Here is a 113305-nt window from a genome sequence, read left to right as displayed (position 1 = left end):
GCGACGATACCGACCAGCGTGGAGGCGAAACAGATTGCGACGAACGCGCGACCGATCAGTCGCTTTCTCGCGATGTCCTCGGTGCCTTCCGCGAAGGGATTGCCCGTGCTCATTGGTACTCCTCCCTGTAGCGCGATTTGATCCACAGGCTGAGCAGATTCATCGAGAGCGTCATCACGAACAACGTCAACCCGACGGCAAACAGGCTCTGGTATCCGATCGATCCCACCGATACGTCGCTGATTCCGATCTGGACCATGTACGCGGTCATCGTCTGAATCGGCTCCAGCGGATCGACCGTGATCTGTGGGTGCATCCCCGCCGCGAGCGTCACCGCCATCGTCTCGCCGATCGCCCGCGAGAGCGCGAGGATGTACGAAGCGATCACGCCCGACAGCGACGCGGGGACGACGACGCTCGTCGAGACCTCGAACTTCGTCGCTCCGAGTCCGTACGCCGCGTTACGGAGATCGTCTGGCACCGCCGACATCGCGTCCTCGCTCAGACTCGAGACCATCGGGATGATCATGATTCCGACGACGATCGCACCCGCGGCCGCGTTGAACGTCCCGGTTTCGGGGTAGAATCGCTGGATCAGAGGCGTGATGAACGACAGCGCGAAAAATCCGTAGACGATCGTCGGGATCCCCGCGAGGATCTCGAGGGTCGGTTTGACCGTCTTTCTGACCTGGGGGTCTGCGTACTCGCTCAGGTAGATCGCGGTCGCCGTCCCGACGGGGATCGCGATCAGCGCCGATCCGATGGTGATGACGAGCGTCCCCCAGACCAGCGGCAACACGCCGTAACTGTGGGGACTGATGACGGGCGACCACTCGGTCTCGGTAAGATACTCGACGATCGAGACGTGCTGGAAGAACTCGATCGATCCCTGAACCAGCACGAGAATAATCCCGAGGGTCGTCAACACCGTCACGAACGCACACGAAAAGAACACGTATCGAATCGCCGCGTTCTTTCGATCGTCGATGCTTCCCGAACTGCCGGCCGTGATGTTCATCGGGTCGTCGTCACTCATTCCAGCACCTCTGCAATCGCGTGTCTGAGCGTTTGCGCTTCCTCCTGGAGTCGTTCGTCGGAGATTCCGTAGAATCCGACGCGGCGGGCCCCCCACTGCGTCCACGAGAGCGTTTCGCCGGATTCGACGACGTCGGCCTCGGTCGCCGGTCCGTCGATCTCCTCGAAGTAAAACTGCGCGAAGGCGCGAACCTCCTCGCGTTCCAGCGCGTCGGCGCGGAAGTAGGTGTACAGCGGACGGGTCAGTGGCTCGTACGAACCGTCCTCGATCGACGATCTCGTCGGCTCGATGCAGGCGTCTCCGTCGTCAACGGCGACGAGTTCGAGGTCGTCTTCGTTCTCGTAGTAGTAGCCCGCCCCGCCGAACCCCAGCGCGTATCGATCGCCGCGAACGCCGCGAACGATGACGTTCGTATCCGCGCTCGCGGAGTAGTCCGACCGGATGTTACCCACCTCACCGGTGATCTCTTCGGTAAAGTAATCGAACGTCCCGGACGCCGGATCGCGCCCGTACAGCTCCAGTTCTTCGTCCGGCCACTCGTCGCGAACGTCGCTCCACGTGTCGATATCCGAACCGGACTCCCAGATTCGCTCGAGTTCGTCCGTCGTGAGACAGTCACACCAGTCGTTTTCGGGATTGACGTAGACGGCGATCCCGTCGAGTGCCGTCTGGAGTTCGACGTACTCGATCCCGTTGGCCTCACACAGCGCACCCTCGTCGTCGCCGCCGTCGTCGAAGATTCGACGGCTCGCGTTCTGGACGTCCGTTTCGCCGTCACAGAACCGCTGAAATCCCGCTCCCGTTCCGGATCCCCGAACCGGAATCTGAACGCGATTGTTGCGCCACTGGAACTCTTCGGAGACGACTGCCCCGTGGGGCAACACCGTATTGCTGCCGTCCATCAGGATCTCCCCCTCGAGATCCGTCTCCCGGCCGCGTGCAATACACCCGGCCAACGCAGAAAGTGTGGTTCCGGCAACGCCGAGGAGAACGCGCCGGCGTGAGAGTCCACCGGCCCGGCCTGCTGTCGGCTCGTTTGCCATCAACTGTGTAGTGGCGACATTTTGTCTAAATACTCTACTATGTTCCCTATATATCTCTATGTGGGACAATCGTTGACCATGGTCCGATACACCTCGTTAGGACTGTACCCAGAAAAGTAACGAACCTCGAACCTCAGTAGCCGGAGATCTGCGTCCGGAATCGGATTCAATCATATTTATGGCTCCGTGATTCGAAACCGAACTATGGAGACGCGCAAGGTTCAGGTGACGGGCGGCTCGACGTACACCGTCTCGCTTCCGAAAGGGTGGGCGACGGCCAACGACGTGAGCGCCGGGACGACCGTCGAATTCTATCCGGAAGACGACTCCCTGCTGTTGACACCACAGAGTGACACCGAGCGACAGGAGGGGACGCTCGACGTCTCCGATCTCGAGGGCGAACGGCTCACCCGGGCCGTGATGACGATGTACGTAAGCGGGTTCGACATCATCCGTCTCGAGGCCGGCCGGATCACGACGGATCAGCGTCGGGCGATCCGCGACGCGACCCAGAGCCTCGTCGGCGTCGAGGTGTTAGAGGAGACGACCGATAGCGTCGTCATCCAGGACTTGCTCGACTCCTCGGAGCTGTCGATCGTCAACGCCGTCTCGCGGATGCGTCTCATTGCAACGTCGATGCTCGCGGACGCGGTCACCGCACTCATCGAGAACGACGACGACATCGCCTACGACGTCATCGAGCGCGACGACGACGTCGACCGACTGTGGCTGGTCGTCTCCCGCATCTTTCGAGCGACGCTCCGGTCGCCGAAAGCCGCGGAGGAACTCGGCGTTCCCCGCGAGGACTGTTTCGACTTTCACTCGAGCGCGCGCCAGCTCGAGCGCGTCGCCGACCACGCCGCCAAGATCAGCAACCTCGCGCTCAAACTCGACGACATTCCGGAGTCGGTCGCCGAGGCGCTCACCGAACTCCACACGGACGCGTCGGACGTCCTGCAGAAGTCGATGGACGCGCTGTTCGCCGAGGAAACCGACGAGGCGAACCGGCTCGGGCACGCGGCTCGTGAGGCCGTCCTCGAGATCGACGAACACACCCGAACGATCGACGACATGCTCCGCGACCTCGAGCCCGTCCAGGCGCAATCACTGGGGTTGATCGTCGACTCGTTATCTCGAAGCGCCGACTACGGCGGCAACATCGCCGAGACGGCCTTACAGAAGGCGGCACCGCGTCCTTGATCTGCGCCTCTCGCGACGGACGTTCCGGAAAACCTCGCGGTCGCATTCGCTCGCGAAACCGTTTCTCATCGGCCAGAATCGACAGTCAGCGGACGATCAGTTCTCGAGCAACACGGCGTTGACCTGTCCGGTCTGGCCGGGGCGGGAGGTGACGCGGGCGTCGCCCTCGGAGGTGGCGATGATCGCACCCTTCGTGATGATGTTTCGGCGAACGTAGTTGGGGTTCGCGTCGTTTTCGAGGACGTCTTCGATCTCGGCGGAGATCGTCTCGCCGCCTTTGTTCACGGTGGCGACGTCCGTCGCCAGTGCGCGGGTTTTCGTTCCGTTACCGCGAACGTCGACGGTTCGGTAGCGGGGCTCGCCGACCTGCGTCTCGGTCGGAAGTCGGCCGAGTTCGTCCTTTCGGCGCTTTCGTACGTTCTTCAGTCGACCGCCGGTCCGCTTTCGCGTAGAGCGTCCCTGATCTTGCATACCCGGGAAAAGATCCGGCGAATACTTGAATGCACGCTTTCGCGCCGACTACAGAACGCGCCGTGACGGGCCGACCGACCGTTCTCCGCTCCGAGGTCGGACCGGCGCTCATACGGATTGCTGTCCCGATGTCCCGGTGTACCCGCCGCCCGTGTCGCGGTTGCGTCGGAACTGACGGACAGTAAACCGGATCACTCGTCGGGAACGAGACAGTAAACGTGTCCGGGTCCCTCGAATACGGTCTCCTCGTCGTCGTCCCAGTAGTTCGAGAAGACGCCCCGTTCTGCGTAGTAGATTCGACCGTCGCGCGGGATCGCGCCGCTGGTGACGTGTCCACGATTTTCGACGCGCCACCGTCGCTCTCCGGTTTCCCTGTCCAGCGCGTACAGGTGCGTGTCGTACGAGCCGACGAGGATCGTCTCGGCGGTGGCGGTCACCGAGCCGATGACGTGGCCGCCCACGTGGGTCGACCACAACTCGTCGCCCGTCTCGGCGTCGAGCGCGTAGACGCGGCGGTCGTCGCTGCCGACGTAGACGATCCCTTCCTCGGGATCGACCGCCGGATTTGACATGATTACCCGGCCCGTCTCGAAGGACCACTCCTCGCTGCCGTCCTCGAGGTTCAGGCGGTAAAAGCGGCCGTCCCAGGAGCCGACGAACGCCGCGCCGTCGTAGACGGGCGTCGTCCCCTTGATCTCCGCGCCGAGGTGAAAGCGTCCGCCGGCCATCGGCTCGCCGTCGGGACCGCCCTCGCCGCCAGCCTGGAACGACCAGGCGAACTCGAGCGACGGAAACTCCCAGCAGTAGACGACGCCGTCGTTCGAGCCGGTGACCAGTCGTCCGGCGTCGCAGTCGATCGCGGGCGAGGGGTGGGGCATTCCCCAGATCCGGTCGTCGCTCCAGGTCGGCGTCCCGGTTTCGGCGTCGATCTCCCAGAGCGCGCCGCTCGCGGGATCGCTGTACTCCGCAAGGAGGTAGAGCGTCCCATCGACGTAAGCGGGGCTCGAACCGATCGCAATCGAGCCGTCGAACTCGCGGATCCCGGTTCGCCAGATCAGTTCGCCCGTCTCCACGTCCACCGCGTACAGCGCGCCGTCGTAGCCGCCGACGTACGCGACGTCGCCGACGACCGCCGGCGTGCCGTGAAAGCCGAGGCTCCGTCCAGCCGCCGTCTCGAGACTCCACCGCTCGTCGCCCTCGGGCGTAAAGGCGTGGACGACGCCCGTATCGCCCGCGACAAGGATCGTTTCGCCGTCCGGCGTCGGCCTGGGCGTCGACTTCGCCGCGGTGTGGCCGATGCGGTTGATCGGAGCCGACCAGTCGACGCGAACGGCGGACGGGACCGTCACCTCCGGGTAGAAGCCGTACCGGCGCAGTCCGCGTCGAAACATCGTGACGTCGTCGTCGACGGGTCTAGGCGCGTGTACGGGTCCCGCGTCGGCCGTCGCCCCCGCGCAGTCGGGCACCGTTCGCCGGGCCCGCGCGCTCGAGCCGACGAGCGTAAGACTCCCGGCCGCGCCGACGCCCGCGAGCAATCCCCGCCTAGAGAGGCGTTCGAATTCGGCTCGAGGTCGTTCGCCTCCGGTTTTTTCCCCGTTCACGCCCCTTCTCGTTCGTCTACGGTGGGTCGAGTAGAAAAATCCTGCCGGTTTCGGACCGCATCGTGGCGAACCGCGCTCCTCACGGGTCGTCCCTCCCCGCTCGCTTCTTCGCGGTTCTCGCTCACTTCGTCTGGCTCGCGGGTCGTCCCTCCCCGCTCGCTTCTTCGCGGTTCTCGCTCACTTCGTCTGGCTCGCGGGTCGTCCCTCCCCGCTCGCTTCTTCGCGGTTCTCGCTCACTTCGTCTGGCTCGCGGGTCGTCCCTCCCCGCTCGCTTCTTCGCGGTTCTCGCTCACTTCGTTCGCTCCGAACCGCGTTCGCTCCGAACCGCGTTCGCTCCGAACCGCGTTCGCTCCGAACCGCGCTACTCCTGTTGTGCGTCGACGACCGCAACGCCAGCCAGATTCACGATGTCCTTGACCTCGTCGCCGCGCTGGAGGACGTGGACCGGCTCGTCCATTCCGACGAGCATCGGTCCGATGGCGTCCGCGCCGCCGAGTCGCTGGAGCAGCTTGTAGCCGATGTTGCCCGACTCGAGGTTCGGGAAGACGAGGACGTTTGCCGGCTCGTCGAGTTCAGAGAAGCCGTACGTCCCCTCGAGGATGTCCTCGACGACGGCGGTGTCGGCCTGCATCTCTCCGTCGACCGGGAAGTCGACTTCCGGATCGTTCTGGAGCATCTTCGCGGCACGTCGTGACTTTCGAGTGTTCTCGTTGTCGACGCTACCGAAGTTCGAGTACGAGAGCAACGCGGCGCGCGGTTCGACGTTAAACCGGCGAGCGAGTTTGCCCGTCTGTTTGGTCACCTCCGCGAGCACGTCCTCGTCGGGCGACTGGTTGACCGTGGCGTCGGCGACGAAGATGACGCGGTTTTTGAACGTCAGCAGGTAGACCCCGGCGGCGTAGTCGACGTCCTCGGCGGTTCCGATCACCTGCAACGGCGGCCGGAGCGCGGACGGGTAATGGTGCGAGAGCCCGGTCATGAGGGCGTCGGCGTCGCCCTGTTCGACCATCACGCTCCCGAAGTAGTTGGTGTCGCGCTCGATGAGCTCGCCCGCTTCGGTCCGGGTGATCCCCTTGCGCTGGCGAAGCTCGTGAAGTCGATCTGCGTACTCCTCGTAGTCGCCGACCGAGGGGTCGGCCACCTGCGGCTCGAAGTCGAGTCCGAGATTCGCCGCCGTTCGACGGATCTCGCTCTCTTCGCCGATGAGAATCGGCATCGCGATTCCCTGTTCCTGGATCTGGTAGGCGGCTCGGATCATCTTCTCGTTTTCGCCCTCCGCGAGCGCGACGGTCTTCGGATCGCTCTTGGCCTTGTTGAGCACGACCCGCATCATCTCGCGGGACTTGCCGAGTCTGGCCTCGAGTTCCTCTTCGTATTCGTCGAGGTCGATCTCCACGCGGGCGGCTCCGGACTCCATCGCCGCTTCCGCGATCGACGGCGCGACCCGGAAGAGAACGCGCGGATCGACGGGCTTCGGAATGATGTAATCGGGTCCGTACTGGATCGGATCGTCGCCGTAGGCTTTGACGACCGCGTCGGGCACGTCCTGGCGGGCGAGGTCGGCGAGGGCCTCGGCACAGGCGACTTTCATCTCCTCGTTGATCTCGGTCGCGCGCACGTCGAGTGCGCCCCGGAAGATGAAGGGGAATCCGAGGACGTTGTTGACCTGGTTCGGATAGTCCGATCGGCCGGTTGCCATGATGACGGTGTCGTCGCGCGCCGCCTTCGCCTCCTCGTAGCCGATCTCCGGATCCGGATTGGCCATCGCGAAGACGATCGGATCGTCCGCCATCGACTGGACCATCTCCTGTGAGACGAGGCCGCCGATCGAGAGGCCGACGAAGACGTCCGCGCCCTCCATCGCGTCAGCGAGATCGCCCTCGGGCACGTCGCGCGCGAACTCCTGTTTGTACTCGTTGACGTCGCCACGGTCCGCGCGGGCCTCGGTGATGATTCCCGAGGAGTCACACATCGTGACGTTTTCCTTTCGACAGCCGAGCGAGACGTAAAACCGGGCCGTCGCGATCGCACTCGCGCCCGCTCCGGAGAAAACGATCTCGAGATCGTCGAGCTCCTTGCCCGCGATGTCGGCAGCGTTGAGAAGCGCCGCGCCGGAGATGATCGCTGTCCCGTGCTGGTCGTCGTGGAAGACAGGGATGCCGATCTCCTCGCGCAGTCGCTCCTCGATCGTGAAACACTCCGGCGCTTTGATGTCCTCTAAGTTGATGCCGCCGAACGTCGGCTGCATCATCTTGACGGCCTCGACGAGTTTCTCCGGGTCGGCCTCGTCGAGTTCGATGTCGAAGACGTCGATATCCGCGAAGCGCTTGAACAGCACGCCCTTGCCCTCCATGACGGGCTTCGACGCCTGCGCTCCGATGTCTCCGAGTCCGAGCACCGCGGACCCGTTCGAAACGACGCCTACGAGATTTCCTTTCGCCGTGTACGTGTAGGCCTCCGTTTCGTCTTCGTCGATCTCCGTACACGGTGCGGCCACGCCCGGGGAGTAAGCGAGCGAGAGGTCGCGCTGTGTATTCGTCGGTTTCGTCGTCGAAATCTCGATCTTTCCCGGCGGATCCGTCCGATGGTACTCGAGTGCGTCCTCGTCCAGTCCCATACAGAACCCACTGTGGCCTACCATTAAAAGCAATGCGAAAGGGGTATTCGTCGATTGTCGAACATCACGATTCTTTATTCGCTGATTCGACTCTTTTATACGGACCGCCCTAGTGAAGGTGTGTATGGACGTCGCGCTTGGTGGGACGTTCGACCCCGTTCACGACGGTCACCGGAAGCTGTTCCAACGGGCGTTCGAACTCGGAGACGTGACGATCGGGCTGACCAGCGACGAACTCGCACCGAAGACGCGACACGTCGAACGACACGTCAGGTCGTTCGACGAGCGCCGGGAGAGTCTCGAGGAGGAACTCGACTCGATCGCCGCGGAGTACGACCGCGCGTTCGAGATCAGGCCGCTCGAAGAGCCGACCGGTATCGCGACCGAGCCACAGTTCGAGTACCTCGTCGTCTCGCCGGAAACGCGAGACGGCGGCGAACTGATCAACGAGATCCGTCGCGAACGGGGATACGATCCGCTCGAGGTGGTCGTCGTTCCGCACGAACTCGCCGACGACGGCGACATCATCTCGAGTACGCGAATCGTCCGCGGAGAGATCGACGAGCACGGAACCGTCCTCGACGACTCCGACGCCGAGTGATACGACCCTTCTGACGATTTGCTGACGAACCACGGGTAGTCACGGTTGTACCGGAACTGAGTTCTGACGGTCCGTACGATCCGTCGGGTGGAGTCGTCTTCAGCTACTCGTCTTCTATCGCCGCTTGCGTTTCGTTTCCGACCGCTTACCGCCCGGTCGTTACCACCGGGGCGGTTCGAGCCCGGCGTCCTCGAGCATGGTCTTCCATCGCGTTTGAATCGAGAGCCGCGAGACGTCGGCCGCGTCGGCGACGTCGCCCTGCGTTCGGCCGTCGCCGGCGACGAGCGAGCCGGCGTAGACGCTCGCCGCGAGAACTGCCCGTTTCGATCGATCGTCGGACGGAACGTCCGCGAGAAAGAGATCGGTCGCGCACGATCGGGCCTCGCTCGACAGCTCGAGACGGTCCGCGATCGCCTCGAGTTCCTCGAGCCAGGGTTCGTACTCGATCCGATCCCGAGCGCTGTGCATATCCGGGGTGTCGGTCCGGCGGTGGATAAATCCCGCGCCGTCCGCGGCGGTTCTGAACCGGGGAGAGCCATCAATCGGGCTCTCGTCCACCGAGACGTCCAATGCGGTACTACTGAACCCAACGTTCAGCTACGAACGAGTAGGTTGATTGGCCGTTCTCCCGCGGTTTCACTAGGAGACGACTACTAAAGCGGTTGCTTGGGAAAGGTGGGGGCATAGCTCGCCCGCTCCCGTCGGGCCCGCGTCCGTCATGAAGGAACCAACCTGCAAACTCGTCTGTACCGGCTGCGGGCTCGAGATGCCCTACCGAGATCGGTCTCTGGCCGAGCAGGCCGCGGAACTGCACCAGCTTCGTGACCCCGAGCACGTCACGTTTATCGTTCCACCGGACTGGTCACCCGAGGAACCGGTCAAACACGAGTAGTCAGTATCGACAGCTTCATACTCGATTCGTGAATAGGCGACACCCAGGGCGCGGGTAGCCAAGCCAGGAAACGGCGCAGCGCTTAGGACGCTGTCCCGTAGGGGTCCGCCGGTTCAAATCCGGTCCCGCGCACTGAGGAGCGAAGCGACGAAGAGCAGGATCGATTTGAATCCTGCAAGTCACAGCCCGGAACGGCCCGAAGGGCCGCACGCTCGGAATGTCTTGCTCCGGTTCGAATCCGGTCCCGCGCACTACTACCTTGCTCACGTCTTGCTGTTTCGAGTGAACACACGAACATGTGTGTAAGTAGATATGAACGCTGCAACATTCAGGTCGAGCCTGGGAAACCATCAAACTTGTCCGAGGACGAACACCGAGCACCGCAACGAACACTAACGCACCGACTACCGTGAGCACCGATATCGATTTGAACAGTCGTTTCGGCGAGAAGAGACGAATCCGAAACCGATCGATTATTCGGATTATACCGCGTACGTGGCAGGCGTTTCGAGCCGTCGTTCTCGACATGGAGACGGTCGATCCGTACTTAGCGTCGGCCAATTCTGGGGTTGTTCCGTCTCTTGATCGGCTTCTGTACTGTGCGACGTAAAGAAATGTAGATTTCCGAAATCGGACGTTCTATTGACGGGTTACGCGGGACTCCCGTCGTGCTCGGCGATCTCGAAAAGGTCGTCGTAGCCTTCGTCGGACGGGAGCCTGAGCTTCGACGTCCTCGAGGGCCCCTTCGGTGACCGCTTCCTCGATCACGTCGACGACGACCTGCGCGTGAAAGGCGGCGTCTGCCGGATCGTCGTCGCCGATCTCCTCGCGTTCGGCGACGCGGTCGACGAAGTCGTCGAAGCCGAACCGCTCGACGTCGTCGACCTCCTCCAGGAACCGACCGAGTTCCTCGGGGAGCTGCGCAGCCAGGTTTTCGGCTTCGCCGGGCTGGATGCGCTCCGAAAGCGTCGTCAGGGTCGCGCGGGTGATGCTCAGTGCGGCTTCGCGGGAATCGAGCCGTGCTCGATGCTGGATTTCGCCGATGAGTTCGTCGTACTGCATGGACGTCCCTTTCCAATTCGATCGTATCAGACTGAACCTTTCAGGAGAAAGCTGGCTGCTGGACGCCAGAAACCCCGGACGGACCGATCGAAGGGAGTCGATCGCCGAACGATCTCCGCCGTCCGTTGCTCGCCGATCGATCGCGTTCGCCTCGCCGCCGCGCACGTCGGGAATCGAAAGACAGTTTGAACGCAGGATGCTACGGAAACCCATGCTCTCGATCGCGCTTGCCGGAAAACCGAACGCCGGCAAGTCCACGTTCTACACCGCGGCGACGATGGCGGACGTCGACGTCGCCAACTATCCGTTTACCACGATCGACGCCAACCGGGGCGTGAGCTACGTCAGGACCGAGTGTCCCTGTCTCGAGCGAGACGAACGCTGCAACGCCGACGACTGTGCGGACGGAAAGCGATACGTCCCGATCGAACTGCTGGACGTCGCGGGGCTGGTTCCCGGCGCACACGAGGGGAAGGGACTCGGAAACCAGTTTCTCGATGAGCTGACGAACGCGGACGTCATCGTCAACGTCGTCGACGCCTCCGGAGGAACCACCGAGAAGGGCGAGCCGGTCGATATCGGCAGCCACGACCCGCTCGAGGACATCGACTTCGTCGAAGAGGAGATGGATCTCTGGCTGGCCGGCATCGTCGAGCGAAACTGGGAATCGATCGAGCGCAAGTCCCGCTCTCCGGACTTCGACGTCGACGAGGCGCTCTCGGAGATGCTGACCGGGTTCGGAGCGTCACCCGCCGACGTCGCCGCCGTGTTGCGCGACCTCGAGTATCCCGAGGACCCCATCCAGTGGGACGACGATCACCGCGAAGCGCTCGCCCGCGACGTCCGTCGGCGAACGAAGCCGATCGTCGTCGCGGCGAACAAGATCGACGTGGCTCCCGAGGAGAACGTCGAGCGGTTGCTCGACCTCGACAAGCCAGTGATACCGACGACGGCCGAGGGCGAGCTCGCGCTCCGCCGGGCGGCCGAAAGCGACCTCGTCGCCTACGACCCGGGCGACGAAACCGTCGAGATCGGCGACGACGTCAGCGACGCCCAGCGCGAGGCGCTCGAGGGACTCGCAGAGACGATGGACGAGTGGGACGGAACGGGCGTCCAGTCCGCGCTCGACTACGCGGTGTACGATCTGCTCGATCGGGTCACGGCGTATCCGGTGGAGGACGCCTCGAAGTGGTCCGACGGAAGCGGAAACGTTCTACCGGACGCGTTCTTGCTCTCGAGGGGGTCGACACCCGTTGACCTCGCGTACTCCGTCCACTCGGACATCGGTGATGGCTACCTCCACGCGGTCGACGCCAGGTCGGGCCGCGAGGTGAGCGACAGCTACGAACTCGAGGAAGGCGACGTGATCAGGATCGTCTCGACGGCCTCCTGATCGCTGACAGAACCGGCACGTTCGCGTACCGGAGATCCGAAACGGGCGCGCCAGGCGAGTGCGCTGTACGTCTGAGAAACGAGTACCTCGGCTGCCGACTCGGTCGTGGTGGCGATCGCCGCAGTCTACGGCGCTATCGCCTCACGAGAGTCGTGGCCGGTTCGTGGATCGGACTGGTGCTCGCGCGTTCGGACTCACGAGCGCGGTTTCGTGGGTGCTCTGGGTCGGGGCGTCCTGCTCACAGGTAGCCGAGTAACGTTCCGCCCAGTACCAGCACCCAGAGGACGATACCGGCGGCCAGCATGTCGTTCAGCCGCGAGTCGCGGGTGGCTCGTCGCGCCGCACCGCCGGCGATCAATCCGAGCGCGACGACCACCAGCGCCCGCTGGACGATGACGTCGATCGGAAGGACGTCGACGCCCAACAGCGAGTAATCGAGCCAGATCGCCGCCGCGAGCGAGACCGACGCGATTATCGCGGCGTCCAGCCGTCGCTCGAGGCCGTTCGCGATCGCGTACGTGGCGACCGGTAGCCCGACGGCGATGAACGGATACAGCAGCGCCGCGATCATGTGTGCCGTGAGCGCGTCGACGGTTCGATCGAGCGCGATGCCGGTGATTCTGACGCCGAGGACGATCGCGAATATCGTCGCGACGAGGATCAGGTGCCCGGCCTCGAGTCGATCGGAAGCGGCGGCGAGTCGTTCGCGATCGACGTCGGTCAGTCGGTCGTCGACTTCGCGGTCCGCTCGTTCGACGACGCGCTGACTCGCACCGTCCGTTCGCCGCGTCCGTCTCGCTGCGAGGCCGATCGCGACGGACGCGGTCGCCATCGCGGTGAGATCGACCTTCGCCGCCCAGCCGTCGGCGTCCGAGGGGCCGGCATTGTCGAGGTAGATTCGCTGGACGTCCTCCTGGACGTCGATGCCGGGGATCGCCATCAGATCGCGTTCAAGACGCGACTGGGCCGCCTCGACGCCATCGACCCGGTGGCGAAGGGTGAACCAGTCGAAGTGCTCGGAGTGGGTCTGCATCACGAGCCACCTGTCGTCGGGATTGGGACTCTCGTAGACGCGGACGTGGTAGCGATAGCCGTAGTACTCGCCGTCCTCGAGCTGGAGCGTTTCGGTCGTCCAGTGGGCGTCCTCGTCGGGGCCGGGATCGAGATAGGCGAAGCGGGTCGTTCCGTCGGCGTGCGACCAGGGGATGTCGGTCGGAGACACCGGATTGAGCGTTTCGTCGGAGGGGGCCGAGCTCTCGTTTCCGTTCGCGAGTTCGTCGTCGGTCTCGTTGTCCGCGAGACCCACGAGTTCCTCGGCGTCGAAGTGGTCGTGGTCGGTTTCCTCCCAGTCGCCGTCGCCGTACGCCGTCAGCAGGTGGACGACTCGGTCCGTTTCGCCGCGAACGACGACGTTTAGCGGGCTTCGCTTCTCGTGGGCCTCGCGAGCGTTGAGGTACGGCCAGAAGCCGCTTTCGCTGTCTTCGACGGAGACGATATTCGGCTCCGGACGCTCCTCTTCTTCGGGCGCCACGTCGTCCGCCGACGGCGAAAACAGTAGCGACGGACCGCCGACGAACAGAAAGGCGACCGCAAGCAGGGTAATCGCGACGACGAGCGAGCGACGCATTCACCGGGAGTAGTGAGCCACCCCACATCAATTTACTTACTCGAGTCGTTCGATCGACAGGATCGGTCGCCTCGGTAGGATTCTCGGGTCGGCGACGTCGGATTCGAACCCACTTAAGCGTCCGGTCCGACGGTTAACACCGGAACGGGTGCCGTTCGAACGACTCGCTGGGAGACGCTTCCGACGACGTTCGTCTCGTACTCGTCGCCGCTGGTTCCCATCACGATCAGGTCGACCCCGTGTTCGGCCGCGTAGTCGACGATCCGTTCCGCGGGGTTGCCGGTATCGACCGCAGTTTCCACGTCGAGGCCGACCTTCGTCGCGACCGCGGCTGCGTCCTCGGTGGCAGAGAGCGCGCTCGAGCGAAGGTCGTCTCGGACGCGCTCGACGCGGTCGTCGTCGAGAACGAGAAACGCGCGATCGTCGACGACCGAGAGGACGTGCAGCGACGCGTCTCGGGTCGTCGCGACGTCGACCGCGTGCTCGGCGACTCGCTCTGCGTGTTCACTCCCGTCGGTGGGAAAGAGGATCGTCTCGTACATTCGTCCGAAGGTCGTGTGCGAAACACCAAGAACTTCGTCATCGTTCCTCGAGAGCGGGAGCGGGGATCGAAACGTGGTGCGGCCTCTCGACGACGTCTCGTCTCGAGTCGCTCGCTCGACGATATCCATCCGTCCTCGGGGCGGTCAGGGTTTCCAGTTCAGTTCGATCTCGACCGTCTCGTGGTCTCCGCGAAACATGGTCGAGCGCTCGACGACGTCGACCGAGAGATCGACCGCTTCTGGTGGCGAGAGCTGGACGGTCTTGTTCCCGACGTCGACGCGTACGTCGTCGTCGCCGGCGAACTCCTCCGCGAGGTGTTCGAAGTACGTCGCGAGCTCTTCGCGCGTGAGCGTGTCGTCGCTCGTCGTTCGTTGTGCCATGTCGCCACTGGCCACACGTCGGGGAAAAGTATGGACAGCGAACACCGATTCGATTGGATCTAATCGGCGTTTACCGTCCTCCGTGATCGGTGATCGCCGCGAATGCGCGCTGCTGGACGGGAGATTTCTTTAAAAAAGATTTCCCTGCTGGTAGACCGAGATTCCGTCGCTCGTGAGTTCGTAGGGCTTTTTCTCCCGGGAGTGGTTCGCGTTGCGGATCTTCTGGATCTCGATCGCGAGTCTCGTCTCCCGAAAGTCGTCCGGGCGAACGTACTGGAGGACGAAGACGGCGTCCGTGAGATACTCGACGATTCCGTGTCGGGACGCGTACGGGTTGCCTTCGGCCGCCTCGCTCGTCAACAGCGACGTCACGCCGGCGTCTTTCAGGCTCCGGGTGAAATCGTAGATCTCGTTCCGTCGACTCGCCCGGTCGTCGTACATCATCTCGAGCAGCGAGACCGAATCGAGCACGAGGCGAGACGCGTCGAACTCCGCAACGAGCGCCGGCAGTTCGTTTCGAATCGACGCGAGACTCGTCGCCATCTCGACGGGGTCGAGATCGACGATCGCGAGGCGACCTTCGGCGACGTACTCGTCGAACGCGAACCCTCTCTCGGTTGCAGTGTTTATCACGCGCTCTCGGCTCTCCTCGAGGGCGATGAACACCGCGTTCTCGCCCTGCTCGAGGCCGTGGTTGAGAAACTGGAGTCCGAAGGTCGTCTTGCCGGTCCCAGCGCTTCCGATCGCGACGAGGAGCGACCGCTCTGGAATACCGCCCTGGATCATTCGATCGAGTCCGTCGATGCCGAGATCGGTTCGCGGCAGCTCCGAGTCCGGTTCGTCGTCGAAATCCGTGTCCTCGAGGCCCGAAAATCCGAAGTCAACGTCGGAAAAGCCGGCGGGTCGATCGTCGTCCTGCTCGGCGTCGACCGAGACGCGTTCGGCGTTTTCCAGCGCCGTCCCGAAGTCCTCGTCGAACAGGGAGCCGTCGGTTCCCGTCTCTGTCTCGTTCGGCTCGCTCGCGTTGGCCGAATCCACGAGTTCGTCGCCCGCGGACGGCTCGGGCATCTCGTCGGCCGATCCCTCGCGGTCGTCGTCGGACCCGGACGCGTCGTCCGCCTCCGACTGCGTTCCGTCGTCGTCTTCGGCCAGCGCCCGTTCGAACCAGTCGTCGGGCTCGTCGGTCACGGTCGACACCACCCGCTGTCCGACTGCGAACCGGTCGCTCGAGACGGCGTCGCGTTCCGCTCGTCCGGTGGGACGGACGCACTCGACGGGGGGTACTCCATTGCAGCGTCAGCGACGGAACGTCGCAAATTCTTCACCGCCTACGAGTGCGTCCAGCGGGATGAATGTTGTTGCCGCCACGCGAACGCAGGAGGCGTGGCTTTTTCACCCCGGGAGGGCTATCCGGCGACGATGGACGTCGCCGTCGGAATCGTCGCCCAGCGCGACAACGAGCGGGCACAGGAACTCACCGAATCGCTGGTCGGGGCACTCGCGGACGAGCGGGACGGAGTCGACCTCGTGGTCGACGAAGCGACCGGGCGGGCGGTCGACGCAACGGCCGTCCCGGTCGACGCGATGGCCGGCCGCGATCTCGTCGTGAGCATCGGCGGCGACGGGACGTTGCTGTTCGTCGCACGCGAGGTCGGCTCGACGCCGATCCTCGGCGTCAACCTGGGAGAAGTCGGCTTTCTCAACGCCGTTTCGCCCGAGAACGCACTCGCCGTCGCCGTCCCGCTCGTCGAACGGCTTCGACGTGGCGATGAGCTCGAGGGTCGCGCGCTCGATCGATTGCGAGCGACCGGCGACGACGGCTGGTCCCTCGAACCCGCGCTCAACGAAATCGTCGTCCACGGACCGCGGCGAGGCCACGGCGGCGGCGCGACGATCGAGATTCGCGTCGCCGGAAACCGGTATGCCGAAAGCCACGTCGACGGGGTACTCGTCTCGACGCCGACGGGATCGACCGCGTACAACCTGAGCGAGGGCGGTCCGCTCGTTCACCCGACGACCGACGCGCTCGTGGTCACGCAGATGGCCGCGAGCGACTCGATGCCGCCACTGGTCGTCTCCCCCGAAACCGAACTCACGCTTTCGGTCTCCGACGCCGAGACGGCGTTCGTGATCAGCGACGGCAGAAACAGACGCGAACTCGAGCCACCGGTGACGATTTCGGTTTCGCTCGCCGACGATCCCGTCACGCTGGTCGGTCCCCGGACGAACTTCTTTCGCGGACTCGAGAAACTCGAGTGAGAAACGACCGGACGAGCTCACCGTCGAGGACAGCGTCCGCGACGCCGATCACTTCGACGTCGAGTCGTATTCGCCCCGACCGTTCGGTTTCGGGTTGATTTAGCCCGAATCGTTCGGATTCGAACTGTCCGTCGTTTGGTCTCCCGCGGTCGAATCGGACGCGGGTTCGTCGTCCGCGTTCGGATCCTCGGCGGATTCGTCGCCGGCCTCGCCCACGGATTCCGGTCCGGTCGCGCTCGAGTCCGGGAGATTGGGGTCGCGGTACGGGTTTCGTCCGTACGCGGGCAACTCGCCGTCGAGTTGCGAACGGAGGACCCGCCGAAGCCGGTTCAGGCTCGTCGTGTCGAGGCCGAACTGTGACGCCAGCCGTTTGAACGTCGGCTCGCCAGTGATGTCGTGGGCTCGGTACTGACCGAACAGCTGGTCCATCCGCTCGGCAGACAGCGCCTGCGCGTCGACGTCGTCGAGGCCGAAGTACGCCTGTCGGTCGACGTCCACGACGTGTCTGATCACGACCAGTGCGACCTTCGGGATCGCCCGCTGGCTGCCGAACTCCCTGAGGTCGATGTGATCCATCACGCCGAGCGCGAGATCGCGTTGCCACGGCGTCAGTTCGAGCGCGTTGCACAGCGCCTGCGTGGTCCGCAGCCGATCGAGATGGTGTGCGCGCTCGCTGTAGCCCGGCGTCGCCGCGTGCTGTTCGTCGTGGAGTCGTCGGACGCTCTCCGAGAGGTCCGCGTCGGGCGACTCCGGACGGCCGATGACGGTCGCACTCGGCGTGACGACGCCCCACCGACGGACCGTCGAGTCCCGCTGGACGTCCGCTCGAGAGAGCGATCCGGAGCCGGGACGCGTCTCGAGACGGCGCTCGCGGTCCGTGCCTCGTCGTCGTTGGACCGCGATCGATTGCTGGAGGTTCGATCCGGGTTCGCCACCGTCGTCTCTCATCTCGTTCGTCGGTCGGAGGGGGAGACTGAAAAAGGCTCGCTCGTTTCGCACGACAGTCCGTCGGTTCGATACGTTCTCGGCGGCCGGTCGTCGTTCAGCGGCCGCTGACCGGGAGGTTGTGCGCGTTTATGATTCGCGAAAAAGCGCTTCGTATCTACACCTTGTGACCAGAGGTACTTAAAGAACACCGCGTTCGAATCGCTTCGGTTGCCATCGCGCATCCGACGATCGCGAGTTCGATTCGGGCGCTCCGTTCGATACTACCGCTCGAGCGCGCCGATCCAGGCGTCTCGACCGCCCGCGCTACACCAGGAGCCGTGAGCGTCGAAACAGCGCCGATCCATCACCTGGCCGCACCGACACCAGTGCTGGGCGTCGCCCGGAACGAGTCGGTTGCAGAGTGGACAGCGGGACTTCATGATTGTAGGTACCACCCGACACACCTTAGCGCTTTCACCGGTGACCGATCACCGAAAAGCGGAGTGTGCGTCACTACGAACGAGTGCCAGGATACTCGTGGCCGACGATCAGCGCGAGGACGTTGATCGCCAGGAGTCCGAGAAACAACGAGAGGGAGGTTACGGAATCGATCCCCGCGAGGAAGACCGGAAAGTACGCGAGCGGCAACACCGTCGCGATCCAGAAGCCGACAGCGGTGACCGAATCGTCCACGCGCATCGCCATCGCCCTCAGCGCATCGCCTCGAGCGCGACGAACGCGTCGTCGTGGGCTGTAATCCAGGTGGTCAAGAGCTCCGCTTCCGTCGCTCCGCGGGGGAAGATGGCGCACTCGTTCGGAGCGTTTTCGTTCTCCACGGTGACGTGATCGAGTTCGATCAACGGCTCTTCGGCATCGGGTGTTCGGTGTTCGACGTTATGTGACATGTGATACCGGGCGAAGACTCGCACCGGTGATATCGATGGCCGTCCATACCATTGTTATCATCGTCCTAACTGACGGTACGGGTCCGGTACCGTTCGAATCGGGATTTATTCGACGTTCCGGTGACCGGTATCAAGAGTTCGACGAATTCCAACGTGTACGGCGACCGTACGCCAGCGCGGCGACGGTAATTCGGTCTTACGGCCGAGAAATGCGATATTTCGACGCACAGCCGTCACGGCGTCGGCCGCGCACCGAGTGTCATCGACTCGGTCGTCTCGACACCGTTCCGTCGAAGACGTAGCTCGAGCGTCTCTCCCGGACTCGTCTCGAGTGCGAGAAACGTCGAGAGCGCGTGTCGGTCGGGGATCGGTTCGCCGTTCATCTCGAAGATCACGTCGCCGCCGACGGGAATCGGTTCATCGCGGCGCCTGGCGACTCGGTCCGCACCCTGAAGGACGCCGTCGGCGGGACCGTCCGGAAGAACGTCGGTGACGACGATGCCGGTCGCCTCCGGGAGGTCGTTTTCTTCGGCCACGAGTCGGTCGACCGTGGCCAGTTGGATTCCCATATAGGAGTGTTCGAACTCGCCGTCGTCGATCAGCGCTGGGACGACGCGATCGGTCAGCGCGGCCGAGATCGCGAACCCGATGTTCTCGCCGCCGCCGGCGTTGACGACGCCGACGACGTCGCCGTCGAGATCGACGAGCGGACCGCCGCTGTTTCCCGGATTGACCGCCGCGTCGGTCTGGACGACGTTCGCAAACGAAAACGGCCGACCGGGCGCGTCGACCGTCCGATCGACGCCGCTGACGATTCCCGAGGACATCGACCCCTCGAGACCGTACGGGTTGCCGATCGCGAGCACCTGTTGACCAACCGCGGGCCGTTGTGTGCTCACCGCGAGCGGCGACGCGGACTCCGGTACGTGATCCGCCTCGAGGACCGCCAGGTCGCTGAACGGATCCGTTCCGACGAGTCTGGTGTTCGTCCAGTCGCCGTTGATGTACTGGAGGTCGACTTCCTCACCTCGCGCGACGACGTGATCGTTCGTGACGACGTGGCGGTCGTCGTAGACGAATCCGGAACCTTGGCCGCGACCCTCGCCTTCCGTGATCGGATCCTCGACGCCGAAGACCCGAACCTGGGTCACCGAGTCGATGATCGCCTCGTAGACGGCGGTAAACGCCGATCCGTCCGCGACGTCACCTCGGTCGATCTCGTGGGACGTGCTCCCCTCGATTGCGCTGTCGCGCCGTGGTTCGGCGCAGCCGGCGAGACCGCCGGCGAGACCGCCGCCCGCGGCCGCGAGAAGGCGACGGCGGCTGAGTAGGGGGTCGTTCATGTCCCACGGATAGGACCCCACCCATTTGAACCTCGTGGGATTCCCGCGGCGAGAACGACCCGGTCCGCTCCGGCGAGTTCGCCGCCGGCGACGGCGCTCCGTCGAAGGGAAAACGTGTTACCCGCGGCCACCCACTCTCGCGACATGATCACGGAAGACGCCCGCGCGCTGCTGGCGACGGGACCGGTCTGTGACTCCTGTCTCGGCCGTCCGTTCGCCGACAGGAGTTTCGGGCTGACGAACGCCGAACGCGGTCGGGCGCTTCGAACTACGGTAGCGCTGGCCGACGACGAGGACTTCGACCCCGACGAACCCGCCGACTGCTGGGTCTGTGAGGGCTACTGCGGAACCTTCGACGCCGTCGCGAACGCGGCGATCGACGCCCTCGAGGGCGTCGAGTTCTCCACCTACCAGGTCGGATCGCAGGTGCCGCCGCTGGTCGAGGAAAACGAGCGACTCCTCCGGGAGGACGCGGGGCTCGAGCCGGACGTCGGCGAGGCGATGAAACGCGAGGTGAACCGCGAGGTCGGCCGCCGCATCGGAGCGAAAACCGGTACCGACGTCGACTTCGACCGCCCCGACGTCCTGGTCGTCGTCGATCTCGACGGGTTCGATCCGCTCTCCGCCCTCGAGTCGGACCGGGTGACCAGCCACGCGGTCGACGTCCAGGTGAATCCGGCGTTCGTCTACGGTCGGTACCGCAAACTCGAGCGCGACGTCCCACAGACCGAGTGGCCCTGCCGGGAGTGCGGTGCCAGCGGCGTCCAGCTCGGCGACGATGGCGAAGTGCCCTGTGACCACTGCGACGGCTCCGGCTACATGTACGATACGAGCGTCGAACAGGTCGTGCGACCGCACGTCGTCGAGGCGATGGACGGCGACGAGGGAACGTTTCACGGGGCCGGTCGGGAGGACGTCGACGCCCGGATGCTCGAGGACGGTCGCCCGTTCGTCCTCGAGGTGAAACGCCCGCGCGTTCGCGATCCGGACCCGGCCGAACTCGAACGCGAGATCAACGCCGCCGCCGGGGGAGCCGTCGAAGTCGACGGTCTCCGGCTCGCGACGTACGAGATGGTCGAGCGCGTCAAAGAACACGACGCGAGCAAGCGCTATCGCGCCGACGTCGCATTCGACGACCCCGTCGATCGCGAGGCGTTCGAGACCGCGCTCGAGGAACTCTCGGGCACCACGGTCGAGCAGTACACCCCCCAACGAGTCGACCACCGGCGTGCGAACCTCACCCGCGAGCGGTCCGTCTACGAAATCGACGGGGAACTGCTCGAGCCGAGTCGGGCCGACGTCCGCCTCCACGGCGCGGGCGGTCTGTACGTCAAGGAACTCATCAGCGGTGACGATGGCCGCACCGAGCCGAGCCTCGCCGGATTACTGGAGACCGACGCCGAGGTGACCGCGCTCGACGTAATCGGCGTCGAGGGAGAGGACGAGCCGTTCGAACTCGAGGAGTACTTCCGGGACGGACCGCGCGAAACGTGAGGCCCGTCGCGACGGACGAGTCGTCCGAACGATAAAACGATTTACCGACCGGCGTCCCACCGTGAGCGTATGCCACTCGGCGTCGACGAGGCAGGAAAGGGACCCGCCCTGGGATCGATGTTCGCCGCGGCCGTCTACCTCGAGGACCGCGCTCACCTCCCCGACGGCGTCGCGGACTCGAAGCGACTGACGGCGACACGACGGAACGAACTCGCCGCGACGCTGCGAGACGACGACCGAGTCGCCGTCGGCGTCGCCGAGGTCACGCCGTCGCGGATCGACCACCCGGAGACGGACATGAACTCGCTGGCCGTCGAGGCTCACGCCGCGGCGATCGACGACGCGCTCACGGACTGTGACGGCGATCCGTCGGCGGGCGAGCCGATCGCAGGCCTCTGTGACGCCTGCGACACGGACGCGAATCGGTTCGCCCGCCGGGTCGCCGAGGCGTGCTCGCTCGAGTTCGTCGATCTCGAGGCGCGCCACGGCGCGGACGACGAGTCGCGACTCGTCGGCGCGGCGAGCGTGATCGCGAAGGTCGAACGCGACGCCCACGTCGCCGCCCTCGCCGCGGAGTACGGGGACCTCGGCAGCGGCTACCCGAGCGATCCGACCACTCGCCAGTTCCTCGAGACCTACGTCGACGATCACGGCGACCTCCCGCCGTTCGCGCGCGAGTCGTGGTCGACCTGCGCGGACGTGCTCGCCGCCGCCGAACAGACCGGACTCGAGCAGTTCTGACGGCGGTGCGGGATTCGAGGGGGTGCGGTGAACGGAGACGCGAGCGATTCGGTCACGAAACCGAGACTCGACGTCGGCTCCCGTCCGAGAGCCCGTCCAACTTTCATGGTCGTGCCCGTCGCACGAGTGAGCGTGCTCGAGGTCGCCTGGCTGCTCGTGGTCGCCGCGGTCGCGACGGCGGTCGTCTGGAACGGGAGTACGTGGCTCGAGGAGGCGGCGAACGATCTCGCGGCCGCGTACGGCGTGCCCGCGGTCGTCCAGGGAGCCGTCATCGCGGCCGTCGGCTCTAGCACGCCGGAACTGGCGAGCGTCCTCCTGGCGACGCTCCGTCACGGCGAGTTCGAGCTGGGTATCGGCGCGATCGTCGGCTCCGCGGTGTTCAACCTGCTGGTCATCCCGGGTCTGGCGGTGCTCGTCGGCGGTCGGATGGACACCAACCGCGACCTCGTCTACAAGGAGGCGCTGTTTTACATGCTCGCTGTTGCAGCGCTCTTGCTGACGTTCTCGCTGGCTGTCATCTACTACCCGACGAACGGGATCCCCCTCGAGGGAACGGTGACCCGCCCGCTCGCGCTCTTCCCGCTCGCACTGTACGCACTCTACCTGTTCACGCAGTACCTGGACGCGACGGATCGCGGACTCGAGCCCGTCGACGTCCCTCGCCGACGGACCTGGCTCCGGTTCGGACTCGGGCTGGTGCTCATCGTCGCCGGCGTCGAGGGACTCGTCGTCTCCGCGATCGGACTCGGCGAGGCGTTCGCCACGCCCGCGTTCCTCTGGGGCATGATCGTCGTCGCCGCCGGCACTAGCGTGCCGGACGCGTTCGTCAGCATCGTGGCGGCGCGGAGGGGACGCTCGAGCGTGAGCCTCGCGAACGTCCTCGGGAGCAACGTCTTCGATCTGCTGGTGGCGATCCCGGCGGGCGTCCTCGTCGCGGGCTCACTGGCGGTGTCGTTTGCCCACGTCGTCCCGATGATGGCCTTTCTGATCCTCGCGACGGTCGTCTTCTTCGCCATCGTGCGAACCGACATGCTCCTCTCGAGGCGAGAAGCCTGGACGCTGCTCGCGCTGTACGGCGTCTTCGTCGCCTGGCTGGTGCTCGAGAGCGTCGGCGCGACGAACGTCGTTCCGACCTGACCGTCGAGAGCGGACGCTCGAGGCGCGGAACGCGACCACGCGCAAGCGGGAGATCGACAAAACGAGATCGTCCGGTCGCCGTTACTTGTCCGTCAGCAGGCGCTGGAGGATGTCTCCGTAGGCCGGTCGGGTGATGAGCACCCCGACGAGCACGCCGAGGATCGTGATGATCGCGAACCCGCGGAGGTCCCCGAGGCTCAACACCGCGAGCGGCGACAGCGCGATGATCGTCGTCGCCGCCGCGGCCCCGATGATCCAGAACGCCTTCCGGAAGCGGGATTCGAACACCCGCCTCGAGTTGACGTCGCCTTCGTCCATCACCTCGTCGGCGATGATGACGAGGTCGTCGACCCCGGTACCGACAACGGCGATGAACCCGGCGACGTGCGAGAGGTCGAGCGGCATGCGAATCGCCGCGGCGAACCCGAGCAGGATGACCACCTCCGCCATCGCGGTGAGGAACATCGGCGCGGCGACGCGCGGATCCCGGTAGCGCAGGAAGATCATCCCGCAGACGGTCATCACCGCGAGCCCACCGATGAGCAGCGAGTAGAGCTTGAACTGGTCGGCGAGGGCGGGCTGGAGCGTGAACGTCTGCTCGCGGTCGAAATCGAGCGGCGCGGTCAGCGCGCCGGACTGGAGGTTGACCGCGAGGTGGTGGGCGTCCTGCTGGGTCGGGACGATCATCCGGAACGTGGGATCGTTCTCCCAGGTGCCGGTGCGCATGTTCTCCGCGAGACCCGCGCCCATGCTGTGAGCGTCGATGACCTCGCCGTCGACGATCGTGAGCAGACACCACTGCGGATCGTCCGGATCGAAGTCGAACTCGCCGGCTTCGCGGTCCTGAATGTGACATCGGCCCTGTCCCTCGCCGGTGAATCCGAGATCGTTCATCGCCCCCTGGTACTCGGAGGCGGGACTGTTCCCGTCTTCGCCTTCCGTGTTGTCGACGGTGATCGGAACGTAGTGCTGACCGCGCTCGTCGTCGTACGACGCGACGCCGGAGTCGGCAATCTCTTCGCCCAGCAGCACGGTTTCGTTCGTCTGCTCGCCGTCCTCGTCCGGATGGTACGCATCGATCCGCACGTCGCCGCGATCGCTCAGCAGTTCCCGGAGCTCCTCGGGGCTCATTCCCGGTACCTCGGTGACGATGTAGTACTGGCCGCCGAGCGTCGCCTCCTGATAGGCGGATCCGCCGTCAAGACCGGCTTCGTTGATGCGCAACTCGATCGTCTGGATGATCTCGTCGCGAGTCTGCTGGGTGACCCCCTGCTCGACGTCGTCCTCGTCGACCTCGAGACCGACGTCCGCGGACTCGAGAGCCGCCGCGAACTCGGCGGGCGTCACCTCGTCGGAGAAGATCTCCGCGCTGAAGCGGTTGTCGTTCTCGTGGAACCTGACGGTGGCATCTCTGACCTCGAGATCGGCGTTCTCGTAGTCGTACGTGTACAGCGCCGTGGCGACCTGTTGCTGTTCGTCGTGTTCGATATCGAGGTGGTCGACGGTCATCCCGACCGGCGGCGCGCTCACCCGCGTTCCGCCGTCGAGTCCGAGCCCGTACTCGATGTTGGTGGGGTTGTCGTCGACGCTCTCGTTTTCGGCGGCGAGGGTGTCGTCGGCGACGATGCCGCCGGGGATGAACAGCGCGACGAGCGCGACGCCGAGGAACGTCACGAGCAGGAGGATCCGCCAGTACTCTTTGGCGAATGCGATGGGTCCCATTACGATCTCACCCCCTCGAACTTGTACCAGCGAAGGAGACTTACGTTCAACATGTACGTGTTCATCAGGTCGGCCGCCAGGCCGACGAAGAGGATAATTCCGATCGACGCGAGCAGTTCGACGCCGAACAGCCAGGCGGCGATCCCCATTACGAGCATCGCCATCATCGACGTCACCGTCATGGTGATACCGGTTCGCATCGCTCTGTGCGTGCTCTCGTAGAAGTCACCGCTCCGTCTGAGGACGTGGTTGTTCAACAGAATGTCGGAGTCGACCGAGTATCCGATCAACATCAACAGCGCGGCGACGGTGCCGAGCGAGAGTTGAATGCCCGCGATCGCCATGAACGCGAGCGGAATCATGATGTCCGAAAACGCCGAGACGACGATGGCGACGGAGGGAACGAACGTCCGAAAGAGCAGGAACGCGAGGACGCTCATCCCGAGAAACGCCACGGCGATTCCGAGCAAGGCGGTCCGCTGGGTCTGTTCGGCGAAGCTCGCTGACGCCGTCGACTCCGATTGGACGATCGCGGCGTCGCCGTCGGCCTCGAGGTTCTGCTCGGCCTGCGTGCTCAACGCCTGGATCGCCTCGCTGTCGTCGATTCCGGCGAACTGCACCGTGTACTGGTTGTCGACGCCCGGCGCCTGGATCGCCTGGATCGAGTCGGGTGCCCGGTCGAACGCGTCTCGGATCTCCCCCTCGGAGGACGTCGTCTGGATCGTCAGTTCCGCTCCACCGGCGAAGTCCATCCCCAGCTGTACCGGGGCTCCGGTCAGGAGAAACGAGCCACTGAGGACGAGCAGTGCAACCGCGAGAATCGCGAGCGGCACCGCCGCGAGCTGGCGGTTGCTGTACCGGGTGTACTCTACCTCCGGTACGTCGAAATACCCCATGTATCGGACCACTGGTAGTCAGCCGAAGTAAGCCTTCTCAATTTCTCCAGCATGTTTCGAAAGATTATTGCTGGAACGAAATCGGACTCGAGGCGCTCGAGCCCGTAGAAATCGACGTGAGCCCGGACTCGTCGAACGCGAGCGAGCGATCCGCGGGGGGCGAGCAGTCCGCCGGTTCCGACCGGGTCGAGAGATCCTCGGCCGAGCGAGTCGTCGTCTCGTCTCCGGCCGACCTCTCCCGGTGGGGGCGCTTCCAGGTGGAGAAACCGTCGTTTCGCGCGTTCCTGCGAAAGATCCGCCGGACCGCCCGCGAGGGCGACCAGTGGAATGAGTTCGTCGGCGTCGGCTGCTGTGGCGACACCCTCGACGTGCCGTTGCGCGTCGAACGCATCGACGGCGGTTCCCGGCTGTCGGCCGGGACCGAAATCGAGTACGAGGAACGGGACGCCTGCGGACTCGACGGCAGCTGGCGGGTTCAGAGCGCCGGTGGACCGCGGCGAGCGTGACGTTCGTCCGGCTACCGTCCCCGCGGTCGCGTTCATTCAGCCACCGTCCCATCAGTCGGGCAGGTACCGAACGCTCACCATCCCGTCGTCCGCCGATCGACGCACCTCGACGCGGACCGCCTCGAGTCGCGCCGCCCGCGCGATCGTCTCGTCGTCGTCGAGGACGTCGCGAGCCGCATCGTCGACCTCCTCCGCCGGCACGCGAACGACGTGGATCTCACCCGTCCCGGCCCGCTCGTCGGTGACGAGGTCGCCGATATCGGCGTCGGCCGCGAGCGCTTTCGAACGCCGGGTCGGCTCGAGGTCGCTGTCGACCAGTTCGATCGACCGTCGGCTCTCGACCTCGATCACCTGCCAGGTCACCTCGAGCGGCGGATCGGGCGCGACGGTCGCATCGACGACGTCGTCGACCTCGAGGCCCGGATTGGACGCGAGCGTGAGGACCTGTGCGGTGTCGACGTCGCGGACGACGGCCGACTCGGCGTCGGCGTGGGTGACGACGAACGTTCCCGTCTGTTCCGGCTGTTCGCTCATGTCGTGCGTACGTACGGACGCGCCTGGTTTCGAGGTTTCGTCTTCGCCCGCGACGGTGGCGAGTGGCCGCCGTCGTCCGGGGGCGCGTGACGTCGCTCCGTCGCGAGGCGATCCGGTCGACTCGAACGGCGCGATCGCGGCGTGACGGAACGGTTTTAGCTCCGGCGACCGCCTGAAGGGGTATGAACGTCGACATCGGCAACGCACTCGCGTCCGTCGCGTCTCCCGGCGTGTCGAGGGATTCACTCGAGCGCCTCGACGAACGCGTGGCCGACGCACACGAACGAATCGAGGCCGGCCGAGCGAACGACGAGCACGGCTACGCCGCGTTGAACCTCCCGGAGCGAACGGACCCGGACGAGATCCGCGAGACGGTCGCACCGGTCGCCGACGCCGACGCCCTGCTCACGGTCGGTATCGGTGGCAGCGCGCTGGGTGCAGCGACGATTACCAACGCACTGGCGGCCGAAAGCGACGTGGAGGCGGTCTACCTCGACAACGTCGATCCCGCGTGGATCTCGACTCAGCTCGGTCGGCTTCCGCTCGAGCGGACGGCGATCAACGTCGTCTCCCGATCGGGAACGACGGCCGAGACGCTCGCGAACTTTCTCGTCGTTCGGGACGCGTTCGAGCGCGCTGGCGTCGACTGGACCGAACGAACGATCGTGACGACGGGCGAGTCGGGTCCGCTTCGGGACCTCTCGGATCGACGCGACCTCCCGTCGCTTCGCGTTCCGGACGGCGTCCCCGGACGATTCTCAGCGCTCTCGGCGGTCGGCATGGTCGCCGCGGCCGTCTGCGGTCACGACCTGGAGGCGCTGCTTTCGGGCGCGGCCGCCGAGGCGGACTCGCTGGCCGGATCGCTGTTCGAGTGTCCGGCCTACGCGTACGGAACAACGGCATACGCTCTCGACGCGCGGGGTGCGGGAACGAACGCGATGATGCCGTACGCGGAATCGCTCGACACCTACGCCGAGTGGTTCGCCCAGCTGTGGGCCGAGAGCCTCGGAAAGGACGGACTCGGACAGACGCCGGTGCGCGCACTCGGCGCGACGGACCAGCACTCACAAATTCAGCTTTACCGGGCGGGACCGCGGGACAAACTCGTCAGCTTCGTCGTCCCCGACGAGCGCGACGATCGATCGATCCCCGCGACCGACGTCGACGACCTCGCGTACCTCGGGGAGGCGACCCTCGGCGAGTTGCTGTCGGCCGAGTTCGAGGCGACGGAGGCGAGCCTCGCCGCCGCCGGCCGCCCGAACGTCCGGATCGAACTCGAGCGGGTCGACGAGTACGAACTCGGCGGCCTCCTGTACGGGATGGAAGCCGCGTGCGTGCTCGCGGGCGAGCTGTACGACGTGAATCCGTTCAACCAGCCCGCAGTCGAGTGGGCGAAGCGAGCCACGCGGGGGCTGCTCGGGGAGGGGACGTTCGAGGAGGCCGAGTCGGTGACGGAAAAAACCGAGCTTCGCGTCGAACGCTGACCGACCGAATCGGCAACCGCCGTCCGCTTGCGGAGGTCCTATGTGGCCGCGCGCGAAAGACCGCGTATGACCGAGATTGCACGGACCGACGCCGGGTCCGTCTCCTCCGGCGTCGTTCCCGGCGTCGGGATCGGATTCGCGGCCGCGACGATGGCCGCGATGATCGTTCCCATCCGCCGCGGCGTCGACGACCCGGCCGTCTGGGTCGGCGCCGCGTTCGCGGTCGTCGCCGTGGTGGCGTTTCTGGCGGACCGCCACTTCGGCCTCGAGCGACGGCTGGCCGCGGGGGTGGCCGCCGCCTCGAGCGCCGTCGTCGTGATGCTCGCCGGCTACGCGCTCAACCAGGGCGTCGCGGCGTCGATCGCCCTTCCCGCCGTTCCCTGGTCGATTTCGCTCGTGTTCGTCGCGTTCTGTACGGCGGGACTCGCAGTCAGCGTCGGCGTCGCTCACTTCTTCGGAATCGACGGCTACGGGCTCAAAGAGCGCAGCGTACAGACGGCAACGCTGTCGGTTCTCGGACTGGGCGGATTGATCGCCGCGCAGTTCGCCACGGTTGCGGTCGCGCTTCCCGCGATGGCGGCGTTCGGGTCGCTCTCGCTGGTGCAACTCGTCGTCGTCAGCCAGATCGGAATGGCCCTCGGAACGGGGGCGGTTGCGATCGGCTACCTCGTGATTCGGGAGTACGGATTCTCGTACATCGACCTCCACGTTCCGACCAAACGCGATCTCCTCTGGATCGTCGCCGGAATCTTCGTGCTGTTCGGCGCACTGTTTCTGATCTCGGCGGTGTTCTACACGACCGGGATCGAAAGCTCCGATCACGGAACCGCCCAGCAAGCCCAGGAGAACCCGGAGATTCTCCTCGTGTTGATTCCGGCCTCGCTGTTGATCATCGGTCCGTTCGAGGAACTGCTCTACCGAAACGTGATCCAGAAGGCGCTGTACGGAACGTTCTCGCGCTACGGAGCCGTCGTCGTCGGGAGCGTCATCTTCGCCGCGGTTCACGTCCTCGCGTACGGCACCGCCGGCGCGGGCGAAGTGATCGCGAGCCTCGGCGTGATCTTCGGGCTCTCGCTCGTGCTGGGAACGATCTACGAGCGGACCGAGAACCTGGTCGTGCCGGCGATCATCCACGGCATCTACAACGCGATCCTCTTTGCGAATCTGTACGCGATGTACGCCTGATACGGTGTGTGTACCGATGTACCGCACAACTCAAGGCCAGTCGCGATTGCACCGGGCCCGATGCACAGCGACTCGGACGCGCGTCAGTCGGCAATCCCTTCGATGGCTCGAAAGAGCTGCGTCGACGCTCGAGCAGTCGAGCGTCGGACAGTAGCTGTCGAACGCCTCGAGAGTCGCGGAGAGTCACTCGAGCGATCTCCGCAGTAGCGGTTCACCGACGTGAACCACCGACGGAGAACGGCTCGAGGGAACCGACGGCGGAGAACGGCTAGTTGGGATTCTTGCGCGCGAGCGCCGAGCCACAGATCGGACAGCGGTCTTTCTCCTCGTCGAACTCGCGGCCACAGCCCTGACACTGGAACTGCCAGTGGCGCTGTTCGTCGATACCGTCGCGAGCGATCGCCTCGACTTCGACGTTCAACTTCTCGGCGACGTTTTGCATCGCGTAATCGTCGGTCACGAGCGTCCCGTCGAGTTCGAAACTCGCGGCGACGAGTCGAACGTCGGTGTCGGAGAGCACCTCGAGGTCGCCGGACTCCCTGGCGGCGCGTCTGACCTTCTCGGTCGTGTCCTCGTTGGGGATGTGGATGTGCATCCCCGAGCCCTCCATCGCGTCGTACCGGTAGGCGCTTTCGTCCTCGAGTTCGTCGCGGACGAGCGGGATGGTTGCGGTCTGTTCTGTGGTGTGAAAGTCGTGGATAAAAGCCGAGGAGTCGAGAACGTACATACCGTTAGCGCTTGACGACGATGTAGTCTTTCACCGCTTGAACGCGGCTGACGGGAACGAGAAACCGACCGGCGTCGTTGACGTCGAAGTCGACCGAGTTGCTCGGAAGCTCTTCGTCGGGTTCGACGATGAGGTTGTGGAGCGAGCCGGATTTGAGGTCCATCGTGATGTTGTAGAGCAATCCGAGTTCGGTTCCGTCGGAGCCCATGACGGATTTGCCCGAGAGGTTCTCAGCGAGTATATCGCTCATGCATACTCGTATTTACTAATCGGTATTAAATACCACGGGGAGCGACCACTCGACGTGATGTCGGCCGACGGTCGCCGTTAGTTCGACGGTCGACCCTCGAACGCGGGCACGTGGCCGCCCTCGAACGGACGCCGACGAGGGAGCGCCGTGACGATGGGTTTAACTACCGCCCTGCGGACGCTCTAGACAAGACCTTCTCTGGTGGTTCACCATGTCGGAACCGGACGCAGACACTCTCGACCCTACATCACTTCGGACCCCGATCGTCGCCGTCCTCGGACACGTCGATCACGGGAAGACAAGTCTCCTCGATAAGATCCGCGGCTCGGCGGTCATCGAGGGCGAAGCAGGCGCGATCACCCAGCACATCGGCGCGACGGCCGTCCCCCTGGACGTCATCTCGACGATCGCGGGCGACCTGGTCGATCCCGACGACTTCGACCTGCCCGGGTTGTTGTTCATCGACACGCCGGGACACCACTCGTTCACCACGCTTCGCTCGCGCGGTGGCGCGCTGGCCGACATCGCGATCCTCGTCGTCGACGTCAATGACGGCTTCCAGCCCCAGACGCTCGAGGCGCTCGACATCCTCAAGCGCTCGCAGACGCCGTTCATCGTCGCGGCGAACAAGATCGACACCGTTCCGGGCTGGAACGCAAACGAGGACTCACCGATCAACGCGACGTACGACGCCCAGAGCGATCGCGTCACCGGTCGGCTGGACGAGAGCCTCTACGAGATCATCGGCAACCTCTCGGACGAGGGCTTCTCGGCCGACCTCTACTGGCGGGTCCAGAACTTCCAGCGCAACGTCGGCGTCGTTCCCGTCTCCGCGATGACCGGCGAGGGCGTTCCCGACCTGCTCGCGGTCATGATGGGACTCTCCCAGCGCTACATGAAAGCGGAGATGGAGATCGACGTCGCCGGACCCGGCGTCGGCACCGTCCTCGAGGTCAAAGAGGAGAAGGGCTTCGGAACGACGATCGACACCGTCCTCTACGACGGGACGGTCCGGGCCGACGACGAAATCGTCATCGGTGGACAGAACGATCCGATCGTCACCGAGGTACGCGCGCTGCTCCAGCCCCGCCCGCTCGCGGAGATTCGAACCGAAAGCCGGTTCGAAAAGGTCGAGGAGGTCTCGGCCGCGGCCGGGATCAAAGTGGCCGCGCCCGACCTTGAGGACGCGATGGCCGGCGCGCCGGTCCGCGTCGTCCGCGACCGCGACCTCGAGGAGGTCGTTCGCGAGGTCGAAGCCGAACTCGCCGACATCGCCGTCGACACCGAAGAACAGGGCGTCGTCGTCAAAGCCGACACCCTCGGGAGCCTCGAGGCGATGGCCGACGCCCTGGACGAAGCGGAGGTGCCGATCGTCCGCGCGGAGGTCGGCGACGTCGCTCCGCGGGACGTTTCAGTCGCCTCGACGGCCGAGGAGCCGAAACAGCGGGTCATCCTCGGGTTCAACGTCGACGTCCTCGGTGACGCCGATCGCCGAGCCGAGATCGACGACGTCACCCTCTTTACGGACGAGGTGATCTACCAGCTGATCGAGGAGTACGAGGAGTTCGTCGAAGAACTCGAGCGCGCCCAGCAGGACACGATCCTCGAAAACATCGTCCGTCCGGCCCGGTTTCGCATCCTGCCGGATCACACCTTCCGCCAGAACGACCCCGCGGTCGTCGGCGTCGAGGTCAACGCCGGGACGATCCGCAACAACACCAACGTCGTCACGTTCGACGGCAACGAGCCCGATCGCGTCGGCCAGGTCAAGGGAATCCAAGAGCAGGGCGAGGACATCGACGAAGTCCGCGCCGGAAACCGCGTCTCGATCGCCATCGACGGTCCGACCGTCGGCCGCCAGATCGAAGAGGACGACGAACTCTGGATCGAAATCCCGGAAAAACACGCGAAGATTCTGGAGCAGGAACTGGCGAGCGAGATTCCCGGCGACGAACTCGAGGCGCTGAACATGTACCTCGAGAAACAGCGCAAGCGCGACCCGTTCTGGGGAAAATAAACGCGAATTTTCGTCGCACTTTTGCGGTATCGTGTGAGAACGGACGGTATGGTATCCCGTGAAAACAACGTGGTGACCGGATTCGTCCTCCTCGCGCTGGTTCTCACGTACGGAGGATTCTGGCTGACCGATTTTCCGTCGGAGCTCCTGATGGGGGTACTCATCTTCGTCGGCGTACTCGCACCGATGGTCGTGAACAACCACCTGGATAGCCGAGAAGCCGCCTGACCGGGACATCCGGCGGCCGGCGGACCGAACCAGTTTCGAGGCGATCAGCGACGCGAAGCGGCGTCGCGAGCCGTCTCGAGCGCCTCGAGCACCGCCTCGGCCTCGGGATCGTCGATGGCGTCGCGGTCGCACCGCAGGTTCCGGAACCGACGTTTCAGGACGAGTTCGTCGTCGGTCAGTTCGATCCCCTCGATTCGCTCCCAGGGAACGAACCTCCGCGAGCGACCCAGATCGAGGCGGACGCCGTACTCGTGTGCGCGAAGTTCTCCCCACTCGTCCGGCTCGGGGGCCATCTCGAGCGAGTAGCGCTTGCCGTAGTAGCTCTTTCCTCGCGAGTCGTCGTCGGTCCCGGACCACGTCCAGGCGACCACGATGACGCCGTAGGCGAGCCAGAGGAGGCCGAAGAGGGTTCCGCCGACGACGCTCATCACACCGGCCATCACGACGAACACCGTCAGCACCATCCAGAGACCGTTTCGAGAGAGCAGTCCCGCCGGCCGGTAGCTCCACGTCACGACCGGCTCGTCCGTCGTGATCGCCTCGACGAAGCGCGCGCGACACAGCCGCTCGAGCCCGAACGCGGTGACGCCGACGAGCAGCGCCATCGCGACGGTTATCGCGAGGTAGCGGGCGGTGTACGCGAGCGGCGTCGCGCCGGGGGCGAGCGCGACCGCCACGAGTCCAACGGCAGGCAGGTAGCAGGCGAGTCGCCACCGCAGCCGACGGCCGATCAGTTCGGGGAGCCCGTGAAACCGCTTTGCGAGGACGTGACCGACGATCATCACGCCGGTTACCGTCGTCGGGAGGGTAGCGAGCAGCGACGCCGTCGTCACGTCCGCGAGCAGGCCCACGACCGCGACGAGGCCGGCCGCGATAAGTCCCAGGTAGAAGCCGAAGGCGGCCTGGAACCCGATGTCCGGCGGTTCGGCGTCGACGATCGCTCGCCGGTGGAGGGACATACCAGTCAGTACGGCGGTCGGTCGCAAAAAAGTACGCTCCCGACGCGTCGAGGACGACGGCCGATCGGGATCTCAATGGTCGCGCTCGAGGCTCACGCGCGCACCGCCGTCGACGGCCTCGAGCGGCTCGATCTCCGTCACGCACGCGACGACGTTCACGGGCGCGGCGGCGCGGGGTTCGCCGTCGACGCTCGCGGGCGTCTCCCCCCAGAACAGACACAGCTTGCCGCCCGCCGGCCAGTAGGCGATCGCCCCCTCGGGAACGACTTCGCGCGCGTTCTCGCTCGAGACCTCGAGGGGAACGTCGAAGTAGAGTTCGTCGCCCCAGCGGACGGCGTCGCCGACGACCGGGAGCGCGTCCGCCAGCGCGGCTCGCGTCTCCGGCGCGTCGTCGGTCCAGGACGCCTCGAGTTCGATCCCGTCGACGGTGACGCGAAGGTCGCTCATACGCGATCGAACGGAGAGCCACCACTTCAACGATTGGGAGCCCGGTCCGCCTTCGATTCGGGGACACCTGCTCGGCGAGGGGACGTTTTCGGTTCGTCTCGGTCGCGTCGAGCGACTGGAATCGACGACTCTCGAGTCCCCCGGGGAGTGCCAACTGTTGGCGGAGACGAACCGGTCCCGAAATCGTTTTCAACTGCTCACGCGCACACTCGGTATGCCGACGGAATCGGACACTCATTATGACCCCGAACTGGGGAACAAGTTCATCTTCGTCACCGGCGGGGTGATGTCGGGACTCGGCAAGGGGATCACGGCCGCGAGCACCGGCCGTCTCCTGAAAAACGCCGGATTCGACGTCACCGCGGTCAAGATCGATCCCTACCTGAACGTCGACGCGGGGACGATGAATCCCTACCAGCACGGGGAGGTGTACGTCCTGGAGGACGGGGGCGAGGTCGACCTCGACCTGGGGAACTACGAGCGGTTCCTCGACGTCGACATGACCTCGGATCACAACGTCACCACCGGCAAGACGTACCAGCACGTCATCGAGAAAGAGCGCGCCGGCGACTACCTGGGCAAGACGGTCCAGATCATCCCGCACGTCACGGACGACATCAAACGGCGCATCCGGGAGGCGGCCGACGGCACCGACGTCTGCATCGTCGAAGTCGGCGGCACGGTCGGCGACATCGAGGGAATGCCCTACCTCGAGGCGTTACGACAGTTCGCCCACGAGGAAGACGAGGAGGACATCCTCTTCGTCCACGTGACGCTGGTTCCGTACTCGAAAAACGGCGAGCAGAAGACGAAGCCGACCCAGCACTCGGTCAAGGAGGTCCGCTCGATCGGCCTCCAGCCGGACGTGATCGTCGGCCGCTGCGAGGATCGCTTAGAGCCGGAAACGAAAGAGAAGATCGCGCTGTTCTGTGACATTCCGACCGAAGCGGTGTTCTCGAACCCCGACGTCGAGGACGTCTACCACGTCCCGCTGATGGTCGAAGACGAGGGGCTCGACCAGTACGTCCTGGAGCGGTTCGGCCTGGCCGAGGAGGCGCTTCCGGAGGGCGAACGGGCGAACGACTGGCGCGAGATCGTCACCACCGAGAAAGACGGCGCGGTCGACGTCGCGCTGGTCGGCAAGTACGACTTAGAGGACGCCTACATGTCGATCCACGAGTCGCTGAAACACGCCGGCTTCGAACTCGGCATCGACGTGAACGTCCGCTGGATCCACGCCGACGGGATGGCCGACGGCTACGACGACCAGCTCGAGGACGTCGACGGAATCATCGTCCCCGGCGGCTTCGGGATGCGCGGCTCGGAGGGCAAGATCCGGGCGGTCCAGTACGCCCGCGAGAACGACGTTCCCTTCCTCGGACTCTGTCTCGGTTTCCAGATGGCCGTCGTCGAGTACGCCCGAAACGTTCTGGGTCTCGAGGGCGCACACTCGGCGGAGATGGACGAGGAGACGCCCCACCCGGTCATCGACATCCTGCCGGAGCAATACGAGGTCGAAGAGATGGGCGGAACCATGAGACTCGGCGGGCACACGACCGTCATCGAACCCGAGACGCTCGCGTACGAACTGTACGGCGACACGTCCTGTTCGGAGCGCCACCGGCACCGATACGAGGTCAACCCCGAGTACTTCGAACACTTCGAGGACGAGCCGCTGACGTTCTCCGGGACGGCGGGCAACCGGATGGAGATCCTCGAGCTCGAGGGCCACCCCTACTTCCTCGGAACGCAGTTCCACCCGGAGTACACGTCCCGGCCGGGCCAGCCGAGTCCGCCGTTTCTCGGACTGGTCGAGGCCGTCCTGGAGGAAGCCGGAACCGACGGCGGGACCGACGACGCAGAGACGCAGGAAGCTGACGCGGAAACGGAGGTTACGTACTGATGGTAGACACCGACACGTTCGTCCCCAGCGCAGTCGAAGAGATCGAAACCGAAATCGGCGACGCGAACGCCGTCATCGCCCTCTCGGGCGGCGTCGACTCCTCGGTCGCCGCCGCACTCGCCTACGAGGCCATCGGCGACCGCCTCACGCCGGTGTACGTCGACACCGGCCTCATGCGGAAAGGCGAGACCGCACAGATCGAGGAGACGTTCGACTACATGGAGTCGCTACGGGTCGTCGACGCCACGGATCGGTTCCTCGAGGCGCTCTCGGGCGTCACGGACCCGGAGGAGAAACGCGCCGTGATCGGCGAGCAGTTCATCCGCGAGTTCGAACGCGAGGCGACCGAGGCCGGCGCGGACTACCTCGTCCAGGGAACCATCTACCCCGACCGCATCGAGAGCGAAGGCGGGATCAAGTCCCACCACAACGTCGGCGGCCTCCCCGACGTGGTCGACTTCGACGGCATCGTCGAACCCGTCCGCGACCTCTACAAGGACGAGGTCCGGGAGGTGGCTCGCCACCTCGGCCTCGAGGAGGTCGTCGCCGAGCGAATGCCCTTCCCCGGTCCCGGACTCGCCGTCCGCGTCATCGGCGAGGTGACCGAGGAAAAACTCGAGGTGGCTCGCGAGGCCTGTCACGTCGTCGAAGACGAACTCGAGGAGTACGAGCCCTGGCAGGCCCTCGCCGCGGTGATCGGCAAGGCGACCGGCGTCAAAGGTGACAACCGCGTCCACGGCTGGGTCGTTTCCGTCCGCTCGGTCGACTCGCGAGACGGGATGACCGCACGCGCACAGGAGATCGACTGGGAGACGCTCCAGCGGATCCAGTCGCGGATCACCGGAACCAACGAAAACGTCGCGCGCGTCGTCTACGACGTGACACACAAGCCTCCGGCGACGATCGAGTACGAATGACCGGACGCGCAATCGTCGTCGGTCCCGACGACGACGACATCACGACGGCCCTCGAGGCCGAAGGAGCCGACGTCGTTCGTCTCGAGGGCGTCGTCACGCGCCCCCAGCTCGAGGAGGCGGGAATCGTCGACGCCGGGTTGTACGTCCTGACGGACGTCGGCCAGGCGACGACGATTCCGATCGTCCGCGATCTGACCGACGAGCTACGGACGGTCGTCTACGCGCGCGATACGATTCCGGAGTTCGTGCGCGGACAGCTCGATCTCGCCGTCGACCCGCAGCTGGTCGACGCCTCGTTGGTCGCCGAGGAACTGGTCGACTGAGACGAGTCGCTGTCGCGATTTTCCGATGCAACCGCGGCGGGTCGGCGTTGTACGGAACCGACTCAGTACGCTCACCGCTCGGCCGTCGTGTCCGCCGGTATTGACAGCGGAGCAACTTTTCAGAGTTCTGGAGATATGAACGGTCTCGGGGCCGATAACGGGTGATTAAATCCGGGTTAAATCCGAGGGAATTCGGCGTAAGAACGGTATACCGTCAACCCCGTTCAAGTAGTTCCCACCGGTAGCTATCGTTGGAGGTCGACGGGCAGACCCCACCTGAGGCACCCACGCCTATTCCCGTGACTTCCAGCAATCCCACCACAGCACCCTTCCCCCACCATTGCCATACCGTTTCGACGCGGGTTCCGCTGCACCGGCCCGCGTCGCACCCTGCGGTTCTGGCACCCGGAACGCGCTGTTCGCGTTCCCGGGGTACTTCTTTCCGCTCTCGAGCACGCACCACGGGTACGTGCGTCCGTCGGTCCCGCCGAGCGTCAAACGCGTCCTCTAGGCGTCAGACGCGCGTATAGGCGTCAGACACGTCGCGAAGTACCGACCGCAACGCGTCCGCTCGCTTCCGGTTCGACGTAAACGAACGTGCGAGAACGCGACGCTCCCGTGCAAACCGGTCCTCGTTAAGCCTCCCGGAGCCGCTCGAGCACCGGAATCTCATCGAGTCGCTCGGCCTCGAGGCGGCCCCAGTCGATTCCGGTCGGGGGCTCGCGTGCGTCGGGTCGACGAACCCGTTCGGGCGTGACGATCAGGTCCATCGGGACGTCGTGGTCGTCGAGTGCCGCGGCGTCGTCGATCACCTGTCGCTCGTGAACGGTCGTGGCGACGGGCGTCTCGGCGTCGACGAGATCGAGTTCGCGCAGAATAGCGTATTCGAGATCGCTGTAGCCCTCGCCCTTGCCGATCCGTCCGCCGCCGTCGGTGACGGCGACGCTCCCGGTGACGATCAGGTCGATCCGTTCGACCTCGTCGGGAAGGACCGGGCGTCCGTGTTTCGACGAACCGGAGACGGTCGTCGCCTCGTCGTAACTCTCGAGGTCGGCCGGGTCGAGTTCCAGAAAACATCGCTCGTCCCGAAGGCGGGGTACGGCCATGTAGACGGTCTTTCCCTCACGCAGGGCGCGCCGCCGGACCGGGAGCTGTGGCGCGTCGGGGTTCGCTTTGATCGCTGCGGCTTCGGTCCACTCGGGTTCGTCGGCCAGCCGATCGGCCGCCGCGGCGGCGTTCTCGTAGTTCGGAATTCGCCCGTGTGGCGGAAACGGAAACCGGGCGAGGCCGCTCTCCTCGAGGTCGTCCCAGATCCGCTGTCGGATCGATTCCTTGTCGGTGGTACCGGTGGGGCTCATCGATCGTCGTCCGTCGATACCGTCTCGGCGGCTGAATCAGTTTCGTCACCGTCGCTAGCTGTGCCGTCCGTGCGCACCAGTTCGACGAGATGTGCGGCTTCGGGGACGATGATCTCCTCGATTCCCAACCTCGCGGCGTCGACGTTACCGGGGAGACAGAAGACGAGCGTTCCCTGGGCGACCCCCGCCAGCGTCCGTGCGGCGACGACCCGCGTGCCGACCTCCTGGTAGGCGAGGGTGGTGAAGAGCTCGCGAAACGAGGACAGTTCCTTCTCGAGCAGCGGCTCGATCGCCTCGATGGCGACGTCACTCGGCTCGACCCCCGCCGCTCCGGCGGTGACGACGACGTCGACGTCCTTGCGCTCGATGATCCGCAGGACGATGGCCTGCACCCGATCGTGGTCGGGTCCGACGTGTTCTCTCGTCGCGAGGTCGTGACCCGCTCGCTCGATCGCCGTACCGATCGCCTCCCCTGCCGCATCGGACTCGAGCGTCCGCGTGGAAGCGATGGTGACGACGCCCGCGCCAAGCGGCGACGACGCGGCGTCCGGGTCCGTCGCGCTCGATTTCGGATCCGACTCCGTCTCGTTCATGGAGAGGCGTTCGAGCGCCGGTTTGAATAACGCTACGCACGCAACAGCGCCCACCTTTTTGGACGGCGTCGTCGTCTGGTTCGCGTATGCAGGCAGTCAAGATAACCGAACACGGCGGAACCGACGTCATCGAGTACGGCGAGTACCCCGACCCCGAGGTCGGCCGCGACGAGGTGCTCGTCGACGTCAAAGCCGGCGCCCTCAACCACCTCGACGTCTGGGTCCGTCGTGGATTGCCGACGCTCTCGCTCGAGATGCCCCACGTGCCGGGCAGCGACGCCGCCGGGATCGTCGAAGACGTCGGACCGGACGTCTCCAGGTTCGAACCAGGCGACCGGGTCGCGCTCACGGCGGGGGTGAACTGTGGCGACTGCGAGTTCTGTCGACACGGCGATCCCACCCTCTGCGTCAACTTTCATCTCATCGGCGAGCACGTGACCGGCGTCCACTCGGAGTACGCCGCCGTCCCCGAGGACAACCTGATCCCGGTACCCGAACGGGTCGACTGGATCACCGCCGGATCGTCCACGCTCGTCTTTCAGACTGCCTGGCGGATGTTGATCGACCGCGCCGACCTCGAGGCGGGCGAGTCGGTGCTGGTGCTCGGAGCCAGCGGCGGCGTCGGCCACGCCGCGGTACAGATCGCCGACTATGCAGGTGCGGAGGTGTACGCGACCGGGAGCACGGAGGAGAAACTCGAACACGCCCGCGAGTACGGCGCGGATCACGCGGTCAACTACGAGCAACGCGACTTCGCGGAGTGGGTCCGCGAGAAGACGGGGAAGCGGGGCGTCGACGTCGTCGTCGACTACGTCGGAGCGGGGACTTGGCGGGACTCGATCAAGAGCCTGGCGAAGAACGGACGGCTGGTCACCTGCGGAGGGACCGCCGGTGGCAACCCGAAGACGGACATTCCGCGAATATTCTGGAATCAGCTCAACATCATCGGTTCGACGATGGGGACTCCCGGGCAGGTCGACGACGTGATGGAACTCGTCTGGGACGGCACCTTCGAACCGGCGACTCGGGAGGTGCTGCCGATGAGCGAGACGGCGCGCGCCCACGAAATCGTGGAGGGACGAGACGGATTCGGAAAGGTCGTCGTCCGTCCCGACAGCGAGTACTGAGCGATCGAACGGACCGCTGATTCGGCGCGACTCCTCGATGTGCGCGGACGATCGCGGCGTGCCGAGTGTTCGGACGAACCGCCGGGTCGAGCGACCGACGCCCGATCGAACGCGAAACGAACTGCGGAACGAACCGTGACTGCTTTGATCGCCCGGACGCTACGACCACGCGTGACCTCGAGCGACGACGGCGGCTACGTTCACGATCCATCGGCGTTCGACGACGACGGTCGACGGCGCGACGACGGGGAGACGTCGGACGACGGCGAGTGGGTCGAGGAGCCGACCCATCCCGCACGCGCCGACCGGGAGTTCGACTGGCGAGGCTGGGTGCTCGTCGGCGTGATCGTGCTCGCGTTCATCGTCGCGCCGGTGTCGATCATCCTCTGGCCGCCGGACGTCGGCTACCTGTTCGCGCTGTTGATCCTGCCGCTGGCTCCGGCGGTGTTACTGGCGCTGACGGCGGTCTGGGCGACCACCCGGCCCTAAAAACGTCCGTTCCCTACGCCGGGGAACCGAGTTCGTCCTCGAGGGTCTCGAGGACGGCCGATCCGTGGACGTAATCTCGCTGTGGCGTCTCCTCCTCCTCGAGATACTCGCACAACTCCTCGGAGAGCCGCCGAACCTGTCGGCTGGTGAACGTCTCCGGTTCGTCCTCGGATTCGATCGTCTCGAACACCTCGAGTATCCACGCTGGCGGCGTCTCGTCGTCGTCGAGTGCGTCGTCGACGAGGGTGGCCAGCACGTGGTGGACGACCCATTGCTCTTCTCTGGAGAGCGTCACTTCGTGCGTCTCGGTTTCCGGTGGTGGGGAGCTCATTTCGTCACATGGACCGGTTCTGTCGGTCCGCACGGAACGTTACGGAGAGAGACGTAATAAGCCTTGTTGCATGATACCATTTGTCAATCGATAGCAGAGCGTACGACGCGACAGTCGGGAACACCGGAAACTCGGTACGGCAGATCGGCTGAATCGTCGACGCGACGGACCCGCGGCCGCGCCAGCGTTCCGATCGACTCGAACGTTCGATCGGGGACTCGACGCGACCGCGGGACGATTCCGTCAAACGGGATGGCAGACGTTCGGCGAGACGGAGTACGGCGGCCGGGAGAAGCCACTCACCGAACGTCGCGGCGCATCGCGATCTCGAACCAGGGGCAGAGACGGAGCTGTCGGTACCACTCCGGGTTCGAGTGCAGCCGTTCGTACGGCACCCACAGCAGTCCCGCGACCTCCTCTTCGTTCGGCTCGAGGCTGCGGTCCGACAGCGTCACCTTCAGGACTGCACACACCTCGTGTTCGACCCCTTCGTTCTCGAAGTAGCGTTTGTACTCGAACCGATCGGTGAGCCGCAAGTCGTCGTACTGGTCGGGCGTAATGCCGAGTTCCTCCTCGAGTCGCCGTCGCGTGGCGTCCTCCTGGCTCTGGCCCTCGACGGGATGTGAAGCGACGGTGCCGTCCCAGTAGCTCCCCCAGAGTCGTTTTTCGGGGGCTCGCTGGGCCAGCAGGATGTTGTCGTCCTGGTCGAACACGAGCGACGTGAACGCGCGGTGGCGGATCCCGTCTCCCGTGTGCGCCTCGAGTCGGTTGACGAGTTCGAGCTCGGCGTCGTCTTCGTCGACCGCGATCACGTCCTGTGACGCGTTTTCGTGCTCCGGCTCTTCGGTCGATGAGGTCATACGTCCACAATCGTAACGGCTCTTGAAACCAGTATCGTCTTTCCGCGGCGTCGACCCCGTCGCCGTCCTCGAGCGGACGGCCGACGCTACCGACGACGCCCGGCGAGCGCGGCGAGGACGATCCCGTGTATCGCGTTCGTTCTCGACCGGCGATACGTTCACGAGAAAGCGAGAGCACGATCGATCAGCGACGCGACTCGTCCGGGAGCGCGTGACGCTGACTCGGGGTCGATCACCGCGTCCCGTCGTCGGGTTCTGGACGATACCGATCTCCCACCGCAATCTCGAGCGCGCGAGGGTCGATCTCGAGCGTGAGCCGTTCGGTCTCGAGTATCTCGCCGTCGAGACTGTACTCGACGGCGTTCCGGCGGCTCTCGATCGTGAGCGACGGGGTCCGGCGGCGAACGATGTGGGTGCTGTCGCGACCGAGCAACCGCTCCAGGGCCGCGTCGCCGAGGAGATCCGTCGCCGGAGCGTCTTCGACGATCGTCACCTCGAGCAGTCCGTCCTCGACGTTGCCCTGAGCGGTTCGCGATCCGGTGAACCGCCGGCAGTTGCCGACGAGGACGAACAGCGCGTCGCCCTCCCAGGTCCGTTCGCGGACCCCGTCGGGTTCCGCGACCGTCTCGACCGCCAGCGGAAGCGACTCGAACGATCGGAACGTCTCGAACGTGGTTTTCACGTAGGCGAGAACGCCCAGTTCGCGTTTGCTCTCCGAGGACGTCTCGCTGCTGGCTTCGGCGGTGACGCCGCCGACGCAGGAGTTGACGAACGCCCGGTCGTCGGCGATTCCGAGGTCGATCGTTCGGCGTCGACCGCGTTCGATCACCTCGAAGGCGATCTCGACGCCGTCGACGCCGACGTTCGCGGCGAAGTTGTTTCCCGTCCCCGTCGGGACGACGGCGACGGTCGTCGATTCGAGGGCCTCCGCCGCGACGACGCCGTTGACGACCTCGTTCACCGTTCCGTCGCCGCCGGCGGCGGCCACGAGGTCCGCGTCGGACGCCGCCTCTCGAGCAAGTCGCGTCGCGTCCCCGACCCGGCGGGTTCGACGAATTTCGAAATCGTGATCGCCCGCCAGTTCGACGACGTCGTCGACGCGCGTGCCGTCGCCGCTGACGGGATTGAGGATCAGAACGCGATCGGCGTCCGAACGGGGGTCGTTCACTCCGGCCGATCCCATACCGCTGGATACGCCGGCCCAGCGCAAAAGCACCGTCCCGGCGTATGCACTCCCGTGTACAACGTCGACCTCCACGCGCACACGCGCTTCTTCCACGGACGCGACGAACTCGGAGACCGATTCGACCCCCTCGGCGTTCGGTTGCTCGCGGCGGCGGCCGACCGGCGGGGCCTCGACGGCGTGGCGACGACCAACCACGATTACTACACCCCCCTCGAGCCGCCGGGGCCGATCGAAACGCTTCCGGGGATCGAGATCACGACCGATCGCGGTCACGTCCTCGTCGTCGGACCCGACCCGCCCGCCGCCACGAAACCCGGCGCGCTCACCCCCGACGAGGCGGTCGGGCTCGCCCACGACCGCGACTGTGCGGCGATCGTCGCACACCCGTTTCGCAACAGCACGGTGAGAGAACTCGAGGACGTGCCGTTCGACGCGATCGAGATCAACGGCAAACACCCCCGCTCGAGGCCGCTCGTCGAGGAGCTCGCGGAGAGCCGCGGTCTTCCGCTCGTCGGCGGCAGCGACGCCCACTACCCGTTCGAGGTGGGCCGGGCGTACACGGTCGTCGACGCCGACCGACTCACCCCCACGGCGGTCGTCGAGGCGATCCGCGACGGCAGGGTGGGCGCGCGGGTCGCCAGTTCCGGTGTCGATCGACTGCTTCGCCGCGGCTACCGGACGATCCACCGCCGAAAGCGAGTGATCGACGCCCTCGAGCGGCCGTCGCCCGGCGTCGGCTCGCCCCCTGGCGAGGAGTCGTGAGCCGTCTAGCTCCTCGTGAGGGGGCTGACGGTCCGGTGTATCGACTGTCCCGTCCGTTCTATCACCCCCTCGGGGCGTCCCGCTAGAGGAGGTCGAAACTCGAGACGACGATTGCGCCCCACGACAGCGCGCCGACTCCCACGAGGCCAACTGCGGGATCGAAGCGATCGGGGTCGATCACCGCGAGATAGAGCGTCGACTCGAACCTCGTTCGTCACTCGGCGCGAACCAGCACGCGCCAGAACGATCGAATCGACTCCGGGAACGCCCGATGGCCGACCGTCCGATCCTCGAGGTCCGGGGTGCTCGACGCCGATTGTCCGGTCGCGTCGGGACCGCTGTTCCGTTTACCCGAGCTCTTCGTCGAGGATCAGCCGCGTCTTCGTGCTGACGACCTCCTCCTGGTCTCGAGCCTGCGTGATGAGGTCGTTCACGCCGCGGGTGTCCGTGGCGTCGACGACGAGGACGATGTCCTGTTCGCCGGAGACCATCCAGACGAAGTCGACCTCCTCCCAGCCGGCCATTCGCTCGGAGACCGCTTTCGTGTCGACGTCGACGGCGACGCCGATCTCGACCATCGCCTTGACGTTCCCGGTGCGCGTCGAGATCGTAAACCGTTCGATGATCTCGTCGTCCATCATCCGCTCGACGCGGTTGCGGACGGTACCCTCGCTCGTTCCGACCTCGTCTGCGATCTCGGTGTAGGGCGTTCTGGCGTCTCGCCGGAGGATATCGAGGATCTGTCGGTCCAGGTCGTCCATGGAGATCGGAGGGTACGCGGACGGTCCACTTACCGATTACGAATTTCGTAACTCAGCTTCGAAGACAACACTTATGAGGGTGTGACCAATACGTAGATCGTAATGACAGCGGCCTACGTTGCACTGGAGGGCGGCCACGTGATCGAGGGGCGTGGTCGTTCACCGGGGACGGCTCGTGGCGAACTGGTTTTCACGACGGCCTACACCGGCTACGAGGAGAGTCTGACCGACCCCTCTTACGAGGAGCAGGTGCTGACGTTCTCGTACCCGTTGATCGGAAACTACGGCGTCCGGGAAGAACGGTTCGAAGACGACCGCGTCCACCCCCGCGCGGCGCTTGCAAAGGAGTTCACCGACGAAGTCGTCGCGTGGCTCGAGAGCGAGGGGGTTCCCGCCGTCGATCACCTCGACACCCGGGAGATCGTCACCGACATCCGCGACGGCGGCGCGATGAAGTGCGGTATCGCCGTCGGCGAGGACGTCACCGAGGAGGACGCGCTCGAGCAACTCGAACAGTGCAAGACGATGAGCGAGCACACCGACATCGGCGCGCAGGTCAGCGTCGAGGAGCCGGTCGTTCACGGTGCGGATAACGCCGGCCCCGACGTCGCGCTCGTCGACTGCGGAGCGAAGGGATCGATCGTCGACTCGCTGCTGGCTCGCGACGCGACCGTCCACGTCCTGCCGTACGACGCGAGCGAAGCCGACGTCGACGCGATCGACCCGGACGTCCTGTTCATCTCGAACGGCCCCGGCGACCCCGCCAACTACGAAGAAGCGATCTCGCTCGTCCGGGCGTTCGTCGAGGACACCCCCGTCGCGGGTATCTGTCTCGGCCAGCAGATCGTCGCGGAGGCCCTCGGCGGCACGACCGAGAAGATGGCCTTCGGCCACCGCGGGGTCAACCAGCCGGTCCTCGACCTCGAGTCCGGCCGGGTCGTGATGACGACGCAGAATCACGGCTACACCGTCGACGATCCGGGAGACCACCTCGAAGTCACTCAGATCAACGTCAACGACGATACGCCGGAGGGTCTCGACGGCCTCGAGTACGACGTCATCACGCGCCAGTACCACCCCGAAGCCAACCCGGGTCCGGAGGACACCCTCGACTTCTTCGACGACGTCCTCGCGATGGTTCCCGCACAGAAAACCACCGCGGTTCCGGCCGACGACTAGTCGGTACCGTCCCGATCCGGGTTCGACAGATTCGTCCCGTTCCAACGTCATCGCTTCTCACGATCGGTTTCCCGCCGCAGTTCGTTCTTTCGCGTTCGGCTCTCACCACCGATCGACGTCGCTGCGGTGAACGGACCAGTCATACACCGATCAGATTCGATCTGGTGATTGGGAAAATCGTATGTAAGAGACGCGGCGCTCGTCTGGGACGAATGAGGACATCGCGGACGACAAGCGGTTCAGCGAGAACGAACAGCTAGAAAATCTGGCGATCGTCTCCTACGCGGGGGCGAACATGACCGCACCGAACGGGCAGGTGATCGGCCAGGTCTGCGTACTGGATCACGAACCGAGGACGTACACGGCCGAGGAACGGCGACTGCTCCAACAGTACGCGGAGACGGCGATGGAGATTCTCGAGCTTCACCAGACCGTCCTCGAGAACGCCACTGCCGAGGTGGGGAGATGAGTCTCTCCGACTCGGAGGGGTTCGCCGTCGAATCGCTACCGATCGAGAACGTCGAAAACGGCACGTCGATCCTGTTGACGGGAGACGACACCACGGCGCCCAGAACGGTGTTCGCCCGGTTGGTGGCGGCGGATTCGGAAAGGCGCAGCATCGTCCTCTCGACGGATGTCGACGGACGCACCGTTCAACGGTCGCTCGAGCGTGAGAAATCGGAGTCCGGAAACCGTTCCTGGGTGCTCACCTGTGAGGGACCCGAAGGCGGCGACGAGATCACGGTCGTCGACGACATCGGCGACCTGACGGGTCTGGGAATGGAGTTTTCGAGCCTCCTCGCCTCGAGCCAGCAGTCGGCCCGTCGGTTCCGCGCCGGCATCTTCCTCTGTTCGTCGATCTGTCGCGAGGTGGACGACACCCGTTCGGTCTACCGATTTCTCAACACGAACTTCCTGACGCAGCTCCGTCGCGACGACGGGATCGGCGTCCGTGCGCTCGATACGAGTGCGGAACTCGAGACCGACGTCCGCAGTATGGTCGCGGGGATGGAGACGTCGTTCAGCGCGCGGATCGACGTCGAAGAAACCGAACCCGATCGGGCGACGCTCTCGCTTGCGGGGCCGTCGGCGGACGACGAAATGACGACGATCTCGTTTTGATCGAGCCGGCGTCGACCGCCGCTTCGGTCGGGTTCTCCCGACTCGTCGAACGACCGGGACGTCCGGCGTTCGAACTCACCCGGTGTCCTCGAAACCGTAGACGACCTCGACGGACGCGGTCACGGTGACGAGTCCGGAGTCGATCTCGGTGCTCGGTCCCGCGTCGTCCGCTACGTCCACGTCCGCTTCCGCGGCGACGTCGCTCGTCTCCGCCCGGACCGGCACGACGTCGACGTTTCTCGTCGACACCGATTTCGTACCGGTGATCGAGACGCCGCGGTTGTCCGCGATGTGTCTCGCTTCCTCGTCGGCGTTCTCGAGGGCGTGGTCGAGCGCTTCGTTTCGGAACTCGGCCCGTTTTTCGTCGCTCAATCCGAAGCTGATCCGACCGACGTCGTCGGCACCGGCTTCGGTGACCGCGTCGACGACCTCCCCGACGCGGTCGACGTCCTCCAGGCGGATCTGGAAGGTGTGCGTGCCCTCGTATCGACTGCCGTTTCGTTCGGGCCGGATGCTGTACCGACCGGATTCGACGTCGTCGTCCGGAACCCCGAGTTCGTCGAGTGCGTTCCGGATGTCCTCGGCTCGTTCCGCGAGTTCCGTTTCGACCTCGTCGGGGCTGTCGCCGGTCGCTTCGACGCCGACTCTGAGTCTCGCCTCGTCGGGTTCGGTCTCGACCTGTCCGTTTGCGCGTACCTCGATCGTTCGCTCCGTCGAGCCGTCGGACGCCGCACCGGTGATTCGACCGTCGGGATCCGGGTTCGAGTCGGTTCCGAGAACGGTGTCCATACAGCCGGCCGTCGTCGCGACGAGACCGGCGGTCGATGCGGCGAGGAACTGTCGTCGATCCATACACCGACGTTCGACCGACGACGTCATACCCGTTGGCCAAGCTAAAACGACTCTTTCACCGATTCGACGGCCGGCCCCGAACTTATATTGGGCGACGTGATAGTCGACGTCGATGACAGGCGATCGCCTCCTCGTTCCGATCGCGAACCCGGAGACCGCCGACCGGCTGCTCGACACCGCTGTCGACCTCGCCCACGATCGCGACCTCGAGATCGTCGTGCTCACCGTGATCACGGTGCCGATGCAACTGTCGCTCGCGCAGGCGAGTCGGTTGCTCGAGACGGAGGCGGACGAAGACCTCGTTTACGACGCGGTCGATCGGATTCGCGGTTACGGGGTGGAAGCGACCGGTCGGATCCGGTTCGGTCGGAGCGTCGCAAACGGCGTCTGCAGCGTCGCGGCGGACGCGAACGTCGAGGCAATTCTGCTCGGCTGGCGCGGTCGTCCGCGGCGGCGGGACGTCGTCCTCGGGAGCCACATCGACGCCGTCCTCGACGACGCGCCGTGTGACGTGCTGGTCGAACGGATCGACCGCGATCGGGGGTCGGTGTCGTCGGTACTGGTTCCGGTCGCCGGCGGCCCCCACACCGAACTCGCCGCGTCGATCGCCGGATCGATCGCGCGCGCTCACGACGCGAGCGTCGAACTCCTCACGGTCGTTCCCGATCGAGACGAGGAGACGGTGGCCGGCGCTCGAGACCTGCTCACGGGAACGTCTCCGCGACTCGGAGCCGTCGATTCCGTCGAGGAGACCGTCCTCGAGGGGCCGATCGTGGACACGATCGTCGATCGGACCGAACGTCACGACGCCACGGTTCTGGGTGCCGCAGAGAGCGGCCTCTTTCGACGAACGCTCGTCGGCGACGTTCCGGAGGCGATCGCCCGCGAGGCAGATGGCGGGGTCGTCATGGTAAAGCGAACCGAACCCGTCTCGAGGACGCTCTGGCGACGAAGCCGCGATCGTATCGAATCGCTCGTTCGGTAGACCGTCCAAAAAAACGGCGACGCGAAGGCACCGCGTGGTTCACACCGGCGATTCGGGTTCCTATCCGGAACGGATCACCGGTCGACGGTACGGTGGGTATCGATTTGGGGGTGTGGATTATCCGAAGTCAGTTGGTATCGACTTCCGAGTTCGACGTCGTGAAGTTCGTCGTCCGCTCGACAGAACGGTTCCACGAACGGAAGCATCGGCCCTGGCTCGAGACGGCCGCTTTCAGCGTCGTACGAGACGAGACGAACTGTCGGTCGGCCGGCTCGAGGAAAGAGCGAGGAGCCGACTCGTCCGGGCGATCCCGCCACGCGTCGGCGTCGGTCCCTCCCTCCTCATCGGCGTCCGCCGAGTCGAGCCGTGATCGAGCGCAGCGACTGGGTCACTTCCGCGGGGTGGGGCAGTCCGAGACGGTAACGGAGTCCGTCCTCGCGCTTGAACGGCTCGAAGACGACCGGCTCCTCGAGATTCCAGATCCTGGCGCTCGGACGGATACGGTGGCGTCGTCGGATCGCGTTCGCCGCGCGGCGGCCGGCTTCGTTGGCGGACTCCATCGACGCGAGGTCCGAGTTCGTGCGGACGTAGTCGGCCGCAAGCGTGAGGTTCTCGACGCCGACGTCGGCCGGCGGCCGGTTGCGAAGCGAGCCGGCGGTGTTGATCAAAAGCGGCGATCGGTTCTCGACGCCGTCGTCGGTCTCGACGATCGCGGGATCGAGAAACCAGTCGACGAGCGCGTCGTCGGTGAGCCGCGGTTCCGCGCCGCGGAGGTGCGCCCGGAGCTGCGCCCAGATCTCCGTGGCGATCTCCTCGCGGGTGCACTCTCGGGCCGGTTTGTCGTACACGATCCCGGGCGTGGTCCAGTCGGAGGCGATCACCGAGAGGACGCCGGCGACGTCGTCCGGCCCCCGCTCGTCGATATCGTAGCCGGTCCAGAACTGGCGCTGGGAGATCGACGTCAGCGCCCACGGCGAGTCGGTGTACACCTGGTGGCCGGGGCTCAACTCGAGGTCGACGGAGAGGTAAAACTGAATGCCGTTCATCCAGGCCGTCTCGAGTCGCTCGATCCGGCCGAGTTCGGGGGCGGCGCGGGCCAGATCGGGGGTGACGAACGTCGGTGCGACGTCGACCGGAACGGCGAGGACGTACTCGTCGGCCGAAAGCGTCGCTCCGTCCGCGAGGTCGACGCCGTCGATTCGGCGGCCATCGAACGAGAGCGAGCGGGCGGCGGTGTTCGGACGGAGGTCGACGCCGAGGGCCTCGAGGTGGCGAAGCCAGGGGTCGATCCAGGCCTCGTTCGTCGGCGCGTTCAACACCCGCTCGGTCGGCCGCGTCGGATCGAGCTGGCCGAACAGCAACTGGAGGTAGATCGTCCCCATCGTGCGGGCGCTGGCGGCCTGGGGCCTGAGCGCGACGAGCGACTGAGTCGTCGACGCGAGACGGTTCCGAAACGCCCGCGAGCGGTTCTCGGCGTCGGCGAACTCCCACCAGGTGACGTCGTCGAGTTCCTCCTCCCGCCGGCGCTCGCAGGACGTCAGCAGGTACGCCAGCCGCTCGAGCAGAAACTGCACGTCGCGGGCCGGCAACTCGTCGGAAAACGCCGGCCGGAGCGCCTCGAGCCAGCCCCGAACGGAGTCGGGCGTCCGCGTCTCCGCGATCCGATCCGGACCGGTGGTGCTCGCGAGCAGCGTCGCCTCGGTCTCGACGAGGTTGTCCGCGACGGTACCGCTTCCGTCGGGAATGCGCGCCATCGTCTCCACCACGTGGCGGTAAAACGCGGGGAAGAACCGAAAGCCGTGCTCGCCGTGGAGCGGGGCTGGGCCGTCGTCGATCGGCATCGAGCGCGCCTTCCCGCCGAAACGGTCGGTGGCCTCGAGGACGGTGACGTCGACGCCGTCCTCGGCGAGTTCGTGGGCGACCGTGAGGCCGCCGATTCCCCCGCCGATCACGAGAACCGTGGTCATTACCGCGTTCTACGGTAGCCAGCGGATTAACGGCCACCCCTAACGAGCTGGTTTCAATCAGGTATCTCGACTTCAAAATCGATTTCGTGAGTGCGGCGAGTCGAGTGTAGGCCGAGTACGTCTCGTCAAACATCCCTGCGTGCTCTCTCGCCCGATTGACAACGTACGTTGGGCAAGCGGGTGTGTTTCTTCCGGTTAGATCAGTTCTGTGGGATTTCTGTCGCTGTTCCGTCTAGAAAATAACATCCAATTGTGTCTGTTGTGCCGTTTCGGTCTCGAAGCTGACGTTCTTCTCCGACTTTGCTCTCTCTTTGGTGCCAGCTGACTAGTTCACCTACTACTGAACCAAAAATAAGCACAGAAGTAATAAATGGTGAGGCATAAATGGTGGAATTATGGAGACTGAATCGGCCGTGACACACAGTGACAACGGACAGACGCAAACCGCTTCCGAGACTGTCATTCAAACGCGTGGGTTGACGAAATCGTTTGCGACCGAATCGGGCGAAATCGTCGCGGTCGATGACGTCTCGTTTGCCATCGACGAGGGCACCGTCGTCGGGGTGCTCGGCCCGAACGGTGCCGGAAAAACGACGACGATCAAGATGTTGCTCGGACTGGTGCGCCCGACGAGCGGGACTGCGAGTATCCACGGGGTGGACGTCGATTCGGCATCCAGCGAAATATACGATTACGTCTCGGGGATGCTAGAAGGGGCACGTAACGTTTATTGGCGGCTGACAGTAAGAGAGAACCTTCGGTTTTTTTCCCGCATCGGGAACGAACCAGCGAATCCCGATCGGATCGAACGGTTGATCGCACAGGTCGGACTCGAAGAGAAGGCCGACGAACCGATTAACGACCTCTCACGCGGCATGAAACAGAAAGCATCGATCGCGTGTACGCTCGTCAGAAACACCCCAACCGTTTTTCTCGACGAGCCAACGCTCGGTCTCGATGTCGAGAGTTCGATCGAACTCCGCGAGTCGCTCAAAGATCTCGTCAGACGCGACGAACGCACTGTCCTCGTCTCGAGTCACGATATGGAGGTTATTCAGGATCTGTGTGATCGGGTCATTATCATGGCCGATGGGGAGATAATCGCCGACGATACCGTCGAAAGCCTGTTACAATCGTTCAGTACGCGGACGCTCCGGCTCACCCTCGACGCTGCACCACCACCGGAGTTACGAACGGTATTGGACTCCCGGTTCGAAGTCCGTCATGGGACCGATACGCGAAACCGGCACCAACTCGAGGTCGTCGGAATCGACGAAGACGGTTTCTACGAGGTGTTCGATCTGATCGAACCGGCACAACCGACACTCGTTGAGGTCGATACGCTCACGCCCGATCTCGAAGACGTGTTCTTGCGCGTCGTCGACGAGGGAGAGGTGAGTGTCGATGAGTGAGTACGGCAGGCTCTTCGCCGCGGTCTTTGAGAAGCAGACGATCCTCCTGAAGCGGTACTGGTTCAATACGCTGATGTTACTGGTTGCCATGTACATCATGTTCGCGATGGTGTTTTTCGGCGGCCAGAGAATCGCTGGGGACGGCTTTGAAAGCACGCTCGATGTTACTGTCGTCGGATTCTTTCTGTTCATCGCAGCCAGTGCGGCGTACTTCGATGTCGCCCGTAGCGTAATGGAGGAGGCGCAGTGGGGAACCCTCGAACAGCTGTACATGTCCCGATTCGGACTTGGAAGCGTGCTTGCGGCCAGAACGGTGTTCAATATTCTGTTCAGTTCGGGAGTTTCGCTGGTATTGCTCGGTCTCATGCTGTTGACGACTGGACGATCGCTCAGCGTCGATGTCATCACGGTTTTCCCGTTGCTTGTCGTGACCCTGCTCAGCGTCATCGGGCTCGGTTACGTGATAGCAGGCCTCTCACTGCTGTACAAACGGATCGAAAACGTCCAGCAGTTACTGCAGTTCGTGTTTATCGGACTAATCGCACTTCCCAGTGTTCTCGACGGTATCGTGCTGGGCGTGGTACCGCTCAGTTTCGGCAGTGGGATGATTACGAGTGCGATGACCGAAGGGGTTAGATTGTGGCAGTTTCCGGCTGCAGAACTGATCGTACTGCTCGCCAACAGCGGTGTGTACCTTGTGATCGGATACGCAGCTTTCGATCGGCTCGTCGAACGGACACGCGATCATGGCACTCTGGGACACTACTGAGAAAGCGTGCCGTCTCGACATCTCACCATCACCAATCACCCACGTGAGCAGTTCCTTCCACGTCAGGTCATCACGCGTACCGGACAAGGTAGAGGGGGTGAACTATTGTTTCGGCAACTCGAGTCGCGATATTCGCTCGAGGTCAGACGGATTACCGTAACTGTGTGCCGGAGCGACCGGGTTCCGTCCCACGGTCGCTCCGGTACTGACGGACAGTAAACCGTATCAGTCGTGTCTGAACGACCGCTGGCCCGTAAGCGCCATCGGCGCATCGACCTTTTTCTCGTCGGGTTCACGTCGTTCACCCCTCCTCGAAAAATCTCGACCAAAAAGCCCCTCACTCACTCCGTTCGTTCGCGGGTCTAATCGTGTCTGAACGACCGCTGGCCCGTAAGCGCCATCGCCATCCCGTGTTCCTCGGCCGCCGCGATCACGTCGTCGTCGTTGACCGAGCCGCCGGGCTGGACGACGGCCTCGATGCCCGCCTTCGCGGCCTCCTCGATGCCGTCGGGGAACGGGAAGAAGGCGTCGGAGGCCATCACCGCGCCCTCGGCGTCCTTGCCCTCGGCGTGCTCGTCGGCTTTCATCGCCGCGAGCCGAACCGCGTCCACGCGCGAGACCTGCCCCATCCCGATGCCGACCGTCTCGGTGCCGTCGGCAAAGAGGATGCCGTTCGATTTGACGTGTTTCAGCGTCTGCCAGGCGAAGACCATCGACTCGAGTTGCTCCTCGGTCGGCTCGCGTTCGGTGACGACCTCGAGGTCGTCGACCGATATCGACTGGAGATCCCGCTCCTGGACGAGCCGGCCGCCGACGAGCGGTTTCTCGGTAAACCGTTCGGTCCGTCTCTCGCCCAGTTCGCCGACGTCGAGCACGCGCAGGTTCTCCTTTTCACAGAGCACCCCGAGGGCGTCGTCGTCGTAGCCGGGCGCGACGACGACCTCCTTGAACGAGTCCGTGATCAACTCGGCGGTCTCGGCGTCACACTCGCGGTTGAGCGCGACGATGCCGCCGAAGGCGCTCATGGGATCCGTCGACAGGGCCCTCTCGTAGGCCGTCTCGAGCGAATCCGCCGTCGCACAGCCGGCCGGATTCGTGTGCTTGATCACGGCTGCAGCGGGCTCGTCGAACTCCTTGATGAGGTTCAACGCGCCGTCGGCGTCGTTGTAGTTGTTGTACGAGAGGGCCTTCGCACCCTCGTTCAGCTGGTCTGCGTGGACGACGCTGGCTTCGTCGCAGGTGTAATCGGCGTACACCGCGGCGTCCTGGTGTGGGTTCTCGCCGTAGCGCAACGCGTCGAGGCGGTCGCTCGAGACGAGGCGGCGGGTCGGGAGGCCGCCGTGATCGGCGTCGCCGACGCTCGGAAGGTCCGAATCGACCGTCACCTCGCCGTCGGCCGCGTTCACCTCGAGTGCGCCCTCGGCGAACCACTTCACCGCGCGGGGGTACGCGCGGAACTCGCCCTCGTAGAGGACCCGCTCTTTTAGCGAGTCGGCGTCGTCGCCCTCGTAGACCGGAACCGGCTCCTGGGTGACGATCGGACCGGCGTCGACCTCGCTCTCGATCACCTCGCCGTCGTCGTCGGTCGCGTCGGTGACGACGTGGACCGTACAGCCCGTCACCGAAACGCCAGCCTCGAGCGCGTCGCCCCAGGCGTCCATGCCGGGGAACGACGGCAACAGCGACGGGTGGACGTTCAGCGTGGTCGGGGCCTGCTCGAGGAAGGTATCCGAGAGGATGCGCATGTAGCCGTCGAGACAGACGAGGTCGAACTCGTGGTCCGACAGCGCCTCGAGCACCGCCTCCTCGTGCTCGCGGCGGCTCATCCCCTCTTCGAGCGGGACGACCTCGGTCGCGACGTCGCGGTCTGCGGCGGCCTCGAGCACCGGCGCGTCCGCGTCGGTCGCGAGCACCACGGCGAGTTCGGCACCGCCCGGCGCTCGGTCGGCGATGTTCAACAGGTTGCGCCCTCGGTTGCCGGCCATCCCGGCGATTCGCGTCATGGATACGTCGCCGCCCGCGAGGGGCAAAGTGGTTGCGGTCTCGAGGCCGTCGATATTCACGTTCGTGTATCTCTCGAGCGGTATTTCGCGAACGGCGGGCCCGAATATGCACGCACGTGGCTCCTTCCGGCACGGGTTTCGACACGCTTTTGGACCGCGCTGGAAAGTGTCCCACGATGACCGACACCCACGCGCTGTACGCCGTCTCGCCGCTGGACGGGCGATACGGCGGCCGGACCGCGCCGCTTTCGCCGTACGCGAGCGAGGCCGCGCTCATGCGCGCCCGCGTTCGCGTCGAAGCCGAGTACCTCATCGCGCTCGCCGACCTCGAGGCCACGCCCCTCGAGTTCGACCTCGAGGACCGAAATCGGATTCGCGGGCTCTACGAGCACTTCGCGGAGGAGGACGCGCGCCTGATCAAGACCCTCGAGACGGAGGGCTACGCCGAGTTCGACGCGACCAACCACGACGTCAAGGCCGTCGAGTACTTCGTGCGCCACCGCCTGCCGGAGGACGGCGACGCCTCGCCCTGGATCCACTTCGGACTCACGAGCGAGGACGTGAACAACCTCGCCCACCGGCTGCTCGTCCGGGACGCCGTCGACGAGGTCCTGCTCCCTTCGCTGTACGACGTGCGGGACGCGCTCGCGGAGATGGCCCGCGAGCACCGCGACCTCCCGATGCTGGCACGCACCCACGGCCAGCCCGCGACGCCGACCACCTTCGGCAAGGAGATGGCCGTCTACGCCGCTCGTCTGGGTCGCGCCACCGGTCGGATTCGCGAGGCGACGGACGACCTCCGCGGCAAACTCGGCGGTGCCTCGGGCACCTACGCCGCCCACCACGCGGCCTATCCGGACGTCGACTGGCCGGCGTTCGCCGAGGCGTTCGTCACGGACCTCGGCCTCGAGTTCGAGCCGCTGACGACGCAGGTCAACCCCTGTGACGACCTGGCGGCGCTGTTCGACGCCGTCCGCGGCGCGAACGACGTCCTGCTCGACCTCGATCTGGACGTCTGGCTCTACGTCTCCGATCGATACCTCGGCCAGGAGGCCGTTTCCGGCGAGACCGGTTCGTCGACGATGCCCCATAAGGTCAACCCGATCGACTTCGAAAACAGCGAGGGCAACCTCTCGAAGGCCAACTCGGATCTCACCTTCCTCGCCGACTACGTCACCACCTCGAGGCTCCAGCGCGACCTCTCGGACTCGACGGTCAAACGCAACGTCGGAGCCGCCTTCGCCCACTGTCTGATCGGCTACGACAAGACCGCCGCCGGCCTCGAGAAGGTCGTCCCCAACGAGAACGTCATGCGCGAAGACCTCGAGTCGACCCCCGAAATCATCGGCGAGGCCGTCCAGACGATCCTTCGCCGAGAGGGTCAAGAAGACGCCTACGAGCAGGTCAAAGATCTCACGCGGGGCAAGGACGTCACGCTCGCGGACTTCCGGGAACTATTCGACGACCTCGCGGTCGACGAGTCGGTCCGCGAGGAGCTGCGCGAGCTGACGCCGACGGGGTACACCGGCGTCGCGGACGACCTGGTCGACGAGCTGGAGTGATCGAAGGGGCGCTGTGTCGCCAGTGAACCCGGCGACGACGGCCGTCCGATCGAACGCGCGGGTTCGTCCGTATGGATTTACTCTCAGTGCGCGTACTGTGCGCCGGTCACCGTCTCATTGGATCCGATCTATCCGGATTCCGTACGCGGTTGCGTTGCCTCGGCGAGTTTTCAATTCGACTTTAGAAGTTACTTCGGAAATCGAAGTAAAGACAGGAACGCCTCGAACCGGACGATTGCCGCTCGAACGCGCTCACCCGCTTGGGTTCGATCGAGGTGATAACGCGTTCTCGATCGACATCTCGTTGACTTCTGTCCGACAGTCTGAAACTCGTCGGGGATCGAAGCCAGACGAGGGCCCCGCCGGCGTGACACGAAGTCGAATGCCCTTCCGTTGCAGTTCCCGAGCACGGTCGGTCGACCACCGCCGGCCACGTGAGACGCTGCGAATCTACTCGAGCAGCCCCTCGAGGCTCTCACGGAGCGCGTCGGCCGCCGCTTCGAGTTCCGACAGCCGGACGTACTCGCGCTCGGCGTGAGCGACCGCACCCTCGTCGTCGGCGAGGACGCCCGGCCCGAAGACGACGGTCGGCGCGTCGGCTGCGAAGAAGCCGGCTTCGGTCGCGGCCCCGAAGGGGCGGACGTCGCCGCCGCTTGCCTCCTGCAGCGTGCGGACCAGCGTCGCGTCCTCGTCGGTGACGAACGCCCGCGGGAACGGGGTGTCGGGACGGATCAGGTCGACGGAGACCGAAAGCGGCTCCGGAACCCGCGCCGCGAGGTAGCGCTCGAGGTCCGCGCGAAACGAGTCCCCCGTCTCCGGGGGGACGCTCCGTCGGTCGAACGTGAGCCGACAGCGACCGGGGACGCGGTTTGGCGCGCCGCCGGCCTCGAGGCCCGTCGCCGTCAGTTTCGGCTCGCCGAGGACGGCGTCGCCGCCCGGACCCGCCTCGTCGTCGTACCGCCGCAGTGCCTCGAGGACGCGCTCGAGGCCGAAGACGGGGTTTCGCTCGGCGGGAACGCTCGCGGCGTGGCCGCTCTCGCCCTCGACGGTGATCGTCCCCTCGCACTGCCCGCGGGCGGCGATACAGACGTCGAGGCCGGTCGGCTCGCCGACGACGTAGCCGTCCGCATCGAGTCGGTCTTGGAGCCCGGCAGCGCCGGTCATCAGCGTCTCCTCGTCGGGCGTGATCGCGAGCGTCAGTTCGCCCGCCGTGGGATCGACCTCGAAGAACGCGGCGAGCAAGGCGGCGAGCGGCCCCTTCGCGTCGCAGGCCCCCCGGCCGCGGACGACGTCGCCGTCGCGCTCGTAGGGAACGTGTGGTGCGACGGTGTCGACGTGGGTGTTGAGAACGACGTGCGTCCCGCCTCCCCCGCCGTCCGCGTCCGGCCCGGGCCCGCGGGTCGCGAGTACGTTTCCGAACTCGTCGACCTCGGGTTCGACGCCTTCGCTCCGGAGCGTCCCGAGCAACAGCTCGCGCATCTCGTCGACGCCCTCGTGTGACGGCGTGCGAACGGCCTCGGCGTGGAACTCGACGGGATCGAAGCTCATCGGCTCACCACGTTACCGCTCGAGTCGCGTGACGTCCTCGAGCGTCTCCCGACGACGGACGACGCGGCTCTCGCCGTCCTCGAGGGCGACCTCGGCGGGCCTGGGCTGGGAGTGGAACTGGTTGGCCAGTTCGTAGCCGTAGGAGCCGGCGTTGCCGATGGCGAGAACGTCGCCGCGTTCGGGGCCGGCGATCGGGCGATCGTGGGCGAAGACGTCCGCGCTGGTACAGACGGGGCCGCCGACGGTCGCCTCGATCGACTCGCGGTCGGGCGCGGAGACGTTCAGCATGGGGTGGTAGGAGCCGAACATCGCGGGGCGGATCAGCGTCGAGAGGCTGGCGTCGACGCCGACGACGGTGGTGTCGGGGGCCTCCTTGATCGTGTTGACCGTCGTGAGGATCAGTCCCGCGTCGGCGACGACGTACCGGCCGGGCTCGAGTTTGAGCGTCGCGTCGATCTCGCCGACGGCCTCGCGGATCTTCTCGGCCGTCTCCGCGAGGTCGAGCGGCGGTTCGTCCTCGCGGTAGGGAACGCCGTAGCCGCCGCCGACGTCGACGAACTCGAGCTCCTCGTCGCCGACGCGGCGTGCCATCTCGCCGACGCGGGCGAGCGCTCGACAGTGTTCCTCGAGGCCGTCTCTCAGGACGCCGCTTCCGACGTGGGCGTGCAGGCCGACGAGGTCGAACCCCTCGCGAACCCGATCGGCGACGGCGGGCACCCGCTCGTAGGGGATGCCGAACTTCGCGTCCGCGCCGGTCGCGACCTTCTCGTGGTGGCCCGTCCCGATGCCGGGGTTGATCCGGATGGCGATCCGACCGTCGTAGCCCCGCTCTGCGAGTCGCTCGAGGGTGTCGGTCGCGCCGATCGTGATCGTCAGCCCCGGCGCGTCGGCGGCGAGGTCCGTGGCGTAGTCGAGGTCGCGGTCCGGCGGGTTCACCGCGGTGTACTGCAGCGTGTTCGGATCGGCACCGGCGTCGATCGAGCGCTGTAGTTCGCCCCAGGCGGCGCACTCGATGTCGCCGCCGGTCGCGAGGATGGTCTCGAGTACCGCGTTGCCGGTGTGCGCTTTCGCGGCGTACATGACGTCGGCGTCGGGAAAGGCGGCCGAAAATCGCGCGTAGTTCTCCGCGACGCGGTCGAGGTCGATCACGTACAGCGGCGTCTCGTACTCCTCGGCGAGAGACTCGAGCGTCGGTGCGTCCCAGTCGGCGAGCCGGCGAACCGCCGGCGAATCCGCGGGATCGGTCATTACTCACCCCGAGTGACCGCGAGGATTCAAGGCTTTGGGTTCTCCTCGTCGCGTTCGCGGGTCGAAGCGCGAAGCAACTCGAGTCGGAGGATGCACGTCTCCTCTTCGGGAAACGAGAGCGTTCCGTGACCGTTCTCGACGACCCACTTGACGAGCCAGAGCCCGAGGCCGCTGCCGTGTTCGAGCGGCGTCTCGTGACCCTGCCGGAGCGCCCGTCGGTCCGGCTCCGGAATCGGCGGTCCCGGATTGCTCACCTCGAGTTCGATCACGTCCGCGGATTCCGACGCGGTGAGCGTCGCCGAGGGGGGCTCATCGTCCTGGTGGATCACGGCGTTCGTCAGCGCCTCGACGAGCGCGACGTCCAGGTTCGTGTCGGCGAGGACGGTTCCCCGCGGCCGGTTCGTCACCGTCACCCGCGCGTCGGGGTAGGCCTCTTCGACGTGGTTGACCGCCCGTTCGACGACCGACTCGAGGTCGGTCGGCTCGACCGTCGGATTCTCGACCGTTCGCTGGACGTAGCGTGCCTTCTCGGCCATCTGCACGACGCGCTCGGTGTACTCCGTGGCCACCTCGAGGTGTTCGCGTTCGTCCGAGCCGAGCCGGTCGGACTCCGCGAGCAGCCCGAGGGTTCCGATAATCGTGTTGAGGTCGTTTCGGATGTTGTGCCGGAGCACCCGGTTGACGACCGACAGCCGCTGCTCTCGCTCCTCGACGAGTCGCCGGTTGCGGGTGAGATCGTGGGTCTGTGCGAGCAGCAATCGCGCGTTCGATTCCGGCGACGCGTCCGATCGGTACTCCTCGGGCGGGACGTAGTACGGATTCTCACAGATCGTGTTCCGGTAGACGACCTGCTCGTGGGTCCAGAGCGCCTTGGCCGCCGAGCGGCCGCTGAACCGCGAGAGGTCGTACTGACAGAGCGCGACGACCGGAAGCTCCGGACAGGCCGCGTCGAACGACGCCTCGAACTCGAGGACGTGGTCGAACGACCCCTCCGCGCGGAAACACCACGTGTTCTCGCCCGCCACGAACAGTCCCTCGTACCCCTCGGAGACGCTCTCGTGGCAGGCGTCGGTCACCGTCTGTACCATGCGGTCGGGATCGAAGCCCGACTCGAGGTAGACGTCGGTCGCGTCGCGAACGACGAGGTCGCCAGCGTCGATCCGATCGTCGACGTCGACGCCCGCCCGTCGGAGCGCCGACTCGATCTCCTCGCGGTCCGTGTCGTCGACCAGGTACAGACACCGGTGGCCGGTTCGAAGTCCGTGATCGACGAACGCGGCGGCGGACGTCAGCTGGACGTCCCGAAATTCGTAGAACAGCGCGAGGTGGCGACAGAGGTCGGCCGTCGCGAACTCCGATCTGAGGACGGCCGGCGTTCGGGACGCGGCGCTTGTCCGTCCTTGCGTGCGTTCGCGCTCTCGGCCCCGTTCCCCGGAGTCCATCCGGTCGAAACTACGATCTACAGCCTACATGGGCTTTGGGCCCGTCACTCTCGCAGCGCGTCCTCGCGTTCGGTCGCCTCGAGCGTTTCGTCCTCGAGGTCGGTCGCGACGACCGCCGGCTTGTACGCGCCGCCCTCGAAGAGGTCGTGGTCGCTGATCGAGGACTCGACGAACCGCGTGAACGCGCGACGGTTCGCCGGCAACTCGCCGTAGACGACCTCCTCTTCGACGAGGTCGTACACCGGGATGCGCGGCGTCAGGAGGGTGTTCTCCCCGACGACGCTGTGTTCGCCGACGACGAATCCGCTGGTGACGCGACAGCCCGCGCCCAGCGAGACGTTATCCTCGATCACGACCGGCGCGTCCTCGACGGGTTCGAGGACGCCCCCGATCAGGGTGTTCGCGCCGAGTTTGACGTTCGAACCGATCTGAGCGCACGACCCGACGGTGTCACAGGAGTCGACGAGGGTGCCGTCACCGACGTACGCGCCGACGTTGACGAACGCGGGACTCATCAGGATGCAGTCCGAGCCGACGTGAGCGCCCTGGCGGACGACGGTGCCGTCCGGCGTGTTCCGCGAGCCACGCTCCGCGTAGTCGCTCGTGTCCGCGAGCGGCAACACGTCGTTGTACGTGACGCCGCCGTACTCCCGCGGTCTGGTTTCACGCAGGCCGAAGTTCAGCAGAATCCCCTGTTTGACCCACTCGTTGGCCTCCCAGGTGCCGTCGACGGGCTCGGCCGCGCGTACCTCGCCGGCCTCGAGCGCGGCGACGAACTCGTCGAGGGTCGCGAGTTCGTCTTCGCCGGCCGACTCCGCGTCGACGTCGCCGCTCTGTTTGCGTTCCCACAGCTCCAGCACGTCCGTCTCGAGCGTACTCATGATCGTCCGGAGATGGCGGGTGCAGGGCTAAAATACCACCCGTTCTCGTCGCGGGCCTCCCGACGCGCATGACTCGAGTCGAGCCGTCCGCACGGATCGCGAGCCGGCTCGAGGCCGGATCGGCGGTCGGCGTAGACCCGATCGTCCCCTCGGTCGGACTGCTATCCGTCGCTGCCGGCTCGGTCGTCGAACGATCGCGAAAAAACCGACGAACCGGTACAGCGATCCGTCTCAGTCGGCGATGACGTCGGCGAACTCGTACCGGCCGGGATCGCGTCCCGCGAGCCAGACGGCCGCGTCGACCGCGCCCGCGGCGAAGACGCCGCGGTCCTCGGCGCGGTGGGTCAGTCGAACCTCCTCGTGGTTGCCGGCGATGACGATCTCGTGTTCGCCCGTCACGTCGCCTGCTCGGAGCGCGTGGACGCCGATCTCGCCGGCTTCGCGTGGTGTCTCGCCCTCGCGACCGTGCGTCCGTCCCGCGAAGTCGCCGTTGGCTTCGATCTCCTCGAGCAGGCGCTTTGCCGTCCCGCTTGGCGCGTCGCGTTTGCCGTTGTGGTGGGTCTCGACGAGTTCGACGTCGTACCCCGGCAGGTTCCGGACGGCCTCGCCGACGACGTTGACGAGCGCCTGGACGCCGCGGGCGAAGTTCGGCGCCCGGAGAATCGGCGCGTCCTCGCTCGCGGCGTCGAGAACTGCGAGGTCGTCGTCCGCGAAGCCGGTCGTTCCCGTGACGAAGGCGACGCCCGCCTCGGCGCAGCCGCGTGCGTACTCGAGGGCCGACGCCGGTCCCGTGAAGTCGACGACGACGGCCGGCTCGCGGGCCGAAAGCAGCGAGTCGAACGCCGAGGCGGCTTCGACCTCGCGGCCGGCGACCGTCTCGTCGTCCGGACTCCGGTTGACCGCGAAGACGACGTCGCAGTCCGTGTGTGCGTCCGCAGCGGCGATCACTTCCCGTCCCATGCGACCGGTCGCGCCGGTGACGCCGATCCGGACCGTCATCGATCGCGCTCCGCCGTCGCGTCGCCGTCGTCCGCTCCGGAGCCCTCGCTCTCGGTAGCCGGCTCGGACTCGAGGTCGGCGAGGATCGCCTCGAGGTCGCCGCGGTGTTCCTCGGAGAGGCGGGTGAGCGGCGGCCGCAGTCGAGCCGGGCCGTAGCCGCGGATCGCCATCGCCTCCTTGACGGGGATCGGGTTGGTCTCGACGAACAGCTGCCGGAACAGCGGTCCAAGCTCGTGATGGAGCGCCCTGGCGCGCTCGTAGTCGCCGTCGAGGGCCGCGCCGACCATCGCACACGTCCGCTCGGGTTCGACGTTGGCCGCGACGCTGATCGTTCCCGCACCGCCGACGGAGACGACCGGCACGGTCAGGGCGTCGTCGCCCGAGAGCACGGAAAAGTCCTTCTCGGCCGTTCGCTCGACGATCTCGCCGATCAGCCCGAGGTCGCCGCTCGCGGCCTTGTAGCCCGCGACGTTCTCGTGGTCGGCCAGTTCGACGGCCGTGTCCGGCTGGATCGACCGGCCGGTCCGCGAGGGGACGTTGTAGACGATCTGGGGCAGGTCGACGGCGTCGGCGATCGTCCGGAAGTGGTCGACGAGCCCGCGCTGTTCGGGCTTGTTGTAGTACGGCGAGATCAACAGCAAGCCGTCGGCGCCCGCGTCGGCCGCGCGCTCGGAGAGTTCGAGCGCCTCGCGGGTGTTGTTGGAGCCGGTACCCGCGATGACGGGTACGTCGTCGACGGCGTCGATCACGGCCTCGACGACCCGGACGTGTTCGTCGTGGGTCAGCGTCGCGGATTCGCCGGTCGAGCCGACGGGGACGAGGCCGTCGACGCCAGCGGCCTCGAGGCGCTGTGCGTCGGTCTGAAGCGTTTCGAAGTCGATACGTTCGTCGTCGTCGAAGGGCGTGCACATCGCCGGGAAGACGCCCGTGAGGTCGAGTGGTGTGCTCATGGATTCGGTGGATGCGTGTCGGTGAGATCGGGTTCAGTCGTCGTGTACTTCCGATCGGGTTGTAGTCGTTGATCGATCGAACTCGCGCCCAGGCGTGCCCGGGACGGGGGTGCCACTCCCGCCTCGAGCACTCTCACGGGCGTTTACGTTTCGGAAAACGAACGGACGCGTCGCTCGCGGCCGGTCGGACGATCCGGTGAGCGACGTGGCGCATGTGACAAACGCGTACGCGGACGGTCTTATCTGTTACGTCTTTCGTCAGCATCGGACGCTCCCGTCGACTCCGATCGAAACGTCCAACTCGTGACAGAACAATTCGCGTAATTTATACGGGAAGCGGTACGTAGAAGCGACTATGACCGATTTCGGATTGAAAGTTCGGATGGCGATCGTCGGATCGATCCTATTCGCGTTCTACATGTTCGTCGGCGCGTTCGGACTGGCGATGTTCGGTCTCGGCGCGTGGCCACTCGTGCTGGCGGGCCTGCTCGTCTTACCCGTAATCCAGTACAAGATCGGGACGTGGTCCGCGACGAGACGGGCCGAGCCGATGCCCGAGGAGGGCCAGTACCAGGATATCCACCGGATGACCGAGTCGCTGTCTCGAGACATGGGCATCAAGAAGCCGAAGCTGATGGTCATGGAGATGGGCGTCCCGAACGCCTTCGCGACCGGTCGAAAGGGCAACGGCGTCGTCGTCGTCTCGACGGAGCTGATGCGGCTGCTCCAGCGCGACGAACTCGAGGGCGTGATCGCCCACGAACTCGCCCACATCAAAAACCGCGACGTCGTCACGATGGTCATCGGCCAATCCATCGGGATGATGGTCGGCTGGGTCGCCTACCTCGTCTACATCATGGGCAACGAGCGCAACTTCGGCAGCATCATCGTCGGGATGATCATCTCGAACATCGCACAGATGCTCGTGATGGTGTTCGTCCTCGCCATCTCGCGCTACCGGGAGTACGTCGCCGACGACGACGCCCGCCAGTACATCGGCAGCGGTGATCCGCTCGCGCGCGCCCTCGAGAAGATCTCGCAGGGGTCGGAAGGCCGCGAGTCCACCCTCGACGACAGCGTGAGTGCGCTCTGTATCTTCAACGCGGACAAGAGCCTCCTGGCGAAACTGTTCGCGACCCACCCGCCGACCGAAAAGCGGATTCAGAAACTACGAAGCTAGCGACGAGACTCGTTCGACCGACGCGACTTTTACGGTAGCCCGTCACAGTATCGACCGTGACTGAAATCCACCCCAACCAGCGCGTCGCCGTCCTCGTCGACGCCCAGAACCTCTATCACACGGCACAGAGCCTCCACAGCCGGAACATCGACTACTCCGCGCTGCTCGAGAAGGCCGTCCAGAACCGCCGGCTGACACGCGCTATCGCCTACGTCATCCGGGCCGAAGCGCCCGAGGAGGAGAGCTTCTTCGACGCGCTCGTCGACATCGGTTTCGAGACGAAGATCAAGGACATCAAGCGCTTCTCGGACGGGACGAAAAAGGCCGACTGGGACGTGGGCATGAGCCTCGACGCGGTCACGCTCGCGAACCACGTCGATACGATGATCCTGTGCACCGGCGACGGCGACTTCTCGCGGCTGTGCTCGCACCTCCGTCACGAGGGCGTCCGGGTCGAGGTGATGGCCTTCGAATCGTCGACCGCCGAAGAACTCATCGACGAAGCGGACACGTTTCTGGACCTGGGCGAACGACACGAAACATTCCTGCTCTAGGTACCTACTGTTCCTGTGGCGTCCGGGCGTCACGTGCCACGCTCGTGAGCACCGCGATCGCACCGATCAGCAGCGCCGTTCCCGCCAGCGCCGCGATCACGCCGGAATCGAGCACCGACGGTCCGAGAAAAGTCAGGCCGCTCACCACGAGGAGCCCGATACCGAGCCCGATCTGCGTGAGATCCATCTGTCTAGCGGATACTCCCTCGCACTATATAACCGCCCTGATTACGGGAGCGATTACGAGCGGCGGCTGAGTCGGTTCGTCGCCGCCGTCGATCGAAGGGCTTTCGCACACGCCGTCCGAACGCAAACGCCATGAGCGAATCAGCCGACGACGTCGAGCCGACCGACGGGCGGGCGGGACTCTCGAACCTCCGGACGATCGCCGACTACCAGTTCGGTGCCGGCGCGGGCAGCGCCCTCTTTCCGCCCGAGGAATCCCTCGCGATCAAACGGACGTCGTCCGGCCGCCCCCAGCAGGTTCACTCCGACGACGGACGAGTCGTCTCCTTCGGCGTCGACGGCCGGTTCACCCTCGGACTCGAGGGTGGCCGTCGCCTCCTCGAGGGACTGGCGGATTCGTCATACCGCGTCGTCGTCGACGACGAGAGCGAGCCGTTCGTCCGTGACGAAAAAAACGTGTTCGCGAAGTTCGTTCTCGCGGTCGATCCCGGCATTCGGCCCGGCGACGAGGTGCTCGTCGTCCACGAGCGCGGGGAGTTGCTCGCCGTCGGACGGGCGGAACTCGACGGTGACGCGATCACCGACTTCGAAACCGGAATGGCGGTCAACGTCCGCGAGGGCGCACCCGCGGACGATCAGTAGCGGCGAGCGCTTCGGATACAAACGCGGCTACTGGAACGTGCGACCGAGCTGGTCCTGTTCCTGAGCAGGTTCGGCCCGATCGAACTCCTCTTCGATCTCTTCGTATCGCTCTCGGGTCTCCGGCGTCACGCTCGGCTGGACCTCTCCGAGGGCGTGTTCGAAGTGCTCCTTGCTGATGCGGACGTTACCGATGGTGTCGGACATTTCCTCGGGGTCGACGGAGTTGATGAACTCTCGACTCGCCGCCATCGACGCCTCGCGACAGACCGCCTCGACGTCGGCGCCGACGTAGCCTTCGGTTTCGCCCGCGAGCCAGTCGAGATCGACCGCGTCCGCGAGCGGTTTGTTTCGGGTGTGGACCTCGAAGATCTTCTTGCGGGCCTCCTCGTCCGGGACGGGAACGTGGACGTGCCTGTCGAGCCGTCCCGGACGGAGCAGCGCCTTGTCGATCAGGTCCGGCCGGTTGGTCGTCGCGATGACGACGACGTCCTCGAGCTCCTCGAGGCCGTCGAGTTCGGTCAGCAGCTGCGAGACGACGCGCTCGCCGACGCCGGAGTCGCTCTGACGCTGGCCGCGCTCGCCCGCGATCGAGTCGATCTCGTCGAAGAAGATCACGGTCGGCGCGTTGGATCGCGCCTTCTCGAAGATCTCCCGGACGCCCTTCTCGGATTCGCCGACGTACTTGTTCAGCAGCTCGGGCCCCTTGATCGAGATGAAGTTCGACTGGGCCTCGTTGGCGACGGCCTTCGCGAGCAGCGTCTTGCCGGTCCCCGGCGGACCGTACATCATGACGCCCTTTGCGGCTTTCATGTCCATGGCCTCGAACACTTCGGGGTAGTCGAGCGGCCACTGGATCGTCTCGCGCAGGCGCTCTTTGGTGTCTTCGAGGCCGCCGACGTCGTTCCAGGTGACGTCCGGCACCTCGACGAACACCTCGCGCATCGCCGAGGGCTGGATGCCCTTGAGCGCCTCCTTCAGGTCGCCTTCGGTGACGTGCAGCGACTCGAGGACGTCCGCGTCGATCTCGTCTTCTTCCAGGTCGAGTTCGGGGCGGATACGCCGGAGCGCGTTCATCGCGCTCTCACGGGTCAGCGACTCGAGGTCCGCGCCGACGAAGCCGTGAGTGTTCTCGGCGTAGCGATCGAGGTCGATCGAGTCCGAAAGCGGCATGCCCCGTGTGTGGACCTGCAGGATCTCCTTGCGGCCGTCCTTGTCGGGGACGCCGATTTCGATCTCGCGGTCGAAGCGCCCGCCGCGTCGCAACGCGGGGTCGATGTCGTCGACGCGGTTGGTCGCGGCGATGACGGTGACGCGCCCGCGCTCTTCTAGCCCGTCCATCAGGGAGAGCAGCTGGGCGACGACGCGGCGTTCGACGTCGCCGCCGGCCTCCTCGCGCTTTGCGGCGATCGAGTCGAGCTCGTCGATGAAGATGATCGCCGGCGCGTTCTCCTCTGCCTCCTCGAAGACCTCGCGCAGCTGCTCTTCGCTCTCGCCGTAGTACTTCGACATGATCTCCGGCCCGGAGATCGTCTCGAAGTAGGCGTCGATCTCGTTGGCGACGGCCTTCGCCATCAGGGTCTTCCCGGTGCCGGGCGGGCCGTGCAACAGGACGCCCTTCGGCGGTTCGATGCCGAGTTGCTGGAACAGTTCGGGGTGGCGCATCGGCAGCTCGATCATCTCGCGAACCTGATCGAGCTCGTCGTCCAGGCCGCCGATGTCCTCGTAGGTGACGTTCGGAACGCCTTCGGCCGACGGACCGCCGCCGGCGCTCACCTGTTCGGCTGGCGTCTCCGAGATCTCGATGCTCGTCGAGTCGGTGATGACCACGGTGCCGCCGGGCGACGTGTTCGCGATCTTCAGGGGCACCGACTGTCCCGAACTCGCCATCGGACCGAACGACAGCGAAAACGGCACCGTCTGTCCTTCGGTGACGGCCTGGCCGGAGAGTTTGTCGCGGACGAGCGGCCCGATGTCCCCTCGAATGCGAAGGTTCTGGGGGAGCGCGACCGTGACGGAGTTGGCCGGTTTGACGTCGGCGGGTTCGACGGTCACGCTGTCGTCGATCCCGACGTCGGCCTCCTGGCGGAGCCGTCCGTCGATCCGGACGATTCCTCGGCCCTCGTCCTCGGGGTAGCCCGGCCAGACGCGAGCGACGGCCTGGCCGTCGCCGCTGCCGGAGAGAACGATGTAGTCCCCGTTCTCGAGATCGAGCTCGCGCATCGAAACGCGGTCGACCGCGGCGAGTCCGCGCCCCGCGTCCTTCTGTTTGAGGGGTTTGACGGTGAGTTTCATGCTTCGGCCTCCAGTTCGACAGTGAGCACGCCGTTTTTCATAAACGTGTGCGCGTCATCTGCCCACTCGGGGAGATCGAACTCGTACTGATCGTCCGCGAGAACGACGATGACGGTGTCGTCGACCAGATCGACCGATGCGTCGGTCTCGGGACCGAAATCGACCGCCAGCAGCGAGCGATCGTCGTACTCGAACCGGCGGACGGGCTGTCCCGCGTTGCGGGTGAATTGATCGATGTTCATGCTATGACTAACTACAGGTAAGTGGTACTAATATATAAATCTTTCGTAGGTGAATTCGAAGACGGCGACACGACGGGTGCGAAAATGACTGTTCGCAGTTCACACCAGCGGATTCGTCAGATGGACTCGCTCGGGTGCCCCCGGGTACCCGAATCCGATCGCCGTGGCGTCCCCATTCCGATCCGTCGATCGAGTCTTTATACAGCTTCCGCTCGTTCGAACAGGTATGTCCACGGTAACTCATCACGGCCGATCGACGGCCTACGACGTCGCCAATCGCGGCGGCGTCGGTCCGCCGATCTGTTTCGTCCACGGAACCGGAAGCTCGCGCGTTCGGTGGCGAGCACAGCACGACCTCGCCGCGAGCAATCCCGTCGTCACGCTCGACTTGAGCGGCCGCGGCGACTCCGACGACGTCGACGCCGCGGCGGGCTACTCGACGCTATCGGCGTACGCCGACGACGTTCTGGCGGTCGTGCGAGCGACCGACGCGCGAGTGCTCGTCGGGAGCTCGCTCGGCGGAGCCGTCATCATACACCTCCTCCTCGAGCGCGAGCTCGAACCCGACGGAATCGTCCTGGTGGGTACCGGCGCCCGACTCGGCGTTCTCGACGATCTTCGCGTCTGGCTCGAGGCCGATTTCGACCGTGCGCTCGAGTTCCTGCACGAACCGGGACACCTCTTTCTCGATCCCGATCCGGAGCTGCGCGATCGATCGATCGAAACCATGCGCGGCGTCGGACAGCGCGTCGTTCGGCGGGACTTCGAAACCTGTCACGCGTTCGACACTCGAGACCACCTCTCCGAGATCGACGTTCCCGCGCTCGCGATCTACGGCGAACGCGACAGGCTCACCCCTCCCTGGTTCCACGAGTATCTCGCCGACGAACTCCCCGACTGCGACGCCGTCGCGGTCGAGGACGCCGCCCACCTGGTGATGCTCGAGCAACCCGACGCGTTCAACGACGTCGTTCGCGACTTTCTGACGGCGATCGACGCGTAATCAGTAGACGTCCTCGAGGTCACCCTCCTCGTGGCTGTGTTCCTCGCCGGGGAACTCGCCGGATTCGACGGCCGAGACGTATTCCTCGACGGCGGACGACATCTCCTCGCGGACCGACCCGAACTGCTTCGAGAACGAGGGCGACCACGAACTCAACCCGACGGCGTCGTCGACGACCAGCACCTGCCCGTCGCAGTCGGGTCCGGCACCGATTCCGATCGTCGGAATCTCGAGGGCGTCGGTCACGTCGGCGGCGAGGTTCGAGGGAACGTGCTCGAGGACGAGCGCGAACGCGCCGGCGTCTTCGTGCGCCCTCGCGAGGTCGAGAATACGCTCTGCACCGTCCTGGTCGGTGCCCTGTCGCGGGTAGCCGCCGTACTGGTTGACGTGCTGTGGCGTCAGTCCGAGATGGGCCATCACCGGAATACCGAGTTGGACCATCCGCTCCGTGAGCGAGACGGTGTGTGGACCGGTTTCGAGTTTGACCGCCTGAGCACCCTCCTCTTTGAGCATCCGGCCGGCGTTTTCGATGCTGTCGGCCTCGTCGACGCCGAACGAGAGAAACGGCATGTCGGCGACGACCAGGGCGTCGTCCGTCGCGCGCACCACGGCACCGACGTGACGAGCCACGTCGTCGACGGTGACCGGCAGGGTCGTCTCGTAACCGAGGCTCGCGTTGCCGAGGCTGTCTCCGACGAGAACGACGTCGACGCCGGCTTCGTCGACGATTTCGGCCGTCGGTGCGTCGTACGCCGTCAGCATCGTGATCGGTTCGTCCCCCGCCTGTGCCCTGATGTCCCGTACCGTTGGCATAGCTCCAGATTCGGCTTCGATCGTTAAACGTCATCGCTCTCCGCCCGGCCGCCTCGAACCGGTGACCCGCGAGGCTTAAGAGGACCGGGTCGGGAGTGTCGGACGTGCCAGAACGCGTCGAAACGACGGATCCCGACGGCGTCGACTTCGGCTGGGTGATGCAGACCACCTTCGTCATCACGATCGTCGTCGGCGCGCCACTCGTTGCCGTCCTGTCGACGGCCGTCGACCTTCCGACCTGGGGGGCTCGAGCGGAGTTTGCGGTCCGCGTCGGTGCTCCGGTCTGGTTCGTCACGGCGCTCGCGGTCTTCGCCTACGCGAAACGGACGCAGGAGGAGTAAGACGGCCCGAGGTTGGAAACGTCGTCCGTCCGCGCCGGTCCAGTTCGCCGTCCGTGACTCCGTCTCACGCGACGTACTCGAAGGCGGTTCCCGCGCGATCGGCCGTTATTTCGTCGGTTCGGGAGTCGCCAACGAACAGGGTTCGACCCGGCGAGGCGTCGAGTTCGTCGACGGCGGTCAACAGCGGTTCCGGGTCCGGTTTCTGCGTCGCGACCGTATCGCGTCCGACGACCGTCTCGACCGCGGTGGCCAGGTCGTGTTCGGTCAGCGCGATCCGACAGGCTCGCTCGCAGTTGAGCGAACAGACGCCGACGGGAACCCTGCGGTCGAGGAGTTCGTCCGCTCGGTCGAGTCGCGGCGCGGTCCTCGCGCCGTCCCGTTCGTACTCCGCGATCGTCGACTCGACGGGCGCTCGCAATCCGAACTCGCCAGCCTCCTCGAGCAGCGTCCAGAGATCCGAACTCGGCGGTTCGACGTCCGCGGACTCGTAGACGGCGAGCACGTCGGTGGCGACGGCACTCCAGTTCACGTCGAGTTCGACGAGCGTTCCATCCAGGTCGTAGACGACGGCGTCGTAATCGGTCACGCCCACCGGTACGATTTCCAGCGAATTATACTGTTCGCAGCCGATCGATCGGCGTCCGGATCCGACGATCGATGGGATCGATCAGCGGTGACCGCAAAAGAGCTCCGTCCGTTGGACAGGGACGTTAGTTCGGTGCGTTGATCAACGGCTCGGCCTCGGTCGCTCCGTTCTCCTCGGCGTCGCCGTTCTCGACCGCGTCGTCGTCAGGATCGACGGGATCCTCCTCGGGTTCCGTCGCGTCCTCGAGCGTGACGACCGCATCGTCGGTCACCGGCTCTCCGGCGAACTCGTACGGCACGTCCTCGAGGCCTTCAGTTTCGACGAAGTCGTACTCCTGGTTATCGTTCGTGTCGCGGTGGGGCATCGCGATCAGCGTCTCGTCCTCCTCGAGTGGCTCTTCGAGCGTCACCTCGACGTTCTCGTGAGTGCCTTCCTCGAGATACTCGGAGACGCCGATGACGCTACCGAACACGTCACCGACGAGCAGGCTGCTGTCGTGGATCACCACGAAGCCGCCGCTGGCCATCGTCACCTCGTCGACCACCACGGTCTCTCCGTCAGTGGCCTGATCCTCGAAGGTCACGTGCGCGGGTTGTGGCTCCTCCTCGGGTTCCTCAGCCGGCTCTTCCTCGGGTTCCTCAACTGGCTCTTCCTCAACCGGTTCTTCCTCAACTGGCTCTTCCTCAACCGGTTCTTCCTCAACCGGCTCTTCCTCAACCGGCTCTTCCTCAACCGGCTCTTCTTCAGGTTCCTCCTCGACAGGCTCCGTTAGCTCGAGGAAGGCGACCTCACCGAACTCGTCGGTCAAGACCATGTGGACGTAATCGCCAGCCTCGAGTTCGTCGGTTTCGATCTCGAAGACGACCTCAGCGGTCTCGTCCGCATCGAGGGACACTTCCTGCGACAGGATCAGGTCACCGTCGATTCGGAACTGGACGTCCTGGGTGGCCTGTTCCTCGCCGGGGTTCGAGACGGTCGCCGTGACGGTGATCGTCTCACCGACCTCGGCCGACTCGGGTGCCTCGAGCGTGTCAACGGTGAACGACTCGGTCGGCTCCTCGACCGGCTCTTCAGGCTCCTCCTCGACCGGTTCCTCAACCGGTTCTTCTTCAACTGGCTCTTCTTCGGGTTCTTCCTCAACTGGTTCTTCCTCAACCGGTTCTTCTTCAACTGGCTCTTCTTCGGGTTCTTCCTCAACTGGTTCTTCCTCAACCGGCTCTTCTTCGATCGGCACCTCCTCGACGTCGATGAACACGAAGATGTCCGCCTGTTCGATCGTGACGTCGAGTCGCTCGTCGGTGAGCGTCTGCTCCGCGGTCAGACCGTCACCGTCGTTCTCGAAGTCGTCATCGTCGTTAGCTTCGAGATCGTCGTCGTTAGCTTCGTCGTCGAGACCGTCGTCGTTGGCCTCGTCGTCGAGACCGTCGTCGTTGACCTCGTCGTCGAGGGCGTCATCGTCGTTCATCTCCTCGTGCGGCAATTCCTCGAGGTCGGCGACGACGACGATCGTCGCTTGCTCGATCGTGACGCTGTGTGCGTCGTCGTCCTCGAGGTCGTCATCGACGTCGTTCTCGAGGTCGGTATCGTCGTTGGCCTCGTCGTCGAGACCGTCGTCGTTGACCTCGTCGTCGAGGTCGTCATCGTCGTTCTCGAAGTCGTCGACCTCGTCGTCATCCATGACGGGTCCGGTGTCGACGTCTTCCGCGACGACGAAGATAGTCGCCTGTTCGACGGTGACGTCCGCGTCTTCGTCGTTCTCGTCGAGGTCGTCATCAACGTCGTTTTCGAGGTCGTTATCGTCGTTAGCCTCGTCGTCGAGACCGTCGTCGTTAGCCTCGTCGTCCCAGTCGACATCCTCGATCACGACGAAGATCGTTGCCTGGCCGACCGTAACTTCGTGGACCTCGTCGTTCTCGTCGAGGTCGTCATCAACGTCGTTCTCGAGGTCGTCGTCGACGTCGTTCTCGAGGTCGTTATCGTCGTTGGCCTCATCGTCGAGACCGTCGTCGTCATCTACTTCGTCGACCTCGTCGTCCTCGTCGTCGAGGAACTCTGTAACGGTCGCCTGTTCGATGGTGACGTCGAGTTCGGCGTCGCTAATCTCGACGTACTCGTCATCGTCGTTGGCCTCGTCGTCGAGGGCGTCATCGTCGTCGAGTTCGTCGTCGTTAACCCCCTCGTCGTCGAGTTCATCGTCGTCTACTCCTTCGTCGTCGAGTTCGTCATCTACCTCGTCCGTGACCTGATCGAAGTCAGTGACCACGTAGATGTCCGCCTGTTCTATCGTTACTGAGTGCGATTCCACGTCATCGACTAGCTCCTCGTCACCGGCGTCAGCGTCGTGCTCGTCGACGGTCGCGGGTGCAGCCCCGGCGACCATCGCCCCGCTCGAGCACACCATCATCAGCGCGGTGAGTACTACGAGTAGCTGATTGCGTGCGTTCATGTTGTGCCGTGAAGGCAACGGCTCAACGTGGTTTCGACGCATAAACCGAGGCAACCATTTCGGGTGGAAACAGGAGCATACGACCGCCAGCCGACGTTAGGCAGAGCATTCACCTCGAGAAAAACGCGATTGTTCGGCCGCGTTACTCGTTGTTCGGGTGTTCGGGCGACTTCGAGGCCGTCGGCTCGTTTCCGGGCAAACAGACCAGGTTCTCGCGTCCGAGACGGAGCTTCGTTATCTGGCCGTCGTCTTCAAGGTCGGCAAGCAATCGACTAACTTTGGCTTTCGACCAGTCGACGGAGTCGACGATCTTCGATTGCTTCATCCGTCCGCCGTTTTCTTTGACGAGTTCGTGCACCCGCTCGCGATCGGTCTTGAACTCATTGATCCGTGTCTCCTGGGAGGTCGCGAGCGAATCTCGTCCCTCGAGTCGGTTTCGTATAACGAGGACGCCGCCGAGTAAAACGAGTGCGACGATACTTGCCAGTGCCACCAGATGCGGATCGTTCCTGATCGCCAGCGGGGACGTCGGTGCGAGTTCGAATACCCGCGATCCGTCAGCCGTGGCGACGACCGTTCCGGTGGCCGTTCCCGTAACCAGGCTGGCGATCGTGGGTCGAAACTGAATATTCATAGCGATGGAGAGCTCGTGTTTCAGTTACTCGTCGTACAGTCGACGCCGCTCACCAAAGTATTTTTCATAGATCACGAATTGGTATTATCTGTCTGTAAGTCACTGGAACTGAACGTTCCGACGAGCTAATTCGGTCGGGAGATCGTGAGACCGCGTCTGGAGGATTCCGTTCGGCCACGGGTTCGAGATAGTCGCCGGCGAACCGATCACCGACGGAGCTGCGTCTGGCGAAAGTCATGTGTTCGTTCGAGAAACGATTCTTCGACGACCCGCATAAACTAGGCAGGACGTTCGAAACGCTTTACACCGATTCTCGCCCGGTTTATCTAGTAATAATATTTTTCACAGACAGTCTGTAGTACTGAGACGTCTGGAAAGCGGCTGCTGACGTTAGGATGAGACAGTCGAACGCCGACGCGCCGAAAGACGCTGGGGAGGATCGTCGCCGCCGTGTCGGCGTGTGGGTCGAACGCGGTCGGGAAAACACGTTGTCGGCTCGAATCGCCCTCGTGCGGTCTGTTGTACCGACGAGCGGTGCAACCACGGCTAACCAGCGGCGACACCGATAATGACGTGTAACGGTCCGTATCAGACGCCGGGAACGCCGACGGCGTCGAACCCGGTCACACCGAGGAACGCGAGCACGTACAGGACGACGAGCACCGACAGCCATGCGACGATCGTGATCGCGGCCGCGTCCACCCATCCGCCGGGGTAGCGTGCGTTGATCACGGCGAGGTAGGCGACGAAGACCAGCAGCGGTCCGAGAAGCGGGATCCACCCGAAAAAGAACCCGACGAGACCCCAGACGATCGCGCCGATCAGTGCGGTGATGATCGCGTACGTGTAGTCTTCTGCGTCAACGATCACTTTCGCGCCCGCGTAGATGCCGAGTGCACCGATCAGCAGGCTGACGGCGAACACAATGAGGCTGTCGATCATACTACTTTCTGAGAGGGGCGATACCGTTAGTTATCTTTCACCTACACGAATCAGTCCCGGACGACGATACGACCGATCCCGACCGCTGGGACGCACAACCGCGGTTACTCGGACGAAATACGCTAGTACCTCCCAAAGGATTATGTGGGTGCCCTCGTCGATCACTCGATCGACGTATCCGACGATCAGGCGACCTGGCTCGCGAGTTCCGTTCCGTCGACCAGTGCTCGGATGCCGGACTCGAGAGTCACGCGAGCCTCGAAGTCGAGTTCGCGTTTCGCCCTGGAGACGTCGGCACCGCTGTGTCTGATGTCGCCCGGTCGCGGATCGCGGTGAACGATAGGCGAAGACGAATCCGTCGCCGTTCGGATCGTCTCTGCGAGTTCTCGGATCGACAGCCGCTCGCCCGTTCCGACGTTGAACGCCGATCCGACCGACTCCGTCGTCGCCGCCCGGACGTTCGCCCGAACGACGTCGCTGACGTGAACGAAGTCGCGCGTCTGTCTTCCGTCGCCCTCGATCGTGATCGGATCGTCCGCCCGCGCTTGCTCGAGAAACGTGGAGATGACGCCGCTGTACGGGCCGCGCTGTCGGGGACCGTAGACGTTGAAATACCGCAACGCGATCGTTGGCAGATCGTACAGCTCCGCGTAGAGGCGCGCGTACTGATCGAGTGCGAGCTTCTGGACGCCGTACGGCGACGTCGGGTTCCGCGACGCGGTTTCGCTGACCGGAAGTTCGTCCGGGTGGCCGTACACCGCGGCGCTCGAGGCGACGACGACGCGGGCGTCCTCCTGGCGCGCTTGCTCCAGGACGAGCAGGCTCGCCTCGAGGTTCGTTCGGTTGGTCGCCCGCGGATCGTCGACGCTCCGGTCGACGCTGACGACCGCCGCGTGGTGAAAGATGACGTCGACGCCGCGAGCCGCCCGCTGGAGCGCGATCGGATCGCCGACGTCGCCGGCGACCACCGTAACGTCTTCGGGGAGGTGCGCCCGGGTGCCGGTCGAGAAGTCGTCCAGCACTCGAACGTCGTTGTGCGGGGCGAGCGCCTCGACGAGATGGCTTCCGATGAAGCCGCCGCCGCCGGTCACGAGCACCGTCCTGTCGCGAATCGCTGGCGAGTCCATTGTTTGCGCGAGGACACCGGGTCCGTTTAGTATGACAGTCGTACCGGCCCGTATCCCGATCCTATCGTCCGTAATTACGTTTTACCGCTCAGTTTCGATCCCGTTCGACGGCGACGGCCGTCCCGGTCGCCGGTCGACGGGTGTGAACGGCGACGGTCTCCGCCAATCGTGCGGAACGCGAACGGCGACCGGCTGCCGGAGCCGATCGGATCGGTCCGATGCGTCGTTGGTCTCGCGCAAGCCGGACCGTCGCGCTCGTCGGTCAACAGAAGCTATATGCACGGCCCTCGGCAACGCCACGCCAATGAGCGTCGATCTCGTCGTTCGCAACTGTACCGTCGTTACCCCGAACGGGCGCTCGCCCGACTCCGGCGTCGCGGTCGAAGACGGAACGATCGTCGCCGTCGGCAGGAGCAATCGACTGCCGGACGGCGACCGCGTCGTCGACGCGGCGGGGAACGTGCTGGTTCCCGGTATCGTCGACTGCCACATCCACAACCGCGAACCCGGTCTCGAATACAAGGAAGACTGGAGGTCCGCGACGCGGGCGGCCGCCGCGGGCGGCGTGACCACGGTCGTCGGGATGCCCAACACCGATCCCGTGATCGACCGACCCGAACACCTGGAGTTGAAGTTCGATCGGGGTGAGGCGTCGGCTCACGTCGACTTCCAGAGTTACGCGGTCGTCACCTCCGAAAACCTCGATCTGATTCCGGATCTCGACGAAGCCGGCGCGCTGGGGTTCAAGATCTTTCTCGGATCGACGGTCGGAGACGTTCCGCCGCCGAACGACGGCGAGGTGCTCGAGGCGATGGAGCGTATTCGCGAAACCGGCAAACGGCTCGGGTTTCACGAGGAAAACGGCGAGATCGTCGACCACTACACGGAGCGATTCAAAACGGAGGGACGCAATCGGCCGATCGATCACGCCCACTCGAGGCCAGTGATCGCCGAGCGTGAAGCCGTCGAGCGGACGATCACCTTCGCTGCGGAGACGGGCACGAAGATCCACATGTTCCACGTCTCCTCGGGTGCCGCCGCCGAGGCCGTCGCCCGCGGCAAAGCGCGCGGCGTCGACGTCACCGCCGAGACGACCCCCCACTACCTCTGGTTCACGGAGGACGTGCTCCGCGAGAAGGGTAACGTCGCTCGCGTTCAGCCGCCGATTCGCGACGCCGACGAGCGAGAGCGCCTCTGGGCGATCGGAATCGACGACGGCGCGATCGACTGTATCGCGACCGACCACGCTCCTCACACTCCCGAGGAAAAAGGCGTCGACGACCCCTTCGCGGACACCTGGGAGTCGATCTCCGGCTTCGTCGGCCTCGAGACCGAGGTGCCGGCGATGCTCACGTTCGTCGACCGGGGACGACTCACCATAGAAGAGTGGGTCCGTCGCCACTCGACCCGTCCGGCCCAGGTCTGGGGAATGTACCCGAGGAAGGGATCGTTGCAGATCGGCACGGACGCGGATCTGACGATCGTCGATCCCGACGCCGAGTGGACGCTCGAGGACCGACGCGACCTCCACTCGAAACACTGCGTGACGCCGTTCGAGGGCGAGTCGTTCACCGGCAAAACGGTCGCAACGATCGTCCGCGGCGAGGTCGTCTACGAGAACGGCGACGTCGTCGGCGACTCGGGGTACGGAACTCGCGTCGACGTCGACGAGTGAGACGGATTACTGTACCGATGTACCGGTGCACCCGTCGCCCGCGTCGCGGGTGCACCGGAAATGACTTGCAGTTAACCGTATGAGACGGACTCTTGTCAGCTGATACCTGCAACCCCAGGACGGTCGCGGCTGGACCGGAAAACCGTTTCGTCGGACCGGATGAGCCGAGCGCCGCGCTCGAGCGCGAGTCACGGTCGTCATCGAACCACCCGTTGCAGTCGATCCGCATCGACGTCGCCTTCCATCGTCGCGTTACGTCTGATACCTGTCGGAACGGTACAACTCCGTCCGTGCCGTATGGCGAATCCACCCATCGATCGAAGCGAATGTTGAAACAGAGAGTAGCTATAGAGCGCGCAGAATTTCAGAGGGAGCGTAACGTGAGTTTTTCAGGTCGCCGGAGCGGGTTTCGGCCGACTTACTCACGTCGTGCGATCGAGATCGACCGAGAAGCGATCGGGATGGTTCACCGCTGAGTTGGCTACTGGCCGCAGACGATCGCTGTCCGGACGTTCGACCTGGGATCGCGCCGTTCGTCGAGTTTCATTACAGCCCGTCCGTGTCGGACAACCAAAGTTTAGTGACGATCGATCCCGAACCGGGGAGTAGCCTGCCATGCCCTCTGTACCACTCGCGATCGACGCGAACGGATTGACGAAGCGGTTCGGGTCCGCGACCGCGGTCGACGGCGTCGACCTGTCGGTCGAACCCGGGACGGTGTACGGCTTTCTGGGACCGAACGGGGCCGGAAAGACCACGACGATGCGGATGCTGACGACGCTCACGCGACCGACGACCGGCGAGGCCCGGATCGCCGGCGACCCCGTCACCGACCGAGACGCCGTTCGCGACTCGATCGGCTATCTCCCCGAGGAGCCGCCCGTCTTCGACGAACTCACGGGCCGGGAACAACTCGAGTACGCGGCCCGGCTCCGCGACGTCCCCGCCGAGCGGGCCGAACGCCGGATCGACCGCTGGCTCGAGCGCTTCGGGCTGACCGACGACGCCGGCAAACGGATGGACGACTACTCGAAGGGGATGCGCCAGAAGGTCGGCCTCGTGCAGGCGCTGTTGCACGAACCCGAGGTCGTCTTCCTCGACGAGCCGACCAGCGGCCTCGATCCCCGGGCCGCCCGGACGGTGATGAACTCGATCGCGGAGCTGGCCGACGACGGCCACACGGTGTTTCTCTCGACGCACATCCTTCCCGTCGTGGAGGAACTGGCCGACGCCGTCGGCGTTCTCTCCGGTGGCCGCATCGTCGCCGAGGGCGAGCCCGGCGAGTTGACCGCGCAGGTAGAAAGCGAGACCGACTCGACGCTCGAGGACGTCTTCCTCGCGGTGACGACCGATCACGGAGCGGCGGCGGCCGAAGGGCGATGACCGCGTGGACGCACGTGCGAGCGATCGCGCACGTCGAGCTTCGGCGGAAGTGGCGCGCCACGCGAGAAAACGCCGGTCAGTTGATCGCGATCGCGTTCGTGGCGCTGTTTTTCGTCCCGTTCTCGCTCGGCGGGATCGTCGGCGCGTACGTCTTCGGCGCGGCGATCGCGTCCGGAACGCTCGAGACGCCCCTCGAGTGGGGGACGATCGTCTTCGGCTACGCCTGGATCGTCGTCGTCGCCTTCGGCGGCTACCGCGCCTACGCGACGGCGTTGCGCCCCGACCGTCTCGACGGGCTCCTGACGACGATCTCGCATCGCGAGCTGCTCGGCGGGATCACGCTCTCGGAGGTCCTCCTGTGGGGGGTGCCGGCCACGACGTACGCCGCGGCGGCGTCGCTCGCGTTCGCCGCCGGCGCGCGGTCGCCGATCGCGGCACCGCTTTCGTTTCTCGCCGTCTGTCTGTCGCTGTCGACCGCGCTGTCGGTCGGTTTTCTCATCGCGCTCGCGATCAGAAACGCCGGCATTCGATCGCAGCTGCTCACGCGGTTGCGAACGCTCTTTTTCGTCGGGTTGGCGATCGCGTACCTCGGGCTCATCTACACGCAAAACTTCGCGGCCGTCCTCGAACCGGTGTTCTGGCTGCTCGAGCCGACGCCGGTCGGCTGGTACGGCGATCTGGCGCTGCTCGGAACTGCGCCGCAGGCCTCGATCGGCCGTGGAGTCGGCGCGGTGGTCGCGAGCGCCGCGATACTGCTCGCGAGCATGCCGGTGCTGGCTCGCCTCGCAGCCTGGCTCTGGTACGCCGACGGCGTTCACGTCGAGTCGGAGACGAACGCGACGACCGACGCGGGGTCGACCGCCGAATCGCGACTCGACCGGTACGTTTCGCGACCGATCGCCGGCGTCGTCCAGACCGACTGGACGCGAGCGCGCCGTTCACCGATTACGCTCTCGTTCGTCCTCTACCCGCTCATCGTGTTGATCAATCCCGTCATTACGGTGATACAGACGGGAACGATCGGGCGCTCGTTTCCGCTGTGGATCGTCCTCTGTGGGGTCTGGATCGCCGGTGCGCTGTTCACGCTCAACGTCGTCGGGAACGAGGGGGCCGTCCTTCCCGCCACCCTGTTAGGCGTCGATCCCGGACGAACGCTCGTGGGGGGACACGTGCTCGCGGGGGCGCTTCTGGCCGGCCCGGTCGTCGTGGTGACGACGGCTGCGCTCGCGATCCTGAGTCCGCATCCGATCGAAACCGCGGGGACGCTCACGGCGAGCGCTGCGGTTCTGGTGGCCTGTGCGGGTCCAATCGCGTCCGGAATCGGCACCGTTTTCCCCCGGTTCGACGCGGTTAGCGTCTCCCGAAGCACGAAGGCGATCGTTCCGAGCACGATCGCCTTCGGCGTCTACTCCGTGGTCGTCCTTCTCGTCGCCGCCCCGACGCTCGCCGCCCACAGCGCGCTGGTCGGGGGCGCGATCGCGTCTGCGTTCGACACGTCCCGAGTGCTCGTGGCTGTGCTCGGCACGGCTGGAACGGGGTTTCTCGCGGCCACCGTCGGCCTGCTTTCGGCCCGGCACGCGATCCGCTCGATAGAGCGGTTTCACTTCGACTGAATCGCGGGCCGGGGTTCCACACCGGCCGCGGACTCCGACGACGCCGACGTCTCCGTGGACTCGCCGAGCGTGCGTTCCCGGACGCGTCACTCGAGATCCGCGCCGACGGCGTCCTCGACCGAGGAGAAGCCGTCGCGCTCGAGCATCTCGACGAGCGTTCGATTGATTCGCTTCGCGGTCGACGGGCCTTCGTACACGAATCCGGTGTACAGCTGAACGAGCGACGCGCCGGCTCGAATCTTTTCGTAGGCACGTTCGGCCGAGTCGACGCCGCCGACGCCGACGATCGGCACGTCGCCGTCGGTGTGTTCGGCGATCGAACGGATCACGCGCGTCGACGGATCCGCGAGCGGGTCGCCGCTCAGACCACCCCACTCATCGCAGCCGTCGGACGTGAGGTTCTCGCGCTCGATCGTCGTGTTCGTCGCGACGATTCCGTCGACGCCGTACTCCCGTGCGATGTCGACGAGTTCGAGGATGGAGTCGATCGTCGAGTCCGGACCGATCTTCACCAGGATCGGCTTCCCCTCGTCGTTTTCCGCCTCGAGCGTCTCGAAGATTCGTCTGAGATGCTCGGGGGAGGACTCCCGAAACTCGTCGGGCGTGTTCGGACAGGAGACGTTGACGACGACGTAGGAGGCGTACGGCGAGAGCCGATCGAAGACCCGCCGGTAGTCCTCGATCGCCTCACTCTCGCTCGAGGTGTTCATCTTCCCGACGTTCACTCCGAGAGGGATCTCCGGCAGTCCGTCGCGCTCGATGCGGGATCGGACCCGTTCCATCCCGTGGCCGTTGAACCCCATCCGGTTGACCATCGCGCGGTCCTCTCGCAGCCTGAAGAGGCGGGGTCGTTCGTTTCCGGACTGGGGATACGGCGTGACGGTGCCGATCTCGACGAAGCCGAAGCCGAGCGCCTCCAGCGCGTGCGTCACTTCGGCGTTCTTGTCGAACCCCGCGGCCATGCCGACAGGGTTCGGAAACGTCGTCCCGAAGCGCTCCACCTCGAGAGCGGGGTGTTCGTACTGGTAGGCGTACGACAGCGCCGCCCGCGTCGGCATCGTCGACTGGGCCGCCCGGAGCGTCCGCTTGCCGACGTTGTGGGCTCGCTCGGGCGGAAGTTTGAACGCGAGTGGCCGAACTCGCGAGTACAGCGTCATTGTGGTTGACGGTACTGTGCAGGGACGGTACGTAAACGTCTCGAAGACCGGCGGGAACCTGGGTACGTGATGGCACACTCGACGGATCGGCTTCCTCGCCCGACTCGAGAGCACTCCGATCCGTCGATCGTTTCCGGTTAGCTGTCGTGAACATCCGGCAAAAGACGCCGAAACCGGGTGAGAGCCAGCGGATAACGAAATCGTTTTCCTGCGGGTGCCGCTTGAGTCGACTAACAGCCGGAGCCATGAGTAATCAACGACGGTCGCCAGGAGGAAAGAACCGTGGCGGGTAACCGCGTGCTCGTGCCGCTGTCGGACACGGTGACCGTCCGACAGACCGTGAGCTACGCCGTCCGGTCCGGACTCGAGGACGCCGATTCCCTCGAGGTCCACCTGGTGGTCGCGCTCCCGCACGACACCGAAGTACCGGAAGGGGACGAGCAACGCGAGGAGGCGAACCAGCTCCTCGCGCGGGCCAGACGCTGGCTCGCGGAGGACGCCGGCGACGCGGACGTGACCGTCGAGTCCGCGGTGCTGGGCGACGACGAGTACCTGTTCGGCCCCCGCGACTACGCCGACGCGTTCGAGGAGTACGCCGACGAACACGGCGTTGACCTCGTCGTCATCGATCCCGAGTACAAGCCCGGCGTCACGTCGTCTATTCTCCAGCCCCTCGAGCGCGAACTCGACGCGGCCGGACTCTCCTACGACGAGGCTGCGGTCGAACGACCGGCCCGCCACGAGCGGCTGGTCGGCGAAGGCACCGAACGCTTCGATCGCTACTTCGCGCTGTTCTGGATCTCCTTCGGCTTCTACCTCGTACTGGGCGATCCGACCTACTGGTTCGATCTCGTGACCGGCGTCGCGGTCGCCGGCATCGTCTCCGCCTCGCTCGCGAACGTGACGTTTTCCTTTCCGCTGGACCGAATCGAGTCGCCGATTCGAACCGTTCGCTTCGCGTTCTACGTTCCCTACCTCATCTGGGAGATCGTCAAGGCGAACGTCGCGATCTCGGTCGTCATCCTGCGTCCGTCGATGCCGATCGCGCCCACGATAACGCGGGTGAACACCCGGGTCAGGAGCGGACTCCCGCTGCTCGCGCTTGCGAACAGCATCACGCTCACGCCGGGGACGCTCACCGTGAGGGCAAACGACCAGCGCCTGATCGTCCACACGCTGATCCCGTCGGCCCGGGAGGATCTCTTCGACGGCTCGCTCGAGCGCGCCGTCCGGTTCGTCTTCAACGGACGCGAGTCGGCCAGAATTCCGTCGCCGCGCGAACGCGGCGACGCCGAGATTATCGGAGGTGACGAACTGTGATCCCCGCGGGCGTCTCGATCGAGGAGATCTTCCTGCTGGCGGCCGCGCTGTTCGTCGTCCTCGCGATCGTGATGTTCTACCGGGCGGTCGCCGGGCCGACGACCCAGGATCGGCTGCTCGCGGTTAACGTGCTCGGAACGAACACGGTCGTCATCCTCGCGTTGCTCGCGGCTGGACTCGACGAGCCGTGGTTCCTCGACATCGCGTTGATCTACGCCCTGTTGAACTTCCTGATGGCCGTCGCCATCTCGAAGTTCACCGTCGAACGGGGTGGTGTGCTGTGATCGAGGCCGCGCGCTTCTGGGCGATCGTCGTCCTCGTCGTCGCCGGGCTGTTCTTCACGTTCGTCTCGGCGGTCGGCGTGATCCGCCTGCCCGACATCTACGCCCGCGCTCACACCGCCTCCCAGACGGACACGCTGGGTGCCGGCCTCGCGCTCGCGGCCGTCGCGCTGGCGCTCGGCTGGCAGCAAGCGTCGGTCTACACCGTCCTGTTGCTCTTTTTCGTGTTCATCACGAACCCGACCGCGGCCCACGCGATCGCCCGCTCGGCAGCCGAAACCGGGATCGAACCGGTGACCGCCGATTCGGCGACCGACGACGGGAGCCCGGACTCGGGTACCGGAGCGCCGGACCGGAACTCGAGCGAACCCGACGCCGGCTCCGACGTCGACGGAGGTGAGACCGCGTGAGCGCGATCGCCTACACGCTCGTGGTGTTCATCCTGCTCGCGGCGCTGGCGACGGCGTTGTTCAGGGACGTCCTCTCGGCGATCGTCGTCTTCGGCGCGTACAGCCTGGGGATGGCGATCCTCTATACCTTCTTGCTCGCGCCGGACGTGGCGATGACCGAGGCGGCCATCGGGGCCGGCGTCACGACCATCCTGTTGCTGTTGACCATCGCGCGCACGTCCCGGCCGCCGACCGACCGGCTCTTCGAGCGGATCCACCTGCCGGCGGTCGTCGCCGTCGGCGCGTTCGTACTCGTCCTCTTTACCCTGCTCGGGGACATGTACGCCGTCGGCGATTCGGACGCGCCGGTCTGGGGCTGGGAGGCGCTCGAGACGACGCCGTCGGTCTACTACGTCCAGGAAACGTTCGCTGATACCGGCGCGCAGAACGCCGTCTCGGCCGTGCTGGCGTCCTACCGAGGGTTCGACACCTTCGGCGAGGCGGTCGTGGTCTTCGCCGCCGGCGTCGCCGTTTTGCTCGTGTTGAAACGGGAGGTGTTCACGTAATGTCTCGCACCGATACCTACGACGATACCTACACCGAGAGTCAGGTGATCATGACGTCGGTCAGGATCATCGCACCGTTTACGCTCACCTACGGCATGTTCATGAGTCTCCACGGTGCCGACACTCCCGGCGGAAGCTTCCAGGGCGGCGCGATCATCGGCGTCACCGTGTTGATGCTCGCGTTCGCGTTCGGCATCGAACCCACCCGCCGCTGGCTGAAGAACTCGTTCGTCGTCGGCCTCGTCACCGCCGGCGTCGCGATCTTCATCGGAACCGGTCTCGCGACGATCGCACTCGGCGGGAACTTCCTCGAGTACGACGCGTTCGTCGAGACGTTCGGCATCGCCCACTACTGGGGGATGGAGGCGATCGAGGTCGGCGGCGTCGCCCTGATCGTCGCCGGCGTCGTCATCACGCTCTTTTTCGCCACGGCCGCTGGCTTTACGCCCGACGGTCGCGGCGAGGAGAGTTACCAGGCGGAGGTGACCGACGATGATTGAACTGCTGGCGTCCCGGTACGCGTACGCGCTCATGTTCGTCCTGCTCGGGGTCGGGCTGTACATGATGATCGCCAACGAGAACCTCGTGAAGAAGCTGATCGGCGTCAACCTCTTTCAGACCGCGATCTTCCTGTTTTTCGTCGCGGTCGCCTACGTCGAGGGCGGCTCCGCGCCGATCGTCCCGGCCGATCCGAACCCCGGTGAGCTCGCGATGGCCAGCCCGCTACCACACGTCATCGTGCTGACCGCCATCGTCGTCGGGATCGCGCTGACCGCCGTCGGCCTCGCGCTCATCGTCCGCATCTACGCGGAGTACGGAACCCTCCGCGAGGACACCCTCCGCGAGGTGCGTGCCGATGAGTAGCGTCGAGTTGCTGCCGGCGCTGCTGGTCGCCGTGCCGATCCTCATGGCGACTGTTCCGATCGTCCTCGGACTCCGATTCGACCGGACGGGCTGGTCCGTCACGGCGATCACGACCGCCGGCGTGTTCGCGGCGACTGCGTACCTCGCGGCCGACGTCTACGCGACTGGCCCGGTCGTTCACGTCCTCGGCGGCTGGGACGAACCGCAGGGGATCGGCATCGAACTCGTCGCCGACGAGTTCTCCGCGCTGATCGCGCTGCTCGTCGCCGCCACTACGGCCGGGTTGCTCGCGTACACGCGCGCCGGCGGCCCCCGCGGAAACACGTTCTACGCCGGCTACCTGCTGTTGACCGGCGGGTTGCTCGGGCTCACGATGACCGGCGACGTCTTCAACATGTTCGTCTTCCTCGAGATCGTCGGGCTGGGAACGTACGCGATGATCTCGAGCGGCGACGGCCCCGAGTCCGCGGTCGCAGCCCTGAAGTATCTCATCCTGGGCACCGTCGGCGCGTCGCTGTACCTGATCGGCGTCGGCTTCCTGTTCATGGCGACCGGCGCGTTGAACATGGTCGTTCTCGGCGACCTCGTCCCGGAGCTGATGGCCGCCGAGGGCGAGCCGACGCTGCTTCGAGCCGCCTTCGCGTTCATGTTCGTCGGCTTCGCGCTGAAGGTCGCCCAGTGGCCGCTGCACACCTGGCAGCCCGACGCCTACCAGCACGCACCCGACGGCGTGACGCCGCTGATCGCCGCGCTCGTTTCGACCGTCTCCGCGTACGCGCTCGGGCGCGTGATGTTCACCGTCTTCGGACCGGAGTTCCTGACGGCCACGCCGTACCTGACCGAGATCGTCGTGACGGTCGGTGCCGTCAGCGTCGTCGCGGGCAGCACGCTCGCAGTGGTCCAACTCGACGTCAAACGCATGCTCGCGTACTCGTCAGTGTCGCAGTTCGGCCTCGTCGTCGCCGCTTACGGCCTCGTCACGGAGACCGCGCTCCTCGGCGCGATCGTTCACCTGATCGGCCACGGGATGATGAAAGCCGGCCTATTCGTCGCGGTCGGTATCGTCGCGCTCGGCTACGGCGCACGAACCGTCGACCAGTACGCCGGCCTCGCTGACGAGCGCCCGGTCACCGCCGCCGGAATGGCCGTCCTCCTGATCGCGCTGGTCGGCATCCCGCCGTCGATCGGCTTCATCGGCAAGTGGTACATCGCCGTCGGAGCCGTCCAGGCCGAATCCTGGCTCGTCGCCGGCGTCATCTTCCTCAGCACCATGCTCACGCTGGCGTACGCCGCCAGACTGCTCGAGAAGATGTACTTCACGCCGGCGTCGACGCTCGAGTCGCCCCACGCGCCCGAGGCGGTCGCGACCGACGGCGGCGACGTCGACGCCGACGAAGCACCGGCGGTCGCCGGAGACGGCGGACTGCTGAGGGAGTCGGCGCGTCGGGGTTCGCCCGGTGCGGTTTCGTTCGGAATGCTCGCGGTTCTCGTCACCGTCACGGTGACCGCAGTCGTCCTCGGCTTCGCGGGCGGTGCGTTCGGTGACCTGCTCGAGCCGTTCGTCTCGGAGGTGTTCAACTGATGGCAGAAGAATCCGTCCTGCCGCTGGCCGCCGTTCTCGTCTCGGCCGTCGCGGTATTTCTGATCGTCGCGTCGTATCGCTACCCGAACGTTCGCGAAGGCTGGTCGGTGCTTGCCGCGCTGGTCAAGTTCGGAATCGTCGCGAGCATGCTCCCGGGCGTCATGGACGGTACCGTCTACGAGTGGAGCCTCGCCGACTCGCTCGGCGTCGAGTTCCTCGCGGGAATCGACTTCGTCCTGCGTGCCGATCCGCTCGGAATGCTCTTTGCGATGCTCGCGAGCTTCCTCTGGATCTTCACGTCGTTTTACGCCGCGGGCTACATGCGCGGGCTGGACGAACACGCCCAGACCCGATTTTTCGCCTCGTTCGCCGCCAGCCTCTCGACGGCGCTGGGGATCGCGTTCGCGGGTAACCTGGTGACGATCTTCATCTTCTACGAACTGCTGTCGCTGGTCACCTACCCGCTGGTCGCCCACAACGAGGACGACGAGGCCCGCATCGCTGGCCGGAAGTATCTCGCCTACACGTTCTTCGGCGGCGGGGTCTTCTTGCTCGCAGGCACCGTCCTCGTCTACTGGCTCACGAGCGGCGTCGATCCCGCCGGCGAGGGAACCCTCGCGTTCGAAACCGGCGGCATCGAACTGCTCGCGGAGGCGGCCGCGGCCGAACCCGTCTTCGCGCAGGCCGCCTTCTTCCTCCTGATCGCCGGCTTCGGCGTCAAAGCCGCCGTGATGCCGCTTCACTCCTGGCTTGCCGACGCGATGGTCGCGCCGACGCCCGTCTCCGGGCTGCTCCACGCCGTGGCCGTCGTCAAGTCCGGCGCGTTCGGCGTCGCGCGGGTGATACTCGAGGTGTTCGGACCCGGACTCATCCACGACCTGCCGCTTTCCGTGCCGGGCGTCGGCGAGGTCGGGCTGAACGTTCCGGTGGCGATACTCGCGGCGTTTACCCTCACCGCGGCGAGCATCATCGCGCTTCGAAAGGATCACTTGAAGCGCCGGCTCGCGTTCTCGACGACGGCACAGCTGTCGTACATCGTGCTCGGGCTCTCGCTGCTTCACCCCTACGCCGTCCTCGGGGCGCTCTTTCACATCCCCGCGCACGCGTTCGGCAAACTCACCCTGTTCTTCTGTGCGGGGGCCGTCCACGTCGAGACCCACACCGACTACGTCAGCGAGATGGCCGGCATCGGCAAGCGGATGCCGCTGACGATGTCGGCGTTCGCCATCGGCGCGGCCGGAATGGCGGGCATGCCGCTGATCGCCGGCTTCGTCAGCAAGTTCTACATGCTGATCGGCTCCGGCACCGTCGGCGGCGGCTACTGGCTCTTCGCCGCCGCGTTGATCGTCTCCGGCGTTCTCAACGTCGCCTACCTCTGGCCGGTCGTCTACACCGCGTTCTTCGAGAGCGAACAGCGCCACGACGCCAAACCGCTGCTCGAGTTCCCGCCGGGCGGCAAGCGGGAGTCCTACGACGCGGTCGCGACGGACGGCGGCGAGCGAGTTGACGACGATGACGACGAACGCGCTCCCGGCGGCCAGCCTCGGCCCGTCGACGACGCCGAGGGAGACACGGAAGCGAAGGGAGCGGGCACGCCCCTCGAGGACGACGAAGACGACGACTACGAGTACGCCGTCGATCAGTATCCGAGCGACGCGGACGTTCCGGGCGGTCGCGGCGACCACGAGGACCACGCCGACGACCACCACGACCACGGCGACCACCACGGTGGGCCGCCGGCCGGCGGCTGGGAGCGCCGGTCGCCGTTCGCGGAGAGTACCTGGCTCATGATCGCCCCGATCGCCGTCATCGCGACGGGCGCGGTCACCCTCGGCGTCGTCCCCGACTACGCCGTCTTCCTCGAGCTCGCGATCTACATCGTCGAGGGAGTCTTCGACGTCGACTCCTTCGACGAACTGGGCGGCCTCTCGCTGGCCGAGGCCGTGGAGGTGATCGACGAATGATCGAACCCGAGCTGCTAACGTACGCCTACCCGCCGCTACTCGTCTTCGCGGCGGCGCTGCTCGTGCTCGTGTTGCCGAGAGCGCTCGGCTTTGCGGCCGGGGCGCTCTCGCTCGCGTCCGTCGTCGCCGTTGCACTGTTCGCACCGGAGGGCGCGCACCTGACGACGACGTTCCTCGGCTTTGCCGACGTTCAGCCGTTCTACGTCGACGAGTTCACCCGGATGGTCGGCGGCGGGCTGGCGTTCCTCGGTACCTTCGGCGTGATCTACGCCTACTCGAGCGACGCGCCGCGGGTGATGGCCGCGTTCGCGCTTGCGTACGTCGCGTCGGCCCTCGGCGCGGCGTTCGCGGGCGACTGGCTCGTCCTCGTGTTCATGTGGGAGATCATGGCGCTGACGAGCACGCTGCTCGTCTGGCACCACGGCGGCGACGCGGTCCGGGCGGGCTACCGGTACGCCATCGCCCACGGCATCGGCGGCAGTCTGGTGCTGTTCGCGGTGATCGCCCAGTACGCCGTCACCGGCTCGTTCGCGATGGTCACGGACGCCGGGGAAACGGTCGGCATGGCCGACGGCCTGCCGCTGTTGCTCGCCGTCCTCGGCATCGGCGTCAACGTCGCGTTCGTCGGCTTCCACACCTGGCTGCCCGACACCTACCCGCGGCCGCACTTCGCCGCGTCGGTGTTCCTCGCGGCCTTTACGACGAAGACGAGCGCGTACGTGCTCTTCCGGGCGATCCCGGACGGCCACCTGTATCTGGCGTACATGGGCGGCGCGATGGCCGTCTACGGCGTCGTCTTCGCGCTGCTCCAGCACGATATGCGCGCGCTGCTGTCGTATCACATCCAGGCCCAGCTCGGCTACATGGTCGCCGGGATCGGGATCGGCACGGCGATCGGGGTCGCCGGCGCGATGGGACACCTGTTCAACAATATCCTGTACAAGAGCCTGCTGTTCATGGCCGTCGGGGTCGTCATCTACCGCACCGGCGAGAACGACCTCTACAAGCTCGGCGGGCTCTGGCGCGAGATGCCGCTGACGGCGATCGCGTTCGCGATCGGCGCGCTCTCGATCACCGCCGTCCCCGGCTTCAGCGGCTTCATCAGCAAGGGGATGGTGCTCGACGCTGCCGACCCCCACTACTACGGCGCGCCCGAGTACCAGGCGCTGTACTGGTTGCTGTTCATCGGCGCGATCGGAACCTTCCTCTCGTTCATCAAGCTCGGCTACTACGTGTTCCTGCACGGACCAGCCGAGTACACCGTCACGGACGCGACGACCGGACAGACGGTCGCGATGTTCTCCGTCGGCGGAGCCTGCGTCGTCCTCGGCCTGCCGGCGGTCGGCTGGCCGGTGTTCGCCGACCTGCTGCCGCTGGTCGACGGCGTCACGGTGACGGAGATGGACACGGCGCTTACCCCCTACAGCGCCGGCCACCTGACCGACGCCGCGATCTTGATCGCCGTCTCCGCCGTCGGCTTCAAACTCATCCGCAAACCGCTCTCGAAGATCGACTACTCCGACCCCGCGCTGATCGTCAACCCGGCGTCGTACTACGTCGGTCGCATCTCGATGCTGTCGGTCACCGAACTGTACGCCGCCGTCGACGCCGCCGTCGTCGGCTTTGTCACACGTTGCTACTGGGTCGGGAACAACCCGGCGCTGGCGGCCGACGAAGCCGCACGACGGCTCCCGATCGTCGACGTCGAAGAGCGTCAGCCCGCCGACGGCGGCCGTCCCTCGAGGATCCACCTGCGGATGAGCATCGGCACCACCGTCCTGCTGTTGACGATCGTGCTGACGGTGATTCTCTGGCTGCTCGTCGTCTGATCCGATCAGGTGTGACGATTTACGGTGCAATCAGGTAGTAATGACTCGCGAGGGTCCGGACGAGGAGGCGCTTCGATCGCGCTCGACCGTTCGCGCTTCGCACGACCCGTCAGCCGCTGCTCAGTTCGTTTCGGATTCCGCCCCGGTTTCCTCGGGTGCGCTCGAGTCGGTTCCGGACCGGAGATCGACCGGAACCGCGATCGAACGCTCGCGGACCGACGTTCGCAGCGCCGGCTTCGAACCGCTCGCCTCGTCTCTGGTCACCTCGTCGTCGGAATCGCCCTGGACGCTCCGGGGCGTGAGGTAGTCCCCGTCGACGTCGACGTTCGCGTCCGAACAGAGGCGTTTGAGCACCGAGCGCGCGCCCTCCGTCGTGATCGCCGGGGGCGCGATCGCCCGCTCTCGAGCGAGTTCGGTCGCCGTCCGGTCCTCGAACATCGCCTCGATTTCGTCGTCCGCGTGGCCGCGCTCGCGAAGCCGTTCTCTCACGTGGCCGGCGATCGACGGCGCGTGGCGGGTCGGAAACAGCGGCCAGTCGTTCGTCGGCGGGTCGAGCACGACGCGATAACGCCGCAGCGGCGTCCGGGCTCGAGCGAGCAGGCTCACCTCCTCCGTCCGCTGTGAGCGACCGAGCACTCGTATCGTGCCGGTGTAAAAGTCGACGTCGGCCCACGTCGCCCCGCTTCGCCTGTCGTCTTCGGGAACGCGAAACAGTTCCGAGCCGCGGGCGCCGGAGTGGGCGAGCACGGCGACGAGCGCGTACTCGCGCAGCCTATTTCGTCGCTCGTCCGGATCGACGCCGTCGGCCGTCGACTCGAGCGCCCGATCGCGGACGTACGCCTCGAGCCGACGCCGACGGTCGTCGGTCCAGCCGTCGTCGGCCGACTCCGCCGGGGCACTCGGGAGAGCCGACTCCGCCGTCTCGGTCGCCGCTGGGTTCTCCGGGATGATCCCGCCGCGGACGCACCACGAGAGGAACGCGCGGACGACGGCGAAGTAGGTGCGGGCCGTCGACGCGGTGTACTCGCCGCGGTCCGCCCGCTCTCGAAGGTCGAGGGCGTACGAGCGCGCGTGATCGGCCTCGAGAGAGCGCAGGGATTCGACGCCGTGTTCGCGCTGTGCCCACGTCGCGAACCGTCTGAGGATCGATTCGGCGTTGGAGGCGTAGCTTCCCGCGCCGGGCCCGTCGGGGTCGCCGACGGCCTTTCGCTGGAGGTAGGCGTCGACGGCGTCCGCGATCGCGACGTCGCTCACGGTACGTCCACCTCGCGGTCGACTCGAGAGCCGCGCGACGGGCCTCGGCGGGCCGCCCGCGGGAGCGACCAACGGTGCGTGACGAACCGGGCGACGGCGGTCCCGCGATCGACACGAAGGTACATCCGTTCGTTCGATACTGTTTCACGGCGCTAAATCTGTGTTTCGGTCGGTGGTGAAGCGCTCGAGCGCTCCTCACTCGAGGTAGCCGAGATCGGCCAGCCGCCGCTCGACGGCTTCGTCGTCCGTCGAGACCGAGGACGCTCCGTCGAAGCGCGGGTACGATCGGGAGTTCGGCGCGTCGACGCACGGGAGCGGACGGCCGTCCATCCGTTCGTCGAACGGCACGCCGAGGGTCGCGAGGACCGTCGGCGCGACGTCGAAGAGGTGTGGATCCCCCACGCCGGCCGCGTGGTCGACGTCCCGACCGCGGGCGGCGAACGTCCCCTGGAGCTTGTGGTTCCAGGGCTCGGTCGGCGGACCGAACCGTTCGCCCCGGAGGGACGCCGACAGAAAGTGTTCGAACTCTGTGGGGACGGTGACGACGTCGACCGCGTTCTCGCTCTCCGGTCCGTGGAAGTATTCCTCGCGCGGGCGCACCGACTCGAACAGCGGTTCTCCCTCCGGCGTCGTGACCGACCGAAGCGCGTCGATGAGCTGCGTACGGACGACCTCGTACTCTTCGGCCGGAACGACGCCGTTCGGCTCGCGTCCCTCGAGGTTGATCCGAACGCCGAGTTCGATCCGCGACCTGACGTAGGCCGCCGACGCCGGGAAGTCGACCTGCGTCGCGCCGGCGCTGACGAGTCTCGACGGGGCGCGTTTGGCGACGACGCCGTCGAGGCCGAGTCGCTCGAGTACCCCGGCGATCCGCTGGCTCGTCAGTCCGACCGCCGCCGCACCGGCCATCGCCCGCTCGCCGAATCCTGGTTCGTACTCTCCGGCGTCGACGCCGTCTTTGAGCGCGCCGTCTCTGACCGTCGCCCACGTCGGCATCCCGTCGCCGCCGCGTCTGATCTCGACGAACCCCTCGTCCCGGAGGAACTCGTTGACGCGAAACTCGGTTCCCCCGTACGGCCCCATGCCGTGGTCGCTCGCGACGACGACGTTGTCCGGCTCGTGTTCCTCGAGAATCGCCTCGAGCTGGCTGTCGAGTTCCCGGTAGATCGACCGGATCGCCCCCTCGTTTTCGGGTTCCTCGTGGAAGATCGAGTCGGTCGCCTGAAACTCGAGGAAGCCAAACTCCGGATCGTAGCGGTCCGCGAGGTATCGAAACGCTTCGCCCCGCATGCGGACGCAATCGCTGTAGGCCGCGCCGAGGTCGGCCGCGTCCTCGTCGGGGTAGACGCGGTACTCGCCGATCGCATCGCGGACGTCCGCGAGCAGTCCGTCGGGGTGACAGTCCGGATTCTCGGGGGCCGTATAGCCGGGAATCAACGCGCCGTCGAACGCGCGCGGCGGGTGGGTGACGGGAACGTTGACGACGACGCTCGTGATGCCGTGTCGGTCGAGCAGCTCCCACAGCGTCCGCTCGCGGACGTCCGTCGCGTTCACCACGTCCCAGTCGTAGCCGTCGAACGAGAGGAAGCCGAACACGCCGTGTTTGCCGGGATTCATCCCGGTGTACAGCGACGGCCAGGCGCTTGCCGTCCAGGGCGGGATCTGGGACTCGAGCGAGCCGGAGGTCCCGTCGCGGTAGATCGACTCGAGCGTGGGAACCGCGTCGTCCTCGAAAAGCGGTGCGAGCACCCGATCGCAGGCGGCGTCGATGCCGACGAGCAGGGTCCGAAGGGAGGATCCGTCGTTCATCGTCGACGACTCCACCGGCTCGTCCCTTGGTTATGCGTCGTGTTAATTCGTGGAATCCGACGCCTTCGGATCGGCCACCGACGCCTTCGCGCCCGCAGGCCGTGACGAACTGACCGGAAGAACGGACTGCTGGCGCCTCACTTCACGTTGTCGTACAGCGACGCGACCGTCCGCATTCCCCACGAGCCGTACTCGAGGCTGTAGTAGGTCCGGAGTTCGGGGTTGAACTTCGCCTTGTACCGGTTGATTCGCCGGGTGTCGGCCCCGACGAGGTCGTACGTCTCGAGCCCGGCCTCGAGTCCGTCTTTCATGATCGCCCAGTCGAGCAGGTCGTTCGTCGGCACGTCGACGTCGGCGTCGGTCCGAACGCCCCCCATCCAGCGGCCGGTTGTGCCCCCGTACTCGAGAGCGAGGATACCGCCGACGAACTCGCCGTCGACGCGGAGCGCGTACGGACGAACGTGCCCGTTCTCCGATCGGTCCGCGAGCTCGAGGACGAACTCCACGGGGACGTCGAACCCGATTCCCTGGGACTCGTAGCGATTCTGTACCTGCTCGTGGATCAGTCGGATCTCCTCGGTTCCGCCGACGGTTACCTCGTAGGCGTCGTCGTCCGTGTTTCGGACGTTGCTCCGGGCGTCGCTGCTGAACGACATCAGCAGGTCGTCCGCCGGTACGGTCAGATCGACCGCGTACGTGTACTCCGGCGTCGACTCGTAACCGCTCCACTTGAACGGCCGCGCGTCGTCGAACGCCGTCGACGTCCGGACGTGGCCGTACTTCGGACTCAGCTCCGAGCTGATCCACTCGAAACAGCCGTCCATGAATCGCTGCCGACGTCGCTCGCGCTTTCGCTGTTTCAGTTTCTCGAGGTTCAACAACGCGGGACCGAGGTACGGCACCCGGAGGTGCGGCGGCGGGGAAAACGCCGTCGTGACGAACTGCTTTCTGATCTCGAAGACGGGAAACAGCCCCACGACCTCCTGGCCCTTGAACCCGATCAGCGGGTGGAGCGTCGCGTCGGCGTGTTCCGCCTGGACGCGAAGCGCCTCGAGTTCGTGACACAGCGTCCCCTGCGGAGAGCGTCCGACGTACTCGTTCCAGCGCTCGAGGTCGTCCGCCGTCGCGACGCGTACGTCGACGCTCACGGTGACACACCCCAGATGTTCGGCCGGTCGGCGACAGTGATCGGGCGCTCGACGATATCGATCGCTCGGTATCCCATACCCGACGGGTCGACTCACGAGCACTTTGTAAGGCCCCTGTTTCCGCCCGTCGGTGGCCCGATTCGGACGGTTCACGCCGCTCCGGCGGGACGGGAGCCGTTTCGTCGGACGGAACGGTCCGTCAGCCGACGCTCGGTTCGTCGGCCGGCGAAACGACCGGCTCGAGCACCTGCCAACGCGGTTCGGGAATCGCGGGTGAAAACGCCGAAGTGGCTCGAGAATCGCGGGAGAAGACATCGAGGTGTCTCGAGAATCGCCGGCGAACGCGACGCCGCGTCAAAAATCGCCGCATAGAACGCCGCGTGCGTGGGCTCGTCGATCGTACGGCCTCGGTCGTTTCGGCGGAAACCGCCTCGAGTTCGCCGAAACGTCGGTTATGCGACGAGTAACTATGCCCGGACCCCTCGAGCAGCCGATACCTACCGAATAGATGAAAGACCGCTCGACCTCAACGTTTCGGCCGTACACGACCGTCCGACAGGGAAGTAAACACCTCGCCGCACAGCTGCCGACCGACCTGGTCGGCGTCATCGGATTCGTCACCCTCGCAGTCGTCCTGCTGACCATCGTCGACGTCTCGAACCCGCTGATTCGGGCCGGGATCGGATTCCCGTTTCTCTTTCTGGTTCCCGGCTACGCGACGGTCGCAGCGCTGTTTCCCCGCGCTCACGCCCACCGCGAATCCGTCACGACGCTCCCGCTGAGAGGCGGCGGCGTGAGCCCGATCGAACGCGTCGCGCTCGCGTTCGGGCTGAGTTTCGCGGTCCTGCCGCTTCTCGGGCTGGCCATCGCCGCCGCGTCGTGGGGGTTCTCCACGTCCGTCGTCGTCGCGGTGATCGCCGGATACGCTCTCGTCGCGGTCTGGATCGCGGCGATCAGGCGGTCGCGCGTCCCCGTCGAAGATCGGTACCGGTTCAGCCTGCTTCGAAGCCTCGACACCGCATACGCGTCGATCGTCGGCGCTCGGACGACGGTTCACACCGCGGTCAACGTCCTCCTCGTGGCGAGCATGCTGATCGCGCTGACGTCCGTCGGCTACGCCCTGGTCGCACCACAGCAGGGCGAACAGTACACGAGCCTCGAGATTCTCACGGAAGACGACGCGGGCGAGCTCGTCACCGCCCATCCGGACGAAATCGAGTCCGGCGCGTCGATCCCGCTCACGGCCGCCGTCGGAAACCACGAGGGCACGGACGCCGAGTACACCGTCGTCGTCCAGGAACAGTGGCTGAGCGACGGCGACGTCATCGAGCGAACCGAACTCGATCGGGGTGAGTACGCGGTGAGCGCCGGCGAGACCGCCCACGGCGACCACGACGTCGAACCGGTCGCCGAGGACGGCGACGTCCGGATCGCGGTGTTGCTGTACGAGGGTGACGACGTCCCCGACACGCCGACGACCGATAACGCCTACCGATACGGCTACTTCTGGACCGAAGTCGTCGACGACGCGGACGTCGAGGAGTGACCGACGGCGACCCGGGGGGGAACTGGTTCGTGTTTTCGCCGCGTTTTCCGCTCGGATCGCGCGATCCGCGACGCTGTCGGACGATTCTGTGACCGACGTGATCGGCGAGATTGTCGTCGGTGAAGACGGTATCTCGTTGCTTACCATCAGCAATCGGTGAATAACAAGGTCCGTTATCCGAAAACGGACGCAGCAGCTTCGAATGTCATTTCATCACGCCGCGGCCGCCGAGCCGTTTCGGAAGCTAGCCCTCTCGATGGGATTCGTCGCGCTCGCCGTGGGCGTTTTCGTCGCCCACTCCACGCCCGCGACAGGCTACGAACTGTCGATTTACTCGATGACGCCGTCTCCGGTCTGGGCGGCACTCGGCGTGGCGCTGTTCGTTTCGCTCGCCGTCGCTCTCGCGCCGTCGTCGATCGACGGCTGGGGGAACCGGCCGTTCGCCCTAGTTCTCGGCGGGCTGGTCGTCACCATCGTCGCCGGACTCCCGATCGTTCGCGGCTATCACTTCTTCGGCCACCACGACGCCCTGACGCATTTCGGCTGGGCGCGAGGAATCGCCGACGGATCGATCTCCCCGTTCAGTTTGTTGTATCCGGGGATACACACGGTATCGACGTTCATCACCGCGGTCGTGGGAATTCCGATCTCACACGCGCTGTTGCTCGTCGTGTTGCTCTCGACGGTCGCGTTCGTGATCTTCGTTCCGCTGACCGTCGGAACGATCGCACCCGATCCGCTGGCCGTGGTAATCGCGGCTTTCGGCGCGTTCTTGCTCCTGCCGGTGACGACCATCGCGACGTTCATGCAACCACACGCGATGACGCAGACGATCCTGCTGTTCGCGCTGTTCGTCTACCTGCTGGTGAAGTACGTCACCGCCGACGACGCGTCGGGCGCACTCGCGTTCGCGTTCGCGCTCACGGCCGCGGCCGCGGTCGTCTACCATCCGCAGTACGTGGCGCACGTCCTGGTCGTCTGTCTCGCGATCTGTGCCATGCAGTTTCTGTTTCCCCGAATACCGTTCGTCTCGAGGACGGCCGTCGTTCGACGGATGGCCGGCCACCGCCGCCTGTACGGGATGACCGCGTTTCTGATCGGTGCGTTCGCGTTCTGGTCGGCCAACCACGGCTTCTTTTCGGGGTTCGTCGAACGGGCGTTCTCGTCCGCGCTCGCGTACCTGTTGACCGGCAGTGGCGAGGCCGGCGCGTCGATCACGGCACAGGGCGGCTCCCTGGCGGCGATCGGAGCGAGCCTGGGCGAAATCTTCTTCAAGCTCTTTTTCCCGCACCTCGTCGTCACGGCGCTCGCGACCGTCCTCGTTCTCGCCGTCCTGTTGACGGGGCGTCCGCATCGATACCCCGACGTTCCGGCCGTGACGCTGTATCTGGCCGCCGGTCTCTTCGGCCTCGGCGCGCTGTTCGTCGTCTACTTCGTGAGCGTCACCAACGAGATGTACTTCCGGGTGTTCGGGCTGATGATGGTCTTCGGTGTGATCCTCGGCTCGCTCGCGCTCCACGAGGCGATCCTGTCGCTTTCCGCGCGGCTGTCGTCGAGGTCGGTTCGGACCGTCGCCGTCGCCGTCCTCGCCGTGTTGCTCGTACTGTCGCTCGCAACCGTGTTCGCGTCGCCGTACGTCTACAGCCAGTCACAGCACGTCTCGCAGGCCCAGATGCACGGCTACGAGACGTCGTTCGAGTCGGCAGAGGACGGCGTCGACTTCGCCGGCTTCGGCGCTGCGCCGAACCGGTACGCGGACGCGATCTACGCCGCGGAGACGCGTACGGGTGCGCACGCGACAATTACTCCCGAAACGTTCGACGAGGGACCGGCGGAGTTCTACGGAACCGATCGATACCTCGTCGTCTCCCAGCTCGATTACGACCGCGAGGTGGGTGCGTACCAGGGACTCCACTACAGCGAGGGCGACTTCGACTCGATCGAATCGCACTCGGACGTCGATCGCGTCCACGCCAACGGAGAAGTGACGACCTACCGCGTCCGGGCGTGACCGCACCCCGGTCGACCGACGGGTGAAAGAGCTGGTCGGGTTTCGAACGACGGTCGGAACGCGGTGAACCGATCTTTTCGCGGACGGTCGGGACGATCCGGTTGTCGAAGAGTGGATGAACGAACTCAGGAGAAAGACGCGAACGCGCGCTTCGGAATGAATCGGATCGCGCCGTCGTCTCGGTCCGTGTTGTAGGGGTTTACGAACACGCCCCTGGACGGATCGCTCTCGAGGTAGACGTAGGCGTTCGCCTTCGGAACGAGCCCCCGAGGGTTCAGCCGATCGGCCGGCACAGTTCGCTTCCGGTACGCGAGGAGTTCGTGCCAGTCGGTGAAGTTGGACGCGGACGAGGCCGCGACGACGGCCGCCCGATCCGAGTGAACCGACTGGCTCTCCGGACCGGTGCTGTCCGCGCCCGCTTCCATCGCCGTCGAAAAGAGCACCCACAGCTCCCCGTCGACCGTGATCGTCTCGGCGTAGTACACCGAACTCGAGACGTCGTGGACGGTCTCGGGTGTCGGATCGGCGTCGCCGAATCGGTCGCGCGGGAGCTTTCGGATCGCCTTTCGCTCGGTGTAGACGCTGTCGACGCCCCAGAGGACCGCGTCCGGTGTGAACGCGAGCTCGACCGCCCGCCAGGACTGGTCGCCGCCGCCGACGACCGAGAACGTCCCGTCGCGCAGTCGTCCGATCGCACACTCCGAGTCCGCGTCGCCGGTCGTCACCCACAGCTCGCCAGTGTAGGGGTCCGTCCGAACGGAGTGAACGTGGCGAACGCCCTCGAGTTCGACGGCGGTCGACCAGGTTCGACCGTCGGCGGACTCGAGCACTCGCGGCGTCGCGTCGCCGTCGAGGGGGTACTCGCCGAGGTAGACCGACCCGTCGTTCGGACAGACGGCACTCGGGAGGACGCCCATCGGTGCCGACGAATCCGGGAGCGTCTCGACGATGTCCCAGCGACGGCCGCCGTCGTCCGAGTGGAACAGCCATCGGTCCGCGCTCGCGAGCAGCGCGTCGTCGTCGATCGACCAGACGTTCACGGCCGGAAACCGACCGGTGGCCGCGGTCACCAGCGACCGAAACGGCGGCGTCGTTTTCAGTCGGTAGCCGATCCCCGCGGACGCCGGAACGGGAAGCCGCCGACTCCGCTCCTCGCGGAGCGGTCCGGTCGCAGCGATCCAGTCGGCCGGCGGGCCGTCGTCGGATCCGCCGTCGGTCCCGGGCCCGAGCGTGCGCTCGATCTCGAGGCCGCCGTCGGCTCGTCGGTCGTCGGTCGGTTCGCGAACGCGGTCGAACTCGAGACGGATCGATCGCCCCGACGTCGCGAGCACTCGCCCGTCGTGAATCGTCTGTAGTTTCATTGGTCGAGAAAGCGGGTTTCAGTTCGTGCGGTTTCGACGCTCGATTGGCGCTTTGTAATCCATCGCCTGAGCGTCAGAGAAGTCGTAGAATCAGCATTCACTGACGGTTAATGAAATCATTGTAATAAATCTCCTTCGTCCGGATTGCTGATCGGTCACCGACCGATACGTACTGCAAATCGATATCATTCGACGTGACGGTTCTCTCGACGGTCGAAAATCACGAGACGGCGGCGACCATTCCGACAATCACAATTTTGAGAACGTTCATTTTTCAGTAGTAATAGTATAAACTTTCGTGGTTTCTCTTCACGTACCAATTACATTCAGGAAAAATTAGCACTCTTTTAACAGAAAGTTTATACCGGTATGCTTGAATTACTCGATGGCATGGCACGCGACCAATCGGTACCCGATGACGACGGACAGCACGGTAACGACCGCCTACTCGACCGACGATCCCTCCTGAAGTGGACCGGGACGACGGCCGCTGCGGCACTGGCGACGACCGGCGTCGCCACGGCCCAGAGTTCGCGGTCGGAACCCGAGGCGGCCGACCCGAGCGCGATGTCCGAGCGAACCCTCGACGTCTCCGACGGCGACGACCTCTCCTCGCACGTTTCGAACTCGAGCAACGGCGAACTTCTCGTCGTTCCGGAAGGGACGTACAAGTGGAACTCCCGCGTCTCGTTCTCGCGACGAAACTGGGGAATCCGCGGCGACGGCGACGTGACGATCATGATCCCCAGCAGCTGGGGAACGAACGGTCGCCAGGAGTTCCTGTTGAACGTGACCGGCGACAACGTCCTCGTCGAGAACCTGACGTTCGACTCCGACGGCCGACCGGGAGTCGGAATGCGGTGTATCGTCGACACCGTGGCGTCGATCCGTGACATTCACATCGCTAACGACGGACCGCGCACGTGGGACGTCGCACACACGCGCGCGTTCGCCGTCGGCGCGGGGTCGTCGAACGGTCACGTCGAACTCGACGGGATCACGATCCACAACAACGGCAACATCGCGCAGTACAACGGCGGCCACAGCCGCGTCGGCGTCTGGTGTTCCCGGTCCGGCCGGCTCACGGTCCGCAACTCGGTGTTCTCCGGATTCCCGAACAACGCCATCTACACGCGAATGCCCGGCGAGATGCTCGTCGAAAACTGCGTCTTCGCGAACAACAGCCCCTCGAGCATCCGCCTCGGCGGCGACAACGAGGTCGTCCGCAACTGCACCTTCTACGGCGACTTCTCGCTCGACGGAACCACCTCGAGCTACCCCGGTCGGGGGGTGACGAACGCGTCCGGGATCATGGCCGACCGTCGCGAGCGCGCGTCGGACGGCGGGACCGTCGAGGACTGTTCGTTCATCTACCGCGACGTCTCGAACGCGACCGGCGCGGTCAGGATGTTCGATAACCGACGCCTGACGGTCGAAAACTGTCAGTTCCTGCTCGATCAGTCGAACGTCCCCGGCGTCGGCATCCAACGACGCACCACGGTCGACGTCAGCGACTGCATCTTCGATACGGAGAACGACTCGGGTGCGTCCGCGCTCGGCGGCAGTTCGAGTAACTACGGCACCGTCCGCAACATCTCGGTCAGTCCCGGCCTCTCGAACGGCGCGGCGTCGGCCGACCGCGACGACCTCGAGTTCGACTGGGACCGAGCCCACGACTATCCGAACCCCTCGTTCGACGACAGCGACGACGACGGACAGTCGGAAGACGACGAGGACGAAGACGAGAACGAACTCCCGAACACGATCGTCTTCGACGGCGACGGAAGCCAGGAGATATCGGAGTACCGCTTCGCCGTCGACGGCGAGATCGAACGCAGCGAGTACCACTCCGAGTACGGCACCGGCGGCGAGTTCGTCGACGACGACGTGGTCGAAGGCTGGGTCCGCGGGGGCGTCGACGGCTTCCGCTTCGAGGGCGAGCTGGCGGACGTCGAACTCGACGGCGACGCGATCGTTCGCGTGAACGGAATCGAAGTCGATCCCGACGAGTACGGTAACGAGGACGAAGAGGGAAATGAGAACGATTCGCCGTCGGACCTCGTCTTCGACGGCGAGGGCGGCCAGGAGATTTCGGAGTACCGATTCGTCGCCGACGGCGAGATCGAACGCAGCGAGGAGCTCTCCGAGTACGGCACCGGCGGCGAGTTCGTCGACGACGACGTGATCGAAGGCTGGGTCCGCGGGGGCGTCGACGGCTTCCGCATCGAGGGCGATCTGCTCGAACTCGAGGTCGACGGCGACGCGGCGGTCTACCTCGACGGCGAGCGGATCGATCCGGACGACGTCGGCGACGACGGCCAGAACGGGAGCGACGATGACGACGAAAGCGGGTCCGACGAACCGCTCCTGAACTCGGTCGTCTTCGACGGCGAGGGCGGTCGAGAGATCTCGGAGTACCGCTTCGCCGTCACCGGCGAGATCGAACGCAGCGAGTACCACTCCGAGTACGGCACCGGCGGCGAGTTCGTCGACGACGACGTGATCGAAGGCTGGGTCCGCGGCGGCAAGGACGGCTTCCGATTCTCCGGTCGCCTGACGGAACTCGAAGTCGACGAGAGCGCGACCGTCCACGTCAACGGCGTCTCCGTCGATCCGAGCCGACTGTCGCTCTGATCGACGAGTCCAGCCACCCCTCGCACTCGATCCGACGTTCCGGTCGAACGCCGGCTCGAGGAAGCGAGCCGCGCACGGCGAGCTCCCATCAGATGTGCGATCGAACCTCGTCGACGTCGAGCAGCCCGCCGGCGATCGAAAGCGCCGCCCAGACGAGGACGCCGACGACGACGGCACCGATCAGCGTGACGAGTCCGTCGACGAACGGCTCGGTCACGTAGACCGCGGCCGTCATGCCGCCCGTCACGGCCGACACGGCGACGATCGACTTCAGCATTCGCAGCCGGTCGAGCGGTAACTCGCGGTCGATCAGGTAGACGTTGTACGTCACCATGAGCCCGAAACAGACGGCCGTCGAGATCGCGGCTCCGACGGCCCCGATCGTCGGGATCAACGCGAGGTTTAGACCGAAGTTCAACGTCCCGGTTACGCCTTTTCCGATCGCGCGCTCTTTGGCGCGTCCGAGGTAGTCGAGACTGTCGTTCGTGATCTTATCGAGCGCCTGAAAGAGGACGAACGCCGAAAAGACCTGAAGGATCGGCACGGCGCCACCGTACGCCTCGCCGAAGACGAACACGACCCCCGGCCGTGCGAGCAGGACGATTCCGGCCACCGCCGGCAGGTACAGCAACAGGATGTACTCGAACGACTGTTCGTAGACGCGGGCGGCCCGCTCTAACTGCGCGCCGGATTTGTGCTCGCCGAACGTCGGCGCGACCGTGAACCCGAGCGAGTTCGCCGGCGCGATGACGAACTCCGAGATCTGCTTTGCCAGTTCGTAGAACCCCACCGCGAGCGGGGTGAGAAAGAAGCCGATCAACAGCGTGTCGATTCGCTTGTACAGCAAGTTTCCACCCTGTGAGGCCGTCAGCGGAACGCTGTACTCGAGAATTCTGCGGGCGAGACCGGGTTCGGCGGATTCCGCGGCGGGATACTCACGGAGGAGTCGGCCGATGAAGACCGCTCCGAACGCGACGCCGAGAGCGTAGCCGGCGACGTAGCCGCCGACCGCGCCGACCGTCCCGAACCCGAGCGAGAGAAAGAGGACGATGAATCCGAGCTGTCCGACGCTCGAGACGGCCGTCGTCGCGGCGGACAGCGGTACCCGTCCGAACCCCTGAAAGGAGATTCGGACGTAGACGTAGGCGACCTTCGCGAGAACGAACGCCGTTCCGATGGCCAGAAGCGGCGCGAGCGCCGGCTCGTCGTAGACGTTCGCGATCCAGTCGCTGAGGAGGAAAAACGCGACGCAGACGACGCCGACGACGACCGCGAGTGAGAGAGCAGAGATGCGAACGACGTGGCGTACCTGGGCGTCGTCTTTCTCCCGGTACTCGGCGAGGAACTTGCCCGTCGATTTCGGAATCCCGAGCGAGCCGACGACCGCCGCGATCGAGAACACCGCGATCGCAAGGAATACCAGCCCGTACTCGTCCGGATCGAGGAACACGCGCGTGAGCAAGAGGATGATCGCCCCCTTCGCGGCGAGTCGCGCGACGTCCGCGCCCAGGGTCGCTTTGACTCCACGCGCGATTCGATCTGCTATTGACATTCGAGTGAGAGTAGTGGACGGCGGTTCCGGCCCGATTCATCGCGTTTGCTCGTCCGGCCCGCCCCAGCGGGTTCCGACGCGGTCGGGGACGGGTCTCGGTCGCGCCGGCGGTGACCGAAAGCGGACCGTATCATACGGTTTACTGTGAGTCATTACCAGCACACCCGCCGTCCGGGTCGCGGGTGCGCCGGTAACTCGTCACAGCAATCCGTATCAGTGACCGATCGTGATTACGTCTTCCCGGTCGGACGCGTTGCGGCTGGCTGCGTCGCGAATCTCTTCCATCGCGCAAATCGTCCACTTCGACTGTTGGACCGGAACCGGCACGTCGGAGCCGGTCTCGACCGCGGCCGCGAACTGGTCGAAGATGGCGTAGTGGGAGTTCAGCTTCGTCTCACGCTCCCAGCCGTCGTCGATCCGCGAGCTGAGCATCATCGTCGCGTTCTCGACGGTGCTCGAGAGCTGCGACAGCGAGAGGTCGAGACCCTTCTTCGAGCGTGCGATGGGCGAGGCGGTGTAGTCGTCCTCGATGCGGTACACCGACTGGTTGATCTCGTCGACGATCAGCGACTGCTCCGAGCCGTTGACGATGTGCAGTCGCTGCGGTTTCGTCTCCGAAAGCATCTTCACGGTACACAGGGTCCCGTCCGCGGTCGTGTACTGAACCTGGGCCTGATCGTAGCTGAACCCGCCCTCGTACTCCCGCGAGCACGACGTCTGTGCCGAGATGTCGTCTCTGCTCTCGGGGAAGCCGCTGATGCCGAGCGCCGAGTAGATCGGGTGGGGAAGCGCCTCCTCGAACTCGCCGCCCGGTAGCTCGAACACCCACGAGCCGCGCTTGACGCTGTCGGGTCGCGTGATGCCCGCGAAGATCGTGTCCACGCCCCGAAGCTCGCCGAGCTCGCCGGCGTCGATCAGCTCGCGGGCCCGCCGGACGGACGGGTAAAAGAGGTGGTTGTGGACGACCGTCAGCGGGACGTCGTTGGACTCGGCCAGCTCTTCGAGCCCTTCGAGTTCCTCGACGGTTACCGTCGCCGGCTTCTCGAGGATCGTGGCCACGCCGTTCTCGATCGCCTGGCTCGCGATGTCAAAGTGCGTCTGGACGGGCGTGCAAACGTGGACGGCGTCGGGCTCCATCTCGAGGAGCCGATCGAGATCCGTCACGGCCACGGTTCCGTACTCCCTCGCCCGTTCGTTCGCGGCGCTTTCGTTCGTGTCGCAGATGCCGATCAGTTCCGCTCGCGGATTCTTTCTGATCCCGGAGAGGTGGGTGCGAGAGACTGTGCCCGCACCGACCACTGCAGTTTGAACGACCATGTGGCTCCACCGTTACCGGTGACAGTATTAGTTTTGGACCTGTTACTTCTCGACACTGAATCGGACGGCCGAACGTGCGTCGGGTAGCGGGACCCTTACGCGACCGTCGAGACGAGGACGGGCAGACGACGAAGTAAAACGAAACCGGGCGTCGGACGTTCTCGAGTCGAACCCGATCCGACCGACGTCGATCGCAGGCTCGTCGGGCTCCGCTGTGCGTTCTCCGGACCCGAACCGCCGGCGTCGGTTCCGTCGACGGCAGCAGGCGGCGACGATCGGTCCGGTCTCGAGATCGGTTCCCGGTCGGACCGTGACGACCGGACGAAATAGAAGCGGATTAACAAAACGAGTCGGCGGTGACGGTTCGCAAACGATGAACGCGGGCACGAAGGGGGCGACCGCACACCGAGCGCAACCGACGTCGACTGTCTCGTCGTCCGACGAGCGACCGGAGGCGACCGAACCGGAGTCGGTGCTGATCGTCGCGGATCACCCCAACCCTTCGAAGATCGAACGCCACTACGGGCCGCTGGCGGACGTCGCGAGCGAGACGACGATGGTCTGTCTCACGCCGAACGAATCGGTCGACTCGATCGCCTACCGGACCGTCCCGACGCTCGGGTGGCGGCCGCTCGGCATTCTGCTACTGTTCGTCGCGGCACTCGTCGAGGGTGTCCGCAACGAGTACGACGCGATCGTCTCCATCTCGCTGATCCCCTACGGCTGTTACGCGTTGCTGTTGCGACCGTTCGTCGGTGCGCGAGCCCACCTCGGGATCATCGGCGCGGACCTCGACGTCCACGCGGTCGCCTGGTACGGCCCGCTGGTCCGGGTCGCCTTCCGACGGTTCGACTCGCTGTCCGTCCCCGGCACGGTCCACCGCCGTCAGCTGCGCGAGATGGGGGTCGACGGCGACCGGATCGGCATCCTCTCGAACGCGATCGATACGGAACGGTACGCGCCGCCGGAACGGTCCGTCGAAAGCCGGTACGACTTCCTCTGGATCGGCCGGTTCAGCGAAGAGAAAGATCCGCTGCTGTTCGTCGCTGCGCTCGCGGTGCTCGCCGACCGGGGACTCGAGTTTCGGGCGGCGATGCTCGGGAGCGGCGACGAACGCGACGCGGTCGAACGAGCGCTCGCGTCGTCCGGTCTCGCAGACTGCGTCGACCTCCCCGGCTGGGTCGACGATCCGAGAGAGTACTACTACGAGTCCGACGCGTTCGTCCTGACGTCCTCGCGCGACGCCCTCCCGTTGACGCTGCTCGAGGCGATGGCGACGGGGTCGGCCTGCGTCGTTTCGCGAGTCGGCTCCGTCCCCGACGTCGCTCGCCACCGCGAGACGGCGCTCGTCGTCGAAGGGCGAACGCCCGCCGCGTTCGCCGACGCCCTCGAGGAACTCGTGACCGACGATCGGCTCCGGGAGCGACTCGCGGGTAACGCGACGGCCGTCGGCGACGAGTACTCCTACGCGGCGGCGCGCGACGACTGGCGACGGATGCTCGAGACGCTCCGGGGTGGCGCAGATTCCCATCGGAACGACACCGGGAGACGTCAGCGGGACGTCGAGACTGCCTCGAGTGACGGTCGGGCGAACCGCGGAGACTGACCCGGCGATTCGCGGATCGGGGACGCACTCAGCGAGTACCCCGAACGACGCGGACTCGGCGAGAACCCCGAACAGCGCGGACCGAGGACTGATTCTGCACCGACCGAACCAGGACTGATTCTCACACCGATCGAAGAGTGAAGAGTGAGCGACGGCACCGACGGGATGGGTGGGCGGTCGCAACCACTCGCTACGCCCGGTCGCAGCCGGGAGCCGATCGAGGACGATCGTCGGCGACGGTGCTACATGTAGCCGAGGTCTTTCAGCTGAGCTTCGACGTCCGAATCGATCTCGCGATTCGTCGGCGATCCGGCCTCGTCCTCGTCGGAATCGACCCCGAATCGCCGAACGCGCTCGGAGAGGCGGTCGGCGTACTCGTCGCAGCGATCGGCGTCGGACGACAGCAGCCGATCGCTCGAGCGGTCGTAGAGGAACTCGGATCCGGCGTCGTTTCGGACGTACTTGTACTCCCGGTCGGCGGCGATCCGCCAGCGAACGACTTCGTCGGGCGTGCTCCGCCCAGCGTGGGGGACGAAGTCCTCTGCGATCGCCGTCTCGCGCGTGTATCGATCGGAGGGAGCATCGCCGTCGCGGACGACGTCGAACAGCGACGTCAGTTCGAACGGCTCTTCGACCGTTTCGCCCTCGCGCTGGCCCGGCCGCTTGATCCACAGCGGAACGTTCAGGTTGATGTCCCGGAGGTAATGCGGCGGGTGCTCGTCCCGTGGGTAGTCCCCGAGCGTCTTCCCGTGGTCGGCACAGACGATCACGAGCGTGTCTTCGAACCATCCCTCGCGCTGTAACAGCCCGAACACCTCCTCGACTTTCCGATCCTGGTAGCGGGCGCTCGCGTCGTAGTACTCCATGACCCGCCGCCTGGTGTCTGCGTCGAGGTCCGCCTTTCCCATCACGTACGCGAGCAGCTTCGTGTTGAGGATCCGGGGCTCGAGCGGCCCGGGGGCCTCGAGTCCCAGCTCCTCCAAGGCCTCCCTGGGCGGGAAGTAGGGACTGTGAGCTTCCATCAGGTTCACGAACGTGAACGTCGGCTCCGAGGAGTCGACTCCGCGTTCGATCCATCGCTTCGTTCGATCGACGAGGCTGTCGGTGAAAAAGCGCCGCTTCAGCGCGAACACCGGCTGGCGAGCGCCCTTTCCCAGAATCGAGTGACACCGCGAGTACAGCTCCTCTCGGGAAGTGTGCAAGCGCTCGTCCGTCTCGGTCGAAATCTCGAGATCCCACTCGACGAACTCGTCGAATCCTCGATCCAGGCCGGATAGCCGGCCGACCCACGGGTTGTTCGAGAAGCCGGCGGTGCGATACCCCTCGTCGGAGAGCTCTTCGGCGAGCGTCGACTGCGACGCCGAAAGCTGGCCCATCCCGTCGGAAAAGCCGTTAGTCACCCCGTGCTCGGAGGGAAACGACCCGGTGAACATCGACGCGTGGGAGGGGAGCGTCCACGGAGCCGGGGTGAAGGCGTTCTCGTACGTCGTGGCGTACGTCGCGAGCGTAGAGAGTGCGGGCGTCGTCTCGCGGTCGTGCTCGTAGGTCGAGACGCGGTCTTTCCTGAGCGAATCGAGCACCAGGAACAGAACGTCGGGACTGTTCGACATACCCGTATCTTCTCGAAGACTGACTTTGTTACAACCCGACTAAACGCCCGAAGGGGATCGTCCGCGTCGTTCGGTTTGCCGGGCCGTCGATCACTTCATGCCCGTGAACTTCTGGTAGGCCGACTTTGCGATCGACATCTCGAATCCCGACGACTCGGCCACGTAGTAGGGCCTGAGTTCGCCGTTGAACTTGCCCTTGTACTCACAGAGCCGTTCGGTGTTCGCGCCGACGAGGTCGTAGCCCTCCACCGACTCGAGGGCGGGATCGGCGACGAGGTCCTCGAGGATGCGTCGATGGAGGAGGTTGTTCACGCTGACGTGTTCGTAGGTGGCGGTGACGCCGCCCTGCCAGTAGTAGGCGAGATCCGGCGAGAACAGCGAGATGATGCCGCTTTTGTACTGGCCGTCGGGCGTCCTGGCCACGTAGACCCGCCACCGGTCCTCGTCGAGCCTCGAGAGCAGGTCGCGCAGGAACGACCGCGACATGGGCGCGGTGTCGCCGTACTCCTCGTACTGGGCGACGACGTCGTCGTAGATCCGGAGCGCGGCGTCGATCCCCTCGGTCTCGATCGAGAGGTCGAGGTCGTCGTACCGTCGCATCTCGTTTCGCAGGCTCTTGCTGAAGCCCGCCATGACGTCCTCGAGGTCGTCGCAGCCCTCGAGGTCGACGACGTACGTAAACTGCGGTTCGACCGCGAGGTCGTTCCAGACGAACGGCCGCGGATCGTCGTAGGCGATCGGACAGGTCATTCGAAACAGCGTCGATCGACTCCCCACCTCGAGGTCGTCGACGACGCCGCCGATCAGTTCGCGGTTGATCCGTTCGGCCTTTCGGGGCTTCGGACTGTTCGGGTCGAGAATCGGTCCGAGCCGCGGCACGCCGAGAGAAACCGGCGGCGAAAACGCGGTTTTGCCGATCGATCGCCGACCGACGAAAACGGGAACGAGGCCAACGGACTGCTGTCCCTTGTACGCGCCGTACAGCCGGAGTTCGGCGTCCGTGTGATCGTCGAGGACGGAGAGGGCGTCGGGATCGTGAAAGAGTTCGTAGCCGGTCGCCGGGAGGGCGTCGCGCCAGTCCGCGAGGTCGATTCGAGTGACGTCCATTGAGATCTAGCCCGTGATGGAACCGCGACGGACCTTGTTATCCGGTCGGTAAACGAGCGAAGAGAGTCACAGAATCGCACAGGTTGCTCTCAACGGGTCGGTACCGGCGACGGCACGCGCGAGTTCGCGTCGTCGACCGCGAGGAGAAACTCCGACATCGCGTACGACATCCATCCCTGACACCAGCGCATCAACGTCACCCGTTTGGTGTGGTGTCGGTACTTCCGGTAGTAGAACCGTCCCTCCTCGACCTGGAGGTTCGCGAGCACCCACCGGAGGATTCGGTCCGCGAACTCGAGGTCGCCCTCGCGGGTAAACACGAGTATTCCCTGGGTGCTCGCGTGAATGTCGCGGGGGTAAGCGTTCGCCTCGTCGAAGTTCGGCGCGCCGTCGAGTTCGAACAGTTCGTCCCGGTAGAACTCGAGGGCGGTCTCGAGCGTGTCGGCGTAGCGATCCTCGTCGACGACGTCGCGGTATCGCTGGAAGGCCTCGATGATGAATCCGTTGTGGTGGCTGTCCATCGAGAGGTGGGAGGCGGAGGCGGGAATTCGATACGGCCAGCCGCCGACGTCGGTCTGGTGGGCGGCGACGTGATCGAGGATCTTCGTCGCGCGCTCGACGAGGTCGTCGTCGCCGGCGTGCTCGTAGAGGTCGACGAGCATGCCGGCTCCGAGCGCGGCGGCGTTGAGCGTGTACGAGTCGTCTGGATGGTTCAGGTGGTAGTCGACCTTCGCACCCTCCGGCACTTCGCGGTAGTTCAGGTCCTCGATCAGGAAGTCGGACGCGGTCCTGGCGATTTCGGCGTAACGCTCGTCGAACTCCGCCGCCCGGAGGAGGGCTCTGACCGCGTACGCCGTCGAGACGATGTCCGGATCGCTCGGCTCGCCCTTCGTGTGCAGGTGCTGTATCTCGTGGCGGTGACCGCCACAGAAGCCACTGTAGGCCGTGAGCCGTTCCTCGAGCAGCCAGTCCGCGAGGCCGGTCGCCTCCGCGACCGGATCGAACGCGAGGTTCCCCCGCTCGCCCCGTCGACAGGCCAGTTCGTGGTAGTTGAGGTTGGCCATCGAAAACAGCGCCGCCCCCTTGTAGTTTCGCCGGTGTTCGACCCGGAACAGCGGCCTGACGTCCACCGGCGCACGCTTGACGACTTCCTGGACGACGAGGTTGACGAGCCTGTGTTCGAACGGTAACGACTGGAGGAGCTGACTGCTCATTCCGTCGCCGTAGTCCGGGCCGGCGTACTCGCGACGACGGGCGTACTCGAGCGTCGAGTCGAGGACCGAGTGATACCGATCGATCTCCCCGTACGGTACTGACGTCGCGGTCGCCGCGTCGGCAGCTGGAACGTCGTGTGACTGCATCCGACCGAGAGCAGGGAATATATCCACATTATTATACGCTCGCTACTCGCCGGCGGACGGAACGACGGCAAATCCGTGCGTCGTCGGCCCCTCGCGAACGGATCGATCGTTCTCGTCGGATCGCCGAGCGTCGACCGTCCGTCGCCGCGAATCCGTTATCGGCGCGCTGAGTCAGTTCTGGGCGTGCGTTCCGCCGGGTATGAGCTAGATAACAAACCGAGTCCGCCTGACACAGTTCGGTCAGGATACGGTGACCTCCAGAATGAGATACCTGTTTTTTACCAACACGCCAGCCCACGTCCATCTGTACAAACACGCCGTCCGACGGCTCGACGAACGGGGACACGACGTGCTCGTTCTCGCTCGGGATTACACGTGCACGGTCGATCTTCTCGAGTGGTACGACCTCCCCTACGAGGTGTACGGTCGCTGTGGAACGACGAAGGGGTCGCTGTTGAGTCGCCTCCCCGCCCACTACGTCCGCGCGATCCGGTCCGCCCACCGGTTCGATCCGGACCTCGTCTTCGGAATGGGCGGCTACGCCGCCCACACCGGCGCGGTGATCGCGACGCCGACGGTGTTGCTCATCGACTCCGAGCCGGCCTCGTTCGATCACACGGTCTCCACGCCGTTCGCTCGCGCCGTACTCACGCCGAATACGTTCCGGAAGGATCTCGGCGAGCGCCACTACGTCTTCCCCGGCGTCAAGGAGTGCGCCTACCTCCACCCGGACGTGTACGAGCCGAATCCGTCGATTCGGGATCGGCTGGGCGTCGGCTCGGACGAGCCCTACGCCATCCTCCGGCTCAACGCCTTCGGCTCACAGCACGACGTCGGCAAGCGCGGCATCGGCGAGGCCGACCGCCGCCGAATCGTCGAGCGACTCGCAGACCACGCGACCGTCCTCGTCTCCGACGAGAGCGGCGAGACCGACCTCGAGGGGCTTCCCGCCCGCCCGTTCGACCTCCACCCCGCGCTGATGCACGACGCGCTCTCCCAGGCCAGGCTCCTGGTCGCGGACACGCAGACGATGGTCACCGAGGCGGCGATGTTGGGGACGCCGGCGATCCGCTCGAACTCGTTCGTCGGCGACGACGACATGGGGAACTTCGTCGAACTCGAGAATCAGGGACTGATCCACAACGTCGCCTCGACCGACGAGATCGTCGAGCGATCGACGTCGGTGCTCGCACGGGACGACGTCGACGAGACGTGGCGTCGACGACGGGACGAGTTCCTCTCCGACAAGGCGAACCTGACCGAGGTGATCGTCGACGTCGCCACCGCCGACGGCCGCGTCGACGACCTCGAGTCCGTCCGCCAGTTCGACGGCGCGGTCGCCGCGGAGCCCTCGCGATCTGTCGGGCTCGGAAGCGACTGATAGGGATTACCGGAACTATCCGTAGTTTTTCTCCAGTACTCCTCAGAGACTGATAGATATGCGGCGATGAATACAGCAACCTCTTTTACCGGAGGCATCGGCTGGCGTCTGCGACGCCAGCCTCAACCCCCGGCAAAACCCGTTGATGCCAAAAGGCCGCCGTCGCGGGGTTTCACCCCGCTCCGGCGGTGAATCGCTCACTCTGTTCGCGAATGCGAGAGCGAGTTTGCCCGTTCCATTC

The 113305-nt window shown here is 65.4% G+C and carries 105 protein-coding genes, 1 tRNA gene and 1 pseudogene (1 of these 107 cut by a window edge); 49 read left to right on the top strand and 58 right to left on the bottom strand.

Going from position 1 to position 113305, the window contains the following annotated elements; all coding sequences use genetic code 11:
* The 3 genes in view from pstA to EA472_RS10505 are tightly spaced (at most 14 nt apart) and all read right to left on the bottom strand, a layout consistent with a single transcriptional unit that may run on beyond the window.
* Positions 1-113 carry the beginning of a phosphate ABC transporter permease PstA gene (pstA, locus tag EA472_RS10515; RefSeq protein ID WP_124191471.1) on the bottom strand. 790 nt of this gene lie to the left of the window's left edge, so 113 of the gene's 903 nt are visible here — the first part of the coding sequence; the start codon lies at positions 111-113; its stop codon lies beyond the left edge, outside the window.
* Positions 110-1018 (bottom strand): phosphate ABC transporter permease subunit PstC, encoded by a 909-nt coding sequence (pstC, locus tag EA472_RS10510; RefSeq protein ID WP_394341343.1) that lies wholly within the window; start codon positions 1016-1018, stop codon positions 110-112. The genes pstA and pstC overlap by 4 nt, the downstream gene beginning before the upstream one ends.
* Before the next feature lie 14 nt (positions 1019-1032).
* Positions 1033-2079 carry a PstS family phosphate ABC transporter substrate-binding protein gene (locus EA472_RS10505; RefSeq protein WP_124191469.1) on the bottom strand — a complete coding sequence of 349 codons (1047 nt, stop codon included), beginning with the start codon at positions 2077-2079 and terminating at the stop codon, positions 1033-1035.
* 204 nt (positions 2080-2283) lie between these two features.
* On the opposite strand from EA472_RS10505, the gene EA472_RS10500 reads away from it, so the two are divergent.
* Complete coding sequence (locus EA472_RS10500) at positions 2284-3279, top strand: phosphate uptake regulator PhoU (RefSeq protein ID WP_124191468.1); 996 nt, start codon at positions 2284-2286, stop codon at positions 3277-3279.
* Positions 3280-3375: 96 nt separating this feature from the next.
* On the opposite strand, the gene EA472_RS10495 is transcribed toward EA472_RS10500, so the two are convergent.
* The 3 genes from EA472_RS10495 to EA472_RS10485 form a co-directional block, all read right to left on the bottom strand.
* A complete protein-coding gene (locus EA472_RS10495) occupies positions 3376-3750 on the bottom strand; it encodes a 30S ribosomal protein S8e (protein WP_124191467.1) in 375 nt (124 codons plus the stop codon).
* Between the two features lie 191 nt (positions 3751-3941).
* The gene (locus EA472_RS10490) at positions 3942-5351 is read right to left on the bottom strand and encodes an outer membrane protein assembly factor BamB family protein (RefSeq protein ID WP_124191466.1); all 1410 of its coding nucleotides are present in this window, start codon (positions 5349-5351) and stop codon (positions 3942-3944) included.
* Between the two features lie 361 nt (positions 5352-5712).
* Entirely contained in the window at positions 5713-7968 is a 2256-nt protein-coding gene (locus EA472_RS10485; protein ID WP_124191465.1) for an NADP-dependent malic enzyme, read from the bottom strand.
* A gap of 124 nt (positions 7969-8092) precedes the next feature.
* Here EA472_RS10485 and EA472_RS10480 point away from each other — a divergent pair, with 124 nt between their 5' ends.
* Complete coding sequence (locus tag EA472_RS10480) at positions 8093-8569, top strand: phosphopantetheine adenylyltransferase (protein WP_124191464.1); 477 nt, start codon at positions 8093-8095, stop codon at positions 8567-8569.
* Between the two features lie 159 nt (positions 8570-8728).
* Here the strand turns inward: EA472_RS10480 and EA472_RS10475 are convergent, their stop codons facing one another.
* Positions 8729-9037 carry a transcription initiation factor IIB family protein gene (locus tag EA472_RS10475; protein WP_124191463.1) on the bottom strand — a complete coding sequence of 103 codons (309 nt, stop codon included), beginning with the start codon at positions 9035-9037 and terminating at the stop codon, positions 8729-8731.
* 250 nt (positions 9038-9287) lie between these two features.
* On the opposite strand from EA472_RS10475, the gene EA472_RS22495 reads away from it, so the two are divergent.
* Together EA472_RS22495 and EA472_RS10470 are read left to right on the top strand one after the other, a co-directional pair.
* Entirely contained in the window at positions 9288-9461 is a 174-nt protein-coding gene (locus EA472_RS22495) for a hypothetical protein (RefSeq protein WP_165874869.1), read from the top strand.
* Between the two features lie 48 nt (positions 9462-9509).
* A tRNA-Leu gene (locus EA472_RS10470) sits at positions 9510-9593 on the top strand.
* Between the two features lie 518 nt (positions 9594-10111).
* On the opposite strand, the pseudogene EA472_RS10465 reads toward EA472_RS10470, so the two are convergent.
* A pseudogene (locus EA472_RS10465) lies at positions 10112-10523 on the bottom strand (DUF2267 domain-containing protein).
* A gap of 211 nt (positions 10524-10734) precedes the next feature.
* Between EA472_RS10465 and EA472_RS10460 the strand changes: the two are divergent.
* Positions 10735-11916: a redox-regulated ATPase YchF gene (locus tag EA472_RS10460; protein WP_124191462.1), complete on the top strand. Its 1182-nt coding sequence runs from the start codon at positions 10735-10737 to the stop codon at positions 11914-11916.
* A gap of 238 nt (positions 11917-12154) precedes the next feature.
* Here EA472_RS10460 and EA472_RS10455 read toward each other — a convergent pair whose 3' ends face one another.
* The 4 genes from EA472_RS10455 to EA472_RS10440 form a co-directional block, all read right to left on the bottom strand.
* Positions 12155-13543: a hypothetical protein gene (locus EA472_RS10455; RefSeq protein ID WP_124191461.1), complete on the bottom strand. Its 1389-nt coding sequence runs from the start codon at positions 13541-13543 to the stop codon at positions 12155-12157.
* A gap of 113 nt (positions 13544-13656) precedes the next feature.
* Entirely contained in the window at positions 13657-14085 is a 429-nt protein-coding gene (locus tag EA472_RS10450) for a universal stress protein (RefSeq protein ID WP_124191460.1), read from the bottom strand.
* Positions 14086-14229: 144 nt separating this feature from the next.
* Positions 14230-14466, bottom strand: a complete 237-nt coding sequence (locus EA472_RS10445; RefSeq protein WP_124191459.1) for an amphi-Trp domain-containing protein — start codon at positions 14464-14466, stop codon at positions 14230-14232.
* Between the two features lie 129 nt (positions 14467-14595).
* Positions 14596-15654: a KaiC domain-containing protein gene (locus EA472_RS10440; RefSeq protein ID WP_207891149.1), complete on the bottom strand. Its 1059-nt coding sequence runs from the start codon at positions 15652-15654 to the stop codon at positions 14596-14598.
* 231 nt (positions 15655-15885) lie between these two features.
* Between EA472_RS10440 and EA472_RS10435 the strand changes: the two genes are divergently transcribed.
* The gene (locus tag EA472_RS10435; RefSeq protein WP_124191647.1) at positions 15886-16725 is read left to right on the top strand and encodes an NAD(+)/NADH kinase; all 840 of its coding nucleotides are present in this window, start codon (positions 15886-15888) and stop codon (positions 16723-16725) included.
* A gap of 99 nt (positions 16726-16824) precedes the next feature.
* Here EA472_RS10435 and EA472_RS10430 read toward each other — a convergent pair whose 3' ends face one another.
* From EA472_RS10430 to EA472_RS10415, 5 genes are all read right to left on the bottom strand, one after another.
* On the bottom strand, positions 16825-17673 hold the full coding sequence (locus EA472_RS10430) for a DNA-directed RNA polymerase subunit epsilon (RefSeq protein WP_124191458.1): 849 nt from the start codon (positions 17671-17673) through the stop codon (positions 16825-16827).
* A gap of 260 nt (positions 17674-17933) precedes the next feature.
* Positions 17934-18092, bottom strand: a complete 159-nt coding sequence (locus EA472_RS22490; RefSeq protein WP_165874868.1) for a hypothetical protein — start codon at positions 18090-18092, stop codon at positions 17934-17936.
* 73 nt (positions 18093-18165) lie between these two features.
* On the bottom strand, positions 18166-18351 hold the full coding sequence (locus tag EA472_RS10425; protein WP_124191457.1) for a hypothetical protein: 186 nt from the start codon (positions 18349-18351) through the stop codon (positions 18166-18168).
* An 11-nt stretch (positions 18352-18362) separates the two neighbouring features.
* On the bottom strand, positions 18363-18557 hold the full coding sequence (locus tag EA472_RS10420; protein WP_124191456.1) for a DUF7511 domain-containing protein: 195 nt from the start codon (positions 18555-18557) through the stop codon (positions 18363-18365).
* A 233-nt stretch (positions 18558-18790) separates the two neighbouring features.
* Entirely contained in the window at positions 18791-19900 is a 1110-nt protein-coding gene (locus EA472_RS10415) for a S1C family serine protease (protein ID WP_124191455.1), read from the bottom strand.
* Between the two features lie 144 nt (positions 19901-20044).
* Between EA472_RS10415 and EA472_RS10410 the strand changes: the two genes are divergently transcribed.
* The 3 genes from EA472_RS10410 (at position 20045) to EA472_RS10400 (ending at position 23272) form a co-directional block, all read left to right on the top strand.
* Positions 20045-21394, top strand: a complete 1350-nt coding sequence (locus EA472_RS10410) for a tRNA pseudouridine(54/55) synthase Pus10 (protein WP_124191454.1) — start codon at positions 20045-20047, stop codon at positions 21392-21394.
* Positions 21395-21463: 69 nt separating this feature from the next.
* Complete coding sequence (gene rnhB / locus EA472_RS10405) at positions 21464-22135, top strand: ribonuclease HII (RefSeq protein ID WP_124191453.1); 672 nt, start codon at positions 21464-21466, stop codon at positions 22133-22135.
* Positions 22136-22267: 132 nt separating this feature from the next.
* A complete protein-coding gene (locus EA472_RS10400; protein WP_124191646.1) occupies positions 22268-23272 on the top strand; it encodes a sodium:calcium antiporter in 1005 nt (334 codons plus the stop codon).
* An 81-nt stretch (positions 23273-23353) separates the two neighbouring features.
* Here the strand turns inward: EA472_RS10400 and EA472_RS10395 are convergent, their stop codons facing one another.
* Positions 23354-24994: a preprotein translocase subunit SecD gene (locus EA472_RS10395; protein WP_124191452.1), complete on the bottom strand. Its 1641-nt coding sequence runs from the start codon at positions 24992-24994 to the stop codon at positions 23354-23356.
* Positions 24994-25890 carry a protein translocase subunit SecF gene (secF, locus tag EA472_RS10390; RefSeq protein WP_124191451.1) on the bottom strand — a complete coding sequence of 299 codons (897 nt, stop codon included), beginning with the start codon at positions 25888-25890 and terminating at the stop codon, positions 24994-24996. Before secF ends, EA472_RS10395 begins: the two co-directional genes overlap by 1 nt.
* Positions 25891-26006: 116 nt before the next feature.
* Here secF and EA472_RS10385 point away from each other — a divergent pair, with 116 nt between their 5' ends.
* The gene (locus tag EA472_RS10385) at positions 26007-26396 is read left to right on the top strand and encodes a hypothetical protein (protein WP_243637824.1); all 390 of its coding nucleotides are present in this window, start codon (positions 26007-26009) and stop codon (positions 26394-26396) included.
* A 51-nt stretch (positions 26397-26447) separates the two neighbouring features.
* Here the strand turns inward: EA472_RS10385 and EA472_RS10380 are convergent, their stop codons facing one another.
* Entirely contained in the window at positions 26448-26930 is a 483-nt protein-coding gene (locus tag EA472_RS10380) for a DUF5812 family protein (protein WP_124191450.1), read from the bottom strand.
* A 182-nt stretch (positions 26931-27112) separates the two neighbouring features.
* Between EA472_RS10380 and EA472_RS10375 the strand changes: the two genes are divergently transcribed.
* Together EA472_RS10375 and EA472_RS10370 are read left to right on the top strand one after the other, a co-directional pair.
* Positions 27113-28414, top strand: a complete 1302-nt coding sequence (locus EA472_RS10375) for a glucose-6-phosphate isomerase (protein WP_124191449.1) — start codon at positions 27113-27115, stop codon at positions 28412-28414.
* Positions 28415-28480: 66 nt separating this feature from the next.
* Positions 28481-29599: a CPBP family intramembrane glutamic endopeptidase gene (locus EA472_RS10370; protein WP_124191448.1), complete on the top strand. Its 1119-nt coding sequence runs from the start codon at positions 28481-28483 to the stop codon at positions 29597-29599.
* A gap of 268 nt (positions 29600-29867) precedes the next feature.
* Here EA472_RS10370 and EA472_RS10365 read toward each other — a convergent pair whose 3' ends face one another.
* Both EA472_RS10365 and EA472_RS10360 read right to left on the bottom strand, forming a co-directional pair.
* Positions 29868-30326 carry an NOB1 family endonuclease gene (locus EA472_RS10365; protein ID WP_124191447.1) on the bottom strand — a complete coding sequence of 153 codons (459 nt, stop codon included), beginning with the start codon at positions 30324-30326 and terminating at the stop codon, positions 29868-29870.
* A 4-nt stretch (positions 30327-30330) separates the two neighbouring features.
* The gene (locus EA472_RS10360; protein ID WP_124191446.1) at positions 30331-30576 is read right to left on the bottom strand and encodes a PRC-barrel domain-containing protein; all 246 of its coding nucleotides are present in this window, start codon (positions 30574-30576) and stop codon (positions 30331-30333) included.
* Between the two features lie 211 nt (positions 30577-30787).
* Here EA472_RS10360 and infB point away from each other — a divergent pair, with 211 nt between their 5' ends.
* Positions 30788-32593: a translation initiation factor IF-2 gene (infB, locus tag EA472_RS10355; RefSeq protein ID WP_124191445.1), complete on the top strand. Its 1806-nt coding sequence runs from the start codon at positions 30788-30790 to the stop codon at positions 32591-32593.
* Positions 32594-32641: 48 nt separating this feature from the next.
* Entirely contained in the window at positions 32642-32821 is a 180-nt protein-coding gene (locus EA472_RS10350) for a hypothetical protein (protein ID WP_124191444.1), read from the top strand.
* A gap of 44 nt (positions 32822-32865) precedes the next feature.
* Here the strand turns inward: EA472_RS10350 and EA472_RS10345 are convergent, their stop codons facing one another.
* Positions 32866-33780 carry a hypothetical protein gene (locus EA472_RS10345; RefSeq protein ID WP_124191443.1) on the bottom strand — a complete coding sequence of 305 codons (915 nt, stop codon included), beginning with the start codon at positions 33778-33780 and terminating at the stop codon, positions 32866-32868.
* Positions 33781-33852: 72 nt separating this feature from the next.
* Positions 33853-34227 (bottom strand): cyclophilin-like family protein, encoded by a 375-nt coding sequence (locus tag EA472_RS10340; RefSeq protein WP_124191442.1) that lies wholly within the window; start codon positions 34225-34227, stop codon positions 33853-33855.
* A 214-nt stretch (positions 34228-34441) separates the two neighbouring features.
* Here EA472_RS10340 and pyrG point away from each other — a divergent pair, with 214 nt between their 5' ends.
* Genes pyrG through EA472_RS10325 form a run of 3 tightly spaced genes read left to right on the top strand, consistent with a single transcriptional unit; the run spans position 34442 to position 37370 of the window.
* Complete coding sequence (gene pyrG / locus EA472_RS10335) at positions 34442-36130, top strand: glutamine hydrolyzing CTP synthase (protein ID WP_124191441.1); 1689 nt, start codon at positions 34442-34444, stop codon at positions 36128-36130.
* The gene (gene guaA / locus EA472_RS10330; protein WP_124191440.1) at positions 36130-37047 is read left to right on the top strand and encodes a glutamine-hydrolyzing GMP synthase; all 918 of its coding nucleotides are present in this window, start codon (positions 36130-36132) and stop codon (positions 37045-37047) included. The genes pyrG and guaA overlap by 1 nt, the downstream gene beginning before the upstream one ends.
* Complete coding sequence (locus tag EA472_RS10325; RefSeq protein WP_124191439.1) at positions 37044-37370, top strand: DUF7126 family protein; 327 nt, start codon at positions 37044-37046, stop codon at positions 37368-37370. The genes guaA and EA472_RS10325 overlap by 4 nt, the downstream gene beginning before the upstream one ends.
* Positions 37371-38005: 635 nt before the next feature.
* Here the strand turns inward: EA472_RS10325 and EA472_RS10320 are convergent.
* The gene (locus EA472_RS10320) at positions 38006-38728 is read right to left on the bottom strand and encodes a 5-formyltetrahydrofolate cyclo-ligase (protein WP_124191438.1); all 723 of its coding nucleotides are present in this window, start codon (positions 38726-38728) and stop codon (positions 38006-38008) included.
* Positions 38725-39321, bottom strand: coding sequence for a MogA/MoaB family molybdenum cofactor biosynthesis protein (locus EA472_RS10315; protein WP_124191437.1), 597 nt, complete (start codon positions 39319-39321; stop codon positions 38725-38727). The genes EA472_RS10320 and EA472_RS10315 overlap by 4 nt, the downstream gene beginning before the upstream one ends.
* Positions 39322-39407: 86 nt before the next feature.
* Between EA472_RS10315 and EA472_RS10310 the strand changes: the two genes are divergently transcribed.
* Together EA472_RS10310 and EA472_RS10305 are read left to right on the top strand one after the other, a co-directional pair.
* On the top strand, positions 39408-40448 hold the full coding sequence (locus EA472_RS10310; protein ID WP_124191436.1) for a zinc-binding dehydrogenase: 1041 nt from the start codon (positions 39408-39410) through the stop codon (positions 40446-40448).
* Between the two features lie 171 nt (positions 40449-40619).
* Positions 40620-40937 carry a hypothetical protein gene (locus tag EA472_RS10305; RefSeq protein ID WP_124191435.1) on the top strand — a complete coding sequence of 106 codons (318 nt, stop codon included), beginning with the start codon at positions 40620-40622 and terminating at the stop codon, positions 40935-40937.
* Between the two features lie 13 nt (positions 40938-40950).
* Here EA472_RS10305 and EA472_RS10300 read toward each other — a convergent pair whose 3' ends face one another.
* The 3 genes from EA472_RS10300 to EA472_RS10290 form a co-directional block, all read right to left on the bottom strand.
* Positions 40951-41268 carry a DUF7853 family protein gene (locus EA472_RS10300; RefSeq protein ID WP_124191434.1) on the bottom strand — a complete coding sequence of 106 codons (318 nt, stop codon included), beginning with the start codon at positions 41266-41268 and terminating at the stop codon, positions 40951-40953.
* A 299-nt stretch (positions 41269-41567) separates the two neighbouring features.
* Complete coding sequence (locus EA472_RS10295) at positions 41568-42128, bottom strand: NUDIX hydrolase (RefSeq protein WP_124191433.1); 561 nt, start codon at positions 42126-42128, stop codon at positions 41568-41570.
* A 232-nt stretch (positions 42129-42360) separates the two neighbouring features.
* On the bottom strand, positions 42361-43311 hold the full coding sequence (locus EA472_RS10290; protein WP_124191432.1) for a diacylglycerol/lipid kinase family protein: 951 nt from the start codon (positions 43309-43311) through the stop codon (positions 42361-42363).
* Positions 43312-43365: 54 nt separating this feature from the next.
* On the opposite strand from EA472_RS10290, the gene EA472_RS10285 reads away from it, so the two are divergent.
* A complete protein-coding gene (locus EA472_RS10285) occupies positions 43366-44076 on the top strand; it encodes a PHP domain-containing protein (RefSeq protein ID WP_124191431.1) in 711 nt (236 codons plus the stop codon).
* Positions 44077-44423: 347 nt separating this feature from the next.
* Here the strand turns inward: EA472_RS10285 and EA472_RS10280 are convergent, their stop codons facing one another.
* Entirely contained in the window at positions 44424-44837 is a 414-nt protein-coding gene (locus EA472_RS10280) for an Lrp/AsnC family transcriptional regulator (RefSeq protein WP_124191430.1), read from the bottom strand.
* A gap of 102 nt (positions 44838-44939) precedes the next feature.
* Between EA472_RS10280 and carA the strand changes: the two genes are divergently transcribed.
* The 3 genes from carA to EA472_RS10265 all read left to right on the top strand — a co-directional run bounded on the left by carA (position 44940) and on the right by EA472_RS10265 (position 47138).
* Entirely contained in the window at positions 44940-46016 is a 1077-nt protein-coding gene (gene carA, locus EA472_RS10275) for a glutamine-hydrolyzing carbamoyl-phosphate synthase small subunit (protein ID WP_124191429.1), read from the top strand.
* Positions 46017-46236: 220 nt separating this feature from the next.
* Entirely contained in the window at positions 46237-46485 is a 249-nt protein-coding gene (locus EA472_RS10270) for a GAF domain-containing protein (protein WP_124191428.1), read from the top strand.
* Complete coding sequence (locus tag EA472_RS10265) at positions 46482-47138, top strand: DUF7504 family protein (RefSeq protein ID WP_124191427.1); 657 nt, start codon at positions 46482-46484, stop codon at positions 47136-47138. Before EA472_RS10270 ends, EA472_RS10265 begins: the two co-directional genes overlap by 4 nt.
* A 75-nt stretch (positions 47139-47213) precedes the next feature.
* Here EA472_RS10265 and EA472_RS10260 read toward each other — a convergent pair whose 3' ends face one another.
* Positions 47214-47990: an SIMPL domain-containing protein gene (locus EA472_RS10260; protein ID WP_124191426.1), complete on the bottom strand. Its 777-nt coding sequence runs from the start codon at positions 47988-47990 to the stop codon at positions 47214-47216.
* Between the two features lie 112 nt (positions 47991-48102).
* Between EA472_RS10260 and EA472_RS10255 the strand changes: the two genes are divergently transcribed.
* Positions 48103-48975, top strand: a complete 873-nt coding sequence (locus EA472_RS10255) for a universal stress protein (protein ID WP_124191425.1) — start codon at positions 48103-48105, stop codon at positions 48973-48975.
* A 341-nt stretch (positions 48976-49316) separates the two neighbouring features.
* On the opposite strand, the gene EA472_RS10250 is transcribed toward EA472_RS10255, so the two are convergent.
* Complete coding sequence (locus EA472_RS10250; RefSeq protein ID WP_124191424.1) at positions 49317-50942, bottom strand: hydroxysqualene dehydroxylase; 1626 nt, start codon at positions 50940-50942, stop codon at positions 49317-49319.
* 395 nt (positions 50943-51337) lie between these two features.
* Here EA472_RS10250 and EA472_RS10245 point away from each other — a divergent pair, with 395 nt between their 5' ends.
* Positions 51338-52354, top strand: a complete 1017-nt coding sequence (locus tag EA472_RS10245) for an ABC transporter ATP-binding protein (RefSeq protein WP_124191423.1) — start codon at positions 51338-51340, stop codon at positions 52352-52354.
* Complete coding sequence (locus tag EA472_RS10240) at positions 52347-53123, top strand: ABC transporter (RefSeq protein ID WP_124191422.1); 777 nt, start codon at positions 52347-52349, stop codon at positions 53121-53123. Before EA472_RS10245 ends, EA472_RS10240 begins: the two co-directional genes overlap by 8 nt.
* 362 nt (positions 53124-53485) lie before the next feature.
* Here EA472_RS10240 and purH read toward each other — a convergent pair whose 3' ends face one another.
* Complete coding sequence (purH, locus tag EA472_RS10235; protein ID WP_124191421.1) at positions 53486-55126, bottom strand: bifunctional phosphoribosylaminoimidazolecarboxamide formyltransferase/IMP cyclohydrolase; 1641 nt, start codon at positions 55124-55126, stop codon at positions 53486-53488.
* 176 nt (positions 55127-55302) lie between these two features.
* On the opposite strand from purH, the gene purB reads away from it, so the two are divergent.
* Entirely contained in the window at positions 55303-56688 is a 1386-nt protein-coding gene (gene purB, locus EA472_RS10230; RefSeq protein ID WP_124191420.1) for an adenylosuccinate lyase, read from the top strand.
* Positions 56689-57138: 450 nt separating this feature from the next.
* On the opposite strand, the gene EA472_RS10225 is transcribed toward purB, so the two are convergent.
* From EA472_RS10225 to dapA, 6 genes are all read right to left on the bottom strand, one after another.
* The gene (locus tag EA472_RS10225) at positions 57139-58236 is read right to left on the bottom strand and encodes a M20 family metallopeptidase (protein WP_124191419.1); all 1098 of its coding nucleotides are present in this window, start codon (positions 58234-58236) and stop codon (positions 57139-57141) included.
* A 12-nt stretch (positions 58237-58248) separates the two neighbouring features.
* Entirely contained in the window at positions 58249-59484 is a 1236-nt protein-coding gene (lysA, locus tag EA472_RS10220) for a diaminopimelate decarboxylase (protein WP_124191418.1), read from the bottom strand.
* A gap of 26 nt (positions 59485-59510) precedes the next feature.
* Entirely contained in the window at positions 59511-60926 is a 1416-nt protein-coding gene (locus EA472_RS10215; RefSeq protein WP_124191417.1) for an MEDS domain-containing protein, read from the bottom strand.
* A 44-nt stretch (positions 60927-60970) separates the two neighbouring features.
* On the bottom strand, positions 60971-61807 hold the full coding sequence (locus tag EA472_RS10210) for a 2,3,4,5-tetrahydropyridine-2,6-dicarboxylate N-succinyltransferase (RefSeq protein ID WP_124191416.1): 837 nt from the start codon (positions 61805-61807) through the stop codon (positions 60971-60973).
* Between the two features lie 231 nt (positions 61808-62038).
* Complete coding sequence (dapB, locus tag EA472_RS10205) at positions 62039-62806, bottom strand: 4-hydroxy-tetrahydrodipicolinate reductase (protein WP_124191415.1); 768 nt, start codon at positions 62804-62806, stop codon at positions 62039-62041.
* Positions 62803-63756, bottom strand: a complete 954-nt coding sequence (gene dapA / locus EA472_RS10200) for a 4-hydroxy-tetrahydrodipicolinate synthase (RefSeq protein WP_124191414.1) — start codon at positions 63754-63756, stop codon at positions 62803-62805. The genes dapB and dapA overlap by 4 nt, the downstream gene beginning before the upstream one ends.
* Positions 63757-64111: 355 nt before the next feature.
* Between dapA and EA472_RS10195 the strand changes: the two genes are divergently transcribed.
* On the top strand, positions 64112-64936 hold the full coding sequence (locus EA472_RS10195) for a M48 family metallopeptidase (RefSeq protein ID WP_124191413.1): 825 nt from the start codon (positions 64112-64114) through the stop codon (positions 64934-64936).
* Between the two features lie 56 nt (positions 64937-64992).
* Positions 64993-65490 carry a LabA-like NYN domain-containing protein gene (locus EA472_RS10190; RefSeq protein WP_124191412.1) on the top strand — a complete coding sequence of 166 codons (498 nt, stop codon included), beginning with the start codon at positions 64993-64995 and terminating at the stop codon, positions 65488-65490.
* A 4-nt stretch (positions 65491-65494) separates the two neighbouring features.
* Here the strand turns inward: EA472_RS10190 and EA472_RS10185 are convergent, their stop codons facing one another.
* Positions 65495-65677 carry a hypothetical protein gene (locus tag EA472_RS10185; protein WP_124191411.1) on the bottom strand — a complete coding sequence of 61 codons (183 nt, stop codon included), beginning with the start codon at positions 65675-65677 and terminating at the stop codon, positions 65495-65497.
* Positions 65678-65808: 131 nt separating this feature from the next.
* On the opposite strand from EA472_RS10185, the gene EA472_RS10180 reads away from it, so the two are divergent.
* A complete protein-coding gene (locus EA472_RS10180) occupies positions 65809-66318 on the top strand; it encodes a PUA domain-containing protein (protein ID WP_124191410.1) in 510 nt (169 codons plus the stop codon).
* 27 nt (positions 66319-66345) lie between these two features.
* Here the strand turns inward: EA472_RS10180 and EA472_RS10175 are convergent, their stop codons facing one another.
* On the bottom strand, positions 66346-68610 hold the full coding sequence (locus EA472_RS10175; protein WP_124191409.1) for a CDC48 family AAA ATPase: 2265 nt from the start codon (positions 68608-68610) through the stop codon (positions 66346-66348).
* Entirely contained in the window at positions 68607-68852 is a 246-nt protein-coding gene (locus EA472_RS10170) for a DUF7127 family protein (protein WP_124191408.1), read from the bottom strand. The genes EA472_RS10175 and EA472_RS10170 overlap by 4 nt, the downstream gene beginning before the upstream one ends.
* Before the next feature lie 226 nt (positions 68853-69078).
* Here EA472_RS10170 and EA472_RS10165 point away from each other — a divergent pair, with 226 nt between their 5' ends.
* Entirely contained in the window at positions 69079-69855 is a 777-nt protein-coding gene (locus EA472_RS10165) for an alpha/beta fold hydrolase (protein ID WP_124191407.1), read from the top strand.
* Here the strand turns inward: EA472_RS10165 and panB are convergent, their stop codons facing one another.
* Entirely contained in the window at positions 69856-70668 is an 813-nt protein-coding gene (gene panB / locus EA472_RS10160) for a 3-methyl-2-oxobutanoate hydroxymethyltransferase (protein WP_124191406.1), read from the bottom strand. It abuts the gene before it with no gap.
* Positions 70669-70772: 104 nt separating this feature from the next.
* On the opposite strand from panB, the gene EA472_RS10155 reads away from it, so the two are divergent.
* Complete coding sequence (locus EA472_RS10155) at positions 70773-71009, top strand: DUF5822 domain-containing protein (RefSeq protein ID WP_124191405.1); 237 nt, start codon at positions 70773-70775, stop codon at positions 71007-71009.
* 64 nt (positions 71010-71073) lie between these two features.
* Here the strand turns inward: EA472_RS10155 and EA472_RS10150 are convergent, their stop codons facing one another.
* The 5 genes from EA472_RS10150 to EA472_RS10130 form a co-directional block, all read right to left on the bottom strand.
* Positions 71074-71595, bottom strand: a complete 522-nt coding sequence (locus EA472_RS10150; protein WP_124191404.1) for an HAD family hydrolase — start codon at positions 71593-71595, stop codon at positions 71074-71076.
* 124 nt (positions 71596-71719) lie between these two features.
* The gene (locus EA472_RS10145) at positions 71720-74041 is read right to left on the bottom strand and encodes a DUF7282 domain-containing protein (RefSeq protein ID WP_124191403.1); all 2322 of its coding nucleotides are present in this window, start codon (positions 74039-74041) and stop codon (positions 71720-71722) included.
* A gap of 142 nt (positions 74042-74183) precedes the next feature.
* On the bottom strand, positions 74184-74675 hold the full coding sequence (locus EA472_RS10140; protein ID WP_124191402.1) for a helix-turn-helix transcriptional regulator: 492 nt from the start codon (positions 74673-74675) through the stop codon (positions 74184-74186).
* 588 nt (positions 74676-75263) lie between these two features.
* Positions 75264-75617, bottom strand: a complete 354-nt coding sequence (locus EA472_RS10135) for a hypothetical protein (protein WP_124191401.1) — start codon at positions 75615-75617, stop codon at positions 75264-75266.
* A gap of 185 nt (positions 75618-75802) precedes the next feature.
* Positions 75803-76744 (bottom strand): NAD-dependent epimerase/dehydratase family protein, encoded by a 942-nt coding sequence (locus EA472_RS10130; RefSeq protein ID WP_124191400.1) that lies wholly within the window; start codon positions 76742-76744, stop codon positions 75803-75805.
* 304 nt (positions 76745-77048) lie between these two features.
* On the opposite strand from EA472_RS10130, the gene allB reads away from it, so the two are divergent.
* The 3 genes from allB to EA472_RS10115 all read left to right on the top strand — a co-directional run bounded on the left by allB (position 77049) and on the right by EA472_RS10115 (position 81415).
* Positions 77049-78419: an allantoinase AllB gene (gene allB / locus EA472_RS10125; protein ID WP_124191399.1), complete on the top strand. Its 1371-nt coding sequence runs from the start codon at positions 77049-77051 to the stop codon at positions 78417-78419.
* Positions 78420-79034: 615 nt separating this feature from the next.
* Complete coding sequence (locus EA472_RS10120) at positions 79035-79802, top strand: ABC transporter ATP-binding protein (protein WP_124191398.1); 768 nt, start codon at positions 79035-79037, stop codon at positions 79800-79802.
* The gene (locus tag EA472_RS10115) at positions 79799-81415 is read left to right on the top strand and encodes a hypothetical protein (RefSeq protein WP_124191397.1); all 1617 of its coding nucleotides are present in this window, start codon (positions 79799-79801) and stop codon (positions 81413-81415) included. Before EA472_RS10120 ends, EA472_RS10115 begins: the two co-directional genes overlap by 4 nt.
* A gap of 86 nt (positions 81416-81501) precedes the next feature.
* On the opposite strand, the gene EA472_RS10110 is transcribed toward EA472_RS10115, so the two are convergent.
* Positions 81502-82572, bottom strand: coding sequence for a quinone-dependent dihydroorotate dehydrogenase (locus tag EA472_RS10110; RefSeq protein WP_124191396.1), 1071 nt, complete (start codon positions 82570-82572; stop codon positions 81502-81504).
* A gap of 282 nt (positions 82573-82854) precedes the next feature.
* On the opposite strand from EA472_RS10110, the gene EA472_RS10105 reads away from it, so the two are divergent.
* The 9 genes from EA472_RS10105 to EA472_RS10065 are packed head-to-tail and all read left to right on the top strand — an operon-like array spanning position 82855 to position 91367.
* Positions 82855-83892, top strand: coding sequence for a monovalent cation/H+ antiporter subunit E (locus tag EA472_RS10105; protein WP_124191395.1), 1038 nt, complete (start codon positions 82855-82857; stop codon positions 83890-83892).
* Positions 83889-84176, top strand: coding sequence for a cation:proton antiporter (locus EA472_RS10100; RefSeq protein WP_124191394.1), 288 nt, complete (start codon positions 83889-83891; stop codon positions 84174-84176). Before EA472_RS10105 ends, EA472_RS10100 begins: the two co-directional genes overlap by 4 nt.
* Positions 84173-84583: a monovalent cation/H(+) antiporter subunit G gene (mnhG, locus tag EA472_RS10095; RefSeq protein ID WP_124191393.1), complete on the top strand. Its 411-nt coding sequence runs from the start codon at positions 84173-84175 to the stop codon at positions 84581-84583. Before EA472_RS10100 ends, mnhG begins: the two co-directional genes overlap by 4 nt.
* Positions 84580-85128 carry a DUF4040 domain-containing protein gene (locus EA472_RS10090; protein WP_124191392.1) on the top strand — a complete coding sequence of 183 codons (549 nt, stop codon included), beginning with the start codon at positions 84580-84582 and terminating at the stop codon, positions 85126-85128. Before mnhG ends, EA472_RS10090 begins: the two co-directional genes overlap by 4 nt.
* On the top strand, positions 85128-85628 hold the full coding sequence (locus EA472_RS10085) for an MnhB domain-containing protein (RefSeq protein WP_124191391.1): 501 nt from the start codon (positions 85128-85130) through the stop codon (positions 85626-85628). The genes EA472_RS10090 and EA472_RS10085 overlap by 1 nt, the downstream gene beginning before the upstream one ends.
* A complete protein-coding gene (locus EA472_RS10080) occupies positions 85621-85992 on the top strand; it encodes a cation:proton antiporter subunit C (protein WP_124191390.1) in 372 nt (123 codons plus the stop codon). The genes EA472_RS10085 and EA472_RS10080 overlap by 8 nt, the downstream gene beginning before the upstream one ends.
* Positions 85985-87574: a proton-conducting transporter transmembrane domain-containing protein gene (locus EA472_RS10075; protein WP_124191389.1), complete on the top strand. Its 1590-nt coding sequence runs from the start codon at positions 85985-85987 to the stop codon at positions 87572-87574. The genes EA472_RS10080 and EA472_RS10075 overlap by 8 nt, the downstream gene beginning before the upstream one ends.
* The gene (locus EA472_RS10070) at positions 87574-89538 is read left to right on the top strand and encodes a proton-conducting transporter transmembrane domain-containing protein (protein ID WP_124191388.1); all 1965 of its coding nucleotides are present in this window, start codon (positions 87574-87576) and stop codon (positions 89536-89538) included. Before EA472_RS10075 ends, EA472_RS10070 begins: the two co-directional genes overlap by 1 nt.
* Positions 89535-91367 (top strand): Na(+)/H(+) antiporter subunit D, encoded by a 1833-nt coding sequence (locus EA472_RS10065; RefSeq protein WP_124191387.1) that lies wholly within the window; start codon positions 89535-89537, stop codon positions 91365-91367. The genes EA472_RS10070 and EA472_RS10065 overlap by 4 nt, the downstream gene beginning before the upstream one ends.
* 120 nt (positions 91368-91487) lie before the next feature.
* Here the strand turns inward: EA472_RS10065 and EA472_RS10060 are convergent, their stop codons facing one another.
* The 3 genes from EA472_RS10060 to EA472_RS10050 form a co-directional block, all read right to left on the bottom strand.
* The gene (locus tag EA472_RS10060) at positions 91488-92621 is read right to left on the bottom strand and encodes a tyrosine-type recombinase/integrase (protein WP_124191386.1); all 1134 of its coding nucleotides are present in this window, start codon (positions 92619-92621) and stop codon (positions 91488-91490) included.
* A gap of 195 nt (positions 92622-92816) precedes the next feature.
* Positions 92817-94430 carry an alkaline phosphatase family protein gene (locus EA472_RS10055; protein ID WP_124191385.1) on the bottom strand — a complete coding sequence of 538 codons (1614 nt, stop codon included), beginning with the start codon at positions 94428-94430 and terminating at the stop codon, positions 92817-92819.
* A gap of 137 nt (positions 94431-94567) precedes the next feature.
* Positions 94568-95578, bottom strand: a complete 1011-nt coding sequence (locus EA472_RS10050) for a GNAT family N-acetyltransferase (RefSeq protein ID WP_124191384.1) — start codon at positions 95576-95578, stop codon at positions 94568-94570.
* Between the two features lie 508 nt (positions 95579-96086).
* Here EA472_RS10050 and EA472_RS10045 point away from each other — a divergent pair.
* Both EA472_RS10045 and EA472_RS10040 read left to right on the top strand, forming a co-directional pair.
* Positions 96087-97124 carry a DUF1616 domain-containing protein gene (locus EA472_RS10045; RefSeq protein WP_124191383.1) on the top strand — a complete coding sequence of 346 codons (1038 nt, stop codon included), beginning with the start codon at positions 96087-96089 and terminating at the stop codon, positions 97122-97124.
* Positions 97125-97326: 202 nt separating this feature from the next.
* Positions 97327-99135, top strand: coding sequence for an MFS transporter (locus EA472_RS10040; RefSeq protein WP_124191382.1), 1809 nt, complete (start codon positions 97327-97329; stop codon positions 99133-99135).
* Between the two features lie 125 nt (positions 99136-99260).
* Here EA472_RS10040 and EA472_RS10035 read toward each other — a convergent pair whose 3' ends face one another.
* Positions 99261-100496 carry a glycosyl hydrolase gene (locus EA472_RS10035; protein ID WP_243637823.1) on the bottom strand — a complete coding sequence of 412 codons (1236 nt, stop codon included), beginning with the start codon at positions 100494-100496 and terminating at the stop codon, positions 99261-99263.
* Positions 100497-100886: 390 nt separating this feature from the next.
* On the opposite strand from EA472_RS10035, the gene EA472_RS10030 reads away from it, so the two are divergent.
* The gene (locus EA472_RS10030) at positions 100887-103130 is read left to right on the top strand and encodes a right-handed parallel beta-helix repeat-containing protein (RefSeq protein ID WP_124191381.1); all 2244 of its coding nucleotides are present in this window, start codon (positions 100887-100889) and stop codon (positions 103128-103130) included.
* Positions 103131-103218: 88 nt separating this feature from the next.
* On the opposite strand, the gene EA472_RS10025 is transcribed toward EA472_RS10030, so the two are convergent.
* Both EA472_RS10025 and EA472_RS10020 read right to left on the bottom strand, forming a co-directional pair.
* Positions 103219-104682, bottom strand: a complete 1464-nt coding sequence (locus EA472_RS10025; protein WP_124191380.1) for a flippase — start codon at positions 104680-104682, stop codon at positions 103219-103221.
* 213 nt (positions 104683-104895) lie between these two features.
* On the bottom strand, positions 104896-105999 hold the full coding sequence (locus EA472_RS10020) for a Gfo/Idh/MocA family protein (protein ID WP_124191379.1): 1104 nt from the start codon (positions 105997-105999) through the stop codon (positions 104896-104898).
* 373 nt (positions 106000-106372) lie between these two features.
* Here EA472_RS10020 and EA472_RS10015 point away from each other — a divergent pair, with 373 nt between their 5' ends.
* Positions 106373-107605 carry a glycosyltransferase family 4 protein gene (locus EA472_RS10015; RefSeq protein ID WP_124191378.1) on the top strand — a complete coding sequence of 411 codons (1233 nt, stop codon included), beginning with the start codon at positions 106373-106375 and terminating at the stop codon, positions 107603-107605.
* Positions 107606-107847: 242 nt separating this feature from the next.
* On the opposite strand, the gene EA472_RS10010 is transcribed toward EA472_RS10015, so the two are convergent.
* The 3 genes from EA472_RS10010 to EA472_RS10000 all read right to left on the bottom strand — a co-directional run bounded on the left by EA472_RS10010 (position 107848) and on the right by EA472_RS10000 (position 111683).
* Positions 107848-109215: a sulfatase gene (locus EA472_RS10010; protein ID WP_124191377.1), complete on the bottom strand. Its 1368-nt coding sequence runs from the start codon at positions 109213-109215 to the stop codon at positions 107848-107850.
* 90 nt (positions 109216-109305) lie between these two features.
* Entirely contained in the window at positions 109306-110322 is a 1017-nt protein-coding gene (locus EA472_RS10005; protein WP_124191376.1) for a GNAT family N-acetyltransferase, read from the bottom strand.
* Between the two features lie 89 nt (positions 110323-110411).
* The gene (locus EA472_RS10000; protein ID WP_124191375.1) at positions 110412-111683 is read right to left on the bottom strand and encodes an antibiotic ABC transporter permease; all 1272 of its coding nucleotides are present in this window, start codon (positions 111681-111683) and stop codon (positions 110412-110414) included.
* A gap of 262 nt (positions 111684-111945) precedes the next feature.
* On the opposite strand from EA472_RS10000, the gene EA472_RS09995 reads away from it, so the two are divergent.
* Positions 111946-113064: a DUF354 domain-containing protein gene (locus tag EA472_RS09995; protein WP_124191374.1), complete on the top strand. Its 1119-nt coding sequence runs from the start codon at positions 111946-111948 to the stop codon at positions 113062-113064.
* Positions 113065-113305 lie beyond the last annotated feature (241 nt).

It is taken from the genome of Natrarchaeobius oligotrophus, from assembly GCF_003841465.1.
Taxonomy (GTDB): domain Archaea; phylum Halobacteriota; class Halobacteria; order Halobacteriales; family Natrialbaceae; genus Natrarchaeobius; species Natrarchaeobius oligotrophus.
Note: the sequence above shows the minus strand (reverse complement) of the source record. Positions and strands in the feature narration are given on the sequence as shown.

What these genes read in the sequence shown, in the direction of transcription:
- secF (WP_124191451.1), bottom strand. Translation starts at nt 25,890, where the DNA reads ATGGGGTATTTCGACGTACCGGAGGTAGAGTACACCCGGTACAGCAAC.
- EA472_RS10435 (WP_124191647.1), top strand. Translation starts at nt 15,886, where the DNA reads ATGGACGTCGCCGTCGGAATCGTCGCCCAGCGCGACAACGAGCGGGCA.
- EA472_RS10195 (WP_124191413.1), top strand. Translation starts at nt 64,112, where the DNA reads ATGACCGATTTCGGATTGAAAGTTCGGATGGCGATCGTCGGATCGATC.
- EA472_RS10450 (WP_124191460.1), bottom strand. Translation starts at nt 14,085, where the DNA reads ATGTACGAGACGATCCTCTTTCCCACCGACGGGAGTGAACACGCAGAG.
- EA472_RS10280 (WP_124191430.1), bottom strand. Translation starts at nt 44,837, where the DNA reads ATGGACGACCTGGACCGACAGATCCTCGATATCCTCCGGCGAGACGCC.
- EA472_RS10015 (WP_124191378.1), top strand. Translation starts at nt 106,373, where the DNA reads ATGAACGCGGGCACGAAGGGGGCGACCGCACACCGAGCGCAACCGACG.
- EA472_RS10035 (WP_243637823.1), bottom strand. Translation starts at nt 100,496, where the DNA reads ATGAAACTACAGACGATTCACGACGGGCGAGTGCTCGCGACGTCGGGG.
- EA472_RS22490 (WP_165874868.1), bottom strand. Translation starts at nt 18,092, where the DNA reads ATGAAGTCCCGCTGTCCACTCTGCAACCGACTCGTTCCGGGCGACGCC.
- EA472_RS10455 (WP_124191461.1), bottom strand. Translation starts at nt 13,543, where the DNA reads ATGCGTCGCTCGCTCGTCGTCGCGATTACCCTGCTTGCGGTCGCCTTT.
- EA472_RS10140 (WP_124191402.1), bottom strand. Translation starts at nt 74,675, where the DNA reads ATGAATATTCAGTTTCGACCCACGATCGCCAGCCTGGTTACGGGAACG.
- panB (WP_124191406.1), bottom strand. Translation starts at nt 70,668, where the DNA reads ATGCCAACGGTACGGGACATCAGGGCACAGGCGGGGGACGAACCGATC.
- EA472_RS10315 (WP_124191437.1), bottom strand. Translation starts at nt 39,321, where the DNA reads ATGAACGAGACGGAGTCGGATCCGAAATCGAGCGCGACGGACCCGGAC.
- EA472_RS10000 (WP_124191375.1), bottom strand. Translation starts at nt 111,683, where the DNA reads ATGCAGTCACACGACGTTCCAGCTGCCGACGCGGCGACCGCGACGTCA.
- EA472_RS10170 (WP_124191408.1), bottom strand. Translation starts at nt 68,852, where the DNA reads ATGAACATCGATCAATTCACCCGCAACGCGGGACAGCCCGTCCGCCGG.
- EA472_RS10360 (WP_124191446.1), bottom strand. Translation starts at nt 30,576, where the DNA reads ATGAGCGATATACTCGCTGAGAACCTCTCGGGCAAATCCGTCATGGGC.
- EA472_RS10265 (WP_124191427.1), top strand. Translation starts at nt 46,482, where the DNA reads ATGAGTCTCTCCGACTCGGAGGGGTTCGCCGTCGAATCGCTACCGATC.
- guaA (WP_124191440.1), top strand. Translation starts at nt 36,130, where the DNA reads ATGGTAGACACCGACACGTTCGTCCCCAGCGCAGTCGAAGAGATCGAA.
- EA472_RS10215 (WP_124191417.1), bottom strand. Translation starts at nt 60,926, where the DNA reads ATGGACTCCGGGGAACGGGGCCGAGAGCGCGAACGCACGCAAGGACGG.
- EA472_RS10415 (WP_124191455.1), bottom strand. Translation starts at nt 19,900, where the DNA reads ATGAACGACCCCCTACTCAGCCGCCGTCGCCTTCTCGCGGCCGCGGGC.
- EA472_RS10430 (WP_124191458.1), bottom strand. Translation starts at nt 17,673, where the DNA reads ATGAGAGACGACGGTGGCGAACCCGGATCGAACCTCCAGCAATCGATC.
- dapB (WP_124191415.1), bottom strand. Translation starts at nt 62,806, where the DNA reads ATGACGGTCCGGATCGGCGTCACCGGCGCGACCGGTCGCATGGGACGG.
- EA472_RS10130 (WP_124191400.1), bottom strand. Translation starts at nt 76,744, where the DNA reads ATGGACTCGCCAGCGATTCGCGACAGGACGGTGCTCGTGACCGGCGGC.
- EA472_RS10370 (WP_124191448.1), top strand. Translation starts at nt 28,481, where the DNA reads ATGACCGAGATTGCACGGACCGACGCCGGGTCCGTCTCCTCCGGCGTC.
- EA472_RS10065 (WP_124191387.1), top strand. Translation starts at nt 89,535, where the DNA reads ATGATCGAACCCGAGCTGCTAACGTACGCCTACCCGCCGCTACTCGTC.
- EA472_RS10500 (WP_124191468.1), top strand. Translation starts at nt 2,284, where the DNA reads ATGGAGACGCGCAAGGTTCAGGTGACGGGCGGCTCGACGTACACCGTC.
- EA472_RS10240 (WP_124191422.1), top strand. Translation starts at nt 52,347, where the DNA reads ATGAGTGAGTACGGCAGGCTCTTCGCCGCGGTCTTTGAGAAGCAGACG.
- EA472_RS10210 (WP_124191416.1), bottom strand. Translation starts at nt 61,807, where the DNA reads ATGAGTACGCTCGAGACGGACGTGCTGGAGCTGTGGGAACGCAAACAG.
- rnhB (WP_124191453.1), top strand. Translation starts at nt 21,464, where the DNA reads ATGCCACTCGGCGTCGACGAGGCAGGAAAGGGACCCGCCCTGGGATCG.
- lysA (WP_124191418.1), bottom strand. Translation starts at nt 59,484, where the DNA reads ATGACCGATCCCGCGGATTCGCCGGCGGTTCGCCGGCTCGCCGACTGG.
- EA472_RS10005 (WP_124191376.1), bottom strand. Translation starts at nt 110,322, where the DNA reads ATGGACGTCACTCGAATCGACCTCGCGGACTGGCGCGACGCCCTCCCG.
- EA472_RS10480 (WP_124191464.1), top strand. Translation starts at nt 8,093, where the DNA reads ATGGACGTCGCGCTTGGTGGGACGTTCGACCCCGTTCACGACGGTCAC.
- EA472_RS10020 (WP_124191379.1), bottom strand. Translation starts at nt 105,999, where the DNA reads ATGGTCGTTCAAACTGCAGTGGTCGGTGCGGGCACAGTCTCTCGCACC.
- dapA (WP_124191414.1), bottom strand. Translation starts at nt 63,756, where the DNA reads ATGAGCACACCACTCGACCTCACGGGCGTCTTCCCGGCGATGTGCACG.
- carA (WP_124191429.1), top strand. Translation starts at nt 44,940, where the DNA reads ATGACAGCGGCCTACGTTGCACTGGAGGGCGGCCACGTGATCGAGGGG.
- EA472_RS10345 (WP_124191443.1), bottom strand. Translation starts at nt 33,780, where the DNA reads ATGTCCCTCCACCGGCGAGCGATCGTCGACGCCGAACCGCCGGACATC.
- EA472_RS10485 (WP_124191465.1), bottom strand. Translation starts at nt 7,968, where the DNA reads ATGGGACTGGACGAGGACGCACTCGAGTACCATCGGACGGATCCGCCG.
- EA472_RS10260 (WP_124191426.1), bottom strand. Translation starts at nt 47,990, where the DNA reads ATGGATCGACGACAGTTCCTCGCCGCATCGACCGCCGGTCTCGTCGCG.
- EA472_RS10245 (WP_124191423.1), top strand. Translation starts at nt 51,338, where the DNA reads ATGGAGACTGAATCGGCCGTGACACACAGTGACAACGGACAGACGCAA.
- infB (WP_124191445.1), top strand. Translation starts at nt 30,788, where the DNA reads ATGTCGGAACCGGACGCAGACACTCTCGACCCTACATCACTTCGGACC.
- purB (WP_124191420.1), top strand. Translation starts at nt 55,303, where the DNA reads ATGACCGACACCCACGCGCTGTACGCCGTCTCGCCGCTGGACGGGCGA.
- EA472_RS10135 (WP_124191401.1), bottom strand. Translation starts at nt 75,617, where the DNA reads ATGATCGACAGCCTCATTGTGTTCGCCGTCAGCCTGCTGATCGGTGCA.
- EA472_RS10365 (WP_124191447.1), bottom strand. Translation starts at nt 30,326, where the DNA reads ATGTACGTTCTCGACTCCTCGGCTTTTATCCACGACTTTCACACCACA.
- EA472_RS10075 (WP_124191389.1), top strand. Translation starts at nt 85,985, where the DNA reads ATGAGTAGCGTCGAGTTGCTGCCGGCGCTGCTGGTCGCCGTGCCGATC.
- EA472_RS10445 (WP_124191459.1), bottom strand. Translation starts at nt 14,466, where the DNA reads ATGGCACAACGAACGACGAGCGACGACACGCTCACGCGCGAAGAGCTC.
- EA472_RS10145 (WP_124191403.1), bottom strand. Translation starts at nt 74,041, where the DNA reads ATGAACGCACGCAATCAGCTACTCGTAGTACTCACCGCGCTGATGATG.
- EA472_RS10250 (WP_124191424.1), bottom strand. Translation starts at nt 50,942, where the DNA reads ATGACCACGGTTCTCGTGATCGGCGGGGGAATCGGCGGCCTCACGGTC.
- EA472_RS10320 (WP_124191438.1), bottom strand. Translation starts at nt 38,728, where the DNA reads ATGAGCCCCACCGGTACCACCGACAAGGAATCGATCCGACAGCGGATC.
- EA472_RS10295 (WP_124191433.1), bottom strand. Translation starts at nt 42,128, where the DNA reads ATGACCTCATCGACCGAAGAGCCGGAGCACGAAAACGCGTCACAGGAC.
- EA472_RS10375 (WP_124191449.1), top strand. Translation starts at nt 27,113, where the DNA reads ATGAACGTCGACATCGGCAACGCACTCGCGTCCGTCGCGTCTCCCGGC.
- EA472_RS10180 (WP_124191410.1), top strand. Translation starts at nt 65,809, where the DNA reads ATGAGCGAATCAGCCGACGACGTCGAGCCGACCGACGGGCGGGCGGGA.
- pyrG (WP_124191441.1), top strand. Translation starts at nt 34,442, where the DNA reads ATGCCGACGGAATCGGACACTCATTATGACCCCGAACTGGGGAACAAG.
- EA472_RS10255 (WP_124191425.1), top strand. Translation starts at nt 48,103, where the DNA reads ATGACAGGCGATCGCCTCCTCGTTCCGATCGCGAACCCGGAGACCGCC.
- EA472_RS10055 (WP_124191385.1), bottom strand. Translation starts at nt 94,430, where the DNA reads ATGAACGACGGATCCTCCCTTCGGACCCTGCTCGTCGGCATCGACGCC.
- allB (WP_124191399.1), top strand. Translation starts at nt 77,049, where the DNA reads ATGAGCGTCGATCTCGTCGTTCGCAACTGTACCGTCGTTACCCCGAAC.
- EA472_RS10045 (WP_124191383.1), top strand. Translation starts at nt 96,087, where the DNA reads ATGAAAGACCGCTCGACCTCAACGTTTCGGCCGTACACGACCGTCCGA.
- EA472_RS10460 (WP_124191462.1), top strand. Translation starts at nt 10,735, where the DNA reads ATGCTCTCGATCGCGCTTGCCGGAAAACCGAACGCCGGCAAGTCCACG.
- EA472_RS10340 (WP_124191442.1), bottom strand. Translation starts at nt 34,227, where the DNA reads ATGAGCGACCTTCGCGTCACCGTCGACGGGATCGAACTCGAGGCGTCC.
- EA472_RS10300 (WP_124191434.1), bottom strand. Translation starts at nt 41,268, where the DNA reads ATGAGCTCCCCACCACCGGAAACCGAGACGCACGAAGTGACGCTCTCC.
- EA472_RS10350 (WP_124191444.1), top strand. Translation starts at nt 32,642, where the DNA reads ATGGTATCCCGTGAAAACAACGTGGTGACCGGATTCGTCCTCCTCGCG.
- purH (WP_124191421.1), bottom strand. Translation starts at nt 55,126, where the DNA reads ATGACGCGAATCGCCGGGATGGCCGGCAACCGAGGGCGCAACCTGTTG.
- EA472_RS10425 (WP_124191457.1), bottom strand. Translation starts at nt 18,351, where the DNA reads ATGCGCGTGGACGATTCGGTCACCGCTGTCGGCTTCTGGATCGCGACG.
- EA472_RS10185 (WP_124191411.1), bottom strand. Translation starts at nt 65,677, where the DNA reads ATGGATCTCACGCAGATCGGGCTCGGTATCGGGCTCCTCGTGGTGAGC.
- EA472_RS10495 (WP_124191467.1), bottom strand. Translation starts at nt 3,750, where the DNA reads ATGCAAGATCAGGGACGCTCTACGCGAAAGCGGACCGGCGGTCGACTG.
- EA472_RS10475 (WP_124191463.1), bottom strand. Translation starts at nt 9,037, where the DNA reads ATGCACAGCGCTCGGGATCGGATCGAGTACGAACCCTGGCTCGAGGAA.
- EA472_RS10225 (WP_124191419.1), bottom strand. Translation starts at nt 58,236, where the DNA reads ATGAGCTTCGATCCCGTCGAGTTCCACGCCGAGGCCGTTCGCACGCCG.
- EA472_RS10010 (WP_124191377.1), bottom strand. Translation starts at nt 109,215, where the DNA reads ATGTCGAACAGTCCCGACGTTCTGTTCCTGGTGCTCGATTCGCTCAGG.
- EA472_RS10070 (WP_124191388.1), top strand. Translation starts at nt 87,574, where the DNA reads ATGGCAGAAGAATCCGTCCTGCCGCTGGCCGCCGTTCTCGTCTCGGCC.
- EA472_RS10325 (WP_124191439.1), top strand. Translation starts at nt 37,044, where the DNA reads ATGACCGGACGCGCAATCGTCGTCGGTCCCGACGACGACGACATCACG.
- EA472_RS10120 (WP_124191398.1), top strand. Translation starts at nt 79,035, where the DNA reads ATGCCCTCTGTACCACTCGCGATCGACGCGAACGGATTGACGAAGCGG.
- EA472_RS10030 (WP_124191381.1), top strand. Translation starts at nt 100,887, where the DNA reads ATGGCACGCGACCAATCGGTACCCGATGACGACGGACAGCACGGTAAC.
- EA472_RS10380 (WP_124191450.1), bottom strand. Translation starts at nt 26,930, where the DNA reads ATGAGCGAACAGCCGGAACAGACGGGAACGTTCGTCGTCACCCACGCC.
- EA472_RS22495 (WP_165874869.1), top strand. Translation starts at nt 9,288, where the DNA reads ATGAAGGAACCAACCTGCAAACTCGTCTGTACCGGCTGCGGGCTCGAG.
- EA472_RS10040 (WP_124191382.1), top strand. Translation starts at nt 97,327, where the DNA reads ATGTCATTTCATCACGCCGCGGCCGCCGAGCCGTTTCGGAAGCTAGCC.
- EA472_RS10115 (WP_124191397.1), top strand. Translation starts at nt 79,799, where the DNA reads ATGACCGCGTGGACGCACGTGCGAGCGATCGCGCACGTCGAGCTTCGG.
- EA472_RS10175 (WP_124191409.1), bottom strand. Translation starts at nt 68,610, where the DNA reads ATGAAACTCACCGTCAAACCCCTCAAACAGAAGGACGCGGGGCGCGGA.
- EA472_RS10110 (WP_124191396.1), bottom strand. Translation starts at nt 82,572, where the DNA reads ATGACGCTGTACTCGCGAGTTCGGCCACTCGCGTTCAAACTTCCGCCC.
- pstC (WP_394341343.1), bottom strand. Translation starts at nt 1,018, where the DNA reads ATGAACATCACGGCCGGCAGTTCGGGAAGCATCGACGATCGAAAGAAC.
- EA472_RS10420 (WP_124191456.1), bottom strand. Translation starts at nt 18,557, where the DNA reads ATGTCACATAACGTCGAACACCGAACACCCGATGCCGAAGAGCCGTTG.
- EA472_RS09995 (WP_124191374.1), top strand. Translation starts at nt 111,946, where the DNA reads ATGAGATACCTGTTTTTTACCAACACGCCAGCCCACGTCCATCTGTAC.
- EA472_RS10410 (WP_124191454.1), top strand. Translation starts at nt 20,045, where the DNA reads ATGATCACGGAAGACGCCCGCGCGCTGCTGGCGACGGGACCGGTCTGT.
- EA472_RS10025 (WP_124191380.1), bottom strand. Translation starts at nt 104,682, where the DNA reads ATGTCAATAGCAGATCGAATCGCGCGTGGAGTCAAAGCGACCCTGGGC.
- EA472_RS10395 (WP_124191452.1), bottom strand. Translation starts at nt 24,994, where the DNA reads ATGGGACCCATCGCATTCGCCAAAGAGTACTGGCGGATCCTCCTGCTC.
- EA472_RS10310 (WP_124191436.1), top strand. Translation starts at nt 39,408, where the DNA reads ATGCAGGCAGTCAAGATAACCGAACACGGCGGAACCGACGTCATCGAG.
- EA472_RS10080 (WP_124191390.1), top strand. Translation starts at nt 85,621, where the DNA reads ATGATTGAACTGCTGGCGTCCCGGTACGCGTACGCGCTCATGTTCGTC.
- EA472_RS10165 (WP_124191407.1), top strand. Translation starts at nt 69,079, where the DNA reads ATGTCCACGGTAACTCATCACGGCCGATCGACGGCCTACGACGTCGCC.
- EA472_RS10505 (WP_124191469.1), bottom strand. Translation starts at nt 2,079, where the DNA reads ATGGCAAACGAGCCGACAGCAGGCCGGGCCGGTGGACTCTCACGCCGG.
- EA472_RS10085 (WP_124191391.1), top strand. Translation starts at nt 85,128, where the DNA reads ATGTCTCGCACCGATACCTACGACGATACCTACACCGAGAGTCAGGTG.
- EA472_RS10290 (WP_124191432.1), bottom strand. Translation starts at nt 43,311, where the DNA reads ATGGGATCGGCCGGAGTGAACGACCCCCGTTCGGACGCCGATCGCGTT.